Origin of the sequence: Rhodopseudomonas palustris, from assembly GCF_003591005.1 — a bacterium.
Taxonomy (GTDB): Bacteria; Pseudomonadota; Alphaproteobacteria; order Rhizobiales; family Xanthobacteraceae; genus Rhodopseudomonas; species Rhodopseudomonas palustris_K.
Window position 1 is genome coordinate 115,344 of record NZ_QYYD01000011.1, and the last position, 81,090, is coordinate 196,433.

An 81,090-nucleotide genomic window follows, 5' to 3' on the forward strand; every position below is an offset into this window, starting at 1 on the left:
AAGAAGCGGCCGACGTAACGGCGGCGCCCGCGCCGGCGCCCTCCGGCGGCTGGAAGGACCATAATGACTGCCTTGATCATTCTTGCTGTAGCCGGGTTGTGGGCCGGGATGCAGAACACGCTCGCGGGCGGCGGCTCGTTCGTCACACTGCCGGCGCTGCTGCTGACCGGGCTGTCGCCGCTGGCGGCCAACATCACTTCGACGGTCGCGCTGTTTCCCGGACAAATGGCTTCAGGGTTCGCGGGTCGCTCGATGGTGCTCGGCGTCGGGCGGCTGTCGTTTCGCTGGCTGATCGTCATCAGCCTCGTCGGCGGCGCCGTCGGCGCATTGCTGCTGCTGATCACGCCGCCCACGATCTTTGCCAAGATGATTCCGTGGCTGGTGCTGTTCGCCACCGGGGTGTTCGCATGGGGCAGCTTCGTCCGCACCGCACGAGCGGAGCCGGCCAAGATCAATGTCGGGATGCTCGGCGCCATTCAGTTCGTGATCGCGATCTATGGCGGTTACTTCGGCGGCGGCATCGGCTTTCTGATGATGGCGGCCCTGTCGGTCGCCGGCATGCACGCGCGCAACGCCGGGGCCACCAAGAACGCGCTCGCTGCGGCGATGAATGCGTCCGCGGTTGCGATGTTCGCGCTGTCACCGGAGGTGCAATGGGTGGAGGCCGGCGTGCTCGCTGTGTCATCCACGGTCGGCTATCTGGCCGGCGTCTGGGTGCTGCGTCGCATCAACGAGAAGGCGCTGCGCATCGGCGTCGTCATCCTCGGCGTCGCGCTGACGATCGGGCTGTTCTGGCGGCAATTATCATAACCCAATTGGCCGCTTGCGCGGTCGGTGCCGATCGCGCTGATACCGCGCTTCCGCTCAGCGGCGCGATGCAAACCGCTCGCGCTTCAGATGTTACTTGCCGAATTTCCGCGCTGCATGCTATGAAGCAGCATTGATACTATTCATTCGTTAGTCTTGCGTGCACGCCAGGTCGTCCAGCCGATTGCAAAGGGGCAATGGACATGACCGATTCAACAATCACGATTTCGTCTGCTGCGGCATCGCCGGTCGATCCGCGGTCTGATCGCGGCGACACTCGCGTCCCATCGCAGCCGGAGGAGGGGATCGCCCTCTGCCTATCCGGCGGCGGCTACCGCGCCATGGTGTTTCACATCGGCGCGCTGTGGCGGTTGTACGAGACCGGCTATCTGCGGAAGCTGAAACGGATCTCCAGCGTCTCGGGCGGATCGATCACCGCCGGTCTGCTGGGCTTGAAATGGCGCGACCTGAGCTTCGCGGCCGGTTCGACTTCGACAGAGTTCGTGCCGAAGGTCGTAGCGCCGCTGCGTGCCTTCGCAAGTACCACGATCGACGTCGGTGCGATTCTGCGGGGGGTACTCCCCGGCACGTCAGTCGGCGACGAGATCGCCAAGGCTTATGACCGCGGATTGTTCGACGGCGCAACACTGCAGAACTTGCCGGATTCGCCGCGTTTCGTGATCAACGCGACCAGCGTGCAGTCCGGCGCGCTGTGGCGTTTTTCCAAGCCGTATATGCGCGACTATCGGGTTGGCGAAGTGAGGCAGCCCAGGGTCGAACTGGCCAAGGCGGTGGCGGCCTCGTCGGCGTTCCCGCCGATGCTGTCGCCGTTCCAGCTGTCGCTTGATCCGGCGGACTTCGTGCCGAACACCGGCGACGACCTGCAGCGCCCGCCTTATACCAGCCGGGCTGTGCTTACCGATGGCGGCGTCTACGATAATCTCGGGCTGGAGACGGCGTGGAAGCGCTACACTACAATTCTAGTCAGCGACGCCGGCGGTCAGATGGCGCCGGAGGAAGCGCCGAAGACGGACTGGGCGCGGCATGCGTATCGCGTGCTCAACCTAGTCGACAATCAGGTCCGCGCGCTACGCAAGCGGCAGGTGATCGATTCGTTCGAGGCGAAGATCCGAAGCGGCACCTATTGGGGCATCCGCACCGATATCGCCGACTATGGGATCGGTCCGGACGCGCTCGACTGCCCACACGACCGCACCATGAAGCTCGCCGAGATTGCGACCCGGCTCGCAGCCCTCGACGATGTGACCCAGGATCGGTTGATCAATTGGGGTTACGCCGTGTGCGATGCTGCACTGCGCCGCTGGGTCGATCCGACGCTGACGAGACCGCTGGATTTCCCCTATCCGCACGCCAAGGTGTGAGCGGAGCCGAGTGCAGGATTGTACCATAGGCAGCGTACAAGGCTGCGTACAAGGCAGCGTACAGGCTGCCGGAAGGAGCGCGCATGGTCGACGACGGCGTGTCCGGCAAGAAATCATGGCCGTATTCCCAGGACGGGCGACCGACGCAGTTTCCACTGCCGAAGGATCTGCTCGAGACGATCCTGTTGGGCCCCGCCGACGACCGCCGCGTGCTGCAGGACTCGCCTCTGCTCGGCGATGTCTGGGCCGCCTATGCGCTCGATCCCGGCAATACGCAGGACGTACTGATCACTCCGCATCGTGCCGCAACGGCTGCGGACGTCGCCAATCTGATTCCCGACGGCCGCGATATCTGGGACGCGACGCGTAACACCTTGGGGCTGCCCAGGCCGATACCGCGAGAGAAAACGTTCGAATACGATCCCAGCACAGATACCAGGACAGAAGAGCTTCCGAGCGCCAAGGTCGCCTATCTGCAAGGACTGGTGGCGGCTGAACTGTATTTCGACGAAGTGCTTTGCATCCTGGTGCCGTTGACGCAATGGTGGCGGCTGCCGCAGGTCAGGGACCGCATCGAACAGTTGCAGCCGCGGGTGCCGCAACTACGCGAGCTGCTGCTGTCGCCGAGCTCGACGTTCGTAAGGACGGACCAGCAGAGCTACAACGACTACTCATCCTTGGAACGCTACGTTGCCCTGGCGGGCCTGATCTTCTGGATCGGTCGGCTCCAACGGCCCTCCGCTCCAGCGACCGCACCGGCCAAAGCAGGTCGGCAGCCTGCCTTGCCGCCGTTGCCGCCGCCGCTGACTGCAGACCAGACCGTTGCGTTGTACATGCCCCATGTCGACGAAATCATCGCCGGAATGATCGAACTATACGGGATTGTTCAGAGCAACCATGACAGGTTGTTCGCGAAGCTGCGCAATCAAGACGACGCGGATGCATATCGCGACGGCGAGCAGGAAGGCTTCATCTTTCAGGTTTCGCTCAACCGCAAGGCGACGACCGCGCTCGATCGCTCGGTACCGTCGGTGAAGGGCGACGCGGCGGCGTCCCTGTTCAAGGTCAAGTGCAACAAGATCGTGTGGGCGGTGATCGATTCCGGGATCGACCGCACCCATCCGGCGTTCGACGTCGACGACCCCGGTCTGGACGCCGCCGCCGATGCCAGAACGCCGGACTCGCGGATCATCAAAACGTTCGATTTTACCCGCATCCGCGAGATCATCAGCAGCCGCGCCCGCGATCTCGCCCCGGCCGATGTTGCAGCCATTGCCAACGCGGTCGGACTGACCGACGAAAAGGTTGCCGGCTATCTCGACGAGATCGCCCGCGACTTCCGCGACAAGCGGCCGATCAACTGGGCCAAAGTCGAGAAGCTGATCACCTTGAAGAACATCCCCGAGCCGGCCAATCCGCACGGCACCCACGTCGCCGGGATTATCGGCGCGAACGGCAATGCGTTTCGAAACGCCAAGCTCCGGGAAGATAAACTGAAGGAAGCGGCCGACTCGCAAGCGCAGGGCGTTGCGGCGGCCGCCACGACGACGAGGCCGAAAACGAAGATCATCAGCTACGACGGGATGTGCCCGGACATCCGGCTGTACGACTTCCGCGTGCTGAGCAAATCCGACGACAACACGGAATTTGCGGTGATTTCCGCGCTCCAATACATCCGCTACGTCAATGAGCGGCACAATTTCATCAACATCCACGGCGTCAATCTGAGCCTGTCGATCCCGCACGACGTCCGCAATTTCGCTTGCGGCCGCACGCCGGTGTGCAACGAGTGCGAACGGCTGGTCGAAAGCGGAGTGGTCGTCGTCGCCGCCGCCGGCAATCGCGGCTTTCAGAAATACGAGACGGCGCAGGGGCCGGTCGAGAACTACGCCGCCTTCAGTATTACCGATCCCGGCAACAGCGAAAGCGTCATCACCGTCGGCTCGACGCATGGCAACTGGCCGCACACCTACGGCGTTAGTTTCTTCTCCAGCCGCGGCCCGACCGGCGACGGCCGGCTGAAGCCCGATCTGGTGGCACCGGGCGAACGCGTGCAGTCGACCGTGAAGGACAAACAGTGGGCGCCGGAGTCCGGCACCAGCATGGCGGCGCCGCATGTCAGCGGGGCGGCCGCGATGCTGCTGGCGCGCTACGACGAATTGGTCGGCCAGCCGCGGCGCGTCAAACAAATCCTGTGCGACAGCGCCACCGATCTCGGACGCGAGCGAAGTTTCCAGGGGCACGGCATGCTCGACGTGCTGCGCGCGCTGCAGTCGATCTGATCGCACCGCGGTTGCCGGACCGGGCGACGCCGCCCTGCGAGATGGCTTGGTGATGGAGAGCGCGGATGATCTTCAGTCTGGAAGTCTTGCCTGCGGGAAAGGGTGACTGCCTGCTGCTGCATTATGGGAGCAGCGATCGGCCCCGCCTGATGCTGATCGACGGCGGTCCGGCCGGTGTCTACCAGAACGCTTTGAAGGACCGGCTCACCCAGCTCTGGACCAGTCGTCGAGACACGCTGGACGATGGCGCCGGCCTTCCGATCGACGTGGTGCTGGTCAGTCACATCGACGATGACCACATTCACGGCATCATCGAACTGGCGGAAGAGCAGCAGGACAACAACCCGGATCTACGGGTGAGTGTCACCAGCCTCTGGCACAACAGTTTCGATGACCTGCTGAACACCAATCAGGTGCCGAGCGGTCCCAGCGCTCCGATTTTGGCCGGCATTGATGGGACGGAGTTCTCAGCGTTGCAGCCGCAGAGCCCGGACGAGGCGGAACTGTTGCACCTTCTCGCCAGCGTCCCGCAGGGACGCAATCTACGCAAGCTCAGCAAGGCGCTGGATTGGAGTCCGAACGACATCTCGGGTGGCGACCTGATCATGGCCGCAGCGGGCGCCGAGCCGGTCGAGGTGGACGGCCTGATGGTGACGGTGATCGGCCCGATGCGCGAGGAATTGCTGGCACTGCAGAAGCAGCATGACAAATGGATCAAGGAACAGATCAGACTGGGACGGCCGATCACGGCCGAGGCTGTCCTGGCAGCCTACAGCGACACTTCGGTGCCCAACCTGTCGAGCATCGTGTTGCTGGTGGAGTTCAACGGCGGCAGCATGCTGCTGACGGGGGATGCAAGCGGCGACAAAATCCTGGAGGGATTGGAAATGGCCAGCCGGCTCGGCAAGCCCGGAGAGCAGGCGTCCGGTCTTCCTGAAGTTCTCGAAGTCGATATCCTCAAGATGCAGCACCATGGCAGCGACCGCAATGTCGATTCGGATTTCTTCCAGCGGATCACCGCCCGGCACTATGTTTTCTCCGGGGACGGCAAGCATGGCAATCCGGAACGTGCGACGTTGCAGATGCTGCTTGGCGCTCGTGGCACGGACGACGACTATGCCATCCATCTGACCTACGAGATCGCCGACATCGATGCGGAGCGCGCCGCAGAATGGCTCAGGAAACAGCCGCGCAACGTTGGCGCGGAATGGCCGGCCGAGGATCTCAGCCTTGCGGCGCTGTTCGACGCGCATCCCGACTTCAAGGCCAAGGTGCAGATCGTACAGCCCGGCCAGCCGCATCTCCTCGATCTGCTGGAGCCGGTCGAGAACTGAGTGCGCCATGGGGTCTGTGGCTCTGTTCGAGCAGGCCGCCATGTTCGCGGACTGCAGCCGGCGTCACGTCCCGCGCCAACATATTTGTTGCCAAGGCAACTGATCTATGAGAACTGTTCTGAACAAGAGCGACCAAGTCGCCGTGTTCGGGAGGAAGCATGTTCGGCAATTCGGCCGGCAAATGTCGCGTTGTGCCCAACGGCAACGACTTGGCGGCGCACCGATTATGCGCGCGGGCTGAACGCGCGCGGCCAGACGTGTCACGCGTCGCCGGTGACGGCACCGAGATTGTTGTGCAGCCTGCGCAGCAGATCGATCAGCACTTCCTGCTCAGCCGCATCGAGGCACGACATCAGCCGCCGCTCGCGATCGAGCGCGGCGACGATCACCTTGTCATGGGTAGCGCGGCCCTTGGGGCTCAGCGAGATGGAATGGCTGCGGCCGTCGTTCGGGTCGGTGCGGATCACAATCAGTCCGCGCTGCTGCATGTCAGCCAGCGTGCGGCTGACCGGGCCCTTGTTGAAGCCGATCACCTGGCAGATCCGCGACGCCGCGATGCCCGGCTCGATCGCCAGCAGCGACATGATGCGCCACTCGGTGACGTTGACCCCGAATTCGCGCTGATAGAACGCCGTGGCGCTGTTGGACAGCTTGTTGGCGATGAAGGTGATGAAAGCCGGCACGTAGCGTTCGAGGTCGAGTGTCGGCGCGCTCGCCGCCAGTGTCGCGGCGGGATTGCGTCGTGATTTTCTAGGAGGCGAACCGGACATGGCGCTTTCGAAAGCTGGCGGCAGGTGAGCAGACATAAGGACACGCGCGCACGGTTCACAAGTGCCGAATGCAAGTGCGTTGATGAAAGGGAGGACGAGATGACTGCAACCCAAGCTGCGTCGCCGGCCACGGCGCCGACCGGCGTGCCGGCGCCGATTCCGCATCTTTCGATCGATCCGTTCTCGATGGAGTTCTTCACCGATCCCTATCCGGACCAGCAAGCGATGCGGGACGCCGGCCCGGTGGTCTATCTCGACAAATGGAAGGTCTATGGCGTCGCACGCTACGCCGAAGTCTATGCGGTGCTCAACGATCCGCAGACGTTCTGCTCGAGCCGCGGCGTCGGGCTCAGCGACTTCAAGAAGGAGAAGCCCTGGCGGCCGCCGAGCCTGATCCTCGAGGCCGATCCGCCGGCGCATACCCGCACCCGCGCGGTGCTCAGCAAGGTGCTGTCGCCGGCGACGATGAAGCGGCTGCGTGATAGTTTCGCGGCGGCAGCGGACGCGAAGATCGACGAGCTGCTGGCGCGCGGCGGCAGCATCGATGCGATCGCCGATCTGGCCGAGGCCTATCCGCTGTCGGTGTTTCCCGACGCGATGGGGCTGAAGCAGGAGGGCCGCGAGAACCTGCTGCCTTACGCCGGACTGGTGTTCAATGCATTCGGCCCGCCGAACGAGCTACGCCAGTCCGCGATCGAGCGCTCGGCGCCGCATCAGGCCTATGTCAACGAGCAATGCCAGCGGCCGAGCCTCGCGCCGGGCGGGTTCGGCGCCTGCATCCACGCATTCACCGACAGCGGCGAGATCACCCCGGACGAAGCGCCGCTGCTGGTGCGCTCGCTGCTGTCGGCCGGGCTCGATACCACGGTGAACGGCATCGGCGCGGCGATGTATTGCCTGGCGCGGTTTCCGGAGGAGCTTGCGCGGCTGCGCGCCGATCCGGCGCTGGCGCGCAACGCCTTCGAGGAGGCGGTGCGGTTCGAAAGCCCGGTGCAGACCTTCTTCCGCACCACGACGCGCGACGTCGAGATCGGCGGCGGCATGATCGGCGAGGGCGAGAAGGTGCTGATGTTCCTCGGCTCCGCCAATCGCGACCCGCGACGCTGGGACCAGCCGGACCGCTATGACATCACCCGCAAGACGTCCGGCCATGTCGGCTTCGGCTCGGGCATCCATATGTGCGTCGGCCAGCTCGTCGCGCGGCTGGAAGGCGAGGTGGTGCTCGCGGCGATGGCCCGCAAGGTCAAGACGATCGAGATCGCCGGGCCGGTCAAGCGCCGCTTCAACAACACGCTGCGCGGGCTGGAAAGCCTGCCGTTGCAACTGACACCGGCCTAAGAGCCTGGCCGACGATGCGCCCTTTGATAGCAGGCACTTTCATTTCCCCGCGTCATGCCCGGCCTTGTGCCGGGCATCCACGCCTTGCTGCCGGAGATCCAAAAAAAGGCGTGGATGGCCGGGACAAGCCCGGCCATGACAGAATTTGTGAGCGATTAACCGAGTGAAATGGGGCCGAGAAATCGCCCTTAGGTTTGAGTGAGGCTCCGAGGAGAAGCGATGCCGACGATTACTTTCATTTTGCCGGATGGCCGCAGCGAAGTCGCCGAGGCCGCAGTCGGTGACAGCGTGATGTACGCGGCGCTGAGCCAGGGGCTGGACGGCATCGTCGCAGAATGCGGCGGCAACGCCGTGTGCGCCACCTGCCACGTCTATGTCGAGGAGGGCCTGAGCAAGCTGCCGCCGGTCGACGGCAACGAAGACGATCTGCTCGACGGCACGGCCGCGGAGCGGCTGCCGACCAGCAGGCTGTCGTGCCAGATCAAGCTCAACGACGATCTCGACGGGCTGGTGGTGCGGATTCCGGACCGTCAGTTCTGAACTAAACGTCGCCGGCAACGACCGGCGGCGTCACCAACGAACAATCACTTCAGGGAGAGAGTCATGACCATCACCAAGGGCCTGCTGGGCCTTGCGACCGCTTGCCTGCTGAGCAGCACCGCCAGCGCCGAGATCTCCGGCAATGTCGTGCGCGTCGGCGTGCTCAACGATATTTCCGGCATCTTCCAGGACACCAACGGCATGGGCTCGGTCGAGGCCGCGCGCATGGCCGCCGAGGACTTCGCCGGCGGCGGCAAGGACATCAAAGTCGAGATCGTCTATGCCGACCATCAGAACAAGGCCGATGTCGGCAACGCCATCGCGCGGCGCTGGCTGGAGAACGAGGGCGTCGACGCCATCGTCGACGTGCCGAACTCGTCGGTCGGGCTGTCGATCAACTCGCTGCTGCGCGGCACCAAGATGACGTTCCTGGCCTCCTCGACCGCGAGCTCGGACCTCACCGGCAAGGCCTGCTCGCCCAACACCATCCAGTGGGTCAACGACACCTGGGCGACCGGCAACACCACCGCGGCGGCGATGGTCGAGCGCGGCGGCAAGGACTGGTACTTCATCACGGTGGACTACGCGCTCGGCAAGGGCATCGAGGCGGAAGCCAGCAAATACATCGAGGCGCATGGCGGCAAGGTGATCGGCTCGAGCAAGCATCCGCTCGGCACTTCGGACTTTGCCTCGTTCCTGCTGCAGGCGCAGACCTCGAAGGCAGGCGTGATCGGCCTCGCCAATGCCGGCGGCGACACCATCAACACCGTCAAGCAGGCGGCTGAATTCGGCATCCAGCAAGGCGGCCAGAAGCTGGTCGCGTTCCTGCTGTTCATCAACGACATTCACGGCATGGGCATCAAGGTCGCGCAGGGCCTGCAGCTGATGGAGGCGTTCTATTGGGACATGAACGATGACACCCGCGCCTTCGCCAAGCGCTTCGCGCAGCGCCCCGGCATGAACGGCAAGATGCCGAGCGGTAACCAGGCCGGCGTCTATGCATCGACGCTGGCCTATCTCAACGCGGTCGCCGCCACCGGCAGCGATGATGCCAAGCAGGTGGTGCCGCAGATGAAGACGTTCAACGGCAAGGACAAGCTGTTCGGCGACGTCACCATCCGCCAGGACGGCCGCGTGGTGCACCCGATGTATCTGTTCGAGGTGAAGAAGCCGGAGGAGTCGAAATATCCGTACGATTACTATCGGCTGGTTTCCACGATTCAGGCCGACAAGGCATTCCGGCCGCTGGCCGAGGGCGGGTGTGAGCTGGTGAAGTAGGCGGGCTTTGGCCTGATTTCGGGGCAGCCGATATTCCGCACCGCCGTCATTGCGAGGAGCGAAGCGACGAAGCAATCCACGCCGCGCATGTGGCTCTGGATTGCTTCGCGGAGCCTGTCATCGGGCCGGCCGAAGGCCGGACCCGTTGGCTCGCAATGACGATGGAGTTGCCTTCGTGCCTGCTAGCGCGGCTCGGCTCGTCTGGCGCCGATTCGCCAATACACCACCGCCACGGCGACCGGCAGGCTCAACGCGGCCCAGGAGATCCAATCCCAAACGCCGTCGCCGAGCAGGGCGGTGGTTAGGCCGAGGGCGCTGATGATGCCGATGGCGAGCGGGGCGGCGAAGATTTGCGCGGTGGTGGACGAGGCTCTGCGGGGGTTGGTCATGCGGGCCTCGTCCCGGTCGGCTCAGCTGCGGCGCGGGCGCGGGCGGGGCCGCCGAAGCGCCGTTTGGCGATCCACAGGTACAGGCCGGTGATTAGCACGATGATGCAGACGAGATCGAGCAGGGCCCACACGATTTTCAATGGCAGGCCGCCATAATCGCCGAAATGCAGCGGCCGCGACATCTGCAGGAGTTTCAGATACCACGGCATCTGCGGCACCAGCACCGGCACGCTCTGGTCGACATAGACCAGCGTCGGCGTGTTGAGCAGCGCGGTCAGCGCCGAGCTGCCTTTCATCCACACCACGAGATGCCGCGGACTGCCAAAATTCTCCGCCGTCGGCATGGTGATCGAAGTCAGGCGGCCGTCCGGCAGCGCGGCGCGGACGCGGGCGATGGCTTGATCGAGCGAGGAGGGCTGCGCCACCGGTGCTCCGCGATACGGCGCCAGCAGCGGCGGCAATTCCTGGCTGCGCCAGTAGTCGTACATCGGCATCGCCAGCGTGTTGATCGCGCCGGTGCCGCCGACGACGATCAGCCAGACCGTGGTGACGATGCCGAACAGATTATGCAGGTCGAGCCATTTCAGCCGCCGCGAGCGCTGGCGCACGGTGCCGAATTCGAGCCGGCGCATGAACGGCGCATAGACCACGACGCCGGACACGATCGACACCACCAGCAGCAGGCCCATTGCGCCGAGGAACAATTCGCCAGGCAGCTCCAGCAGCATGTTCTTGTGCAGCAGCAGGATGATATCCATGACGCCGCGTTGCGGCTGCTCCTCGCCGAGCACGGCCTTGGTGCGGCCGTCTATCACCAGGCGATAGAATTGACCACGCACCGGCTTCGGGGTCGGCGACATCGACACCACGACGACCGACGGCTGCTCGTCGCGCCAGGTGACGAACAGCACATGATCGCCGGGGCGGGCTTGCTGCGCCGCGCGGACGACATCGTCCACCGGCGCGGCCGGCTTGCCGCTCGGGAGTTGCGGGGCGGCGAAGCGCTGCTCACTCAGTTCCTCGATCTCTTCATGAAAGATCAGCGGCAGGCCGGTGATGCACAGCATCAGCAGGAACAGCATGCTGATCAGCGAGGTCCAGGTGTGGACCTTGCTCCAGATCCGAAGGCTGCGCGTGCCCGTCACCAGCGATAGCTCGCGGTCGCGGTGATCACCCGCGGGGTGATGTATTGGCAGCCGCCGGTGACGGTGCAGAGCAGATTGTCCTTGTTGGCGATGTTCTTGACGTTGAGGGCGAAGTTCATGCCCTTGGGCTGGCGATAATGCAGCCCGGCGTCGAACACCGTGTAGGCGTCGTTGGTCAGCGTGTTGGCCGCGTCCATGTAGGACTCGCCGACATAGCGGACGCCGGCGCCGAGGCCCCAGCCGGCCAGCGGACCGCTTTGCAACGTGTAGTCGGCGAAGGCCGAAGCCATGTTGCGCGGCTGCTGCAACGGCACCTTGCCGACGTCGCCGTTGTTGCTCTCGGTGATCTTCATGTCGAGCACCGTATAGCTGGCGACGACGTTGAGACCCGCGACCGGTTTGGCCAGCACCTCGAATTCGAATCCGCGCGAATTCACCTGGCCGGTCTGGATGCTGTAGTTCAGGTTGTTGGGATCGGCGGTGAGCACGTTGTTCTGGGTGAGGTCGAACGCCGCGGCGGTGAACAGCAGGTCGCGGTTCGGCTGGAACTTCAGACCGCCTTCGACTTGCTTGCCGGTGGTCGGCCGGAACGCCTCGCCGGTGAACTGCGTGCCGGCGGTCGGCATGAACGATTCGGAGTAACTTACATAGGGCGCGACGCCGCTGTCGAACAGATAAGTGAGGCCGGCGCGCTTGGTGAACGAGGTGTCGTTGCTGATCTGCGGCTGGCCGGTGATGCGATTGAGCGTGTCCTGCTGCGCCTGGTCGAAACGGCCGCCGAGCGTCAGCAGCCAGTTCTGCCATTTGATCTGGTCCTGCAGATACAGGCCGGCTTGGTTCAAGGTCTGGTTGAAGCTCTGCGCCAGCGTCGTCGGCATCGCCACCGCCTGGCCGTAGACCGGATTGATCCGGCTGAGCGACGGCGCGGCGCCGTTGTATTGCTTGTTGGAGAGCTCGAACGCCTGATAGTCCATGCCGGCCAGCACGGTGTGCTGCAGATCGCCGGTCCAGGTCTTGGCGATGAGGTGGTTGTCGGTGTTGAAGCTGTCGCTGGTCTCGAACACGCGACGCGACACGCGCGGATACATTGTCTGGGTGTCGAGCGGCGTGCCGGCGAAGGTGAGATAGCGATATTCCAGGTCGACGTGGCCGTAGCGCGCCCGCGAGCGCACGATCAGATCGTCGCTGAAGCGGTGCTCGAACTGATAGCCGATCCGGTATTGCGTCTGATCGAAGGTGTTGTACGACGGATCGCCGAGAAACAGCGGCAGCGCGCTCATCTTGACGACCTTGCCGCCGCGCACGGTGGCGACCGACAGCGGAAACGCGTTGCCGGTGACATCGTGCTGATAGTCGCTGAGGATCGTCAGCGTGGTGTCGTTGGTCGGCCGCCAGGTGATCGCCGGCGCGATATAGGCGCGATCGTCCTTGACCTTGTCGGAGAATTTGGCGATCTGCGCGTCGGAGTCGCGCAGCACGCCGGTGAGCCGATAGAACAGCGACTTGTCCTTGTCGAGCGGGCCGCCGACGTCGAACGCGCCCTGCAGCCGGTCGGCGCTGCCGACCAGCCCGACCACTTCGCCGAATGCCTGCTCGGTCGGCCGCTTGCTGATCAGGTCGATCAGGCCGCCGGGCGGGCTCTGGCCATACATCACCGAGCTCGGCCCCTTGACGATGTCGACACGCTGCACGCCGTAGGGCTCGTTGCGAAACACCGAGAAATACGCCGAGCCGTTGCCGATGTCGCGCAAGCCGTCGCGATAATTGGAGAAGCCGTTGGTTTCGAAGCCGCGGATGCGCGCCTGATCGTAGCGCGGATCGGCGCCGCCGGTCTGCACCGCGACGCCGGCGCTGTATTGCAGCGCCTGGGCGATGGTGTCGACGCCGCGCGCATCGAGATTGTCGCGGCTGACCACCGAGATCGATTGCGGCGTCTCAATCAGCTTGGTGTCGGTCTTGGTGCCGCTGGCGCTGACGCTGGGCACAAAGCCAGGGACGGGGTCGGTGCCGCGTTCGAAAACGGCGCGCTGGGAAGGCTGCGCCGGCTGCGGCGCTCGCGCGGTGCGCTGCGCGGAACGTCGCGAAGGCCCTGTGGCAGGACGGTTGCTGGCGCGCGGGGCCTGGGCCTGGCGGCGGCTCGCTTGCGGCGCGGTGATCTCGACTGCGGGCAATTCGGTCGCGGCCGGTTTGGTGGTTTGCGCCGACGCAGGCGACGAAAGCCCGGTGCTCGGCGCGATCAACGCGGTGGTCAGAAACAGTGCATTGAGCACGGCTGCGCGGCCAGCATTCGCGCCGGCATCGATGGATGTCATTCCTCGTCCCCAGTTATCGGGGCTACTAATCGCACATCTCCGCGTGCATCAACGCGGCGGCAAAGCTTATGCGCGAACTGAATTTGGAATTGATCGAACGCCGCGATCGGGTCGGTCGGCGCGGCCATGTATCGCATTGATTTGCCTGCGCCCGACGCGCCGGGTCGCGTACTTAGCGGGATCGCGTCGGGATCTTGAATCGTTCAAAGGAGATGTTTGTTGATCGCCCTTGAGTTCGTCATGGCCGGGCTTGTCCCGGCCATCCACGCCTTTTCCGCGTTGGCGTCAGCAAGGCGTGGATGCCCGGCACAAGGCCGGGCATGACGAGTTGAGAAGAGCGCCAAATGCTGACGCAGCAAGCTTGGGGGGCCAAAGCTCGCTGCCGTTTCGTTATCCCTCTTCATCCCACTTTTCCCGTGCTGTGCAAAACGGCTAGTCTTGTCGCCGTGGTGGTCTGGCTGAGCGGATGGGACATGGCGCGGGTTGGCATCGTGGCGGCTCTATTGCTGGCGCTGGCTGTGCTCTGGCATTCGCCGGCGTGTGCCGAAAAGCGCGTCGCCCTGGTGATCGGCAATTCCGGCTATCAGAACGTGTCGCGGCTCGACAATCCGAAGAATGATGCGGCGCTGATGGCCGAAACGCTCGCCAGGGTCGGCTTCACGCTGGTCGGGGGAGGGGCTCAGCTCGACCTCGATAAGGCGGGACTCGACGCCGCGATCCAGCGCTTCGGCCGGCAGATCGAGGGCGCCGACGTCGCATTGTTCTACTACGCCGGCCACGGCGTGCAGGTCAGCGGCTCGAACTATCTGGTGCCGGTCAACGCCAATCCGGTGCGCGAGGCCGATGTCGATTTCGAGATGGTCGACGTCAACGTCGTGCTGCGGCAGATGCAGGGGGCGGGGACGCGGCTGAAAATCGTGATCCTCGACGCCTGCCGCAACAACCCATTTGGCGCGCGCGGGCTACGAGCCGCCGAAGGTGGCCTCGCGCAGATGAGGGCGCCGGACGGCACGCTGATTTCCTATGCGACGCAGCCCGGCAGCGTCGCGCTCGACGGCGGCGACGGCCATAGCCCGTATACGCGCGCGCTGGCCGCGACGGTGCGGCGCGCCGGGCTCGATCTGTTTCAGACCTTCAATCAGGTCGGGCTCGCGGTGATGCGCGCGACCGCGGGCGCACAGCAGCCCTGGGTGGCGTCGTCGCCGATCGACGGCACGTTCTACTTCGTGGCGCCGGCGCCGCCGTCGGCCGCGGCTGCGTCGCCGGTTCAGGAGGCGCGGCTCAACCCGGCGCCGTGGCTCGATCCGGAGAGGATGCCGCTGACCGAGCCTGCGGCGCTCCGCGAACTCCGCGAGCGGCTGTATGAGCTGAATTTCGATCCGGATGTGCCGAACAGCAGCAGCGGCCTCAAGCAGGCGATCAGCAAATTCGAGCAGCGCGCTTCGCTGCCGCAGACCGGCGAGCCGACCGAGGCCCTGCTGGCGCGGCTGCGCGAAGTGGTGGAGCTGAAGCCGTGGGGCTCGATCGTCTACGACCCCGACAAAGAGAAGTGGGGCATCGCCTGGAATCACGCTTCGCGCAAAGCGGCGGTGGCCGATGCCCGCGCCAAATGCGGCGGAGCAAAGTGCGCGATGGAGCTGAGCTTCTATGGCGGACGCTGCGGCGCCTTCGCGGTGTCGCCGCAGGCCTGGTCGCTGGTCGATCGCGACAAGGTCGACAGCGCGCGCGAGGCCGCGCTCAGCGCTTGCGGCAAATCCGGCAAAGCCTGCCGCATCGTCGGCGCGGTCTGCGCCGACGGCTCTGGCCGCTGATGATCTGAAGCTCAGCTATTGCTTGGATGCAGTCCAGGTGCCGACGCAGCCGTCGGAGCGGCGGAAGCTGCCGGAGCCGCTGCGGGCGGCGAACCGGCCGGACGAGGTCCAACTGATGCCGTTGGCGGAGCCGGCGCCGCTGGTCTGGCCGCTCGGCGCCACCGTGCCGGAGGTGTATTGCCCGGCAAACCGGCCGCCGGAGATCACGATCGCCTCGGAGGCGCCGCCGCACGGCCGGCCGACGCTGACCACCGCCCAGGCGCCGTCGAAGTTGGCAGCGCTGCCACCACCAACGGCACCACCGCCCGACCGCGCGGCCCGCGGCTTCTCGCGTGCTTTTTGACGGGGGCGGGCAGGCGCCGGCGCTTCGACGCTGCGCGGCCCGCGGGAGCCGGACAGCGACTTCTCGCCGTCGCCAAGGCTGCCGCCGGCGCTGCCCGATTGCGCGCTGGCGAGATGCGGCGCCACAGCGGCGATGAGCAGCCCGAGCATGAAGGTGCGGGCGAGGGATCGGGCCGCAACTGATCGGACGGCGTTAGGCATGAGGATCAGCTTCCAAGCTTGAGCTGCGCAGCATCGGTAATTGCTGAGAGTTGCCGGACCGGCTCCGGCCGTCAAGGTCGTGGAGTGTTGTGTGAACGACATCACAGCCCAACCGGATGTGCGACGGCGTAACTCCCGAGCCGGGTACCTCCGTAAAACTACGGCTCGGGACGTCCCCAAATAGTCTGCACGCAGCGATTGTGAGACAACAAGCACAGCCGCGGCGCGGTGCGTCGCGGTCCCCTTCCTTGGGGCGTTTCCTCCCTTGACTTGGCCCGGGCGCCGATCGGCGACCGGGCCTTTTTATGTCACCCGTCAGCTCATGGCGTCACATCGTCAGCCGCCGAGACAGCGGCGGATTTCCGGCAACGCGCGATGAGTCACCGCCCATGCGGCGGTGTCGACCGGCGTGCCCTGCGACGAGAGCTTCGCGATCACCAGGCGATGCGTGGGATCGACGAACAGGTTCTGACCGTGGATGCCCATCGCGAACATCATGGCCGGCTCGTCGTCCACGACGTACCAGCCGCCGCGATAGCTCATGCGGCGATAGGGAAACAGCTTTTGCCACTCGCCGGTCTTCCACGCGGCACGGTCGCCATTGCGCCATAGGTCGTCGACCCATGCGGGCGGCACGACTGGACGTCCGTCGCGCGCCCCGCCGCCCTGAAGTAATTGGCCGAGGCGGGCAAAGTCGCGCGCGGTCATGCTGAAGCCGCCGGTGGTGCGGGCGAGGCCGCCGCGATCCAGCGTGATCGACGCCGGCTGCTCGGCGCCGAGCGGTCGCCAAAGTAGCTCAGATACCAACTCGGCAAAGCGGTGTCCGCTGGCACGCTCGATCGCCCAGCCGAGCAGATCGGTGTTGGCCGAGGCGTAGCGGAACGAGCCGCCATGCGGCTGCGGTTTGATCGCGAGGTTCTGGTAAAAGCTTTTCAGATCCGATGCTGGCTGATCCGGCGCCAGGGCGTCCCAGCCGGCGGCAGCCGCGTAGTCTCGGGTGGCTTCGATGTCGAGCACGATGCCGGTGCGCATGTCCAGCATCTGCCGCAACGTCGCGCCCGCGTAGGCTGTTCCGGCAATCTCGGGCAGCACGGTCGTCACCTCGGCTTCAAGATCGAGCGTGCTGCGGTCGGCCAGAATGCCGGCGATCAGTCCGGTGATCGATTTCGACGCCGACATGATGATGTGCGGCGTCTGCGCGGTCATGCCGTTTGCGTAGGTTTCGCAGACGATGGCGCCGTCCTGGATGATCACCAGCGCGTCGGTCGCGGTGGCGTCGAGGAAGCCGGCGAAGTCGAGCGTCTCGCCGCCCTGGGCGCGGACACTGAAGTCATCGAAGCTGCGCGGCGCGTCGGGCAGGCGCCAGACGTCGTCCGGCGCTTTGGCGATCCGGGCCGTGGCGATCAGCTCGTCGACATGCTGGAACGCCCAGCGGCTGAACGGCGGGACGCGCCAATTGGCGAGCGTTGCGCCGGACGCGGCATCCGGCGGAAGGGAGGTCTCGGCAGGCATAGGGATCTCCGGAAAGGTGCCGGGGTGATGTAGGCGGCCGGCGGCGGTTGGTCCATGCTCAGCAGCACAGATGCCAACCGACGCGAAAGGAGGCTGCTTGATGACTAGAAAAACTCAGAAGACGTTCCAGCCCGGGCGGGGCTACACGAAAGAGGATTAAGACGAGGTCGGCGACAGCCCGGAGTGGACCGCCGAGGATTTCGCCAAGGCACAGCCTTTCGCCAAAGTCTTCCCCGATCTCGCCGCGTCGATCCGGCGCGGGCGGGGGGCCGAACAAGGCGCCGACCAAGAAACTGGTGTCGCTGCGGCTGTCGCGCGCGGTGATCGACAAATACAAGGCCGACGGCGACGGCTGGCAATCCCGCATCGACGCCGACCTGCGGCGGATCAACAGGATCAAGTAAGCCGCCGCACTTTGGCTGACTGCGCGGCGCTATTCCTTGGTTGGAAGCCCCAGAAACTTGAACGGCGGGCTCGGCTTGAACTGATCGTGGACCTCGCCGGCGAAAGTGTTGCTCTGGCCGGGGCCGAGATCAAGCTTCTTCACCGCGCCCTTGTCCGAGAAATCGATCTTGGTCAAATCGACCCAGAAAACGTTCGGTGTCAGCGCGGATTCGAAGAAATACAGCTTGCGCTTGTGGTCGATCACGCTGCGCCAGCGTGTCGAGGAAATGTTGGGCTGATCGGGCGTCGTGATGCCGTAGGGAACCGAGGCATTGCGGATCACGCCGAATACGCTGGCGAGCGCCTCGGTCGGATTTTCCGATTTCGGAATGGCATCGACATAAAACGATGCGCGGGCGAAGCGATCGGCGGCGCGGTTGGTGCCCGGCAACATCACGGTGCCGCCGATCTGCTGCCAGTAGGCGTTGAGCGCGAGCTGCTGTTCGAAGATCGGCGAGTTGGTCATCACCTGGTAGCTGCGGCTGTGATGGATCACCTGCTTGCCGTCGATGTATTCGATGATGGCGCTGTCGCCGCTCGGGTCGGAAAGCGACAGATGCACGGTGGCAGGACGGTCCTCGTCCGGTAGATTGGCAGTGACGACGGTGAAAGGCTCCCGGGTCAGCTCATCGACGGCTTCCTTGACGGTCGCATAGCTGTCGAGCACGTATTGCGCCCACAGCGACATCGCCAATCCTGGCTTGCTGCCGTCGAATTGCGGATAGCTGGATTCGGCCAGCCACAGCACGTTGGCGACCAGCCCGGCCTCGTTGACGCCGTCGGACGTCGCGAGATCGTAGGCAGACGCGATGACGCTGCCGTACCGCGATGTCCACTGCAGCGAGTGCGGCCCGACTTCGCCGTTGCGCTTGGCGCCACGCGGGAAGATCCACAGATTGGTGCCGATGGCGCGCGCCCAATCCATCGAGCGCGCGGTAATCACCTGATTGCCGGCGCCGAGATAGACGAGGCGGGTACAAGCCTGCGCCGGTGAAATCACGGCGTTGCCGATCAACAGCGCGGCCACAGAGGCGGAGGCGAAACGGCTTCGGACTGACATCATGACTGTAGCTCCCAGCTGTCGAGCCTGTCGATGTTTTCGCGGGCGCCGGGTCAGCGGCGGCCCGGTCCACTTTCGCGCCGCAGCGTCGCACGATCGCGCAACAAATCAATCCCGGTGCGGGGCGTTTAGCTAAAGATCCGTCAATGCGGACACGGCCGGAGGCACCAAGGTAGCGCTTCGTTGCTCAATTGCTGTCGCAGCCCCGGGCAGACTGTTACGTGAGTGTCAGAATTCGTCACGAGCCGAGCGGCAAATCTTGCGCTAAGCTTCTACCAATGTGATCTGATCCAGACCGGAGGAAGCTCGATGGTTGCGCGTGCAGGGCGATTGGCGGCACTCGCGGCGGCAATTGTAATCGTAGGCTCGGCCGGCGCCGCTGCGCAGGTCGGGGCAAAGCACGACCGCATCTCCAAGCACGACGACTCGACCAAGGCGGCGCCGCCGGCGTCAGGAGCATCTGCTAGGCCTGAACCGAGCAAGGCTGCGAAACCGATGACCCGCCGCCAGGAAATTGAGCACGCGATCGACACGCGCACCGTCCCCGAGCGCTATCGCAGCACGGTGCCGAAAGAATATCAGAGATACATTCCGTTCGCGAAGGACAAGTAAGCGCCTCCGATCGGGGCCGCGGTGATTGGTGATATGGTGCTTCCGCATTGCGGAACGCGGCAAATCCGTGCGCAGGATGCGCCCGCGACCTGCGCGAGACACCTATGCACCGCGGTGGCTGCCCCTGGCCGGTCGCTTGGGCTAGTGACTGACGCAGCGATATTCCCGAACTTCACCGACGAGATTCTGCGCCCGCATGAGCATGCCTGAGCCCCAAAGCCGTGAGCCGGTCGGCCGGCATCTGATGTCCGACGAGACGGCGGCGGAACTCTCCCACATCCCCACCGAGGTGATCGATTTCGGCGAGGCGCCGCCTTTGGCGCCGGCGAGCCCGCTGACGCAGGGCGAGGTTCGCGCCATCCTGCTCAGCCTGCTGCTCGCCATGTTCCTTGCCGCGCTCGATCAAACCATCGTGGCCACGGCGCTGCCGACAATCGGCCGGCAATTCGGCGACGTCGAGAACCTGTCCTGGGTGATTACAGCCTATCTGTTGTCCTCAACCGCGGTCGCGCCAGTGTTCGGCAGCCTCGCCGACATCTATGGCCGCCGCGCTACCATCATCGCGTCGCTCAGCCTGTTCGTGGCGGGTTCCGTGATGTGCGCGTTGGCGCCGAGCCTGCTGGTGCTGATTTTCGGCCGCGCACTGCAGGGGCTCGGCGGCGGCGGCATCATGCCGATCGTGCAGACCGTGATCTCCGACGTGGTGACGCCGCGCGAGCGCGGCCAGTATCAGGCTTACTTCTCGGCCGTCTGGGTGTCGGCCGGGATCGGTGGCCCCATCCTCGGCGGCGCCTTCGCCGAGCATCTGCACTGGTCGATGATCTTCTGGATCAACCTGCCGCTGGCGGCCGGCGCGCTGGTGCTGCTGCTGCCGAAGATGGCGAAAATCCCGGTGTATCACCGCCGCCGCAAGGTGGACTGGCTCGGCGGCGTGCTGCTGATGGCGTCGGCGCTGGCCCTGATGCTGGTGCTGACCTGGGGCGGGACCCGGTTTGCGTGGCTGTCGCCAACCATTCTGGCACTCGCCGGCGGTGCGGTGCTGCTGGCGACCAGCTTCGTCTGGCACGCGCTACGATCGCCGGAGCCTTTCCTGCCGCTGCAATTGATGGGCGGCAGGGTGGTGCCATGGGCCATGGCGGCCGGCGGGTTCGCGATGGGGGCGATGATCGGCCTCACCGTGCACATGCCACTGTACTACGAGGCGGTGTATCACCTCACCGCGAGCCAGTCCGGCTTGGCGCTGATCCCGATCGCCGCCGTGTCGGTGCTGGGCGCTGCATTCACCGGCAGGGCGATGGTCAAGGTCGAGCGCTACAAGCGGATCGCGATCTGCGGCACCGCGTTCTCCGCGATAATGGCCGCGACAATCGCGGCGCTGACGCCACTGCCGCTGTGGGTGTTCCTGACGCTGCTGTCGGTGTTCTCGATCGGGCTCGGCACCGTGTTCCCCGTTACCGTGGTGTCGATCCAGAATGCGGTGCCGCGGCCGCAGATCGGCACCGCCACCGGCGCGATGAACTTCTTCCGGGCGCTGATGGCGTCGTTCTCCGTCGCCGCGTTCACCGCGGTGCTGATGATCGCTTTCGGAGGCGAACTGCAACTTGGCGGCACCGAGCATCGCCACGCGGTCGGAGCGGTGGCGGCGACCGACATGGTCGCGGCATTCCGCTGGGTTTTCGCTGCGGCTGCGGTGATGCTCGCCGGCTCGGCGATCTGCATCGCTATTATGGAGGAACGCAAGCTCGCCGGCCCCGAACCGGCGGATCCGGCGCCGCTGGAGATGGCGGAATAGGGTTCAGCGCGGAAAAGCGGTCAAAATTGCCAGACTAATTCCAGCGAGCGTTGTCAAAATCGGGCAGTCTGCCGCAAAACCGCCCTTGCAGCGGCGCATGGCGCGCCTGACGCGGCGGTAGGGCGGTAATGATGGACCGGGTGGCGGCGATGACATCGCCTGACGGCAGCAATGAATCCTTGCGCAGGCGGCGGCGGCGCAATCGCTCGCGGCTGATGCTGGCGACCGTGCTCACGGTCTTCGCCCTGGTGGCGGGCGTGTTCGGCGTGCTGGTCTACGAATTGCGGCCGGTGACGCTGCGGATTGCGGTCGGTCCGGTCGGGAGCGACGACCTCAAGCTGATCCAGGCGCTGGCGCAGAGCTTCGCGCGCGATCACAGCTCGGTGCGGCTGATGCCGGTGGTCACCGATGGCGCGACGCCGAGCCTTCTCGCATGGAGCAAGGGCCAGGCCGATCTTGCGGTCACCCGCGGCGATCTCGATCTGCCGACCGACGCCCAGTCGGTGGCAATTCTGCGCAAGAACATGGTGACGCTGTGGTCGGTGCCGTCGAAAACCAAGAAGGGCGGGGCGGTGAAAAGCATCGCGGACCTCACCGGCCGCAAGATAGGAGTGATCGGTCGTACGCCTGCGAATATCAAGCTGCTGCACGTCATTCTGTCCGAGTCCGGCGTCGCGCCCGACAAAGTGCAGACCGAGCAGTTCGCCACCGCGCAGATTGCCGAGATGGCGCGGGACGAATCGCTGTCGGCCTATCTGTCGGTGGGTCCGCTCGATAGCAAGACCACGGCGGAGGCGATTGCCGCCACAGCCAAAGCACGTGGCGAGCCGCGTTTCCTGCCGGTGGATGTCGCCGACACGATTTCGAAGAAGTATCCGATCTACGACTCGGAAGAGATTCCCGGCAGCACCTTCTCGGCCGCCCCGGCGAGGCCCGAGGACAAGGTCGACACCCTCAGCGTCAATCATTTGATCATCGCCAAGCAGGCGCTGTCGAGCGTCACGATCACGCAGCTGACGCGGCAGATCTTTGCGGCACGGCAGCAATTGGCGCGCGAGATGCCGATCGCCGGCAAGATCGAGGCCCCGGACACCGACAAGGCCGCTGCACTGCCGGCTCATCGCGGCGCCGCCGCTTTCATCGACGGGACCGAACGCACCTTCATGGAGCGCAACAGCGACTATATCTGGGGACTGATCGTGCTGCTGTCCGGCCTCGGCTCAGCCGGCGCATGGTTCAGGTCTTACGTCACCCGCGACGAACGCGAGGCTGGCACGCGAATGCGGGACCACGCGCTGGGCCTTGTCGCCAAAGCGCGGAAGGCGGAGTCGCTGGACGAACTCGATGCATTGCAGCAGCAGATCGATCACATCGTCCGCAACATGCTCGAGCTATATGACGACGGCGCCCTCAACGATCTGGCGCCGTTCAATCTGGTGCTCGATCAGTTCCATAATGCCTTGGTGGACCGACGCACCACGCTGACAACCCCAAGCGCCGGACTGGCTCCTGCGCAGCCGGATCCCCTCGGCATCGCCGAGGCGGGCTGAGGCGAGCCCCCGGATCGTTTTAGTCTGCGGCTCCATCAACGCTCCAGTAAGGAGTGGCGAGTAGTTTCTTGTCCGCGGAAGCAGCCGCGATGGCCCCTGCGGGCGGAACAACATGAGGCGATGGTGCGGCGCTTGGTTTGCGAATTTATCGCTGATGAAGCCGGCGCGACCGCGATCGAATACGCCATCATCGCCGTTGGGATCAGCATCGTGATCCTGGTCGCGGTCAATGCGATCGGTAGCGCGCTTCACGGTACGTTCACGACGGTAAATACCTCCCTGCAATAATCCGCCACTACGTCGATGAGCCCTGGAGGCGATCTCACAGGTGCTGCGTCATGGTTAAACGCTTCAGACGGCAACTTCGTAAATCCGCGCAAATCTGCAGCGCGAATCTTCACACGCCCCGCCTATCACCCCTGCCGAACGTCATTTGTGGGGGAGCCTCATGCAGCATCTCGAACTTCATTCCCTTCCGTTGGGACTCACCGGTCGCGAGATCCTCGTCTCACTGATCATCGCGGTAGCCGCACTCGTCCTCACGCCGGTCGTCGGCCTGTTTGTGCTGCTCCTGACGAGTTAGGAGCTTTGCCCCCGATGGAGCGATCGCCCTCACCGCGAGGTGAGCTAGTCGACGCGCCGTATCGTGCGCGGCTCTGACAAATCAGCATTCGAGAACACGCCGTCGGTTGAACCCTTCGATGAAGCGTCTCCGTGCGGGCCTGTCGATCTCAGCCGACCACGTGATGGCAGATGAGCGAGCCCACAAGAGCATAAATCGTTTCAGGAAAAAAGTCCTTGACAGCGTGACCCTCCCGCAGTAGTGTCCCGGCATGCTCCAGAATTGGGTTCGCGAGGAGCGGCCGCTCATCGCGGCGAATTCTCTGTTGTTGCAGAACCTTCCGCGTCACAGCCGGAGTGCGTTCATTCGCTTTCACCAATTTCGGAACCTCGCGAAAACCTCGGCGTTGGCCGATGGGAGGTGCCGATTGGGCATCGATAGCAGGAGACTCACCCATGGCACCGAAGGAACCGAGCAGAGTTATCGAAACCACCACCGAGGCCAGGCAGGGCGAGAGCGGGCCTTCCGTGCTTGCTTTGCTGATGGTGAGCACCGGCTTGGCCGTGCTGATCATGGGCGTGATCTGGTTTGTCTGGTTCCGCGTCTGACTTTGCTTGATGAGTGGCAAGAGGTCCAGACAATCGGAAACGGTTGATTGCGTGCCGTCAACGACGTAGCGCAACGGTTCTGACGCCGCGCTGAGTGAATTTGGCCCTGCATCGGCGCTGATAGCGCAATGCGGGGCTTGTGTGCTTGCAGCGGGCGCGCCTCATCGCGCGGCGAGATCGAGCTTGAGAAGCTGTCGTGCAGCATTGCTTTGCCGCGACGAACCACCGCGTCCCATAGCCCTTGATGCTGCGACGGTGTCCGACCCGTCGGCAGCTCCCGCTTATGATCGCGGATCCCACCCGCGCGAGCTCCTGGTCACGCGTGATAGAGCGTGCCGCGTAGTCGATTGGCAAGATGTAGACGTTGCAGGGCATCTTCCCATTCCCGGCGTGGTCTGCCCTTGGACGCGCCGGATCTGCGCAGCGGCATTTCGTGCCGCAGCTTCTCCGGGCATAGACCACCTGTCAGCAATGGAAGCGATCCCATGTTCGACCGTCTCAAAGCCTATCTGGCGACGCCCGAAGCCAAGGCGTCGCGGACGGCGCGGCTGCTTGCGTTTGATGTCGGAGGCATCGCGCGCTGGACTCCCCGTGATTACGCAGGCCTGGCGCGCGAAGGCTATCTGCGAAACGCGATTGTGCATCGGTGTGTGCGGCTGGTTGCTGAGCACGTCGGCGCTTGCGTGTATTCCGTTTTCGACGGGGCGCTGGAGAGGGAGGCGCATCCGCTCGCCGTGCTGCTGGCGCGGCCGAATCCGCGGCAGGATGGGGCGGCGCTGCGCGAGACATTGGTGGCGCATCTGCTGCTCGCCGGCAATGCGTATCTCGAGGCGGTCGCGCTCGGCGACCGCGTGCACGAGCTTTACGCGCTGCGGCCGGACCGCATGAAGGTCGTGCCCGGCGCCGACGGCTGGGCCGAGGCCTACGACTACAGCGTCGGCGGCCGCGCCGTGCGGTTCGATCAGCACGGCGCGATCCCGCCGATCCTGCATCTGACGCTGTTTCATCCGCTCGACGATCACTACGGCCTGGCGCCGCTCGAGGCCGCCGCCGCCGCGGTCGATACGCACAACGCCGCGTCGCGCTGGAACAAGGCGCTGCTCGACAATTCGGCGCGGCCGTCCGGCGCGTTGCTGTATGCCGGGCCGGAGGGCGCGGTGCTCAACGAGACGCAGTTCGACCGGCTCAAGCAGGAGCTGGAGCGCACCTATGAGGGCGCCGCCAATGCCGGCCGGCCGCTGCTGCTCGAAGGCGGCCTCGACTGGAAGCCGATGGCACTGTCGCCCAAGGACATGGACTTCCTCGAAGCCAAGCACGCCGCCGCGCGCGAAATCGCGCTGGCGTTCGGCGTGCCGCCGATGCTGCTCGGCATTCCGGGCGACAACACCTTCTCGAACTATCAGGAAGCCAACCGCAGCTTCGTGCGCCAGACCGTGCTGCCGCTGGCGACGCGCACCGGCAACGCGCTGGCGCAATGGCTGGCGCCGCAATTCGGCGACGGCGTCCGCCTCGTTGTCGACACCGACCAGATCGACGCGCTGGCGAGCGACCGCGCCGCGCTGTGGGACCGCGTCACCGCCGCGCCGTTCCTGACCCTGAACGAAAAACGCGAAGCCGTCGGCTACGCGCCGCTCGACGGCGGCGAACGGCTGGGGTGAGGGGACGTAAAGGCCGCGCCGGTCGCGACGCCAACATCAGTCGCGCAGCCCCGCCGCCATTGCGCATCTCTCCAGTCGCCTGAATAAGCGGGTTACTCCATGACTGCGAGCAGGTTCTTCCTAAGCTTGGACTTAAGCTGGGCGCCCCCTATGTTGAATTTTCCGAGATCGATACTCGACGTAGAAGCGTCATGTGGCATGGGGTTTGGCTGCGCTGGAGGCGACGGTGAAAAAGCGGATCTATTTCCAGGATTTCGACCCCGAAGGATGGCCTCCGATCAGCACTTTGTCGCCGTTCTTCTTGGCGCCTGCGGAAAATCCTTGGTCCCCGGGCCGGCGCGGAAATGATGAATACAGTTTGGACATTGAGGGAATGTATGGCACCGATCGCTTGCCCGAGAGTGATCAGGTCAGGGTGTGTCTCACCATGATCGGTACGCCCGATTTTGGCGTCTTCCTGCATTATTCCAAGTGGGACGGTCGAACCAAACAGCCGCGCGATTGCTACTCCAAAGGCGACATGAGCCGGATCCGCGAATGGCTTCGAACGCTGCAAGATGATCTGCGGCCGATCGGTCTGTTCATTCCCTACGCGCAAGCATGGCTTGCCGTGAAGGAATTCATGGAGCGCGACGGCGAACTGCCGACCAGCATCGAATGGGTCGACGGCAAAGATCTGCCGCCGAATACGTTTCGTTTCCCAGGGTTTTTCAAGCCGGGCCCCGAGCCACGGGTGCTGCGGGATGAAGACATCAACGATCGACCGCCTGACGATCCCGACGTCTTCAAGGCCTGGCGCCGCTGAGCCGCTGGCGCGGTCGTTATCCGATCATAACAAAAACACGCAGTGATAGCAGCCGGCGCACCGCCGCGCCTGTTCGCATGCTCGGGAGACGCCGATGTCCGACATTATCAAGATTTTTTCCGAACGCGGCGACCTGGCTCACCTTGCGTTGCTCCTATGGGCGGCGGCGGCGTCGGCGGGGCTGTGGTTCAGCTTGCGCGAGCTCGCGGCGGCGTCGCGGCGGTTCGATGATTTCGTCCACGCGCTGGAGTTGTTCAACCGCCGTGCGCGGCGGCGCGGGCGCGGCGTGCTGGAGCATGACGACGAAGGAGGGGCACGATGAGTGATCAGGCTCAGCCGATGGACCGGCTGCACCGCGTGATGAGGCAGATCCGCAGCGAGATCAAATCGGCGAAGGATCCCGGCCGGGTGTTTCGCGAATTCATCAGCCATCTCGATCTCGTCCAGCGTGCCGCGCCGCGCCGCGTGCGGGCGAAGTCGGCGCCGCGGCGGCCGGCACAGAAGCGGGCGAAGTAGTTCGACCCATCCCGTGTCCCGCACGAAGCTACAGCGCGCAGCGGTGCATCGTAGCTGCGGGACCCTGGTTCGGGCAGGGAGACTGCATCTCCTGCAGCGACGTCATCCCGCCGTCTTTCACCCTCCCCTGGAGGGGGAGGGTCGGCGCGTAGGCCGCACTGCGGGCTGCGCGACGGGGTGGGGTGGGCCGCGGGCACCGCGGATGAACTCTTCGCCACCCCACCCCGCTCGCTGACGCGAGCGACCCTCCCCCTCCAGGGGAGGGTGTTTGCTCCACCTCATCAGTCACTAGCTCATCCACGAGGCGCTCATGCTTGCCGCGTTGTCCGATGCTGGCCTTGCGCCGGCGCGATTGGTGCTGACCGGGGACGGCAGCATCGAAGGCTATGCCAGCCTGTTCGGCGCCGTCGACCAGGCGCGCGACATGGTGATGCCCGGCGCGTTCACGCAGACGCTGAAGCAGCGCGGCTTGCGCAAAATCCCGATGCTGTTTCAGCACGACCCGAGCGAGCCGGTCGGCGTCTGGCTCGAGCTGATCGAGGACTGGCGCGGCCTGCGCGCGCGCGGCCGGCTGATCCCGGACGTCGCGCGCGGCCGTGAACTGCTGGCGCTGCTACGCGCCGGCGCGATCGACGGGCTGTCGATCGGCTATCGCACCGTGCGCGGCCAGATCGATCCGAAGACGCGGGTGCGGCGGCTGCATCAGGTCGACCTCTGGGAGATCTCGATCGTCACCTTCCCGCTGCTGCAGGGCGCCCGCGTCGGCGCGGTGAAGCAGGGCGGCTCGCCGCAGCGCCGCGCGGCGGAGGCAGCCTGGCGCAGCCTGCAGACGCCGCCGGCGCCACAACCATCAGAGCTAGCCAGCGCCGCGGATGCACCGGCGCTGCCTGCGCGGCGCGGGCGGACGGCGGTGACGTTGTCCTCCCGCGCCGATCGCAAACAGGCGCTCACGAGCATCGCCGTCCGCGCGCGGCTGAAGCTCGCTCAACGAGCGGGACGGATCAGCACGGAGCGCTGATCCGGGCGAGGGGGCGTGTTCGCCGATCGCAGCGCTGCGATGCGCGGCGCCCTCACCCCAGCCCTCTCCCGCAAGCGGGAGAGGGAGCGCGCTGTGCTCGGCGCCTATCAGCATTTCTGATCAACCAACGAGGGACGACCGATGTGGGGCTCCACCGCGAGCTACGCAGCGCATCAGCGCGCACGCTTTATGCAACCAAACGCGGCGCGCTGGATGCGTCCGGACGCCGACCGCTGGATCAGGCCCGATGTCGCGCGCTTTCTCGCGCCGGGTGTCCGACCGCAAGATGTCTTCCCGGCACTCAGCCGGAAGTACAACCCGAACCAGCCGCGGGTGCCGAAGGGCGATCCAGATGGTGGGCAGTGGACGGTGTCCGGAGTTGCAGGACAAACGGCCAGCAGCCGAAAATCTCCTCCGACCGATATCTCTGCACAATCACGTCGTAGAGGGCACCACTTCAATCCTTACGGAATATTCGGTAAATGGAATCTGCGTCCGGAAACGCGGAAGGTATTCGAAGACGCAGCCACCGGAACGCTTGCGCGGGACTCGGTTCGGTTTGATCCAGAAGGTACTCCCTACAAGCACATGTGGGGTGGCTTGAAGAACCTCCACGGCGAATACAATCAAGGAGTCGCGGAACTCGGGTCGCGTTTTCTGTCCGAGAACGAGATCACGCCTGAATCGATGACACCGGATCAGGCTCGGGAACTCTTGCGACAGATTGACATCTCGCAGGACCCACGCATCCGCGATTTCAACCGCGCGATGAGGATGCTAAGGTTCATCGCCAGAATGCGGCTCGGGCGGGAATGAGATGAGCGGCGACGCGGCTGGCCACAAGCGGGAATGGCGGCTGTTGCACCATGGCATCGTGCAGGTGATTGACAGTTATGGCTGCGAGCTCGCGAAGGGTGGTCGCGCGGTCTGGGTATCTTCGAAACGTAGTCCGGGCTGTTATTCTCAGTTCGTTACCTTGTACGACTTGCGGTTGTTGCAGCCGGAGATGCTTGCTGCGTTGCGGATGTTGCTCGCCAAGTACCGCGACTGGTCAATCGAGATCCAGGTAGCCGCCCCGGCCGGGGAGTGCACATGGGATTGGCGCGACATGATCATCGAGATTTCTTACGGCCGCATCATCGATCGGATGCGGCACGATCTGTTGCCGGACCATCTGCGGCAAGTTCGGTTCGGGACGACGATCGACGAGTACAACGAGGAGATGGCCGCGAAAGTGCGGCGGCTGATGCGCCAGCAGGTCTGAGCGGACCGTCGTCGTTCGCCACCAACCCGACGATCTTGGGATGCAGACGTGCGCCGGCGGCCGACGGACTTTCGCAAGTCGCAGCGCTGCGATCCGCGGCGGCCCTCACCCCAGCCCTCTCCCGCAAGCGGGAGAGGGAGCGCGCTGCGGAGCGGCGCTTCGTCAGTCGTCCTGATCAACCATCGAGGCAGGACCGATGTGGAACTGCCCCGCGAGCGCCGCGGCAAGTTCGGTTCGGGACGACGATCGCCGAGTACAATGAGGAGATCGCCGCGAAAGTGCGGCCGCTGATGCGCAAGCAGGTCTGAGCGGACCGTCGTCCGCCGCCCTCGCGACGATGTTGAAATGAAGACGTGCGCCGGAGGGCGACGGCGCTATTCGCACCTCGCCGCGCTGCGATGCGCGGCGCCCTCACCCCGGCCCTCTCCCGCAAGCGGGAGAGGGGGCACGCCGTGAGCGGCGCCAGGCTGATCGACTGCAATCCCTGACTTCGAGTTCGACCGCCGTGGCCTCCCGCCGCGGCGGTTTCGTTTGTGCAGCTATCAACGCCCATCAGGAGAACCACATGGACTACGAGATCAAGAGCGCCGCTCCCGAGACCAAGGCCGGCCTCGCTGGCGACGATGCGCAGCAGGTGTATGACGCGCTGATGCGCACCTTCGAGGACTACAAGGCCGAGAACGACGCGCGGCTGAAGGCGATCGAGGGCGGCCGCGGCGACGTCGTCGCCGAGGAGAAGCTGGCGCGGATCGATGCGGCGCTGGACAGCCAGCAGCGCCGGCTCGACGATCTGGCGCTGAAGGCGGCGCGGCCGCAGCTGGCGGCCGAGCGGTTGCCGGCGGCGGAGCAGCGCGAGCACAAGAGCGCGTTCGAATCTTACGTGCGCAGCGGCGACGCCACCGCGCTGCGCCGGATCGAGACCAAGGCGCTGTCGGTCGGCTCGGCGCCGGACGGCGGCTATCTGGTGCCGACCGAGCTGGAGCGCAGCATCTCGTCACGGCTGGCGACGATCTCGCCGATCCGGGCGCTGGCCTCGGTGCGCGAGATCTCCGGCGGCGTCTACAAGAAGCCGTACACCATCGCCGGCCCGGCGACCGGCTGGGTCGGCGAGACCGATCCGCGGCCGCAGACCGCGTCGCCGTCGTTCGACGCGCTGTCGTTCCCGGCGATGGAGCTGTACGCGATGCCGGCCGCGACCGCGAACCTGCTCGACGATGCGGCGGTCAACCTCGACGACTGGCTGGCCGGCGAGATCGACCAGGTGTTCGCCGAGCAGGAGGGGCTCGCCTTCGTCTCCGGCGACGGCGCCAATAAGCCGAAGGGTTTTCTCGCGGTGCCGACGGTGGCCAACGGCGCGTGGAGCTGGGGCCATCTCGGCACCATCGCCACCGGAGTCTCCGCCGGCTTCGCGTCCTCGGCGCCGGCCGACGTGCTGATCGACCTGATCTACGCGCTGCGCCCCGGCTATCGCCCGAACGCGACCTTCGTGATGAACCGCCGCACCCAGGCGGCGATCCGCAAGTTCAAGGACTCCTCGGGCGCGTACATCTGGCAGCCGCCCGTCACCGCCGGCGGCCGCGCCAGCCTGGCCGGCTTCCCGCTCGCCGACGCCGAGGACATGCCGGACATCGCCGCCAACTCGCTCAGCATCGCATTCGGCGACTTCCGCCGCGGCTATCTGATCGTCGACCGCCAGGGCATCCGCGTCCTGCGCGACCCGTATTCCGCCAAGCCCTACGTGCTGTTCTACACCACCAAGCGCGTCGGCGGCGGCGTGCAGGACTTTGACGCGATCAAGCTGGTGAAGTTCGGGGTGGGCTAAGGAAGGCGCCGACAACAGCAAACGCTCAGGTGGATTAGCTCAGCGCTAATCCACCTATACTGATAGTCCTCGTCTGCGAGACTTTCGGCAACTTTCCGGCTTGCGAACACTCAGAGGGGCGGTTGACGAATCGCAATTTCCGAGGGAAATTTTTAAAGTCTACCGTCAGATTGTTGGGGGCTTCGATTAAGACTGTTTACATTACGGGCGCGCCAGCGTCGGGAAAGACCACCGCTGTCGAAGCGTTGAAGTCTCATCCAAGATTAAAAGAATCATTGGAAGTATGGAGCTATAGCTCCCGCTTGATGGAATTTCTAAATAGGCATAGTGCCGACGCCATTGACCACGGCCGATTGCGTCAATCATCTGCAAGCTTGGTTCGCCCCGAAGAAATTGAGGCGCTTGATGCAGAGTTGCTTGTTTACGTCGAAGATAGACGGGGGAAGAACAATATACTGATCGATAGTCATCCTGTTACGAGAGAAGACTACGGCTTCAGGTGTACTTCTTTTTCTGCCGCTTACCTTGCCAAGATCGGTTTGGATGAGATCTGGATGCTCTATACAGACGCGAAAACGTCTTTGCTAAGGGTTTTGGAAGATAAGGTCGTCCGCAAACCGATAAGTGAGGAAGCGGCGGAAATGCACACGTCGATGCAAGCGTCTCTGGCAATCGCTTACGGTGTGGCTGCCGGTTGTCCCGTCTATTTCTTTGATACAGGTTGCGATCAATCAATGTTGGTGGATCGCCTCGCCCTTCGTTTGTGAAGCAGCGGAGCTAGTGAATTATAGCATGCGTAGCCAAGTCGATCTTCGCGAGGCTGTAAATGCGGTCTCGGATGTGGTGCAGAATCGGCCTCGTCCTCTTCGTGAATTTGATCAAATTCACATGAAGATTGGCGATATGGTTATGCAGAGCGAAATCGTTGCTGACTGGGCGGATGGCAAGCGCCTGGCTTTTATAGGAGATGGCGATGCCATAAGCGTCTGCGTGGCTTACATGAAAGCGCGAGGAGTATTTGACTTCGGGCCGTCAAAGATCACAGTTTTCGATTTCGATGAGCGAACAGTTCAATCAGTCGTTCGGTTCGCCGACCGCGAGCGGATCGAGTACTTGGATGCGAAGCTTTACAATTGTCTAGACGCCTTTCCTACGGAGGCGCTCAAGTATGATTGCTTTTATACCAATCCTCCTTGGGGCGCTTCGAACGAGGGCGAGAGTGTCAAAGTATTTGTCGAGAGGGGAATTGAGGCCGTTAGGGGCATAGGCGATGGAATGATTGTCATTGCAGATGATGATGAGTTGGCTTGGCCAAAGAGGGTGCTTGGCAATGTACAGCGTTTCGCTGCGGAAAGTGGTTTCTTTGTTTCGAGGATGCAGCGAAAGTTACATGGTTATCATTTGGATGACGCCCCGAATTTGAAGTCTTGCAATTTGTTTGTTACGTCGCTGCCAGACCAAAACATGATAACGTCCCGCAGCAATGCGATAGAGAAGGGTCGTCTTACAAATTTCTATGGAAGATCTCAGGTGCCGCGCGTTCAGTACGTGCGTGAGATCAAGAAGCCAGATTACGGGATGGCGTCTGAAGAAGAATACCGTCTTGAATTGTTGAAAGAGAATGGCGAATGAACGAAATTATCCGCCCAGGTGCTGGCATCTTATTCATGAAAATTGGAACGCACGCCAACGAAGGCTTGGACGAGATCATTCAACGAAAGTCGCGCGAGATTAAGGACGCTGGCTATGCAATGTGGGGGTATGGTGGAAACACTTGCCATCCAAGTTCTATGGTGCAGCCCTTTGCGCAAGCGTTTAAGGAGCAGGGGAAGCCTATCCATCTGGTCATGGAGCCGATGAATTCGAAGCACTTCGCCGAACCATTGGCTGCTGCGGAGTATTCGACCAATAATGTTGATTGGAGCGTGATCCCAAGCGCAATCAATGTGCTCGGGTCGCGATACGCGCTTGTCATTCAAGATCTGAAGAGGGTAGATTTCTTGCTTCCTCTTGATCAGACCCGGGTGCCCGTCGGACCCAGTAACGGTAAGGTTGGTAGTAAGTACATCAGCGGCCGCGTAGATAAAGCTTGCCTTGAAGTCCTTGCCGAGCCAGCTCGCCTCAACGACCAGGAGCCTATTCAAAAGAGAATAGGCTTGGTCGCCGAGTTGCGCCCACCTTATGCCGTGTTTTTACGAAACTATCGATGATAAGTCATTTCCCGGAATAAGTAGCTCCGCAGTCTCCCCTCTAAGTGACTCAGTGTAGCTTCTAAGTGAGCAGAGAATGGTATCAATTTCGATTTCAGGTGAATTGCACTGAAAGCAGATCGAGATTGCTCTATCGCATTGTGGTGATGAACAGACGTTATTCCGCAACGGCTGAAGTCCGAATGTTGTGATAATTTGTGAGGCAACTTGTTCGAGGCAAACGATACGATGCCGCGCGCTGCTAGGCTCGATTTTTGATAGTGCCCGGATCGCCCTTTTGTCGCCTGTTAATAAGGCAAGGGCTTCGCGTCGGAATGCCATCGAGACGAGTTGACTCTCGCCCGTATCGAATTCGAGGCCTATCGCCGTCGCCCGTTCTTCAAGGTCGGCGGCGGCTTCAATTTCTTCTTCCGTAGGTTCGAGCGCTCTCACCGCAGACAAAATACGTTCTAACATTTCGCGCGCTTCGGGGCTGTATTTCGCCTTACGCGAGAAGATCGATCTGAGTGTGTATCGCGCTACCGCAAGAATTGCCGGCGGAGCTCCTGAGGCGAAGGTCGTGTGCAGAAACTCGCTTGCTGCGAGATAAACGCACACTTTCAAAACGATGTCATTGTCTAGGTAAATGCCTTCAGACATCTTCCAAATACATCAGCTTGCGGAGGTAGTCCTCGGCTTCGTCTCCAAGCGCATCCCAGTCAATATAAGAGTCGGCTATTCCGTTAACCTCTTTCCAGACCGGCTTTGCTTCCGCATAAATGAATTTCAACGCGGACATTGCGACAGCCCAATTCTTCTGGCGGTATGCTACGCATAGCGCGAAGGTCCCCGGCTCGATTCCGTAGAGCGGCGCAGCGTTCAGTACTGCCCGAGCGAGAGTCGGGGCATTATAATTCTGAAGTTCAGTGGTAATTGTGAGTGTGGGAGTACCAGTTAGGACAGACAAAGCGAAGGCGTCGGCTTCGCTTTCGTCGGCGTCGTAACTCGACGCGAGGGCGGGATCTTCAAGATCGACGAGCGCAGAGGCGCCTTTTAGATGTCCGCCCACGATGTGTCCGATTTCATGGGCGAGGGTAAATGCAACGGGGGCCGGGTAACTGGCGTCTCGGCCAAGAATGATAGCGTGCCGCCCTCCAGATTCGATGACCATCGCGTGCATCGACTTGGTAGTCAAAGGGAATACTTTCAGCTGGATTACGGGAACGCCTACCGCCCAGCTTGTGGAGAGTAGTGCTCGAAGATCAACATACCCCGCGGTGCTTCGAATAATCGATCCGCGAATTGCCTCAGCTGAAAGTCCATCGAAGCCGCGGCCAATCGGTGTCGCTCGCAGCAGAAGGCGGCCGATCGATACCCCAAACGAGCTAAGGATATCCTGTTGGGTGGAGTTTTGGATGCTCAGATTCTTGAACTTAGCGCTGTCCCTCCAGACGAATTCTACGCGTTCTCCCAGGAGCGGCTTCGGTGCTAATCCTAGCTTTCTAGCGAGAGCAAAGCGAAGCTCTGCTCGAGCAGACGGGCTCTCTGATAAGTCATCGCTCCACCAAACTGGCCATGCGGCCTCTATCGCGGCTCTGCTTAGGCCTGCTTCTTTCAGTTCTTTAAAGAGCTTTGCAGAGTTGTGATCCAAGCAGGGAATCTCATTTCAATATTGAAAGATCGGGGGTTGCATCTAGAGCAATAGCCTTTGCGCTTGCTCTGGCGCTTCGGCAGGAGGGGCATTCTTGAGTGCCGCGACAACGTCGGTCCAATGGTCGACGCCGCATGTAGGCATGTCTTTGAGGATATCTCGCTGCTGTGCGCTCAGAGTTGCTGGGTCGGATAGTCGCACCCAGTAGCTTTGAGTCAGTTGAGCGGTAAAATTAGCCTCATATGCGGTGTCTGAGCTGGGAGGACATGTTTGATGTAGCAGCGCTGTGACTTGAGAGAAGCCGACAGCTCTACCCGTTCCGCCTGCGTTTCGATAGGCAGACGGATCGAACGGCGTTCCATGCTTGAGCGCCAAAGGTTCCGCACTAAAGCACATCAAGGCAAAATGTCGTCGCTTCTCGCCTAGGAGTGTCTCGCCACGGCTAGTTACAAGAACGTTGGAGGGAAGGTCCCGCTCGATATTGTGAAGATCGAAGTACTTCCGCCACACTAACACGTGCCTTGGGGATGTATCGCCGGGTCGGGGCTTTCCTTTCATGGTAGAAAAGACGACGGTAACCGGCGTGCAAGTCCGCGCTAGAGCGCTCATCATCAGTGCTGGCGCATTTCCAACGCCCCAACAAAACAGTCCGCTTCCGGCCTGACGCTCTAACTCTTTTCGCGCAATTATTTCCTCTAAGCTTTGGCCAGCCTCGGACTGCATCCGCGTCCAGCACACCAGACGTTCTGGATGAAACGGTGGCTTTTCCAGCGAATCGTTCAGCTTAGAAACTAGCATATCTTATAGAGCGCCTTTTTGAGTTTTGGCGACAGTGCCATGGCAGTTCGGACGGTGCAACGGATCACCGGTAAGGCGACGAGGAGAAATTCGAGATGGCAGGTCGGCTGTTCGCCCGCCGCGCTGCACGCGGTTACGCTCCAGAAATTCCTAGCTCACGCTAAGCGCCGTTATGAAGAGATTGACGAGCCGCAGGAATCCATTGCGGCTGATCTGCGCATCCATCGCAAATCGGTCGACCGGCTCGCCAAGAGCGACGGGTGGAAACTGCGTAAGGATCGCCCGCCGCGCGAGCTGTCCCCGCCGCTTCAGTTGTCGGTGCAGGCGAGCGAGGCGCCGGCCGCGCAAGGCTGCAATAGCGCGCGCCTACCTCCTCACTGCCTTCTCCAACGCCGTCGTCACAAACCTATTTAAGCTCACACCGGCGCGACGCGCGGCGTTGAAGACGCCTTGTGCAGCGCCGGATCGGTGCGCACGACGAACTGGCCCGACTACGCCTTGTCCGGCTCCTCGCCGCGCGCTTTGCAGAAGGCGAGGTAGTCGTCGATCGAGCCGGCGAGGGCCTTCTTCAGCTCGGTGACTGACTTGCCCTGGAAGGTGATGACGTCGCGGGTGTCGGCGACTTCGCCGTGGAACAGGCCGGCGTCGGCGTCGTACTCGACGGTGGCGGTGTAGCCCTTGTAGCTGATGGTGGTCATGGTTCGATCCCGGCCTCGGTCAGGAAGCGGCGGACGGATTTCACCGCGCCTTTGTCGGTTTCCTTTGGCGGATGCGGGCGGTGATATACTGCTCGCATTGTCCCTGCCATTCACGCTTTTTCTGCATTTTCCGTAGCAAGGCGTGGATGCCCGGCACAAGGCTGGGCATGACGCGCGGAGAGGGGCGTGCCCGATTCGAGCGCGTATTTGCGGCGAGACTCCGAGGGGTTCGGCGGCGCCGGGGCGTTTCGAAGGTCGGGGCAGCGCACTCCCGGCGGCCCATGGTTCGAGACGGCGCTACGCGCCTCCTCACCATGAGGTTGTGCGGGTGGTCGGCGCTGCGGATCGGCCCGTATTCAATGAAAAGCACAGCTGCTCCCGGCTGACCACATGGAGCCGTCATGCCCGACGTTCCCTCCGCCCGCCCTCTGATGTGCAAGCTCAACGCTGAGGCGATCGCGCGCGCTCGGCAGCTCTACGAGCAGACCGACGTGCCGCTCACTTCAGTGGCGACGCAGTTCGAGATCAGCCGCCATACCTTGTCGCGGTTGGCCTTGCGTGAGGGCTGGACGCCGCGGGCGAGTCGGCCGCGGGTGAGCCCGCGTCCCAGGCCGCCGGGTCGGCAGCCGCGGGGCTATGCGCCGGAGATGCTCGCCGAGCTACGGCGGCGCTATGTCGACACCGACGAGCCGGTGGCGCGGATCGCCGACCAGATCGGCGTGCATCGTGACACGGTGGAGCTGCTGGCGCGGAAGCAGGGCTGGCCGCTGCGCAAGGATCGCCCGCCGCGGGAGCTGCCGGTGACGATGCAGATGAGCGCGGATGCGGCCGCAACGCTTCAACAGGCGCGCGCCGCCGATATCGGCGTAGCGGCGGCTCTCCCGGCGCCTGCGCCGTTGTCTGAGCCGGCTGCGGTGGCGCCCGAGCCCGATCCAGGCGACTCGCCGCTCGGCCCGGCGCCCGATTCCGCGCTGCTGGCGCTGCGCCTCGAACTCGCCGTCGAGCAACAGCTGCGCAAGGTCGAGACGCTGCACGAGGACGCCACGCTCGGCGGCTCGCGCGCGGCGGAGGCGGAGCGCATCGCGCGGACGCTGGCCGCGCTGACACAGACGCTGTTCAAGGTCCGCCAGCTGCGTGATCCCGAGCGCGCGCTCACCGCCGCCGATGACGAGATGCCCGCCGATGCCGAACTCTTCCGTTCAGAGCTTGCGCGCCGCATTGAGGCGTTTGTCCGCGGCCGCGATGACGGACGCTTATCTGCGGGCGTCCAGCCTGCGGACGCTGGCGACGCTGGGGCGTGACTTCGCGGTCTTCGCGCATCCGCATCAGGAGCATGGCGACGCCGGCAACAATGGCGCGCCGTGGACGACCTGGCTGATGCTGGGCGGGCGCGGCGCCGGCAAGACGCGGGCCGGCGCCGAATGGGTGCGGGCGCTGGTCGCCGGCACGCCGCCTTATGCTGTGCAGCGCTACGGCCGCGTCGCGCTGGTCGGCGAGACCTGGCACGACGCTCGCGAGGTGATGGTCGAGGGCGAGTCCGGCCTGCTGCGGGTGTCGCCGCGCGGCGAGCGGCCGGAGTGGATCGCCACCCGCAAGCGGCTGGAATGGCCGAACGGCGCGGTCGGCCAGGTGTTCTCGGCCGACGATCCGGACTCTTTGCGCGGCCCGCAGTTCGAGGCGGTGTGGTGCGACGAGCTGGCGAAATGGCGCTATGCCGAGACCAGTTTCGATACGCTGCAATTCGGGCTGCGGCTCGGGCCGCGGCCGCGGCAGCTGATCACCACCACGCCGCGGCCGCTGCCGCTGATCAAGCGGCTGTTGATCGATCCGCGGACGCGGGTGACGCGGGCGCCGACCCGCGCCAATGCCGAGCATCTGTCGCCAGCGTTTCTGGACGCCGTGGTGGCGCGCTATGCCGGCACCCGGCTCGGCCGGCAGGAGCTCGACGGCGACCTGATCGAGGACCGGCCGGACGCGCTGTGGTCGCGGGCGCTGATCGAGCGCAGCCGCGTCGGCGAGGCGCCGCCGCTGCAGCGCATCGTGGTGGCGATCGATCCGCCGGCGTCGTCGAAGCCGGGCGCGGATAGTTGCGGCATCGTCGCCGCCGGGCGCAGCGGCGGCGGCGTGTACTTCGTGCTGGAGGACGCCTCGGCGCAGGGGCTGACGCCGGCGGCCTGGGCCGCCAAAGCGGTGGCGCTGTATCGCCGGCTCGAGGCCGACGCGATCGTCGCCGAGGTCAATATGGGCGGCGAGATGGTGCGGGCGGTGATCCGCGAGACGGATTCCGTGGTGCCGATCCGCGAGGTGCGGGCGAGCCGCGGCAAATTCGTCCGCGCCGAGCCGGTGGCGGCGCTGTACGAACAGGGCAAGGTCAAACACGTCGGCAGCTTTCCGCTGCTCGAGGACGAACTGTGCGACTTCGGCCCCGGCGGCCTGTCGAACCACCGCTCGCCCGACCGGCTCGACGCGCTGGTGTGGGCGATCACGGCGCTGATGAATGGCGCGAATGCCGGCGGGCCGCGGATCAGGTTGTTGTAAGTTGTGCGTCGTAGGATGGGTTGAGCGCAGCGAAACCCATCATCTTGGTGCTCGCGATGACGTGGGTTGGTGGGTTACGCGCTTCGCGCTAACCCACACTACGGGCGCTTACGGGGGCCGTGGAACGATCGCGCGTGGCGGGATTTGCCGGCGGGGAGGATGCGATGACACGATCGATCACACTGTGCGCCGCGCTGGCGCTCGTTGCCGCCACCGCCGGCCCGGCCTTCGCCCGCGGCGGGGCGCCGAGCATCATGGATTCGCCGGGCTATCAGCGCCGGCTGCAGGAATCGCGGCAGCAGCTGCAACAGCCTTATTTGGCGCCGCCGGCGGTGTATCCGCGGCAGCGCGTCGACACGCCGCGCAAGGCCAAGCGCAAGCCGCCGCGCTGAGGCGCGTGCGCGGCGCGGGTCAGCAGTAGCCGTGCCAGCCGCAGGCGTAGGGCAGCCGGCCGTAGATCGCGCTCGCCGGCGTGCCGTAGTAATTGAAGTAGTGATAGGAGTTCGGCTTGCCGTAGTAACCGTTCACCAGCGGCGGGATGTCGACCTCGGGCGCGTAGACCGGCGCCGCGGTGATGACGTCGCGGGCCGGCGGCACCTCGACGACGACGACGCGGCCGCGCGCTTCCGGCTCGGCAAAAATCCGCCCGATCCTGCTGTGCATCGGCAGATCCGCCGCAGCCGCCGGCACGGCGGAGAGGGCAAGTAGCAGGGCGGCGAGGCGCATGGCGGGCTCCGAATGAGCCGGCAGGGTGGGGCAACATGGTTAATGAAAGTTGAAGGGGGGTAGCGCGTCTGCGTGGGCCACTGACGCTCCCCCTTCACTCCCGTCATCGCCGGGCTTGACCCGGCGATCCATCGCGCGCAACGCGCGCTTCATTGAAGAGGATGGATGCGCGGGTCAAGCCCGCGCATGACGCTCGGCGATGGGGAGGCGCCGGCGGCCTGATTGAACGCGAGCGACGGCCGCCTACCGCGCCAGCGTGCTGCCCCAGCTTTGCGCGGTCTTCTCGATCCAGTCGCGATACAGCGTCAGCGGGGTGACGCCGGTGAGGCCGCCGCAGCCGGCGGCGTTGTTCGGGGCGGTCGACCACGACACCACGCCGATCACCACGGCGCGGCCGTCCTGCGCTTTCAGCGCCGGGCCGCCGGAATCGCCGGTGCAGGCGCCCTGGCCGTCGCGCGTGTTGTTGGTTGCCGGATCGACCAGGCGGATCTGCAGCCGGCCGGGGCGGCCGGTGGCGATCAGCGCGGCGCTGCGCACCGTGCCGCCGCTCCGGCCGTCGCCGCGGATCGCGACGCCGATGCCGGCGACGGTGAAACTCTGGCCGGCCGCGAGCGGATCTTGCGGCGCGCCGAGCGGCAGCGGCGATTTGCCCGGCAGCGGCGCGGCGAGCTGCAGCAGCGCGACGTCGGCGCTGGCGCGGTGCGCCAGGATCGCCTTCATGTCGAACGACGGATGCGCGGCAATGCGGCGGACGTCGCGCAGCTGCGGCTGCCGCGCCGCATCGAGCTGCACGATCTTGTAGTCCGCGCCGGGGCCGACGCAATGCGCGGCGCTCAGCACCAGATCCGGCGCGATCAGCGTGCCCGAACAGAAATTGCCGCGCGAGCCGACGATGGTCACCACCGCGCGGCCGAGCGCCGCATCCTCGCGCGCGCCGCCGACCATGGCGGCGGCGGGAGTGGCGAGGGCGGTGACGAGCAGCGAGAGGGCGAGGACGCGCATGCGCGCCACCAGCCCCGCCGCGGCGCCGCTGTCAACCGCATCATGACCAAGGAGGCCGGCATGGCCGCGCTGCTGCTGACGGGGCCCACGGTCGAGCCCTGGACCGTCGCCGAACTGAAAGCGTTCCTGCGCGTCGAGCACGATGCCGACGACGCCGTCATCGCCTCGCTGCTCGCCGCCGCGCGCAGCCAGGTCGAGGCGCTGACCCGCCGCGCGCTGCTGCTGCAGAGCTGGCGGCTGAGTTATGACGCCTGGCCGCGCGACGGCCGCTTCCGCCTGCGGCTCGGGCCGCTGCGCGCGCTCACCGCGGCGCGGATGATCGACAGCAGCGGCGCCGCGCAGCCGATCGAACTCGATCGCTTCGTGGTCGATGTGGCCGAGGGCGTGATCGCGGCGGTGGGATCGCTGCCGCAGCCGGGGCGGCGCGTCGCCGGCATCGCGCTCGACGTCGAGCTCGGGTTTGGCGCGGCGCCGTCGGATGTCCCCGAGCTGCTGCGCCACGCGGTGCGGACGCTGGCGGCGCATTGGTACGACAATCGCGGGCTGGTGGCGATCGGCAGCAGCGTCGCGATGCTGCCCGGCAGCGTCGCCGCGATGCTCGCCAGCTTCCGGGTGCCGGCGCTATGAGCGATGCGGGGAAACTGATCACGCGGCTGATGCTCGAGGCGCCGGTCGAGAGCGATGACGGGCAGGGCGGCGTGGTCCGCAGCTATGTGGAACAGGCCGCGCTGTGGGCGCAGTTAGTTGCACGCCCCGCGCGCGAGGGGATCGCGGCGGACGATTCCCGCGCGGTGCAGCGCGTCATCATCACGCTACGCGGCGGCGTCACGCTGACCCGCGCGCACCGCTTCAGCGACGGCACACGGATCTATCGCATCGTCAGCTGGCGCATCCGCGAGCGCGGCGCCTGGCTCGAGATCGATGCGGAGACCGAGCTGACCTGACTTCACCCTCCCCTGGAGGGGGAGCGTCGGCGAGTAGCGCGCGAAAGCGCGGTGCTCGCCGGGGTGGGGTGAGCCGCGGGCACTGCGGATGAACTCTTCGCCACCCCACCCCGCTCGCTGACGCGAGCGACCCTCCCCCTCCAGGGGAGGGTGAGGCACACCCCGGAGTAACCATCATGCCCACCGCACCCGCGGCGCTGCGCGCTGCGATCTATGAGGCGCTGGTCGCCGATCCCGGTCTGCAGGCCGCGCTCGGCGGCGCGCGGGTTTATGACGAGCCGCCGCCGGGCGCGGCGCTGCCTTACGTCACGCTCGGCGAGGCGCGGATCAGCGATGTCTCGGCCGACGACGCGCCGCTGCAGGAGCATCAACTGACATTGCACGCCTGGTCGCGGCAGGGCGGCCACAAGGAGGCGCATGTCATCACCGGCGCGCTGCTGCAGGCGCTCGACGACGCGCCGCTGCGGCCGTCCGGCCATCGCCTCGTCAACCTGCGCTTCGCGCTCGCCGACATCCGGCGCGAGACCGACGGCCGCACCTATCATGCGCTGCTGCGGTTCCGCGCCGTCACCGAACCGATCGCTTAGCAAGGAGCCGCGCATGGGCGCACAGAAGGGCAAGGACCTGCTGGTCAAGATCAATGACGGCGGCAACTACGTCACCGTCGCGGGCCTGCGCAGCCGCAGGATTGCGTTCAACGCCGAGCTGGTCGACATCACCCACGCCGAATCCGCCGATCGCTGGCGCGAGCTCTTGGCCGGCGCCGGCGTCCGCCGCGCCGCGATCTCCGGCCGCGGCCTGTTCAAGGATTCGGCGTCCGACGCTTTGGTGCGAAGCGCATTCTTCAACGGGCTGATCAGCGACTGCCAGCTGATCGTGCCGGATTTCGGCGCGATCAGCGGGCCGTTCCAGATCGCCAGCCTGGAATTCGCCGGCGAGCACAATGGCGAAGTCACGTTCGACATCACGCTGGAAAGCGCCGGCGCGCTCGGCTTCGCGGCGTTGTGACGGGCGCGCATCGCGTCGCGCCGCCGGGCGCTGTGCGGAGGCGGTCAGGTCGGCCGCGCGCCGCGGACCAGCCGCCACAGCCCGGCGATGCCGAGCGCGGTGGCGACGCCCGCGAACGCGCATAGCGTGACGACGCCGCCGTCGATCGGCACCGACGGATAGATCTTGGACAGCGCCACCGCGTAGCCGACCGCGATCGCGATCGACCCCACCGTCAACGTCGCGCCGGCCTTGATCATCGGCTTACTTCTTGTCGTCGCCGCCCATCGCGGCATGGATGAACCGGCCGACCGCCTGCTCCATCGGATCGATCACGATCGAGGCGCGCAGCAGATATTCCAGCACGCGCAGCCGCAGCGTGTCGATCCGCGCGCGGTCGGAAATGTCGTCGCGCTTCACCTGCTGGCGGAACGCGGTGATCAGTTCGCCGAAACCCTGCTCCGGCAGGTCGCTCAGATCGACGAACAGAAACGGCGGCGGCACGCTGTCGAGCTGGCTCGCCGGCGCCGCGTAGCTGAACAGATACGGCCCGCGCGACAGGTCGCCGGCGCACAGCTGGCGCACCGAATCCTCCGGCGGATTGCAGATGTGATAGAGCAGGGCCTTGGCCATGCGATAATCGTAAAGCCCGGCAGCGTAGGCCTTCGCCAGGCGCTCCGGTGCGGCGCCCGACGCGGTCATCAGCGCGGCGAAGTCGCCTTCCTTGTCCTGCCGCAGCGGCACGTACAGCACGTTGAGTTGGGCGAGTTGCGCCGGCAGCGTCTCGATGCCGGGTACCTCGGTGAACAGCCGCGCCAGGAAAGTCTCGGCGCGGGGCGAATGCGCCGGCAGCAGCACATAGGAATACAGGCCGTAGCCGGGAGTCTCGCGGCCGACCTCGAGCAGCCGCGACCAGCCGGTATCGAGGATCCGCTGGCGCGGGCGCGCCATCACGACCGTCTTTTCGCGGGGAGCAAGCGAAGGAGCTGCGCTCGCTCCGGCAGGAGACGGCCGCGCAAGCGGCCGCGGCGCCGGTGGCGGCGCGGCGCCGGCCTCCGCAGGGCCCGGCTGGGCAGAGGAGGCGGGCCGGCGATACATGTGCACCCGGCTGCCGGATCCGGCCCCGGGGGCGCTTTCACGCTGCGCCCGTCGCCGTTCCTCGCAGGCCCGATCCGGCACGCAGCGGCCGTCGGCGGTCGGCCGGCACGGGCAAGGCTCGACCGCGCGCGCCGGCGGCGCGCCCAATGCGATCAGCACCTGCAGTCCGAGAAGTACGAGGCCGGAAAGGCCCATTGACAAGTGCGGACGCATGAAACGCCTCACCAGCCATCGATCGCAATCCGACAATCCTAGGGCGGTGCCGGGTCCCGCGCAATTCAAAACGAGCGCGGCCCGGGCCAACGACGGAGACCACCATGGCCAACAAACATCGCGGCGAGATCGACGCCGAACTCGGCGGCCGGCGCCGCACGCTGGTGCTGACGCTCGGCGCGCTCGCCGAGCTCGAAGCCGCCTTCGCCGCCTCCGACCTGGTGGCGCTGGCGCAGCGCTTCGGCAGCGGGCACCTGTCGGCACGCGATCTCGTGCGCATTCTCGCGGCCGGCCTGCGCGGCGCCGGCGAGACCGTCAGCGACGACGAGGTCGCGGCGATGACGGCCGCGGGCGGCGCCACCGGCTACGCGACGATCGCATCTGAACTCCTCGCGGCCACCTTCGGCGAGGCGGCGGCATGACGCCGTTTCCCTGGGCTGAGGCGATGCAGTTCGGCCTCGGAACGCTGCGGCTGTCGCCGGATGCATTCTGGCGGATGACGCCGCGCGAACTCGCCAGCGCGCTGATCGGCGCGCGCGGCGGGGTGGTGACGCCGCTCAGCCGCGGCGGCCTCGACGACTTGATGCGGCGCTATCCGGACCACGTGGGAGCCTGACGATGACCGACGACACCACGGCGCTCGACAGCGAACAAACACTGACGCGGCTTACGACGCAAACGCAGACGCTCAGCAGCGAAGCCAAGGGCTTCGCGCGGGCGATGACCTCGGCGTTCTCGCAGTCGATCACCGGCGGCAAGCAGTTCGAGGACGTGCTGAAGTCGCTGGCGCTGAAGGTCTCGGACCTGGCGCTGAAGGCGGCGTTGAAGCCATTGACGAACGGGCTCGCCGGCGCGTTCGACAGCCTGTTCGCCGGGTTGTTCGGCGGCAAGAGCAGCAGCAGCGCCGCCAGCGTCACGCCGTTCGCGTCCGGCGGCGTGATCGGCACGCCGACGTACTTCCCGACCAGCGGCGGCGCCGGTCTCGCCGGCGAAGCCGGCCCCGAGGCGATTCTGCCGCTGCAGCGCGGCGCCGACGGCCGGCTCGGCGTCAGCGGCGCGAACGGCGGCAGCGTCGTCAACATCCAGATCGCCACCCCCGATGCCGACAGCTTCCGCCGCTCCGAAAGCTACGTCACCGGCCAGATTGCCCGCGCGGTGCAGCGCGGCCAGCGGGGACTGTGACGAAGGCTTCGGGAGCGCAGGCCTTTGCGCTCATGGACTTTTTTCAGCTTGCATCGGGTGGAGTTCTGCGAAACACTCCCTATATCGGCGGCGGCGATCGCGAGCCTGTCGCGAGCGGAACCAAATCACTAGCAGCTATTTGAGGTGGCGTAGACTGGCTCCAGCTCCGAGCTCGTCGCCGACAATTTCGACGAACAGATCTATCTCTCATCAATTCAGTCAGGCGCTCGTGTCGCGATGGCGACTCTGTTCAACGTCGCGTTAGCGCGCTGCTTTCACAGTGGGAATGCCACATGTTGATGGGAAATCAGCTCAACGCTCCTTCGCGGAGCCGCGCAGCCCGGCCCGTTGAGCCGGCGCAGCCATCAAAGCCCGGCAAGAGCATCGCCATGAGTGATTGGATCATCACCCGAACCCATTGGTTGTTCGACCTGCACCATCCTGTGAAGATGATCGCACGTCTTGCTGCGGTGTTGCTGCCGATCGCGTCGGTGGCGATGGCGGTGGTCGTGCTGCGGTAGCACCGTCAGCAGACCGCCGTCAGTTCCTGGGCAGGCCCCGTCGCTGCGCTCCCGGTCGACCGAGCACTTCAACGGTCCCTTTCTCGTCCTTTCGCGCCTGCGCGTCTCTCTGGACCTTAGCATCACTCTGGTCGCGCGCTTTGGACATTTCCTCCGTGCCCTTGCAGATCGCGCCCGATCCATCCGCGCAAAGACAATACGCGCGGACGGTCATTGTATTCACCTTGTCCATTCTCTCGATCAGCTGGTTGCCAATCGCGCGGCATGCTTCCGGGCTGCGTGTTTCGATCTGACTGGTGCTTTGCAGCGTCCAATTAATCTTGGTTTCGAGCTCAGCTTTGGGAATATTCTTGGGATCCATTGGCGGCTGCCCAACGAAGTACAGGATCAAAAGCGTCGTCTGAAAAGTATCTCCGGCGTCCATGACGAGTCCCCTTATTGGCCGACCGGCCTGATATTCTGCAACTGCTGCCTGATCTGCTGAAGAGAGAGCTGTTGATCTTCAAGTATCGAAATTGTCGATGAGACAGGACGCGCCTGGTTTCGATTGAAGCCCGCTCCACCTGCCGGCAGCGTCACCAGGTCATACTTCGCCACGACGGCCGGCTTCTTCGTGAAGACAATGCTCAAGGTTTCATCGAGCTGGTAATAGCCGCCCAGCGTCAGAAGGTCGGTGCCTACCGGGAATGTGTAGGTGTAGCTGGCGCTGCCGTTGAACTTGACCACCACCTGCGCCGTGAACTTTGGATTCTCGATGGTCGAGCCCGCCAGGGCAGTGGCCTGGACAGAACGGTAGAGCCAGTCCTTGACGGCTAGGTTTTTGGTGAGCGAATGATACGAAATAGTTTCCCGCTCACAAGGCAACCTGCGATCGAGGATGAGCTTTTCAGAATCGAAATTGAAGTCCACGCTCCCGGCACGGTTGCCTCTCATATCGAGGGCCACGCCGTTGCCGCCGCCAACAACCCAGTTGGAAAAGCGAGTGGCCGTGTTGACGGGGTCCCTCCGCGTCAGGCCTGCGCCAGGAACAATGTCTGCTTCCGATTTTGGATTCAGCGTGATTGCGATTTTCCAGTTTCGCGCATTGAACAACTCAGGCGGCACCTCGTGATCGAGCGCACCGAGCGCATCCTGAAGCTCGCATGCGGAATGCAGCATGATCTCTCGCATAGGCAGCGCCCAATCGGGGGCTATATCGGGCATCACGGCGCACCCGCCGAGCCCGCATGCAAGCGTAAGCATCGCTCGTCGCATTCCTGATGACACGTAAGCCCCCCTTCAAATCGTTATTCCCTCATCAAAACGCCCTTGAAGACAGTTTGCCGGCGTCAGCCCGGCCCGTGATTCACCAACGTCGGCCGCGCTGCATCTCTATTGTTGGCCGGTTGCCGGCTTTCGCTCCTGCCGCAAAGTGACGAACCCGGTCCACCATCCCCGCCACTGATCGACCGAAGGTCCGCTTTCCAGCCGGTAGGCAAAGACAGCTGAGCCTCCGCCACTATCGATGTTGCATGTGATATCGTGCGCGTGGTTGGCGCTTTGGGGCCTTGGCGTGCACGCAACAATTTTATAGCCAGGCTCGGCCTGGAAGCGCGACTGATAGTTGCGGGAATGCGGTGCAAACACGACCGGATGATCGTCCTTTGTCTCGGACACCGTGTAATCCCGGTCGAGCTTGTCCGGACCCTGGGGGGCTTTCGAAGGACCATCATCGATCGCGATGGCAATACTTGCGTCCGCGACAAGATCGTCCTGGAGCACGTGCCAGCATCTCTTGTCCGCTGGTACACCAGCGATATGCGTAAACAAGGGGCTGGCGATCAGTTCCGCGGCGGGGATGAAGAAATTGACGCCATCGACGTCATGGGTTTCGCCCCCATATGTCCACTTGACGATGCCGCCGGCCGCAATCCCAAGAAGAGAGCCGTGACTTTCGAACACCGGACCGCCGCTGTTGCCGGGATTCATGACGGTGTCCGTCTGCCAGCGGAGTTCCGTCGGCGGACTGCCGTGGTTGCTGATCAAGCCTCCCGACAAACTGAGGTCCTGGTTCAGCGGGAAGCCCAGCACATAGACCGTTGTCCCCATCGGAGCTTGCACCGGCTTCACCAGGATCGGCATCGGACAGCGGTCGCCACCGGCGTCCGCAGCAGGTGCGTTCAATTGCAGCAATGCAATGTCGCGGCGGGGGTCGCGCGCAACAAGGGTAGCCGCTTTTGGATTGTTCAAACGCGACTTGAGGCGAACAAGAATTTCGAGGCGCTTGTAGTTGTTCTCGGGCGGAATAACGTGGTTGTTCGTGATGACAAAGGTGTCACCGATCAGAAGGCCCGAGCCGCCACCTATATCTTGCGCGTCGTTGAAGAGCGTCCCTATCGTCTCTACGTGGCCGACGCGCGCGTCGTATCTCCCAGCCACCCTAACAGCGGCGTCGTCAGCAATGGCGCTGACGGGAGCCCACAGCGCGATGAAAAGCGCTAGCCGGGCGGTCCATAAATGGTTTGCAGCGCTTCGATATCGAGCGTGCTCAATTTTCCGTCGCCGTTCCATATCGGGTTACAATAGTTCATGATGGATTGTGGGTCGTATTTCGTAACGTTGTAATCGCCTGTCGTGCCCTGAGCGTCTTTTCGACACTCGCTCGGCGCGTCCTCCCGATTCTGCTCATGGGCGAACCCCAAGGCATGTCCAAACTCATGGGCTGCGACGGCGTAGACACAAAATTCGCGCGTCTTCTGACAACTCTGGCTCCAGGACGCGAATGTAAAATTGAGGACCATGCCATCAGGCCGCTTGTCGAGAAAACGACCGAGCGCTTTGGTATAAGGGCCTTCATCCGAAATGCGAATATGGATGCCTAGGGTATCCTGCGCGCATTTTCCCCAGCCCTCGAACTTGATTTTTGAATTGCGTTGCCAGGTGTCTTCCGCAGCCGACCGCACAATTGAACGGTAGGGCGCGTCGTCGCTTTCTGGATTTTCCCAGCAGACTTGAACGTTCAAACGCTCCCACTTCGAGGCGCGAAGGATGGTACCAAAGGCTTCCTCTTTGCTCACCCCTGCCGGAAGCGCCGCTTGCGCTTCAGCCTTGGATGCATGGAAGAGAAACGCGCCGACTGTCAAAGCAGCGAGAGCCCGCGACAGAAAATGCCGCCCCATCAGAAACATCGCCAAGCCCCGCAGCTTATAAATATCGAAAGCAGTATTAAAGAAATCAACTAGAGGTTGGCACAAATGCAGAGTGCCCGCAAGCAACAGTTTATTGTTTGCGTTGACTCGGTTGCCCACTGAAAGCGGTCTCGCGACTGCACTCGCTTCCGGTTTCCCGTCATTTCATGCCGGCGTCACTATCACTGTCACGAAATCACGTGTCCCTCTTCCCGCTTCGCGATATGCGGAAATTGAAGCGCCGAGCGTGAAGTAAGGCAATTAAGAACCCTCCGAAGGTCGTGGAGGCCGTGGCCAGCGCGATCAGGATGGCTGCCCAACAGTGTTCGACATTGCCGTCGAAAGCTCCGGTGCGCCGAACGCGGCTCCGGCGAGCAGGCATTGGCAAACAGCGGAAAGATCACGAACGTCAAACTGATTTCGAAGCGTGTCATCTGAAATATGGCTGTTAGTACGTGCAATAGCCGCTCTTGTAGGCAAGATCGACGACGCTGACCAGCGCTGTTTGATCGGCTGCATCTCAAGTCAGCGCGTCGGACGCTTCCGACGCCCTCAACCGTGGCGTTTGCGACCGTCCAACCGCATCCAGTCGGATCGACCCATGACCCCATTCCACGAGGTGCTGTTTCCGCTCGACGTCGCGCTGAGGAGCGCCGGCGGGCCGGAGCGGCGGACCGAGATCGTGACGTTCGGCTCCGGCCGCGAACAGCGCAACGCGCGCTGGGCGGATTCGCGGCGGCGCTACGATGCCGGCTACGGCATCAAGACGCTGGACGCGCTGCAGGCGGTGGTGGCGTTCTTCGAGGAGCGCCGCGGCCGGCTCACGGGCTTCCGCTGGCGCGACCGGCTCGATCACGCCTCCGCCGCGCCCGGCCATCCGGTCTCGCCGCTCGACCAGGGCATCGGCACCGGCGACGGCCTCACCGCGACCTATCAGCTGGTCAAGACCTACGGCGCCGGCTTCGCGCCGTACACGCGGGCGATTACCAAGCCGGTCGCCGGCACGGTCCGCATCGCCGTCGGCGGTAGCGAAGTGACCAGCGGCTTCAGCGTCGACACGACCACCGGCCTCGTCACCTTCGCGCCCGGCCACCTCCCGCCGCCGGGCGCGGCCGTCACCGCGGGTTATCAGTTCGACGTCCCCGTGCGGTTCGACACTGATTTTCTTGAGGTCGATCTGTCGGCGTTCGCGGCGGGGGCGATTCCGAAGATCCCGGTGGTGGAGATTAGGGGGTAGGGGGGCTTGAGGTCGATGGCGGCAAAAATGGCGTCGCTCCTTCACGGCGAAAGCGCGAGCTCCCGGCTAGGGGGCCAGCAGAGGGTTGTCGGCTAGGGGCCAGAAGCCGACTTGATAGTTGTCGCAAATCTCGCAGATCAAGCGGGGCAATGTTGGGCGCCGGTTGGGGGCAGAAGCTGCGGCGATCAACACGGGAGCGCGTGAGCGAGGTTCTTGAAGGTGGGAAAGAAACCTTCAGATAACGGGCAGGAAGGCTGTGAGTTTTCTTCTCGCGATGATTTCTATATCTCTATCCCGACCGGGATGCCTATCTTGGTGGCTACGGGCGTATAGATATCCGTCTCCACGTTCGGCGTTTCAATGGTGACTATGAGCGAGTATTTGGCTGATTTTTTCCAGCCCTCAAGCTGAGGCCGTTTGTTCCACCAGCCCATGGTCGGGTAAACGGCGATGTGTCCACGCGAGGCGAGATCGACCGCGCGGCCTCGCCATGTATCGCAGTGCAGCGACCCTATGGACGTGAGTGAGCGGTTGGCATAACCGAACCGCCACCCCGGACCGCCCAGACCGGCAGATTCATAATCCTCTTCACGCGCCGCCCGGTTGATCCGCTGTGCGAATACGGGCACGGCTTCGAGCGGCTTGCGCACCGCAAATCGCAAGCCGTGAGACTGATAGCCATATTTACGCGTCCAGCCGCGGGCTCCGGGGCTCGGTTCAACGAAGTAAGATAGCGTCACACGCATAGTGACCTCGGTGTTTTCGAGGGCGGCGAGTTCGGCTGTCGGCCATGGCAGTGCGTGTAAGCGCATTTCTCGCGTTTTTACACGCTTCTGCTGGTCTTCCTCGTCTTTGAAGAACGGCTGAAGGCTGCTTTGAACGATCAGCGTCAGAGACGTGCTGGACGCCGAACGCTCGCTCTACACGGCCGAGGATTCGCTGCTCGACACCAAGGTGTCGGTCGCGACCAGCTACATCGCTCTCGCCAAGGGGCTCGGCGGCGGATGGGATGGTGCGATCGACAGCTCAGTCCCCGAAGTCATCGACCGGGGGACTGATCCGCATGCCCCAGCCTTGAGGGCGTTTTGAATCGCGAACGGGAGAGATCCTGATTGATGCAATACTTCGACTCGATCGATCGTCGTTCGCGGCGGGCGCAGTTCCTGAGATTCCTCCGATTGGTGATAAGGGAGCGTCGAGGGACCTGATACGGCACTGACCTACGCTGAAGGCCGGTGCAGCCGTTTCTTCTCGGCGTCGAGCTCTCTCAACGCCTCGGCGATCAACAGAGCCGAGAACGGCTCGAGCTCTCTGTCCTGCCGGGAGTCCTGCAGCTTGGCGATCGCCACGTTTATGGTTTCGCAACGCCTACACATTTCTGTAAAACCAACGTTGCGCCGAAAGTGTTCCCTTGCGATGACAAATCCAAATACGCAGGGATAAAGCGCGGCCGTAACCTGCACCACGCGCCGGAACGAGCGTCAGCTGGCCTCCGCGGCAATTCCGCCTTTGCAGGTCGACACTCCGCCGGCACCCTCGTTCGATCAAATGATAGCTGCCGGCTATTGACTTATCAGCAGGATTTCGACGGTGTTGCTCTAACGCAACCTTTACGCTTGTCCGACAACATCAGGAGCAACAAACCGGCTACAAACCAGGTCGCGCCTGAGGCTCATCGATGACGTCCGCCAATATCAAATCCGTCGGCCGGGCTGTTATTCAGCTGTTTCGCGTGCCGTCCGACAATCCGGATCTGATGCGGGCGCAGTTCGACGCGTTCCTAAAGCAGATACCGCTGCTGTACTTCATCTTGATCAGCAACACGATCGCGGTGGCTTATACGTTTGTTCCGCTGGCGCCTGCCTGGTTGACCCTGATCGTGCCGAGCGTGCTGTCGGCGTTGGCGGCGCTGCGGACGTTCTGGTGGCTGCGCCAGCGTCATCTGGTTCGGAGCGACGCGGATATCCTGCGCAATCTGCGGGTGACCAACTGGCTGGTCGCGCCCATCAGCCTCGGCTTCGTGACGTGGTCGTTCCTGCTGTATCCTTACGGGGATGTCTTCGCCAAGGGGCAGGTGGCCTTCTACATGGCCGTGACCGTGATCGGCTGCATCTTTTCCCTGATGCACCTGCGCTCGGCGGCTTTGATCAGCACGTTGCTGGTCAATATCCCCTACGTCGTCTTCTTCTTTCTCACGGGCGAGCCGACGCTCAAGGCGATAGCGATCAACACGCTGCTGGTTTCAGGCGCTATGGTCACGGTGTTGTTCATCTATTATCGCGATTTCGCCGATCTCGTCGCCAGCCGCAAATCATTGCTCGTGAAGCAGGCGGAGACGGAGGCGCTCTCGGACGAAAACTTCAGGCTCGCCAATCTCGACCCGCTCACCGAACTGCCGAACCGCCGGCGTTTCTTCACGGACCTTGCGCGGACATTCAGCGACGCGAAACGCGAGGGCAACCGCCTTGCCGTCGGGATCATCGATCTCGATGGCTTCAAGCCGGTGAACGACATTTACGGCCATACTGTCGGCGATCGAATCCTGATCGATGCCGCCGGGCGGATCCGGGAAGTCTGCGAGGGCTTCGGTCCGCAGCACGTGCAGTACGCAAGGTTGGGTGGCGACGAGTTCGGCTTGCTGATCGTCGGAAACCCGACCGACGACGACCTGCTCGAGCTGGGTCAAAAAATCGGCGATCGGATCAGGCTGCCGTATGCGGTCGATCCGATCAACACGGCGCTGTCCTGTTCGATCGGCTTTGCAGCATTCCCGCAGATCGCGTCATCCGCGGAGGCGCTGTACGAGTGCGCGGACTATTCGCTTTATCACGCGAAGCGGCACCTGCGCGGCCAGGCCGTCATCTTCTCCAAGGAACTCGAGGTCGAGATCCGCAGTCGAAGCGTGATCGAGGGCCTGCTTAGGACTTGCGACTTCGACGTCGAGATGGATCTGGTTTTCCAGCCGATCGTCGATGCCGTGAGCGAGCACACCGTCGGCTTTGAAGCACTCGCCCGCTGGCGCAATCCCGCTTTGGGCTGGGTTTCCCCCGCGGATTTCGTCCCGGCGGCCGAACGGATCGGCCTCATTCGGCCGATGACTCACGCGCTACTCAAACGCGCGCTGGTCGCCGCGCGAAACTGGCCGGACGCCCTTCGCCTGTCGTTCAATCTCTCGGCCCATGACATCTGCGCAGCCGAGGGAATCCTGTCTTTGATCGCCATCGTGGAACGAAGCGGATTCCCGGCGAGCCGCATCGATTTCGAGATCACCGAAACCGCCGTCACCTTCGACTTCGTACGCGCGCAGCAATCGATTGCGACTCTGAAGGCGATGGGGTGTGGCGTCTCGCTGGACGACTTCGGCACCGGCTATTCGTCACTGAGCCACGTTCACAAGCTTCCATTGAACAAGATCAAGATCGATCGAAGCTTCGTCGCCGACATCAACGAAAATGCTGCGAGTTTGAAGATCATCAAGTCGCTGACGTCGCTCTGCGATGATATGGAGATTGCCAGCGTCGCTGAGGGTGTCGAGACCTATGCCCAGCTCGAGACGATGCGTCGGCTGGGATGCCAGTTCATCCAGGGCTACTACTTTGCACGACCGATGCCGGAGTCCGCGATTGCGGACTACCTCCGGACCGAAAGGCAGCGTAACAGCTGTCTGGTCGCTCCCAAGGCCGGTGCTTGATTGCCGACACACGAGCTTTGGCCGCGAGCGAAGACTTGCGTTCTTGTGATTTGATCGTCCGCTCGCCTCGATTGCAAAGCGAACCAGGTCTTACCGAAACCCGCGTGGATGCCCGGCACAGGCCGGGCATGACGCGTGGGGACGCAAGCGCCCGAACTGGTCCCGACCTTAAGCTTGACCGCTTCGCTCGACGGACAACCCGAACACCGGGCGCAGCCGCGTGCCGAGAACGCTGCCGGCGAAGGCGGCGACCAGCCAGACCCAGCCGTGCAGGCTGCCGGAGGCGATGCCGCTGAAGTAGGCGCCGATGTTGCAGCCGTAGGCCAGACGCGCGCCGTAGCCGAGCAGCAGGCCGCCGGCGAGCGCGGCGATCAGCGAGCGAGCCGGGATGCGCCAGCTCGGCGCGAATTTTCCAGCGAGGCCGGCCGCGATCATGGCGCCGAGGATGATGCCGAAGTTCATCACCGAGGTGATGTCGGCGAACACGCTTTGATGCAGCGACGCGGCGCGCGCCGGCACCTGCCAGTAGCCCCAGGACGCGACGTCGGCTCCGGCGAACTCGGCCAGCTTCGAGCCCCACAGCGCGAACGCAGAGGTGACGCCCCAGGGGCGGCCGGCGAGATACAGCGTGGCGAAGTTGCCGAGCGCGAGCGCGATCGCGCCGGCCAGCAGCGGCCAGGGGCCTTGCAGCAGCCGGCGCCAGCCGCGGTGCTGCGGCTCGGCGCCGCTCAGCAGCGTGCCGTGCTTGTTTGTTTCGATGACGCGGGTGAGCGCGGCGATCGCCGCGAAAGCCGCCAGGCTGATCGCCAAAGCCGGAGCCCAGCCGAGGCTGGAAATGATCGAGACCGGACCGATATTCGGCTGCGCCGACCACCACGGCAAATGCAGCGCGCCGATGGTCGAGCCCGCGATGAAGGCCGCCAGCGTGACCAGCATGCGGGTGTTGCCGCCGCCGGCGGTGTACAGCGTGCCGGAGGCGCAGCCGCCGCCGAGCTGCATGCCGATCCCGAACAGGAACGCGCCGACCAGCACCGAGACGCCGACCGCGCCGTATTCGCCGCGCACCGCCTCGCCGAACACCGAGCCGTGCCCGAGCGCGGGAAAGAACAGGATGACCGCGACGGCCAGCATCAGCATCTGCGCGCGCAGACCTGCGCCGCGCCCGTCGGCGATGAACACGCGCCACGCCGAGGTGAAGCCGAACAGCGCGTGATACAGCACCAGGCCGAGACCGCCGCCGAGCACGAACAGCGCGCCTTGGCGCCAGCCATACGCCGCGCCGAGGCCGAGCGCGCCCGCGCTCAAAACGGAGAGGCCGATCGCGACGACGGTCGCGTTGATGGATCCCCGCCCGGAACCGCTGGTGCGATCGGATGCGAGCAGTCGTGCGTCGACGGAAAGGTCGGTCATCGGGAGCCCGGGATTTGCAAGATGATGGTCGACAGTTAGTGTTGACGGGCGATGCGACAACCAGCGGCGGATGAAAGGGAATGAGCTGCTCTTTGCGGCCGTCGCGGCGCGGCGCTGATCCTTCTGCTTCGCCGGTTTGGAGGCAAATCCTCCCCTTTGTTTGGCGTCAGTCTGGGATCATCCGCCTTGCGATGCTGCACCTGGTTCCTGCGGAGCAGCCATGGTGCGGAAGGTGATCGACCAGCGCGGGGCGGCGACCGGCGGAATGCTGTGCTCCCACTCATGGCGCGACGCGCCCGCCATCAGATAGAGCGAACGCGGCTCGGCCTCCAGCGTGACGCGTTGCCAACTTTGCCCGGACCGCCGGCGAAACCTGAATTTGCACGCCGACCCGAGCGACAGCCCGAACACCTCGCCGAAATGCGGCTTGTCGCGATGCCAGCCGATGCCGACGCCGACGTCGTAGGACGTGCACAGCACCTGCGCGATCCTCGTGTTCGCTCCGCCGAACGCCTCGACCTGTGCGACGACTTCGCTCAGCCAGGCTGGGATCGGCTCGGCCTGCTGCAGCCGGCGCAGCGTGTAGTCGTAGCGATAGCCGAACCATGCGACGCGGCGGTGGCCCTCGAACTGGCCGAACTGGAACGGCTGCAGCGGCAGGGCCTCGACATGCGCGATCAGGGCCTGCTCGGACGATGCGGAAATGAAGTTCGGCGCGTAGCGCAGGCCATCAGGCTGCAACCGCGCGGGCGCGAACAAGCTGAGCTGCTCCGACAAGCCGGTGTTCCTTCGATCAATGGATCAGCCGGATATAGGCTGCGTTGGCCGGGAAAATAGACCGGGGCCGGTGCTGTTGCCGCGTGGTCGGCTACGCCAGCAGTTCTTCCATCAGCATCGGCACTTCGGCTGGAATTTCGCGCGCCAGCGCGCCGACGCGGCCGTAGCGCTGGGCCAGCCGTTCGCCGGCCGACGCATGCAGATAGACCGCCCACAGCACGCTGAGCAGCGGTGGCGTTCCTCGCGCCAGCAGGCCGATGAGAATTCCCGCCAAGGTGTCGCCGGATCCGGACGTCGCCAGCGCCAGCGAACCTCGTTTCGACACCCAATGCTCGTTGGCGGAAACCACGAATGTATCGACGCCCTTCATGGCGATGACGGCGCCGGTCGCAGCGTGCGCGCGACGCGCTGCAGCCAGCGCGTCCGCCTCGACTTCGTCGCGCTCGATATCGAGAAACGTCGCCATCTCGCCGGCGTGCGGCGTGATCACCACGCGGCCGGCTTTGTCTTGCAGGAGGTGCGGGACGTCCTTCAGGCCGGTCAAGGCCAGCGCGTCCAGCACGATCTGGGGGCCGTGGACCTCTGCAACAAGCCGTGTTGCCAATTCGCGGGTGGCGTCGAGATCGCTCATTCCCGGGCCGATCAGCACGGCGTCGACCTTGCCGGCCAGCTCGATGATCCGGCCGGCCGCCTCGGGTGAAAGGCCGCCGTCTTCGGTCTCGCTGCACCCGACCACCATCGCCTCGGGCATCGCCAGAGCGAGGTGGGGCGCGACACTGCGACAGGTCGCGATCTGCAAAATTCCGGCGCCGGCCCGCAGCGCCCCGAGACCGGCCAACAGCGGCGCCCCCGGCAAGGTGGCGCTGCCGCCGACGATCAGCACCCGGCCGCGGTCCTCCTTGCCGCCACCGCCATCGTGACGGGGCAGGGGATGGCGACGCAGATAGTCCGGGGTGAGCAGCGTTGCGGTCATGCCGTTCCCTTGTCCGGCTCCTCGGTGACCGGCGCACCTTCCCGCTCGAGCGGGTGGACGTAGTTGTAGCGATGCAGCCGCAGCAAGCTCTGTTCGCCGATGCGTTCGAGCCCGTATTCGGTCACGGCGCAGTTGGCGACGTCGGCTTCGGCGTCGATCCGCAGGATCTGCTCCTCATCCATCTCTTCCAGCAGATAGCGCATGCACAGCACCACGACCTGATGCGCCACGATCAGCACGCGGCGTCCGCTGTAGTGCAGCGTGATGCTGTCCACAACGCTGCGCAGCCGGAGGATGACGTCGCACCAGCTTTCTCCGGACGGCGGTCTGAAATAGAACTTCCCGAGCAGTTGACGAGCTTCGGCCTGAGCGGGATGCCGCTGCTCGATGCCCAGTTTCGTCAGCCGATCGAGCAGGCCGAATTCCTTTTCCCGCAACCGCTCGTCGACGACGAACTTGCCGAACGCCGGATCGAGACCTCCGGCGATACGCACCGCGTCAGCGGTCTGGCGTGCCCGCAGATAAGGGGAAATTAGCACCACGTCAGGACGGCACTCGCCCGGCATGGTGGCGAACCAGCGGCCCAGCGCGGCGGACTGCCGCTGCCCAAGCCCGCTGAGCGGGACGTCGACATCGCGGGCCTGAATATCGATATCTGCAAGCCCCGCGGCGTGGGCCTTGTCCCGGGCGACGTTGCCGGCGCTTTCGCCGTGACGGACGATCCACAATCGGGCTGGCCAACGATCTTTCAACATGCACTCCGCGATCACGCAGCATAATTCGGGCTGTGCGGAGTTGTTCCCGCATCGCGCGTTCGCCGATGCGATCAGCCTTGGCGAGGGCGGGGGGGCGGCGAGATCTACATGCCGTAAAGTATCCTCAGTCGGCCGGTCGCCCGCATCGCGACGACGACGCCGTCGGCGGGCAGGTACAGCTTCTCGAGTTTGGCGGAAGCCAGATGGCCTTCGAGTCGGAAGCCGTTCTGCAGCGGACGGTTGAGCTTGTCATTGGCGGCTTTCAGCAGGTTCTGGTACGCGGGGCCGAAGTCGATACGAGCCTTGTCCTGGAGGTTGGTGATCAGCAGCGCGAGCTGATCGTTCGGCGTTATCACCGCGAGGTCGGACAGCGCGACGGATTGGCCGTCGGCGGCGACGACGACGCCTGCGGAAACGTAGACCCAGTTCTCGGTCGCTGGCTCGTCGGATGGTTTGTCGAGACGCAGGCCGATGATCAGTTTGCCGGACGACGGGTAGATGTCGAGATCGCGCACGGCAAGGCCGGCGATCGGCGTCGCGGCGAGGATGTCGGAGAGTTTCTGCTTGAGCACGTCGTAGCCGATGCGGACCGGCAGGATCACGTCTAATTCGCCCGGTGCGCTGACCTCGTTGCCGAGCGGCGGCAGCGGCGCGGCTTCGACCGCCGGCGGCTGCTGTCCAACGGTGGTCATCGCCGAGCCACGCAGCTCGAGACTGCCGCGCAGCACCTTGCTATCCGCGCTGACGCCCGCGAACGACACCGCCTGCGGTGTCAGCTGCAGCCAGACCGGCGGGGTGTCCGACAGCGCGATCGGGTCGAAGGCGTGGCGCCAGGCGGCGGCGGCCTTGCCCTTGAGATCGAGGCTTCGCGCCGCCGCGTTGGCCCGACTCCTGATCTTGGCCAATTGGCTGCGGATGCGCGGCTCGGCGTATTTGGTCAGCGAGATCTCGCGGCCCAGCACCCGCATCACCGGCGGCTCGCTCCAGCTGAAACGATCGCTGAAGTTCAGCGCCAGCGCCCAATCCTTGGTGAGGCGCGGCCGCGCTTCGGCTTCGACGGTGGCGCTCGCCTCGGTCTCGCCGCGGATCCGGGAGGTGAACCTGTTGGCCCCCTGTGCTTCGAGCGCGCCGTAGATCGGCACCGAACCGTAGACCCGGCCGTCGCGGCCGTAGATCGAGACCCGGCCGGAGCGTTCGACGTAGCCGTCGACATCGCAATTGGCCTGGACGCGAAAGCCGATGACTCGCCGGTTCACGCACGCGACGCGCTCGTCGATGGTGGCCAGCCGCCTGGGGATGCTCTGCTCGATCTTCGACGCGAGCGCCGGCAGTCCGAACTCGACCGCTGCGGAAATCCGCGACTCGGTGGTAAACGGCGCGACGGCATCTGGGGCGAGCGGTGGCTTGTCACTGGCCGCTGCCGCAGTCGACCAGAGCACGACAGCCATCACGGTGGTTGGTGCTTTATGGGCGCGGCGCGGTGGTTTGCCGCGAGGCGGTAGCGACGGTCGAACCTGCAATGCGCATCTCCCTTTGAAAGACCGGGCCGAGACCTCGGTGTATCTTCTGATGCGCCGGCAACAGAGATTGGGAACGCCGCGAACGATTGTGCAGGGTCTGTGGCCACGCGATGAACGTGCCAGCGAATGCGATGAGGCGTGAAAAGGCAAGCCAAAACGAAGGACGATCGCCGCTGCAGGGCCGCGGAAATCGGTTCGCGCAATCATCCTGAAGGCGTAGTTTCATAGCCGCCGGGCCGATTTTTCGGGCGTGCGTTCTGCCGCAGTCTGCGGGCATCGGGGCTTCGGCCTCTTCGATGGAAAACGCCACAATGATGTCCCTTCCTGATCGGCGCCGCCGGCAACTGCTTAAACTCGCCGCCACCGCCATCGCCGCCGCGCCGCTCGGCCTCTCCGCGGCGCAGGCGGCGCCTGGTACCGAACCGCCGCGCCAAGCCGCTCCGAGTGCGGGCGCAAACTTCGGCCCGCAGAAGCGCATCGCGGCCGGCGTGTTGAACGTCGCCTATGTGGACGCCGGGCCGCAATCCGGCCCGGTGGTGATGCTGCTGCACGGCTGGCCCTACGACATTCACGCCTTCGCCGATATCGTTCCGATCCTGGTCGGCAAAGGGTTTCGCGTGATCGTTCCGTCGCTGCGCGGCTATGGCGAGACGCGGTTTATTTCGGACGAGACGCTGCGCAACGGCCAGCAGGCCGCGCTCGCGCTCGACATCGTCGATCTGATGGACGCGCTGAAGATCGACCGGGCGGTGATCGGCGGCTTCGACTGGGGCGCGCGCACCGCCGATATCATCGCGGCGCAGTGGCCGGCGCGTTGCGTCGGCCTGGTGTCGGTCAGCGGCTATCTGATCGGCAGCCAGAAGGCCAACGAGATGCCGCTGCCGCCGGAGGCCGAGCTGCAATGGTGGTATCAGTACTACTTCGCGACCGAGCGCGGCCGCGCCGGCTACGACAAGTATCGGCACGAATTCGCCAAGCTGATCTGGCGGCTGGCGTCGCCGAAATGGGCGTTCGACGACGCCACCTTTGCGCGCTCGGCGGCGGCGTTCGACAATCCCGATCACGTGGCGATTTCGATCCACAATTATCGCTGGCGGCTCGGGCTCGCGGCCGGTGAGGCCAAGTACGACGAGCTCGAGCGCAAGCTCGCGGCGTTCCCCAGCATTGCGGTTCCGACCATCACGCTGGAGGGCGACGCCAACGGCGCGCCGCATCCGCAGCCGGCGAGCTATGCCAACAAATTCACCGGCCGATATGCGCACCGTCTGATCAGCGGCGGCGTCGGCCACAATCTGCCGCAGGAGGCGCCGGACGCCTTCGCGGCGGCGATCATCGATGTCGCGTCCTGGGCCTAGACCGATGTGGCGCCGACGCTCGCACGACGATGGGTCGCCTGCGACCAACATGACGCTGAAGTCGCTTGGATTGATCACGGTCGCGGCAATCTGCCTGGCTGCCGCGGTGGTGCCGGCCCTGGTGGCCGGCCAACCCGGCCGCGCGTCGCCGATCTACGGCGTGACCGTGCCGGAAGGCTACCGGCAGTGGCAGATGATCGGCGTTGCCGAGGAAGCCGAACCGTTGAACGAGCTGCGCGCTGTGCTCGGCAATGCCACCGCCATCGACGCCTATCGGACCAAGCAACTGCCGTTTCCCGACGGCACCGTGCTGGTGAAGCTGGCGTGGAAACGGGTGCAATCGACCGAGTTCGAGCCGGCCTCGGTGCCGAGTGCCGCTACCACCGTGCAGGTGATGGTCAAGGACGCCAACAAATACGCCGCGACCGGAGGCTGGGGATTTGGCCGCTTCGTCAATGGCGAACCGGTCGACGAGGCGCAGCACCAGACTTGTTTCGCCTGCCATCAGGCCCGCGTGTCCGGGCACGACTACGTTTTCACGCGCTACGCTCCTTGAGCAGGCTCTAGCCGGATCGGCGGGGAATGGTATCATTTGGTGGCTGGCGGGCTGACGGCGGGTGATCCGCGGCACAGCTTGAGGAGAAGCCGATCGTGTTCCGACGTCCCGCGCCGCTGTCGCTGGCCAAGCTCAGCGCCGACTGTGGGCTGGCTTCGCTGGTCGTCGCGCTTACCATCGGCGGCGGCTTTGCATTACAGGGCGCGCTCGCGATCACGCCGTCGGCGTCGCTGTTTTCCTGCGGAGTGATGTATGTCGCCTGGCGCCGCGGCATGGTCGCTGGGATCATGGCAATCGTGCTGGCGCTGCTGGCGTTCGAATACTTCTTCCTGCCGCCGCTGCACAGCTTCGCGGTGCGGCGGCAGGACATTCCGCAGTTGGTGTTCTTCGCGGCGGCGGCGCTGTTCGTCGCCTATTTGTGCGACCAGTACAGGCGGGCCGTCGATGCGCGGCAGCGCTCGGACGCGGCGCTGCGCGACAGCGAGAGGCGCGTCGTCGAGGCGCAGCGCGAACTGCAGGTGACGATCGACTCGATCCCCGCGATGCTGTCGATCTATCGGCCCGATGGCGTTCACAGCCTCGTCAACAAGACGTGGATTGACTACACCGGCATGACTCTGGCCGACGCCGTCGTGCGAGGCAGCACGCTGTTTCATCCGGACGACCCGGAGCGTGCGATGTGGCGCGCGGCGTTGGCGAGCGGAGAGCCGGTGGCGACCGAGGCGCCGATCCGTGGGGCGGATGGCAGGTTTCACTGGTTCAGCATTCGCCGCGCGCCACTGCGCGACGAGCACGGGCGGATCGTGCGATGGTTCTCGATCGGCTTCAACATCGACGACCGCAAAATCGCCGAGGACGCGCTGCGCGACCGCGAGATGCGGCTCGCCGCGGCAGAGCGCGAACTGCGGCTCACCCTCGACTCGATCCCGACATTGGCGTGGCGCACCGACCGGATGGGCTTGGCCGAGTATCTCAACCAGCGCTGGCTCGACTACACCGGGCTGACCCTGCAGGAAGCGTGCGGACGGCAATGGATGTCGATCATTCATGCCGAAGATCTGCCGCGGCTGCGGCGCGAATGGGACGAGATGCTCGCCGCCAAGCGCGACGGCGAGATCGAAGCCCGGATGCGCCGGTTCGACGGCGTGTATCGCTGGTTTCTATTTCGCGCCAATCCGGTTCGCGATGACGGCGGCGATGTCGTCGCGTGGTACGGCACCAATACGGATATCGAGGACCGCAAACGCACCGAGATCGCACTGCAGCGCAGCCAGCTGTATCTGGCGGAAGCGCAGGCGCTGAGCAAGACCGCGAGCTTCGCGTGGGATCCTGCCAGCGATCAGCATTACTGGTCCGACGAGACCTACAAGATCGTCGAGGTTGATCACCGCTCCGAGCTGTCGACCGAGCTGGTGATGCAGCGAGTGCATCCCGACGATCGCGCCAAATGGGTCCGCGAACTCGGCCGCGCGGCGGGTGAAACGGAGAACTGGGACTACGAAATCCGTCTGCTGCTGCCGGACGAATCGATCAAGTATTTGCGGGTCGTCGCACATCGTGTCGGCAACGCGGCCGGCGGAACCGAGATCGTCGGCGCGCTGATGGATATCACCGACGCGCGGCGCGCCCAGGAGGCGTTGTACGCGGCGCAGACGGCGCTGGCGCATGCCGGGCGGGTCGCCACGCTCGGCGAGATCAGCGCGACGATCGCCCACGAGGTCAATCAGCCGCTCGCGGCGATCGTCGCCAACGCCCAGGCCTGCCTGCGCTTTCTCGATCGGCCGGTGAAGCCGCTCGACGATGTCCGCGGCGCGGTGGAGTGGATCGTCAAGGACGGCAACCGGGCGGCCGCGGTGATCCGGCGGGTGCGGGCGCTGATGACGCGGGCGGAGCCGGAGCGGTCGCCGGTTCGGCTCGCCGATGTCGTTGCCGATGTCGCGTCGATCATTCAGAGCGAGATCAGGGCCGCAAAGGTTGAGCTGCGGTGTGAGCTCGACGATGCGCCGACCGTGCTCGGCGACCGCATTCAGTTGCAGCAGGTGGTGCTGAACCTGATGGTCAACGCAATCGAGGCGATGCGCGCCGTTGTCGATCGTCCGCGCCAGCTGGTCGTGAGAGCGTCGCGCGACCAAGAGGGTCGGGCGGTGATCGCCGTGGAGGACAATGGCGTCGGGCTTCCGGCCGATCCGCAGACCTTGTTCGATGCATTTCTCAGCACCAAGCCGAAGGGCCTCGGCATGGGGTTGCCGATCTGCCGGTCGATCGTCGAGGCACATGGCGGCCGGTTATGGGCGACAGCGAATGCCGGGCGGCCAGGCGCGACGTTTCGGTTCGCTTTGGCGACGGTCGTGGAGATGGGGATGGGGATGCCGAGCGATGCCGGGACTGGTCCAGCGCGGGCCGCCGAATGATCAACCGCTTGCCGCCTCAGCAGATGGTGCTGGTGGTCGACGACGACGAGTCGATGCGCGTCGCGCTGACCTATCTGTTCCGGTCGATGGATCTCGACGTGAAGGTCTTCAAGTCGGCGGCGGACGTGCTCGATGCCGGGATTCCGGATGTGCCGTGCTGCCTGGTGCTCGACATCCGGCTGCCGGGTGTCAGCGGCCTCGACTTCCAAGAGACGCTGGCGAAGACCGGCCTCGACGTGCCGATCGTGTTCATCACCGGCCATGGCGACATCCCGATGTCGGTGCGGGCGATGAAGGCCGGCGCGGTCGATTTCCTGACCAAGCCGTTTCGCGATCAGGACATGCTCGATGCGGTGATGCGGGCGCTGGCCAAGGATCGCGAACGGCGCGACGCACTCGGAGCGGTCGCCGATCTGCGGCGGCGCTACGAGTCGCTGACGCCGCGTCAGACGGAGTTATTCGTCCTGGTTGCCGCTGGACTGATGAACAAGCAGATCGCCGGACGTCTGCAGGTAAGCGAAGTCACCGTCAAGATCCACCGCGGCATCATGATGAAGAAGATGGCCGCGCGCAGCGTCGCAGACCTGGTGCGGATGGCTGAGGCGATTGGCGTGAAGGCCGGCATCTGAACGATCCCCGCTGATGGCGGACGGGCGCGTCGTCGTTACAACACAAATCCACCATCGATGGTCAGGCTGGCGCCGGTGATGAAGCCGGCATCGCTGCTCGCCAGAAACGACACCAGCGCGGCGATTTCGGCGGGCTTGCCGATGCGCCGCAGTGGAATTCTCTCCGCCAGCGCCGCCGCCATGCCGGCGGTCAAATCGGTCTCGATCGGACCGGGCTGCACATTGTTGACGGTGATGCGCCGTGGCGCCAGTTCGAGTGCAAGCCCTTCTACCAATTTCACGATGGCCGCCTTGGTCATCGCATAGACCGCGCCTTGCGGCGAGCTGCTGCGGATCGCCGTGTTACTGCCGATGGTGATGAGGCGGCCGCCGTTGCGGAGTGCGGGGATGCTGGCCTGCATGGTCAGAAACACGCCGCGGATATTGACGTCGACCAGCAGATCGAAGTCCTCCAGCGGGAACGACGCGATTGGCGCCAGCCGAAGCGCGCCGGCGTTGATGACGGAAACGTCGAGCGGTCCGAGCTCCCGGGCGACGGCGTCAATCGCCTCGCGTACTGCCCATGGGTCGCGGCTGTCCGCCTGCACGGCGATGGCCCGACCGCCGCTGCGCAGGATTGTGTCGCGCACGGCTGCGGCCTGATCGGCGTTGGCCAGATAGGTGAGGGCGACCGCAAAGCCGTCGTCGGCGAGCTGGTGCGCGATTGCGGCGCCGATGCCGCGCGAGCCGCCGAAGACGATGGCGGCGGATGATTTGTCTTCGGCCTGATCGGACATGTCGGTCTTTCACACAGGGCAACGCGGTGAGCGTGCCAATTGTGGGTGAAGCATTGTGTTGCTGCCATCGGCCATGTGCATGGCGAACTAACATGTTGGTCGTAGCCGGCGTGCGATGCGGACGTCCTGGCGTTCGAATTGGTGATGGGAGCTTCCGATGCGTGCCATTCCTTCCGCTTTGCAGGCCAGGCTCGACTCCGGCACGACCACACTGGCGCAATGCTGGATCGTGCGGCGGAGCGACGGCGGTGTGTTCGGCTTCACGGATCACGATCGTGACCTGACGATCGAGGACGTGTGCTGCCGTGCCGGCACCGGGTTTGCGGCGTCGGAGGCGGCGCAGAGATTCGATCTGTCGGTCGATGGCGCGGAGATTTCCGGGGCGCTGGCCGACGATCTGCTCAGCGAGGCCGATCTGGCGGCGGGGCGGTTTGATGCGGCCGCGATCGAAAGCTGGCTGGTCGATTGGAGCGAGCCGTCGCTGCGGGTGCTGACGGCGCGGGGCAGGCTCGGCGAGGTGCGGCGCGAAGGGCGCGCCTTCACGGCCGAGCTGCGCGGGCTGGCCGATCTGCTGTCGCAGGAGAGCGGGCGGCTGTACACCGCGAGCTGCGGTGCCGATCTCGGCGATGGCCGCTGCCGGGTCGATCTCGGCAACGCGATCTGGCGCGGCACCGGCAGCGTCGCAGCGATGTTCGGCGTGTCCACGCTCGCGGTGACGGGGCTCGATGGCTTTGCGGCGGGGCTGTTCACCGGCGGTCGTCTGCGCTGGAGCAGCGGCGCCAATGCCGGCGCGGCGATCGAGATCAAGCAGCATCGCATCGTGGCCGGGCAGGCGCGGCTATCGCTGTGGCAGGCGATGGCCGAGCCGATCGCGCAGGGCGATGGCTTCGTCGTGACGGCAGGGTGCGACAAGCAGTTTTCGACCTGTCGGGACCGTTTCGGCAACTCGGTCAACTTCCGCGGCTTTCCGCAAATTCCCGGCAACGACTTCGTCGTCGGCTACCCGGTGCCGGGCACGCCGGGCCATGGCGGCGGGTCGATCGGCGGCGACAAGTAATCAGCTTGGTGCAGGACCATGATTTACTCTGCAGGCGATCTTCGGATTCAGGCATCACTCACGCGCGACGCGCTGGTCGCCGAGGCGCGAAGCTGGATCGGCACGCGCTATCGGCATCAGGCATCGCTGAAGGGCGTCGGCTGCGATTGCCTGGGGCTGGTGCGCGGCGTGTGGCGCGGCTGCATCGGCCCCGAGCCGGAGGCGCCGCCGCCTTACGCGCCGGACTGGGCCGAGGCGCGCGGCGAGGAAGCGCTGGCGGAGGCGGCGCTGCGCCACCTTGTGCCGATTGCCTGCGACGCCTTCGGCGCCGGCGACGTGCTGTTGTTCCGCTGGCGCGACACCTACGTCGCCAAGCATGTCGCGATCGCGAGTTCGCCCGCGACCATGATCCACGCCCACGATGGCGCGGCGGTGTGTGAGATCGCGATCACGCCATGGTGGCGGCGACGGCTGGCTTATGCGTTCGCGTTTCCGGGGGTGGAGGATTGAGACGCGGGCGGCGGCGTATGGGCGGCGGCCTGGGTCTGGGTGATCATGGTTCGGATCGCCGCGACGGTCTCGCGGGACAGATGTTTGTCGGCGCCGAGCGCGACGTAGAGTGCGGCGAGCGTGTTGCGGCGGGCGTCGAGCGGGATCGTCATCTTGCCGCGCGGACCTTCGGCGAGACCGAACAGGCACTGCGTCGCCAGGTCGAGGTCGTAGCCGCGGGCCCAGCACCACATCCGCACCGCCGTCGACCAGCCGCGATGATAGGCGCGGAGCGCGATGCCGACGTCGAACAACGCCTGCACGGCCGCGTCGCGTTCGGCTTCGGTCGCAGCCATGTCGACTGCGTAGTAACGTTCGGCCGTCTGCAAGGCGGCGATCCGCTGCTGCTGCAGGGCAACGACCGGCTTGCCGATGAAATACACGGCCACCCACGCCGCGATCGCGGCTCCAGCACCTGCTAATACATCCTGCATCATTCCATCCCGAGCCGGCGGCCGTGCCGCAGCGGCCTACGATGCAAATGCCGCGCCCGCCGTCAATGCGGCGCGACTCATCATTCCGTCGCAGTCGGGGTTCGCAGCTCCGCGACGGCGGTGACTTGGACACCTCCTTCAACGAATGGCGAAGCTCATGGCAGCTCTGGTTTTGTCGCTCGCCGGCGGTGCGGTCGGCGCGTTGTTCGGGCCGGCGGGCGCGATCGCCGGCCGCATTGCCGGCGCGGTGGTCGGCAATGCGCTCGATCAGTCGCTGTTCGGCGGCGGTTCGCGCCACGTCGAAGGGCCACGGCTCGCCGATCTCGACATCATGGCCTCGACCGAGGGCGCGCCGATCCCGCGCGTCTACGGCCGGGCGCGGCTCGCCGGGCAGGTGATCTGGGCGACGCGGCTCGAGGAAGTGATCAGCAACGAGGAGAGCTCGGCAGGCGGCAAGAGTTATGGCGGGCCGACCACGACCACGACGACGTACACGTACTTCGCCAATTTCGCGGTCGGACTGTGCGAGGGGCCGATCGGCCGCGTCGCGCGGATCTGGGCGGACGGCAAGCCGCTCGACCTGTCCGGCCTGAACGTCCGGGTCTATCGCGGCGACGAGGGGCAGCAGCCGGACGGACTGATCGTCGCCAAGGAGGGCGCCGGCAACGCTCCGGCGTATCGCGGTCTTGCTTACGTGGTGTTCGAGCGGCTGCCGCTGGCCGATTTCGGCAACCGCATTCCGCAGCTGTCGTTCGAGATCATCCGGCCGATCGGCCTGCTTGAACAGATGATGCGCGCGGTGACGCTGGTCCCCGGCACCACCGAATTCGGCTACGAGCCATCGACGCTGGTGCAGATCGTCGACAAGGGGACGTCCGCGCCGGAGAACCGCCACGTCACCGAGGCGCCCTCCGATGTCGTTGCCGCGCTCGACGATCTGCAGGGCGTGTGCCCGCGGCTGGAGCGCGTCGCGGTGGTGGTGGCGTGGTTCGGCTCCGATCTGCGCGCGGGGCAGTGCAGCGTGCGGCCCGGGGTCGAGAGCCGCGACAAATGGCTCGACCGGACGATCTGGTCGGTCGACGGCGCGAGCCGGGACGATGCCTGGCTGGTGTCGCAGGTCGGCGGGCGGCCGGCGTTCGGCGGCACGCCGTCCGACGACAGCGTTCGTCATCTGATCGCGGAGTTGAAGGCGCGCGGCTTGAAGGTGACGTTCTATCCGTTCGTGATGATGGACGTGCCGGCCGGCAACGCGCTGCCGAACCCGTGGACCGGCGCGGCGCCGCAGCCGCCTTATCCCTGGCGCGGCCGCATCACCTGCGATCCGGCGCCAGGGCGGCCCAGCTCGCCGCAAGGCAGCGCGGCCGCGGCCGGGCAGGTGGCGAGTTTCTTCACCGGCGGCGCCTGGAACTACCGGCGGATGATTTTGCACTACGCCCGGCTCTGCGCCGCTGCGGGCGGCGTCGACGCGTTCCTGATCGGGTCGGAGCTGCGCGGGTTGACGCGAGTTCGCTCCGGAGAGGGCGTGTATCCGGCGGTGCAGCAGCTCGTCGCGCTGGCGGGCGACGCCAAGGCGATCGCCGGCGCCGGCACGCTGGTGACCTATGGGGCCGACTGGACCGAGTACGGCGCCGACGTGGTGACGCCGGACGCCGGCGAGGTGCGGTTTCCGCTCGACCCACTGTGGGCGTCGCCGGCGATCAGCGCTGTCGGCATCGATTACTACGCGCCGCTGGCCGACTGGCGCGACGACGCCGGACATCTGGATTCTGCGATCGCCGGATCGACCTACGACCGCGATTATCTGGCGCGCAACGTCACGGCCGGAGAAGCGTTCGACTGGTACTACGCCGACGACGCGGCCCGCGCCGCACAGGCCCGCGCGCCGATCACCGACGGGCTCGGCAAGCCGTGGACGTTTCGCGTCAAGGACATCCGCAGCTTCTGGGCGCAGCCGCATCACGAGCGGCTCGGTGGCGTCGAGCTTGCGGCACCGACCGCGTGGCTGCCGATGAGCAAGCCGGTGTGGCTGACGGAAGTGGGCTGCCCGGCGGTCGACAAGGGCGCCAACCAGCCGAGCGTGTTTCCCGATCCGAAATCCAGTGAGAACTTTTCACCGTATTTCTCCAGCGGCGATCGCGACGACCTGATTCAGCGCCGCTATCTGGAGGCGATCATCGCCGCGTTCGATCCGGCGTTCGGTGCGAGCGACGCGCGTAACCCGGTGTCGCCGCTGTATGGCGGGCGGATGATCGATCCGTCGGCGATCCATCTGTGGACCTGGGACGCGCGGCCCTATCCGGTGTTTCCCGCGGCGGAGAATGTGTGGAGCGACGCGCCGAACTGGCAGACCGGGCATTGGCTGAGCGGCCGGCTCGGCGGCGCGCCGCTCGATGCGCTGGTGGCGCAGCTGCTCGCGGACAGCGGGGTCGGCGGGGTTGATAGTTCGTCGTTGCGGGAAGCCTGCGACGGCTATGTGGTCGACCGGCCGATGACGCCGCGGGCGATGATCGAGCCGCTGGCGATGGCCTATGCGTTCGATGCGGCCGCAGCCGGCGGCGTGCTGCGCTTCGTGCAGCGCGGCGGCGCGCCGGCGGCCGAGTTCGGTGAGGACGATCTGGTGCTGCCCGACAACGGCACGCCGTCACGGCTGACGCGGGCGCAGGAGACCGAGCTGCCGCACGAAATCGCGTTCGGCTTCTCGGACGCGCTGGCCGATTATCGACGTGCCGCAGCCGCGTCGCGGCGGTTGGTCGGCGGCGCCGCGCGAATCCTGCACAGCGACCTCGCGGTGGTCACCAACGAGGCGGCGGCGACGCGCCGTGCGGAGATCTTCCTGCAGGATCTGTGGGCCGGCCGCGAGACGGCGAGCTTCGCGCTCGGGCCGCAGCATCTGCGGCTGGCGCCGGGTGATGTGGTGGGAGTGACGCTCAACGGCCGCCGGCGGCTGTTCGAGATCGGCGAGATCGTCGACGCCGAGGCGCGGCAGCTCAGGGCGCGCAGCATCGATCCGGAGGTGTTCGCGCTGCCGCAGCGGGCGCCGCGGCGGATCGCGCCGCAGCTGCCGGCGGCGCTCGGGCCGGCGCATGTCGTGGCGCTGGATCTGCCGGCGATCGACGCGCGGGCACCCGACGTGCTGACGCGGCTCGCGGTGTTCGCCAATCCGTGGCCCGGTGCCGAGCTGATCTACGCCTCGGCCGACGGCGCGAGCTATCAGCCGCTGGCGAGCGCGGCGGCGCGGGCAGTGGTCGGTGAGACGCTCGATCCGTTGCGGCGCGGACCGCTGGCGCGGTGGGACCGCGGCAATCGCCTGCGGGTGCGGCTGTACGGCGGCGCGCTGACGTCGCTGCCGGATGCGCGCGTGCTCGCCGGCGGCAACGCAGCGGCGGTGCAGAACGCCGACGGCGCGTGGGAGATCCTGCAATTTGCCAATGCGGAGCTGGTCGATGGACACACATACTTGCTGTCGCGCTTGCTGCGCGGCCAGGCGGGGAGCGAGCAGGCGATGCGCGATCCGCTGCCGGCCGGGGCGCCGTTCGTGCTGCTCGATGCCAATCTGGTGCCGCTGGCGCGTGGGCGCGATGCGGTGGGCCGGCCTCGGTTGTTGCGCGTGGTCGCGGCGGCGCGCAGCCATGACGATCCCAGCGCGGTGGCGCTGACAATGACGCCCGGCGCGACGGCGCTGCGACCGCTGGCGCCAGTACATCTGCGGGCCTCGCGCGACGCCGCCGGCGTGCATCTGAGCTGGATCCGCCGCAGCCGCATCGACGCGGACAGCTGGGACGGCGAGGTGCCGCTCGGGGAGGATAGCGAAGCCTACGTCGTCGACATCCTCACGCCCGGCGGCGCGGTGGTGCGATCGCTGAGCAGTGCGTCGCCGCAAGCGCTGTATCCGGCGGCGCTCGAGCTCGCCGATTTCGGCGCGCCGCAACCAAGCCTGCGCGTGCGCATCGCGCAGCTGTCCGCCACCGTCGGCGCCGGCTTGGCTGCCGACGCTGTGCTCGTACCTTGAGACAAGAGGATTGCCATGACTGCTACACCCAATCTCGCGCTGCCGTTCATTGAGGCCGCGCAGGCGCAGAAGCACGTCACCCACAACGAGGCGCTGCGCATCCTCGATGCCGCGATCCAGATCGCCGTGGCCGACCGCACCCGGACGGCGCCGCCGGCGAGCCCCACCGAGGGCGAGCGCCACATCGTGGCGCCCGGTGGCAGCGGCGCCTGGGCCGGACAGGGCCAGGCGATCGCCACCTGGCAGGACGGCGCCTGGGCGTTCCTGGTGCCGAAGCCGGGCTGGTGCGTGTGGTCGATCGCCGACGACATCCTGCTGGTGTTCGACGGCGCGACCTGGCGCGACCTGCGCGACCTGCCGGTGTCGCTGGACAACGCTCTGCATCTCGGCATCGGCACCACGGCGACGGCCCCCAATCTGCTGAGCGTCAAATCGAACGCGGCGCTGCTCGCGGCGATCGCGGCCGCCGCCGGCGGCAGCGGCGACATCCGGCTGCAGCTGTCGAAGGAGAGCGCCGCCAGGACCGCTTCGGTGGTGTTCTCCAACAATTACTCCGGCCGCGCCGAATTCGGCCTGGTCGGCTCGGATGCGTTCAAGCTCAAGGTCTCGCCGGACGGCGCCGCCTGGATCGAGGCCTTCATCATCGATCCGGCGAGCGGCAACCTGGCGCTGCCGCGCGGGCTGGCGTTGTCGGGCGTGGTCGCGCCGCCGCAGATCGCCGCCAACCAGAACGATTACGCCCCGACCGGGCTGGCGTCGGCGGCGGTGCTGCAACTGTCGTCGGACGCGGCGCGCAGCCTCAGCGGGCTCGCGGGCGGCAGCGAGGGCCGCGTTCTCGTCATCGTCAATGTCGGCAGCCAGCCGATCACGCTGCTCGACGACAGCGCCACTTCGGCCGCCGCCAACCGGTTCGCGCTCGGCGCGCCGGTTCCGGTGCTGCCGCGGCAGGCGGCGGTGCTGCGCTACGACGGCACCGCGATGCGCTGGCAGGCGCTGGCCGGCGGCGCGGCCTATGCGGTGTCGTATGGGGTCGCCCAGGCCCTCAGTCCGGCGCAGCAGGCGCAGGCACGCGCCAATGCCGGCGTGCCGGGCCGCAACTATCTGATCAACCCGAGCGGCGAAGTCGTGCAGGGCGCGATCGGCAGCCAGCCCGACGCCAGCTACGATTTCGACCAGTGGCTGACGCTGACGCAGGACGCCGCGGTGAGCGTCAGCAGCCTGCCCGACGCCGAGGCCGGCACGCCGACCATGATGCGGTCGCTGCAGTCCGCCGCGGCGCCGCAGCGGTTCGGCCGGATCCAGTGGCTGGAAAAACTGCTGTGCCGGGAGCTGCGCGGCCAGACGGTGGTGCTGTCGGCCAGGGTACGGTGCTCGTCGGCGATCACGCTGCGCTACGCCATCGTCGAATGGACCGGCACCGCCGACGCGATCACCAAGGACTTGATCGCGGATTGGGCGAGCGCCAGCCCGACCGCCGGCAATTTCTTCACCGCGGCCTCGACCGTGGTGGTCGGCACCGGCGCCACCACGCTTGCCGCCAATACGCTGACCGACCTTCTGCCGCTCAGCGGCACGGTGTCGCCCGTGATGAACAATCTCGCGGTCCTGTTCTGGACCGACGCGGCGCAGCCGCAGAACGTCACGCTCGACATCGGCAAGGTCAAGCTCGAGCGCGGCAGTGTGGCGACGCCATTCGTGGCGCCGCGCTGGCGCGACGTGCTCGCCGACTGCCAGCGCTACTTCGCCAAGACCTACGCCACCGCCGTTCCCCCCGGCACCCCATGGGCAGGCGGCGGGCTCCAGCATATTGTCGAAGCCCCCTGCAACTACGCATCGCTGCCGACCTGGCTGTTTCCGGTCGAGATGCGCACCGCGCCCTCGGTGATGCTGTATTCACAGGCGACCGGAGCGGCTGGGCAGATTTACAATCAGAGCAATTCTATAGACATTGCTGGAATAGCGAATGGCATAAATTCAAAGAGTTGTTCTCCAAATGTCAACAATATTGCTGTCTCGGCTTTGACAGCGCTGATGGTCCAGGTCGTCGCTAGTGCTCGGCTGTAGTTGTGTCGAATAGGACTTGAAAACTTAAGGGTGCAGTTAGTCGACCCGTTAGGTCGAGCTTCCAGTACACCCTGCATGACGGGTTGGTTGTCCCAGCCGGTGTTTGTCGGTCAGTCAAAGCCTGATCACGACCTCCAATATCAATCGCGGTCGGGAGACAGCGTTACGACAGCATTCACCGGAACTTCTATCGGACTAACAATGCGCACAATGGTCGGCGGAGGTAAGCTTGATCGCGCTATGGACGGAGGCGAAAGTTCAACGGTTCAACTTCGAGGGTGAAATATTACGCGTCTTCGGGTGACGATGCCCTTCAATCGTCGAGCCGGCGGCAACCACTCCGTATCGTGCAGCAGGGGGAGGGCCGTCGAGATCTGCCAAATTATTGTCAGTAAAGCCAACGACATTCAATTATGGGTCAGTTTAATTATATAGGGCTGTCTTCCTGGACTTGGAGTCTTGCAATCGCGGAGGGGCTCGAAGGAGGAACTGAAAGCCAAGTTATCCAATCTTCCGTGATACAAAGACCCAGCTATTGTAGATGGCAAAAACGCTTTCGTAGAATTTGTCCCCGTGCGCTGAGAGAATTTCGGACGGACCTATCAATGAGCAAAACCTCTCGACGATATCTCGTCCATAGGTCGTGAAGGCTAGTACGCCTTCAGGTCGGAATGGATCGCCATGATACTCGGGTTCAACCAAGTGAACAACGTCACCGTCTTTCAGTTTTGCTCGGGCAAAACTAACTTCTTGATCCCAAGAAACCGGAATAGTGCTGATATGATATCCGCCGGGTCTAAGAATGCGACGGATTTCGTTGAACGCGCGTTCCGGGGCTGGGACATGCTCAAGAACATCTTCTGTAATGATTAGGTCGAATGAATTGTCGTGAAAAGTTGTGCGCTGAATGTCCTGGCACAAGATGCCGTTCTTGAAGGTGCCCGGCTCGACACCATCCACATATTCACTGCTAACAACGTTCTTGCCAGTCTTGACCGCTTCGTAGACCGCTTCCTTTACACATGTGATATAGAGGGCTCCCTCAAAATTAAGGGCAAAGTCGGTCAACGATGCGGCACTTGTGCGTGTTTTGAAAATGTCGAGTACGGCTATGGCAACATGTCTATTGCGCCCCACTGAGGTGCAATGCTGGCAAATGAAGTCGTTCCGTTTGCAAGGAAACTCCTGCGGTGCGTATGATCTGAAGACGCCGTGGATTCCGCAAACCGGACAATATGCGAAACGAGTCTCCACTACGCCTTGCCAATGGCCCATCAGGTCATCATCATTTTTCATTGATCACTCTCGCGACAGGATCTCATTCTGAGTCTTGCTCGATCGGATTTAAGTAGACACCGCTCGACGGCTCAAAATGCCTTCTCGAGCCGAGAGAGTAGATAGACGCATAAACCCTACGAGCAGTGTGGGAATGTTGTTGTATTCATAGGTGGTGGGGAAAAGGAGTTGGCTGCCCAAGCTCGGGCACAAAGTGAATTGGATCTACGGTTTCGAGTGTTGCACCCCTCTCATGAGTGGTCTCCTTGCAGATAGAGATCCTCAATGGTCGGGTAGCGTGTGGTCACTGGTATTACCTTGCGTCCAAGAAAATTCATGGTGTCACTCCGCATATCAGTGCTAAAAAATCTGCGGAATTGGTCGATTAACAAATCGTCAAATTTGCAGTTGTCAAAGGGATAACTGTCAGAAGTAGTGAACGCTTCTCTTTGAAAGCCGCCGGCGGAAAACAACGCCTGCAAAGCCGGGGGTGTAAGTTCTCGATTGTGACGTTGGTAGATGCCCGCCAAGCTCATTGGAGTGCGGTAATGGGGTGAGAGGCTTTGAGCCTTAAATGCGAGGCACTTGACTGCATTTTGGAACGATGAAGCGTTGGGTGTGGAGACGAAAAATCGTCCACCGGGCCGCAGCACGCGGTTGGCTTCGGCGAAGACATTCATCGGGTCCATCGCGAGATGTTCCAGCATTTCGCAGCAAACAATGAGGTCGAAGTTCTGGTCCGGATAGGGCCAGGCGTCCGTCTCGGCGTTGAAGGTTGTTTCCTTAAAGCAATAGCCGTTCGCTCCAACTTTGAGGCTTACTGTACGGGTTTCGCCGCATTGTCCAAAATTGGCTACTTCAAGGTCGTCGAATAGGTGCCTCTTTAGTATGGCGGTCATCCCGTAAGGGCTCGCGGCCAATTCAAGAACTTTTAGATTGCGGGGAAGGTCGACAAGGCAGGCCAGCGTATTGGAATAGCGACGAATAAATACGCGATGATAGGCCATGTAGGCTGGGTTGCTGAGGCCGAAGGGCAGCTCAAGTGTTTCGAGGACTTCCAAGACCACGTTGTCGTCAATGATCACGATCAATTCTCACTTGTTGTGCTTTGAGCTGCGTTGAGCATCGCTCATGAAGAGCGTCCTGGAAAGATGAGTAAATAAAGTAGTACAGCAATGGTGTTCGCGCCAAGGACGATAGTCTGAGATGAAGTGTCTCGCGCAAATGCGGAGGATAGCTCAGACGGCAGCGATTTGCGTGCTGTCCATCGGGCTCGATGAAGTCGAGTGCGATTAATTTGCCTATCAATGCGTTTTGGCTGCAGCGGCGGTCGATCTTCTCGGTCACGTCTGGGCTGTCGCCTCTGCAATGTACCGCCGTGCGGCCCCTCCCGAGCGGCTGATGCCGTCGGTGATACTTCACCACATGGAGATCATCATGCAGCAATCGTCGTTCGGCGAGGTGTTGACGCGTCTGTGGCCGGATGTGGATCGGGTAGTGCCGGGGTTGCGCGCCGGGATCGTCGCGGCGGCGCCGGCGGTGTTCGCCAGATACCGGATCGATATACCGCTTCTGGTCGCGCATGTCATGGCGCAGCTCAGCCACGAGTGCGGGGCCGGGCGCGACGTGGTGGAGAATCTGAACTACACCGCGGCGCGGATGATGCAGGTCTGGCCGTCGCGGTTTCGCACGCTGGCCAGTGCGACGCCCTATGCGCACGACCCGCGGGCGCTCGCCAACAAGGTCTACAATGGCCGGATGGGCAACGCGTCCGGCTCCGACGACGGTTGGACCTATCGCGGCCGCGGGGCGGCGCAGACCACCGGGCGCGAGGGCTACGCGCGACTGGCGCAGGCGACCGGGCTCGACCTCGTCAACCACCCGGACCTGGTCAACGATCCGCGCCACTTCCTGCTGTGCGGCGTCGCTGATTTCGTCGCCTGCGGCTGTCTGCCGTTCGCGCGAGCCGACGACATCGTCGGTGTCACCCGGCGGCTGAACGGCGGCACGATCGGGCTGGCGCAGCGGCGGGCGTGGCTGGCGCGCTGGAAGGGCGCGCTCGGCGAGGTGCCGATCATTTGCTCGCCGCCGCTGGTGCCGGAAGCGCCGGCGCAGGCCGCTCCGCCGACGCCGCCAGCCGCATCGCCGGCTTCGTCGTCCGCACCGCCGCAGCCGTCGCGGCTCGGCAATCTCATCGCGGCGCTCGCCGCTGTTCTCAAGAGGAGCTGATCATGGATTGGAGCGATTTGGCCAAACAGGTGATCGGGCTCGGTGCGCCGATGCTCGGCAGCGCGCTCGGCGGTCCGCTCGGCGGCGCCGCCGGGCAGATCCTGTCCGAGGTACTGGGAGCGGGGACGGCGACGCCGTCAGCGGTTCAGGTCGCGCTGCCGGCGGCCGATCCGGACAAGATCGCCGAAGCCGAAGCGCGCTGGGCCGAACTGATCCGCGCCGAGGCGGAGACCCAGCGGATCGCAATCAGCGAAACGCAGGCGACAATCCGCGCCGAGATCGCGTCGAGCGACGTCATCCAGCGCTGGTGGCGGCCGGCCTATGCATGGGAGCTGACGATCGAATGCGCCGCGCTGTGGGCCGTGCTGGTGCACGAGTTCTGGACCGGCGACATCCAGACCATCAACGCGCTGATCGGCGCGACCGCGCTGCTGGCGACCTATTGGGCTTTCCGGTTCGGCGTGCTAGGCGTTTACGTCAGCGGCCGGACGCGCGAGAAGGTCTGCGCCGCCACCGGGCAGGAGAGCCCCGGCGTCCTCGACAGACTGGTGAAAGCCGTCGTTAAGAAAAAGTAATGCATGCGGAGGCGCCGTTCATCGCGTATTCACGCCGCCGCCGCTCATCTTCACGACGGTAATATCGCCAGTGACTCGGAAGAGCGGAGTTCAAAGTGCGGCTGCTCGTCGTCGAAGATGATCCCGATCTCAATCGCCAGCTGACCACCGCGTTGACGGATGCCGGCTACGTGGTGGACCGCGCCTTCGATGGCGAGGAGGGGCATTTCCTCGGCGACACCGAACCCTACGACGCCGTGGTGCTGGACATCGGGCTTCCCAAGATGGACGGCATCTCGGTGCTCGAAGCCTGGCGGCGCAATCAGCGGGCGATGCCGGTGCTGATCCTGACCGCGCGCGACCGCTGGAGCGACAAGGTGCAGGGTTTCGACGCCGGCGCCGACGACTACGTCGCCAAGCCGTTTCATCTCGAGGAAGTGCTGGCGCGGATCCGGGCGCTGCTGCGCCGAAGCGCCGGCCACGCCCAATCCGAGCTGAGCTGCGGCCCGGTGGCGCTCGACACCCGGACCGGCCGCGTCAGCGTCCGCGGCCATCCGGTCAAGCTGACCTCGCACGAGTACCGGCTGCTGGCCTATCTGATGCACCATGCCGGCCGCGTGGTGTCGCGCACCGAACTGGTCGAGCATCTCTACGACCAGGACTTCGACCGCGACAGCAACACCATCGAGGTGTTCGTCGGCCGCATCCGCAAGAAGCTCGACGTCGATATCATCCAGACCGTGCGCGGGCTCGGCTATCTGCTGTCGACGCCGCCCGTCGAATCCCACTAGGTCCCAGCCGTGACCATGGGGCAGGCGAGGGCGATGGTGCGGAAGCCGGGCTGCTGATGGCGAACCTCGCCGCTCCCGCCAAGCCGCTGCGCCGCCGCGCCAGTTCGCTCGCCACCCGCCTGTTCCTGTCCGCCACGGCATGGGTCGTGGTGATCCTGGCGATCACCGGCATCGTGCTGTCCTCGGTGTATCGGCAGGCCTCGGAACGCGCCTTCGATCGCCGGCTCAATCTCTATCTGCGCACCATCATCGCCGAGGTCGCGACGCCGGATGCTGCCCCGGACCAATTCCAGTCGATCGGCGAACCGCTGTTCGATCTGCCGCTGTCCGGCTGGTATTGGCAGATCGTCCGCACCGACACCGACAAGATCGATCCGCGCGCCTCGCGCTCGCTGTGGGATCGCAAGCTGCCGAAGCTGGAGGACCAGGGCGTCGAGCTCGGCTCGTCGGGCGTGCGGCAGGGCTATGTCGAAGGACCGGAAGGGCAGACGCTGCGCATGGTCGAGCGTCCGGTCGACCTCGGCGCCGACGGCAAATACGTCGTGACCGTCGCCGGCGACGCCACCGAGATTTTCGAAGAGACCCGGACCTTCGACTATTATCTGGCCGGGACCTTCGTGGCGCTGTCGATCGGCCTGGTACTGACCACGATCTTTCAGGTCCGGTTCGGCCTGGCGCCGCTGAAGCGGATCTCGGATTCCATCGCCGACATCCGGTCCGGCCACGCCGAGCGGCTGGAGGGCAAGTTTCCGGTCGAGATCGCGCCGCTGGCGCGCGAGACCAACGCGCTGATCGAGGCCAATCGCGAAATCGTCGAGCGCTCGCGCACCCATGTCGGCAACCTCGCGCATGCGATCAAGACGCCGCTGTCGGTGCTGGTCAACGAAGCCGCGGCGCGGCCGGGCGATCCGCTCGCCGCCAAGGTGCTGGAGCAGGCCGAGATCATGCGCAGCCAGGTGGCGCATCATCTGGAGCGGGCGCGGATCGCGGCGCGGCTGACGGTGGTCGGCACCATCACCGAGGTCGAGCCGGTGATCGAGGCGCTGCGCCGGACCATGGAAAAGATCCATCGTGATCGCGACATCCAGGTCCGCGCCGAGGTCGCCAGTGGGCTGAAGTTCCGCGGCGAGAAGCAGGACCTCGAGGAGATGGTCGGTAATCTGGTCGACAATGCCTGCAAATGGGCGACCAGCCGGGTGTTCATCGAAGCCACCGCGGAACGCGGACCGACCGGGGTGGTCCGCATCATCGTCGACGATGACGGCCGCGGGCTGTCCGCCGCCGAACAGGCCCAGGTCGCGCGGCGCGGCCAGCGGCTCGACGAGAGCAAGCCCGGCTCCGGTCTCGGCCTGGCGATTGTGGTCGATCTCGCAGCGCTTTACGGTGGGGAACTGACGCTCGGCCATGCGCCGATCGGCGGCCTGCGCGCCGAGCTCACCCTGCCTGCGGCATAACGAATCAGGGGCTGCCACAGCGTCGCCCGATTTCGCCGCTCCGTTGCTTGAGCGTTAGGAATTTCGGTGTAGAACCACCTGCGAGGGGACAAGTGGGGATTGCGATGACGATGCGTCGGCGTGCTGGTCTGGCGAAGCCTTCGGTGGGGCTGTTGGTGCTGTCTGCACTGGCGCTGGCCGGCTGCGATCGCACCACCGGGCTGTATGCACGGGTCGATTCCTTCACCAGCAATGTCGGCAACGATTTCGGGCGCTCCGGCGACGGCGCCGCGGCTGCGGTCGACAGCGCCGCGATGGGCGGGCTGATCGGTCCGAAGATCGGCGCGCTGTTGAATGCCGAGGACCGCCGCATCGCCTATGCGGCAGAGCTGGAAGCACTCGACCATGGCGAGTCCGGGGCGCCGGTGCCGTGGAAGAACCCGACCTCTGGGCGCTACGGCAACATCGTTCCGGGTCCCGCTTACGCCAAGCAGGGCGCGACCTGCCGCGGCTTCTCCCACAGCGTTACCGTCGGCGGCCAGCTCGAGATTTCCCGCGGCACCGCCTGCCGCACCAATGACGGCCCCTGGACGGCGGCCGGCTAGTCCAGGCTCCCCCGGGGCTGTCCCGATCAACGGGAATACGCTGATCCGTCAAAAGCTTGCGACCGTTGCTTGCGATTGATGCAGAGCCTGAATCCCGGATGCTATCCGGTTGCCGCAACTCCTTCTTAACACCGCACCTGCTATCTTGAGGGATAGCGTCCGGCGTGCATGTGCTGTGGCCGACGCCACCGCACGCACGCAGAATTCGGGCGCATGACCCAGACATCGACCGAACGGCTGAGGGAGTACCTCGCCCAGCTCCCGCCGCAGTCGCAGGCGCTGCTGATGCGCGAGTTCGAACGCGCGCTGGAGCGCGGCGACGACGTCGCGGTCGCGCGCTTCGTGCTCGAAGAACTGCGCAAGGTCGTCCGCGGTTCGGATGAGAACACGGCGCCGCGCACCGACGATCCGGCGCGGCTGATGTTTCGGGTGCTCGAACCGTTCCTGATCGACAACAGCCAGCAGCCGCGCCCCGGCCAGATCCGCCGCGGCTCGCTGACCTCGATCTGGCAATGGCTGGAGCGCGAAGCGATCCCGGCGCAGGTTCGCGAATTCGAAGGCGGGCTGATCGGCCTGCGCGGCGGCACCGCGGCGCAAATCGACGCGCTGGTCCGCAAGCTGCAGGCCGCCGCCGCCCAGGCGATCGACAACGTCATCAATCCGGAGCCGGGCGTCGACCGGCAGCGCGCGATGTCGCGGGTCGGGCCGCCGTCGACCGTGGAGGATCTGCCCGGGGTCGGCGCCGTGCTGGCCAATCGCGAGGCGCTCGAGACGTTCGACGGCAAGCTGTCGTCCAACCTGCGCAGCTTCGGCGAGTCACAGGTCAATTCGATGCTGGCGTCGCTCAACGCGCCGGCGCTGCAGACCCCGATCATGCTGCCGTTCGCGCTGACCTTGATCCTGCGCCATCTGACGCAGCCGTGGCAGATCGTGCGGCTGGCCATCAAAGTTGCCGGCTCCGACGACGAAATCAGGGTGGCGGGGGGGGGGGGGGGGGGGGGGGGGGGGGGGGGGGGGGGGGGGAGGGGGGCGGGGGGGCGGGGGGGGGGGGGGGGGGGGGGGGGGGGGGGGGGGCGGCCCCCCCCCCCGGGGGGGGGGGGGGGGGGGGGGGGGGCCCGGCGGGGGGGGGGGGGGCGGCGGGGGCGGGGGGGGG

The 81,090-nt window shown here is 65.0% G+C and carries 83 protein-coding genes and 2 pseudogenes (1 of these 85 cut by a window edge); 55 read left to right on the forward strand and 30 right to left on the reverse strand.

The genetic code is table 11. From position 1 onward, the window contains the following. From D4Q52_RS12505 to D4Q52_RS12525, 5 genes are all read left to right on the forward strand, one after another. Positions 1-18: the end of a YcgN family cysteine cluster protein gene (locus D4Q52_RS12505; RefSeq protein ID WP_119856892.1), read on the forward strand. It extends 495 nt beyond the left edge of the window; only the last 18 of its 513 coding nucleotides appear in the window; its start codon lies beyond the left edge, outside the window; its stop codon occupies positions 16-18. Between the two features lie 45 nt (positions 19-63). Beyond that, positions 64-810, forward strand: coding sequence for a sulfite exporter TauE/SafE family protein (locus D4Q52_RS12510; RefSeq protein WP_119856893.1), 747 nt, complete (start codon positions 64-66; stop codon positions 808-810). Positions 811-1,010: 200 nt separating this feature from the next. Further along, the gene (locus D4Q52_RS12515) at positions 1,011-2,189 is read left to right on the forward strand and encodes a patatin-like phospholipase family protein (protein ID WP_119856964.1); all 1,179 of its coding nucleotides are present in this window, start codon (positions 1,011-1,013) and stop codon (positions 2,187-2,189) included. An 83-nt stretch (positions 2,190-2,272) separates the two neighbouring features. Further along, positions 2,273-4,471 carry a S8 family peptidase gene (locus D4Q52_RS12520; protein WP_119856894.1) on the forward strand — a complete coding sequence of 733 codons (2,199 nt, stop codon included), beginning with the start codon at positions 2,273-2,275 and terminating at the stop codon, positions 4,469-4,471. Positions 4,472-4,536: 65 nt separating this feature from the next. Beyond that, complete coding sequence (locus tag D4Q52_RS12525) at positions 4,537-5,805, forward strand: hypothetical protein (RefSeq protein WP_119856895.1); 1,269 nt, start codon at positions 4,537-4,539, stop codon at positions 5,803-5,805. A gap of 260 nt (positions 5,806-6,065) precedes the next feature. Here the strand turns inward: D4Q52_RS12525 and D4Q52_RS12530 are convergent, their stop codons facing one another. After that, positions 6,066-6,575 (reverse strand): MarR family winged helix-turn-helix transcriptional regulator, encoded by a 510-nt coding sequence (locus tag D4Q52_RS12530; RefSeq protein ID WP_119856896.1) that lies wholly within the window; start codon positions 6,573-6,575, stop codon positions 6,066-6,068. A gap of 99 nt (positions 6,576-6,674) precedes the next feature. On the opposite strand from D4Q52_RS12530, the gene D4Q52_RS12535 reads away from it, so the two are divergent. From D4Q52_RS12535 to D4Q52_RS12545, 3 genes are all read left to right on the forward strand, one after another. Beyond that, positions 6,675-7,913 carry a cytochrome P450 gene (locus D4Q52_RS12535; RefSeq protein ID WP_119856897.1) on the forward strand — a complete coding sequence of 413 codons (1,239 nt, stop codon included), beginning with the start codon at positions 6,675-6,677 and terminating at the stop codon, positions 7,911-7,913. A 219-nt stretch (positions 7,914-8,132) separates the two neighbouring features. Beyond that, positions 8,133-8,453 (forward strand): 2Fe-2S iron-sulfur cluster-binding protein, encoded by a 321-nt coding sequence (locus D4Q52_RS12540; protein WP_119856898.1) that lies wholly within the window; start codon positions 8,133-8,135, stop codon positions 8,451-8,453. Positions 8,454-8,516: 63 nt separating this feature from the next. Next, positions 8,517-9,731, forward strand: coding sequence for an ABC transporter substrate-binding protein (locus tag D4Q52_RS12545; protein ID WP_119856899.1), 1,215 nt, complete (start codon positions 8,517-8,519; stop codon positions 9,729-9,731). 182 nt (positions 9,732-9,913) lie between these two features. On the opposite strand, the gene D4Q52_RS12550 is transcribed toward D4Q52_RS12545, so the two are convergent. From D4Q52_RS12550 to D4Q52_RS12560, 3 genes are read right to left on the reverse strand one after another with little or no spacing between them, the layout of a single operon-like run. Then, entirely contained in the window at positions 9,914-10,120 is a 207-nt protein-coding gene (locus D4Q52_RS12550) for a hypothetical protein (protein WP_119856900.1), read from the reverse strand. Continuing rightward, positions 10,117-11,265 carry a PepSY-associated TM helix domain-containing protein gene (locus D4Q52_RS12555; protein WP_119856901.1) on the reverse strand — a complete coding sequence of 383 codons (1,149 nt, stop codon included), beginning with the start codon at positions 11,263-11,265 and terminating at the stop codon, positions 10,117-10,119. Before D4Q52_RS12555 ends, D4Q52_RS12550 begins: the two co-directional genes overlap by 4 nt. Continuing rightward, on the reverse strand, positions 11,262-13,577 hold the full coding sequence (locus D4Q52_RS12560) for a TonB-dependent siderophore receptor (protein ID WP_119856902.1): 2,316 nt from the start codon (positions 13,575-13,577) through the stop codon (positions 11,262-11,264). The genes D4Q52_RS12555 and D4Q52_RS12560 overlap by 4 nt, the downstream gene beginning before the upstream one ends. A gap of 473 nt (positions 13,578-14,050) precedes the next feature. Between D4Q52_RS12560 and D4Q52_RS12565 the strand changes: the two genes are divergently transcribed. After that, positions 14,051-15,388, forward strand: a complete 1,338-nt coding sequence (locus D4Q52_RS12565) for a caspase family protein (RefSeq protein WP_119856903.1) — start codon at positions 14,051-14,053, stop codon at positions 15,386-15,388. Between the two features lie 15 nt (positions 15,389-15,403). Here the strand turns inward: D4Q52_RS12565 and D4Q52_RS12570 are convergent, their stop codons facing one another. Both D4Q52_RS12570 and D4Q52_RS12575 read right to left on the reverse strand, forming a co-directional pair. After that, complete coding sequence (locus tag D4Q52_RS12570) at positions 15,404-15,931, reverse strand: hypothetical protein (protein WP_234831171.1); 528 nt, start codon at positions 15,929-15,931, stop codon at positions 15,404-15,406. 336 nt (positions 15,932-16,267) lie between these two features. Continuing rightward, positions 16,268-17,443, reverse strand: a complete 1,176-nt coding sequence (locus tag D4Q52_RS12575) for a serine hydrolase domain-containing protein (protein WP_119856905.1) — start codon at positions 17,441-17,443, stop codon at positions 16,268-16,270. Positions 17,444-17,736: 293 nt separating this feature from the next. Here D4Q52_RS12575 and D4Q52_RS27005 point away from each other — a divergent pair, with 293 nt between their 5' ends. Continuing rightward, positions 17,737-17,847 (forward strand): BrnA antitoxin family protein, encoded by a 111-nt coding sequence (locus D4Q52_RS27005; protein ID WP_425328484.1) that lies wholly within the window; start codon positions 17,737-17,739, stop codon positions 17,845-17,847. Between the two features lie 29 nt (positions 17,848-17,876). Here D4Q52_RS27005 and D4Q52_RS12585 read toward each other — a convergent pair whose 3' ends face one another. Further along, positions 17,877-18,950 carry a linear amide C-N hydrolase gene (locus tag D4Q52_RS12585; RefSeq protein ID WP_119856906.1) on the reverse strand — a complete coding sequence of 358 codons (1,074 nt, stop codon included), beginning with the start codon at positions 18,948-18,950 and terminating at the stop codon, positions 17,877-17,879. A gap of 222 nt (positions 18,951-19,172) precedes the next feature. Between D4Q52_RS12585 and D4Q52_RS12590 the strand changes: the two genes are divergently transcribed. From D4Q52_RS12590 to D4Q52_RS12610, 5 genes are all read left to right on the forward strand, one after another. Next, complete coding sequence (locus tag D4Q52_RS12590) at positions 19,173-19,559, forward strand: hypothetical protein (protein ID WP_234831172.1); 387 nt, start codon at positions 19,173-19,175, stop codon at positions 19,557-19,559. 196 nt (positions 19,560-19,755) lie between these two features. After that, complete coding sequence (locus tag D4Q52_RS12595) at positions 19,756-21,351, forward strand: MDR family MFS transporter (protein ID WP_119856908.1); 1,596 nt, start codon at positions 19,756-19,758, stop codon at positions 21,349-21,351. Between the two features lie 149 nt (positions 21,352-21,500). After that, entirely contained in the window at positions 21,501-22,901 is a 1,401-nt protein-coding gene (locus D4Q52_RS12600; protein WP_119856965.1) for a TAXI family TRAP transporter solute-binding subunit, read from the forward strand. 120 nt (positions 22,902-23,021) lie between these two features. Further along, a complete protein-coding gene (locus D4Q52_RS12605; RefSeq protein ID WP_425328481.1) occupies positions 23,022-23,189 on the forward strand; it encodes a Flp family type IVb pilin in 168 nt (55 codons plus the stop codon). A 160-nt stretch (positions 23,190-23,349) separates the two neighbouring features. Then, a complete protein-coding gene (locus tag D4Q52_RS12610; RefSeq protein ID WP_119856909.1) occupies positions 23,350-23,484 on the forward strand; it encodes a twin-arginine translocation pathway signal protein in 135 nt (44 codons plus the stop codon). Positions 23,485-23,632: 148 nt separating this feature from the next. On the opposite strand, the gene D4Q52_RS26480 is transcribed toward D4Q52_RS12610, so the two are convergent. Continuing rightward, positions 23,633-24,145 carry a hypothetical protein gene (locus D4Q52_RS26480; protein ID WP_182915298.1) on the reverse strand — a complete coding sequence of 171 codons (513 nt, stop codon included), beginning with the start codon at positions 24,143-24,145 and terminating at the stop codon, positions 23,633-23,635. Between the two features lie 411 nt (positions 24,146-24,556). On the opposite strand from D4Q52_RS26480, the gene D4Q52_RS12615 reads away from it, so the two are divergent. The 11 genes from D4Q52_RS12615 (at position 24,557) to D4Q52_RS12660 (ending at position 33,364) form a co-directional block, all read left to right on the forward strand. Beyond that, positions 24,557-25,729 carry a phage portal protein gene (locus D4Q52_RS12615; protein ID WP_119856910.1) on the forward strand — a complete coding sequence of 391 codons (1,173 nt, stop codon included), beginning with the start codon at positions 24,557-24,559 and terminating at the stop codon, positions 25,727-25,729. 226 nt (positions 25,730-25,955) lie between these two features. Beyond that, positions 25,956-26,534: a hypothetical protein gene (locus D4Q52_RS12620; protein WP_119856967.1), complete on the forward strand. Its 579-nt coding sequence runs from the start codon at positions 25,956-25,958 to the stop codon at positions 26,532-26,534. Positions 26,535-26,628: 94 nt separating this feature from the next. Then, the gene (locus D4Q52_RS12625; protein ID WP_119856911.1) at positions 26,629-26,856 is read left to right on the forward strand and encodes a hypothetical protein; all 228 of its coding nucleotides are present in this window, start codon (positions 26,629-26,631) and stop codon (positions 26,854-26,856) included. Beyond that, entirely contained in the window at positions 26,853-27,050 is a 198-nt protein-coding gene (locus D4Q52_RS26230; protein ID WP_147407784.1) for a hypothetical protein, read from the forward strand. Before D4Q52_RS12625 ends, D4Q52_RS26230 begins: the two co-directional genes overlap by 4 nt. A 310-nt stretch (positions 27,051-27,360) precedes the next feature. Continuing rightward, on the forward strand, positions 27,361-28,068 hold the full coding sequence (locus D4Q52_RS12630) for an HK97 family phage prohead protease (protein WP_119856912.1): 708 nt from the start codon (positions 27,361-27,363) through the stop codon (positions 28,066-28,068). Between the two features lie 141 nt (positions 28,069-28,209). Continuing rightward, positions 28,210-28,884, forward strand: a complete 675-nt coding sequence (locus D4Q52_RS12635) for a hypothetical protein (protein WP_119856913.1) — start codon at positions 28,210-28,212, stop codon at positions 28,882-28,884. Position 28,885: 1 nt separating this feature from the next. Beyond that, the gene (locus D4Q52_RS12640) at positions 28,886-29,332 is read left to right on the forward strand and encodes a hypothetical protein (RefSeq protein WP_119856914.1); all 447 of its coding nucleotides are present in this window, start codon (positions 28,886-28,888) and stop codon (positions 29,330-29,332) included. 565 nt (positions 29,333-29,897) lie between these two features. Next, entirely contained in the window at positions 29,898-31,154 is a 1,257-nt protein-coding gene (locus tag D4Q52_RS12645) for a phage major capsid protein (RefSeq protein WP_119856915.1), read from the forward strand. A gap of 122 nt (positions 31,155-31,276) precedes the next feature. Next, complete coding sequence (locus D4Q52_RS12650; protein ID WP_182915299.1) at positions 31,277-31,921, forward strand: AAA family ATPase; 645 nt, start codon at positions 31,277-31,279, stop codon at positions 31,919-31,921. Positions 31,922-31,946: 25 nt separating this feature from the next. Next, a complete protein-coding gene (locus D4Q52_RS12655) occupies positions 31,947-32,786 on the forward strand; it encodes a bis-aminopropyl spermidine synthase family protein (RefSeq protein ID WP_119856917.1) in 840 nt (279 codons plus the stop codon). Continuing rightward, positions 32,783-33,364, forward strand: coding sequence for a hypothetical protein (locus tag D4Q52_RS12660; RefSeq protein WP_119856918.1), 582 nt, complete (start codon positions 32,783-32,785; stop codon positions 33,362-33,364). Before D4Q52_RS12655 ends, D4Q52_RS12660 begins: the two co-directional genes overlap by 4 nt. Here the strand turns inward: D4Q52_RS12660 and D4Q52_RS26235 are convergent. Continuing rightward, positions 33,347-34,003, reverse strand: coding sequence for a hypothetical protein (locus tag D4Q52_RS26235; RefSeq protein WP_147407785.1), 657 nt, complete (start codon positions 34,001-34,003; stop codon positions 33,347-33,349). The two genes, D4Q52_RS12660 and D4Q52_RS26235, sit on opposite strands and share 18 nt — an antisense overlap. After that, positions 33,996-34,994, reverse strand: coding sequence for an ImmA/IrrE family metallo-endopeptidase (locus D4Q52_RS12665; protein WP_234831173.1), 999 nt, complete (start codon positions 34,992-34,994; stop codon positions 33,996-33,998). The genes D4Q52_RS26235 and D4Q52_RS12665 overlap by 8 nt, the downstream gene beginning before the upstream one ends. Before the next feature lie 837 nt (positions 34,995-35,831). Here D4Q52_RS12665 and D4Q52_RS26485 point away from each other — a divergent pair. Then, entirely contained in the window at positions 35,832-36,206 is a 375-nt protein-coding gene (locus D4Q52_RS26485; protein WP_182915306.1) for a hypothetical protein, read from the forward strand. Positions 36,207-36,283: 77 nt separating this feature from the next. Here D4Q52_RS26485 and D4Q52_RS26755 read toward each other — a convergent pair whose 3' ends face one another. Next, entirely contained in the window at positions 36,284-36,490 is a 207-nt protein-coding gene (locus tag D4Q52_RS26755; protein ID WP_234831174.1) for a type II toxin-antitoxin system HicB family antitoxin, read from the reverse strand. A gap of 401 nt (positions 36,491-36,891) precedes the next feature. On the opposite strand from D4Q52_RS26755, the gene D4Q52_RS12685 reads away from it, so the two are divergent. The 3 genes from D4Q52_RS12685 (at position 36,892) to D4Q52_RS12695 (ending at position 39,420) form a co-directional block, all read left to right on the forward strand. Beyond that, the gene (locus tag D4Q52_RS12685) at positions 36,892-37,791 is read left to right on the forward strand and encodes a hypothetical protein (RefSeq protein WP_147407787.1); all 900 of its coding nucleotides are present in this window, start codon (positions 36,892-36,894) and stop codon (positions 37,789-37,791) included. Beyond that, entirely contained in the window at positions 37,733-39,028 is a 1,296-nt protein-coding gene (locus tag D4Q52_RS12690) for a DNA-packaging protein (RefSeq protein WP_119856921.1), read from the forward strand. The genes D4Q52_RS12685 and D4Q52_RS12690 overlap by 59 nt, the downstream gene beginning before the upstream one ends. Positions 39,029-39,192: 164 nt before the next feature. Next, the gene (locus tag D4Q52_RS12695; RefSeq protein WP_119856922.1) at positions 39,193-39,420 is read left to right on the forward strand and encodes a hypothetical protein; all 228 of its coding nucleotides are present in this window, start codon (positions 39,193-39,195) and stop codon (positions 39,418-39,420) included. 19 nt (positions 39,421-39,439) lie between these two features. Here D4Q52_RS12695 and D4Q52_RS12700 read toward each other — a convergent pair whose 3' ends face one another. Together D4Q52_RS12700 and D4Q52_RS12705 are read right to left on the reverse strand one after the other, a co-directional pair. Continuing rightward, positions 39,440-39,754, reverse strand: a complete 315-nt coding sequence (locus D4Q52_RS12700; RefSeq protein ID WP_119856923.1) for a hypothetical protein — start codon at positions 39,752-39,754, stop codon at positions 39,440-39,442. 243 nt (positions 39,755-39,997) lie between these two features. Then, on the reverse strand, positions 39,998-40,756 hold the full coding sequence (locus D4Q52_RS12705; protein WP_119856969.1) for a S1 family peptidase: 759 nt from the start codon (positions 40,754-40,756) through the stop codon (positions 39,998-40,000). Between the two features lie 60 nt (positions 40,757-40,816). Here D4Q52_RS12705 and D4Q52_RS12710 point away from each other — a divergent pair, with 60 nt between their 5' ends. The 4 genes from D4Q52_RS12710 to D4Q52_RS12725 all read left to right on the forward strand — a co-directional run bounded on the left by D4Q52_RS12710 (position 40,817) and on the right by D4Q52_RS12725 (position 42,708). Beyond that, entirely contained in the window at positions 40,817-41,383 is a 567-nt protein-coding gene (locus D4Q52_RS12710) for a head-tail connector protein (RefSeq protein WP_119856970.1), read from the forward strand. After that, positions 41,380-41,700: a head-tail adaptor protein gene (locus D4Q52_RS12715; protein WP_119856924.1), complete on the forward strand. Its 321-nt coding sequence runs from the start codon at positions 41,380-41,382 to the stop codon at positions 41,698-41,700. Before D4Q52_RS12710 ends, D4Q52_RS12715 begins: the two co-directional genes overlap by 4 nt. A gap of 176 nt (positions 41,701-41,876) precedes the next feature. Then, on the forward strand, positions 41,877-42,287 hold the full coding sequence (locus tag D4Q52_RS12720) for a DUF3168 domain-containing protein (RefSeq protein ID WP_119856925.1): 411 nt from the start codon (positions 41,877-41,879) through the stop codon (positions 42,285-42,287). A 13-nt stretch (positions 42,288-42,300) separates the two neighbouring features. Then, positions 42,301-42,708, forward strand: coding sequence for a phage major tail protein, TP901-1 family (locus tag D4Q52_RS12725; RefSeq protein ID WP_119856926.1), 408 nt, complete (start codon positions 42,301-42,303; stop codon positions 42,706-42,708). 44 nt (positions 42,709-42,752) lie between these two features. Here the strand turns inward: D4Q52_RS12725 and D4Q52_RS12730 are convergent, their stop codons facing one another. Beyond that, a complete protein-coding gene (locus tag D4Q52_RS12730; RefSeq protein ID WP_119856927.1) occupies positions 42,753-42,947 on the reverse strand; it encodes a hypothetical protein in 195 nt (64 codons plus the stop codon). Between the two features lie 4 nt (positions 42,948-42,951). Beyond that, positions 42,952-43,638, reverse strand: a complete 687-nt coding sequence (locus D4Q52_RS12735; protein ID WP_119856928.1) for a hypothetical protein — start codon at positions 43,636-43,638, stop codon at positions 42,952-42,954. Positions 43,639-44,102: 464 nt separating this feature from the next. Between D4Q52_RS12735 and D4Q52_RS12740 the strand changes: the two genes are divergently transcribed. The 4 genes from D4Q52_RS12740 to D4Q52_RS26910 all read left to right on the forward strand — a co-directional run bounded on the left by D4Q52_RS12740 (position 44,103) and on the right by D4Q52_RS26910 (position 45,701). Continuing rightward, positions 44,103-44,420, forward strand: coding sequence for a gene transfer agent family protein (locus D4Q52_RS12740; protein WP_119856929.1), 318 nt, complete (start codon positions 44,103-44,105; stop codon positions 44,418-44,420). Then, complete coding sequence (locus D4Q52_RS12745) at positions 44,417-44,614, forward strand: rcc01693 family protein (RefSeq protein WP_119856930.1); 198 nt, start codon at positions 44,417-44,419, stop codon at positions 44,612-44,614. The genes D4Q52_RS12740 and D4Q52_RS12745 overlap by 4 nt, the downstream gene beginning before the upstream one ends. Before the next feature lie 2 nt (positions 44,615-44,616). Next, a complete protein-coding gene (locus D4Q52_RS12750; protein ID WP_119856931.1) occupies positions 44,617-45,180 on the forward strand; it encodes a phage tail tape measure protein in 564 nt (187 codons plus the stop codon). Between the two features lie 389 nt (positions 45,181-45,569). Further along, on the forward strand, positions 45,570-45,701 hold the full coding sequence (locus D4Q52_RS26910) for a hypothetical protein (protein ID WP_283805664.1): 132 nt from the start codon (positions 45,570-45,572) through the stop codon (positions 45,699-45,701). A gap of 19 nt (positions 45,702-45,720) precedes the next feature. On the opposite strand, the gene D4Q52_RS12755 is transcribed toward D4Q52_RS26910, so the two are convergent. The 4 genes from D4Q52_RS12755 to D4Q52_RS12770 all read right to left on the reverse strand — a co-directional run bounded on the left by D4Q52_RS12755 (position 45,721) and on the right by D4Q52_RS12770 (position 48,988). Further along, positions 45,721-46,125 carry a hypothetical protein gene (locus D4Q52_RS12755; protein ID WP_119856932.1) on the reverse strand — a complete coding sequence of 135 codons (405 nt, stop codon included), beginning with the start codon at positions 46,123-46,125 and terminating at the stop codon, positions 45,721-45,723. A gap of 11 nt (positions 46,126-46,136) precedes the next feature. Continuing rightward, entirely contained in the window at positions 46,137-46,859 is a 723-nt protein-coding gene (locus D4Q52_RS12760) for a hypothetical protein (protein WP_147407788.1), read from the reverse strand. Positions 46,860-47,072: 213 nt separating this feature from the next. Beyond that, positions 47,073-48,119, reverse strand: coding sequence for a S1 family peptidase (locus D4Q52_RS12765; RefSeq protein ID WP_182915300.1), 1,047 nt, complete (start codon positions 48,117-48,119; stop codon positions 47,073-47,075). Positions 48,120-48,178: 59 nt separating this feature from the next. Then, entirely contained in the window at positions 48,179-48,988 is an 810-nt protein-coding gene (locus tag D4Q52_RS12770; protein ID WP_234831175.1) for a matrixin family metalloprotease, read from the reverse strand. 481 nt (positions 48,989-49,469) lie between these two features. Here D4Q52_RS12770 and D4Q52_RS12775 point away from each other — a divergent pair, with 481 nt between their 5' ends. Further along, a complete protein-coding gene (locus D4Q52_RS12775) occupies positions 49,470-50,105 on the forward strand; it encodes a DUF2460 domain-containing protein (protein WP_119856935.1) in 636 nt (211 codons plus the stop codon). Between the two features lie 281 nt (positions 50,106-50,386). On the opposite strand, the gene D4Q52_RS26240 is transcribed toward D4Q52_RS12775, so the two are convergent. Further along, the gene (locus D4Q52_RS26240; protein WP_147407789.1) at positions 50,387-50,851 is read right to left on the reverse strand and encodes a hypothetical protein; all 465 of its coding nucleotides are present in this window, start codon (positions 50,849-50,851) and stop codon (positions 50,387-50,389) included. A 148-nt stretch (positions 50,852-50,999) separates the two neighbouring features. Here D4Q52_RS26240 and D4Q52_RS12780 point away from each other — a divergent pair. Beyond that, positions 51,000-51,194: pseudogene (locus D4Q52_RS12780) on the forward strand (efflux transporter outer membrane subunit); the annotation flags it as partial. A gap of 131 nt (positions 51,195-51,325) precedes the next feature. Here D4Q52_RS12780 and D4Q52_RS26915 read toward each other — a convergent pair. Beyond that, a complete protein-coding gene (locus D4Q52_RS26915; RefSeq protein WP_283805665.1) occupies positions 51,326-51,454 on the reverse strand; it encodes a hypothetical protein in 129 nt (42 codons plus the stop codon). 329 nt (positions 51,455-51,783) lie between these two features. Here D4Q52_RS26915 and D4Q52_RS12785 point away from each other — a divergent pair, with 329 nt between their 5' ends. After that, positions 51,784-53,796, forward strand: a complete 2,013-nt coding sequence (locus D4Q52_RS12785) for a putative bifunctional diguanylate cyclase/phosphodiesterase (protein WP_119856936.1) — start codon at positions 51,784-51,786, stop codon at positions 53,794-53,796. A 168-nt stretch (positions 53,797-53,964) separates the two neighbouring features. Here the strand turns inward: D4Q52_RS12785 and D4Q52_RS12790 are convergent, their stop codons facing one another. From D4Q52_RS12790 to D4Q52_RS12810, 5 genes are all read right to left on the reverse strand, one after another. After that, on the reverse strand, positions 53,965-55,206 hold the full coding sequence (locus tag D4Q52_RS12790; protein WP_119856937.1) for a YeeE/YedE family protein: 1,242 nt from the start codon (positions 55,204-55,206) through the stop codon (positions 53,965-53,967). A 177-nt stretch (positions 55,207-55,383) separates the two neighbouring features. Further along, entirely contained in the window at positions 55,384-55,983 is a 600-nt protein-coding gene (locus D4Q52_RS12795; protein WP_182915301.1) for an alpha-ketoglutarate-dependent dioxygenase AlkB, read from the reverse strand. A 91-nt stretch (positions 55,984-56,074) separates the two neighbouring features. Then, on the reverse strand, positions 56,075-56,956 hold the full coding sequence (locus tag D4Q52_RS12800; RefSeq protein ID WP_119856938.1) for an NAD(P)H-hydrate dehydratase: 882 nt from the start codon (positions 56,954-56,956) through the stop codon (positions 56,075-56,077). Then, positions 56,953-57,726 (reverse strand): histidine phosphatase family protein, encoded by a 774-nt coding sequence (locus tag D4Q52_RS12805; RefSeq protein WP_234831176.1) that lies wholly within the window; start codon positions 57,724-57,726, stop codon positions 56,953-56,955. The genes D4Q52_RS12800 and D4Q52_RS12805 overlap by 4 nt, the downstream gene beginning before the upstream one ends. Before the next feature lie 89 nt (positions 57,727-57,815). After that, the gene (locus D4Q52_RS12810; RefSeq protein ID WP_234831177.1) at positions 57,816-59,159 is read right to left on the reverse strand and encodes a DUF4403 family protein; all 1,344 of its coding nucleotides are present in this window, start codon (positions 59,157-59,159) and stop codon (positions 57,816-57,818) included. Positions 59,160-59,542: 383 nt separating this feature from the next. On the opposite strand from D4Q52_RS12810, the gene D4Q52_RS12815 reads away from it, so the two are divergent. The 4 genes from D4Q52_RS12815 to D4Q52_RS12830 all read left to right on the forward strand — a co-directional run bounded on the left by D4Q52_RS12815 (position 59,543) and on the right by D4Q52_RS12830 (position 64,182). Next, on the forward strand, positions 59,543-60,586 hold the full coding sequence (locus tag D4Q52_RS12815) for an alpha/beta fold hydrolase (protein ID WP_119856974.1): 1,044 nt from the start codon (positions 59,543-59,545) through the stop codon (positions 60,584-60,586). Between the two features lie 49 nt (positions 60,587-60,635). Beyond that, positions 60,636-61,142: a cytochrome P460 family protein gene (locus D4Q52_RS12820; protein ID WP_119856975.1), complete on the forward strand. Its 507-nt coding sequence runs from the start codon at positions 60,636-60,638 to the stop codon at positions 61,140-61,142. Positions 61,143-61,237: 95 nt separating this feature from the next. Next, positions 61,238-63,553 (forward strand): PAS domain-containing protein, encoded by a 2,316-nt coding sequence (locus D4Q52_RS12825; protein WP_119856940.1) that lies wholly within the window; start codon positions 61,238-61,240, stop codon positions 63,551-63,553. Continuing rightward, positions 63,550-64,182 carry a response regulator transcription factor gene (locus D4Q52_RS12830; RefSeq protein WP_119856941.1) on the forward strand — a complete coding sequence of 211 codons (633 nt, stop codon included), beginning with the start codon at positions 63,550-63,552 and terminating at the stop codon, positions 64,180-64,182. Before D4Q52_RS12825 ends, D4Q52_RS12830 begins: the two co-directional genes overlap by 4 nt. A gap of 35 nt (positions 64,183-64,217) precedes the next feature. Here D4Q52_RS12830 and D4Q52_RS12835 read toward each other — a convergent pair whose 3' ends face one another. Then, a complete protein-coding gene (locus D4Q52_RS12835; protein WP_182915302.1) occupies positions 64,218-64,958 on the reverse strand; it encodes an SDR family NAD(P)-dependent oxidoreductase in 741 nt (246 codons plus the stop codon). Positions 64,959-65,115: 157 nt separating this feature from the next. Between D4Q52_RS12835 and D4Q52_RS12840 the strand changes: the two genes are divergently transcribed. Then, positions 65,116-66,015: a DUF2163 domain-containing protein gene (locus tag D4Q52_RS12840; RefSeq protein WP_119856942.1), complete on the forward strand. Its 900-nt coding sequence runs from the start codon at positions 65,116-65,118 to the stop codon at positions 66,013-66,015. 18 nt (positions 66,016-66,033) lie between these two features. After that, positions 66,034-66,504 (forward strand): peptidase P60, encoded by a 471-nt coding sequence (locus D4Q52_RS12845; protein WP_182915303.1) that lies wholly within the window; start codon positions 66,034-66,036, stop codon positions 66,502-66,504. Here the strand turns inward: D4Q52_RS12845 and D4Q52_RS12850 are convergent. Further along, positions 66,471-66,977 (reverse strand): hypothetical protein, encoded by a 507-nt coding sequence (locus tag D4Q52_RS12850; protein WP_119856978.1) that lies wholly within the window; start codon positions 66,975-66,977, stop codon positions 66,471-66,473. The two genes, D4Q52_RS12845 and D4Q52_RS12850, sit on opposite strands and share 34 nt — an antisense overlap. Positions 66,978-67,134: 157 nt before the next feature. Between D4Q52_RS12850 and D4Q52_RS12855 the strand changes: the two genes are divergently transcribed. Together D4Q52_RS12855 and D4Q52_RS12860 are read left to right on the forward strand one after the other, a co-directional pair. Next, a complete protein-coding gene (locus D4Q52_RS12855; protein ID WP_119856979.1) occupies positions 67,135-70,986 on the forward strand; it encodes a baseplate multidomain protein megatron in 3,852 nt (1,283 codons plus the stop codon). A 15-nt stretch (positions 70,987-71,001) separates the two neighbouring features. Continuing rightward, entirely contained in the window at positions 71,002-73,050 is a 2,049-nt protein-coding gene (locus D4Q52_RS12860; protein WP_119856943.1) for a DUF2793 domain-containing protein, read from the forward strand. A 501-nt stretch (positions 73,051-73,551) separates the two neighbouring features. Here the strand turns inward: D4Q52_RS12860 and D4Q52_RS12865 are convergent. Then, the gene (locus D4Q52_RS12865; RefSeq protein WP_119856944.1) at positions 73,552-74,346 is read right to left on the reverse strand and encodes a class I SAM-dependent methyltransferase; all 795 of its coding nucleotides are present in this window, start codon (positions 74,344-74,346) and stop codon (positions 73,552-73,554) included. A gap of 230 nt (positions 74,347-74,576) precedes the next feature. Beyond that, positions 74,577-75,410, reverse strand: a complete 834-nt coding sequence (locus D4Q52_RS12870; protein WP_147407790.1) for a class I SAM-dependent methyltransferase — start codon at positions 75,408-75,410, stop codon at positions 74,577-74,579. 316 nt (positions 75,411-75,726) lie between these two features. On the opposite strand from D4Q52_RS12870, the gene D4Q52_RS12875 reads away from it, so the two are divergent. The 6 genes and pseudogenes from D4Q52_RS12875 to D4Q52_RS12900 all read left to right on the forward strand — a co-directional run. Then, on the forward strand, positions 75,727-76,554 hold the full coding sequence (locus D4Q52_RS12875) for a glycoside hydrolase family 19 protein (RefSeq protein WP_234831178.1): 828 nt from the start codon (positions 75,727-75,729) through the stop codon (positions 76,552-76,554). Between the two features lie 2 nt (positions 76,555-76,556). Continuing rightward, positions 76,557-77,129: a 3TM-type holin gene (locus D4Q52_RS12880; RefSeq protein WP_119856946.1), complete on the forward strand. Its 573-nt coding sequence runs from the start codon at positions 76,557-76,559 to the stop codon at positions 77,127-77,129. A gap of 95 nt (positions 77,130-77,224) precedes the next feature. After that, positions 77,225-77,899, forward strand: a complete 675-nt coding sequence (locus D4Q52_RS12885; RefSeq protein ID WP_119856947.1) for a response regulator transcription factor — start codon at positions 77,225-77,227, stop codon at positions 77,897-77,899. Positions 77,900-77,955: 56 nt separating this feature from the next. Next, the gene (locus D4Q52_RS12890; RefSeq protein ID WP_119856948.1) at positions 77,956-79,353 is read left to right on the forward strand and encodes a sensor histidine kinase; all 1,398 of its coding nucleotides are present in this window, start codon (positions 77,956-77,958) and stop codon (positions 79,351-79,353) included. Positions 79,354-79,457: 104 nt separating this feature from the next. Further along, entirely contained in the window at positions 79,458-79,937 is a 480-nt protein-coding gene (locus D4Q52_RS12895) for an RT0821/Lpp0805 family surface protein (protein WP_119856949.1), read from the forward strand. Positions 79,938-80,150: 213 nt separating this feature from the next. Continuing rightward, positions 80,151-81,090: pseudogene (locus D4Q52_RS12900) on the forward strand (hypothetical protein); the annotation flags it as partial.

Coding starts and splice junctions, on each gene's coding strand:
- D4Q52_RS12510 (WP_119856893.1), top strand. CDS start 64: ATGACTGCCTTGATCATTCTTGCTGTAGCCGGGTTGTGGGCCGGGATG.
- D4Q52_RS12515 (WP_119856964.1), top strand. CDS start 1,011: ATGACCGATTCAACAATCACGATTTCGTCTGCTGCGGCATCGCCGGTC.
- D4Q52_RS12520 (WP_119856894.1), top strand. CDS start 2,273: ATGGTCGACGACGGCGTGTCCGGCAAGAAATCATGGCCGTATTCCCAG.
- D4Q52_RS12525 (WP_119856895.1), top strand. CDS start 4,537: ATGATCTTCAGTCTGGAAGTCTTGCCTGCGGGAAAGGGTGACTGCCTG.
- D4Q52_RS12530 (WP_119856896.1), bottom strand. CDS start 6,575: ATGTCCGGTTCGCCTCCTAGAAAATCACGACGCAATCCCGCCGCGACA.
- D4Q52_RS12535 (WP_119856897.1), top strand. CDS start 6,675: ATGACTGCAACCCAAGCTGCGTCGCCGGCCACGGCGCCGACCGGCGTG.
- D4Q52_RS12540 (WP_119856898.1), top strand. CDS start 8,133: ATGCCGACGATTACTTTCATTTTGCCGGATGGCCGCAGCGAAGTCGCC.
- D4Q52_RS12545 (WP_119856899.1), top strand. CDS start 8,517: ATGACCATCACCAAGGGCCTGCTGGGCCTTGCGACCGCTTGCCTGCTG.
- D4Q52_RS12550 (WP_119856900.1), bottom strand. CDS start 10,120: ATGACCAACCCCCGCAGAGCCTCGTCCACCACCGCGCAAATCTTCGCC.
- D4Q52_RS12560 (WP_119856902.1), bottom strand. CDS start 13,577: ATGACATCCATCGATGCCGGCGCGAATGCTGGCCGCGCAGCCGTGCTC.
- D4Q52_RS12565 (WP_119856903.1), top strand. CDS start 14,051: ATGGCGCGGGTTGGCATCGTGGCGGCTCTATTGCTGGCGCTGGCTGTG.
- D4Q52_RS12570 (WP_234831171.1), bottom strand. CDS start 15,931: ATGCCTAACGCCGTCCGATCAGTTGCGGCCCGATCCCTCGCCCGCACC.
- D4Q52_RS12575 (WP_119856905.1), bottom strand. CDS start 17,443: ATGCCTGCCGAGACCTCCCTTCCGCCGGATGCCGCGTCCGGCGCAACG.
- D4Q52_RS12585 (WP_119856906.1), bottom strand. CDS start 18,950: ATGATGTCAGTCCGAAGCCGTTTCGCCTCCGCCTCTGTGGCCGCGCTG.
- D4Q52_RS12595 (WP_119856908.1), top strand. CDS start 19,756: ATGAGCATGCCTGAGCCCCAAAGCCGTGAGCCGGTCGGCCGGCATCTG.
- D4Q52_RS12600 (WP_119856965.1), top strand. CDS start 21,501: ATGACATCGCCTGACGGCAGCAATGAATCCTTGCGCAGGCGGCGGCGG.
- D4Q52_RS12605 (WP_425328481.1), top strand. CDS start 23,022: ATGGTGCGGCGCTTGGTTTGCGAATTTATCGCTGATGAAGCCGGCGCG.
- D4Q52_RS12610 (WP_119856909.1), top strand. CDS start 23,350: ATGCAGCATCTCGAACTTCATTCCCTTCCGTTGGGACTCACCGGTCGC.
- D4Q52_RS12615 (WP_119856910.1), top strand. CDS start 24,557: ATGTTCGACCGTCTCAAAGCCTATCTGGCGACGCCCGAAGCCAAGGCG.
- D4Q52_RS12625 (WP_119856911.1), top strand. CDS start 26,629: ATGTCCGACATTATCAAGATTTTTTCCGAACGCGGCGACCTGGCTCAC.
- D4Q52_RS26230 (WP_147407784.1), top strand. CDS start 26,853: ATGAGTGATCAGGCTCAGCCGATGGACCGGCTGCACCGCGTGATGAGG.
- D4Q52_RS12630 (WP_119856912.1), top strand. CDS start 27,361: ATGCTTGCCGCGTTGTCCGATGCTGGCCTTGCGCCGGCGCGATTGGTG.
- D4Q52_RS12635 (WP_119856913.1), top strand. CDS start 28,210: ATGTGGGGCTCCACCGCGAGCTACGCAGCGCATCAGCGCGCACGCTTT.
- D4Q52_RS12640 (WP_119856914.1), top strand. CDS start 28,886: ATGAGCGGCGACGCGGCTGGCCACAAGCGGGAATGGCGGCTGTTGCAC.
- D4Q52_RS12645 (WP_119856915.1), top strand. CDS start 29,898: ATGGACTACGAGATCAAGAGCGCCGCTCCCGAGACCAAGGCCGGCCTC.
- D4Q52_RS12655 (WP_119856917.1), top strand. CDS start 31,947: ATGCGTAGCCAAGTCGATCTTCGCGAGGCTGTAAATGCGGTCTCGGAT.
- D4Q52_RS12660 (WP_119856918.1), top strand. CDS start 32,783: ATGAACGAAATTATCCGCCCAGGTGCTGGCATCTTATTCATGAAAATT.
- D4Q52_RS26235 (WP_147407785.1), bottom strand. CDS start 34,003: ATGTCTGAAGGCATTTACCTAGACAATGACATCGTTTTGAAAGTGTGC.
- D4Q52_RS26485 (WP_182915306.1), top strand. CDS start 35,832: ATGGCAGTTCGGACGGTGCAACGGATCACCGGTAAGGCGACGAGGAGA.
- D4Q52_RS26755 (WP_234831174.1), bottom strand. CDS start 36,490: ATGACCACCATCAGCTACAAGGGCTACACCGCCACCGTCGAGTACGAC.
- D4Q52_RS12685 (WP_147407787.1), top strand. CDS start 36,892: ATGCCCGACGTTCCCTCCGCCCGCCCTCTGATGTGCAAGCTCAACGCT.
- D4Q52_RS12690 (WP_119856921.1), top strand. CDS start 37,733: ATGACGGACGCTTATCTGCGGGCGTCCAGCCTGCGGACGCTGGCGACG.
- D4Q52_RS12695 (WP_119856922.1), top strand. CDS start 39,193: ATGACACGATCGATCACACTGTGCGCCGCGCTGGCGCTCGTTGCCGCC.
- D4Q52_RS12700 (WP_119856923.1), bottom strand. CDS start 39,754: ATGCGCCTCGCCGCCCTGCTACTTGCCCTCTCCGCCGTGCCGGCGGCT.
- D4Q52_RS12705 (WP_119856969.1), bottom strand. CDS start 40,756: ATGCGCGTCCTCGCCCTCTCGCTGCTCGTCACCGCCCTCGCCACTCCC.
- D4Q52_RS12710 (WP_119856970.1), top strand. CDS start 40,817: ATGGCCGCGCTGCTGCTGACGGGGCCCACGGTCGAGCCCTGGACCGTC.
- D4Q52_RS12715 (WP_119856924.1), top strand. CDS start 41,380: ATGAGCGATGCGGGGAAACTGATCACGCGGCTGATGCTCGAGGCGCCG.
- D4Q52_RS12720 (WP_119856925.1), top strand. CDS start 41,877: ATGCCCACCGCACCCGCGGCGCTGCGCGCTGCGATCTATGAGGCGCTG.
- D4Q52_RS12725 (WP_119856926.1), top strand. CDS start 42,301: ATGGGCGCACAGAAGGGCAAGGACCTGCTGGTCAAGATCAATGACGGC.
- D4Q52_RS12730 (WP_119856927.1), bottom strand. CDS start 42,947: ATGATCAAGGCCGGCGCGACGTTGACGGTGGGGTCGATCGCGATCGCG.
- D4Q52_RS12735 (WP_119856928.1), bottom strand. CDS start 43,638: ATGGCGCGCCCGCGCCAGCGGATCCTCGATACCGGCTGGTCGCGGCTG.
- D4Q52_RS12740 (WP_119856929.1), top strand. CDS start 44,103: ATGGCCAACAAACATCGCGGCGAGATCGACGCCGAACTCGGCGGCCGG.
- D4Q52_RS12745 (WP_119856930.1), top strand. CDS start 44,417: ATGACGCCGTTTCCCTGGGCTGAGGCGATGCAGTTCGGCCTCGGAACG.
- D4Q52_RS12750 (WP_119856931.1), top strand. CDS start 44,617: ATGACCGACGACACCACGGCGCTCGACAGCGAACAAACACTGACGCGG.
- D4Q52_RS26910 (WP_283805664.1), top strand. CDS start 45,570: ATGAGTGATTGGATCATCACCCGAACCCATTGGTTGTTCGACCTGCAC.
- D4Q52_RS12755 (WP_119856932.1), bottom strand. CDS start 46,125: ATGGACGCCGGAGATACTTTTCAGACGACGCTTTTGATCCTGTACTTC.
- D4Q52_RS12760 (WP_147407788.1), bottom strand. CDS start 46,859: ATGCTGCATTCCGCATGCGAGCTTCAGGATGCGCTCGGTGCGCTCGAT.
- D4Q52_RS12775 (WP_119856935.1), top strand. CDS start 49,470: ATGACCCCATTCCACGAGGTGCTGTTTCCGCTCGACGTCGCGCTGAGG.
- D4Q52_RS26240 (WP_147407789.1), bottom strand. CDS start 50,851: ATGCGTGTGACGCTATCTTACTTCGTTGAACCGAGCCCCGGAGCCCGC.
- D4Q52_RS12785 (WP_119856936.1), top strand. CDS start 51,784: ATGACGTCCGCCAATATCAAATCCGTCGGCCGGGCTGTTATTCAGCTG.
- D4Q52_RS12790 (WP_119856937.1), bottom strand. CDS start 55,206: ATGACCGACCTTTCCGTCGACGCACGACTGCTCGCATCCGATCGCACC.
- D4Q52_RS12800 (WP_119856938.1), bottom strand. CDS start 56,956: ATGACCGCAACGCTGCTCACCCCGGACTATCTGCGTCGCCATCCCCTG.
- D4Q52_RS12810 (WP_234831177.1), bottom strand. CDS start 59,159: ATGGCTGTCGTGCTCTGGTCGACTGCGGCAGCGGCCAGTGACAAGCCA.
- D4Q52_RS12815 (WP_119856974.1), top strand. CDS start 59,543: ATGATGTCCCTTCCTGATCGGCGCCGCCGGCAACTGCTTAAACTCGCC.
- D4Q52_RS12820 (WP_119856975.1), top strand. CDS start 60,636: ATGACGCTGAAGTCGCTTGGATTGATCACGGTCGCGGCAATCTGCCTG.
- D4Q52_RS12830 (WP_119856941.1), top strand. CDS start 63,550: ATGATCAACCGCTTGCCGCCTCAGCAGATGGTGCTGGTGGTCGACGAC.
- D4Q52_RS12835 (WP_182915302.1), bottom strand. CDS start 64,958: ATGTCCGATCAGGCCGAAGACAAATCATCCGCCGCCATCGTCTTCGGC.
- D4Q52_RS12840 (WP_119856942.1), top strand. CDS start 65,116: ATGCGTGCCATTCCTTCCGCTTTGCAGGCCAGGCTCGACTCCGGCACG.
- D4Q52_RS12845 (WP_182915303.1), top strand. CDS start 66,034: ATGATTTACTCTGCAGGCGATCTTCGGATTCAGGCATCACTCACGCGC.
- D4Q52_RS12850 (WP_119856978.1), bottom strand. CDS start 66,977: ATGCAGGATGTATTAGCAGGTGCTGGAGCCGCGATCGCGGCGTGGGTG.
- D4Q52_RS12855 (WP_119856979.1), top strand. CDS start 67,135: ATGGCAGCTCTGGTTTTGTCGCTCGCCGGCGGTGCGGTCGGCGCGTTG.
- D4Q52_RS12860 (WP_119856943.1), top strand. CDS start 71,002: ATGACTGCTACACCCAATCTCGCGCTGCCGTTCATTGAGGCCGCGCAG.
- D4Q52_RS12865 (WP_119856944.1), bottom strand. CDS start 74,346: ATGAAAAATGATGATGACCTGATGGGCCATTGGCAAGGCGTAGTGGAG.
- D4Q52_RS12875 (WP_234831178.1), top strand. CDS start 75,727: ATGCCGTCGGTGATACTTCACCACATGGAGATCATCATGCAGCAATCG.
- D4Q52_RS12880 (WP_119856946.1), top strand. CDS start 76,557: ATGGATTGGAGCGATTTGGCCAAACAGGTGATCGGGCTCGGTGCGCCG.
- D4Q52_RS12890 (WP_119856948.1), top strand. CDS start 77,956: ATGGCGAACCTCGCCGCTCCCGCCAAGCCGCTGCGCCGCCGCGCCAGT.
- D4Q52_RS12895 (WP_119856949.1), top strand. CDS start 79,458: ATGACGATGCGTCGGCGTGCTGGTCTGGCGAAGCCTTCGGTGGGGCTG.